This is a genomic window from Flavobacterium defluvii (genome assembly GCF_900129555.1).
GTDB classification, from domain to species: Bacteria; Bacteroidota; Bacteroidia; order Flavobacteriales; family Flavobacteriaceae; genus Flavobacterium; species Flavobacterium defluvii.
On sequence record NZ_FQWC01000003.1, the window covers coordinates 1 to 115343 of the forward strand.

The 115343-nt window shown below is 32.2% G+C and carries 113 protein-coding genes and 1 tRNA gene (1 of these 114 running past the window's edge); 64 read left to right on the forward strand and 50 right to left on the reverse strand.

Features of this window, described 5'->3' with window-relative positions; translation table 11 throughout:
- The 3 genes from BUC29_RS21115 to BUC29_RS07615 all read left to right on the forward strand — a co-directional run.
- The coding region (locus tag BUC29_RS21115) for an RHS repeat-associated core domain-containing protein (protein WP_317043478.1) at nucleotides 1-984 on the forward strand (984 nt) is incomplete at its 5' end.
- 29 nt (nucleotides 985-1013) lie between these two features.
- Complete coding sequence (locus BUC29_RS07610; protein ID WP_073414967.1) at nucleotides 1014-1880, forward strand: ankyrin repeat domain-containing protein; 867 nt, start codon at nucleotides 1014-1016, stop codon at nucleotides 1878-1880.
- Between the two features lie 462 nt (nucleotides 1881-2342).
- The gene (locus BUC29_RS07615) at nucleotides 2343-2945 is read left to right on the forward strand and encodes a hypothetical protein (protein ID WP_073414969.1); all 603 of its coding nucleotides are present in this window, start codon (nucleotides 2343-2345) and stop codon (nucleotides 2943-2945) included.
- Nucleotides 2946-2983: 38 nt separating this feature from the next.
- On the opposite strand, the gene BUC29_RS07620 is transcribed toward BUC29_RS07615, so the two are convergent.
- Nucleotides 2984-4234: an NAD(P)/FAD-dependent oxidoreductase gene (locus BUC29_RS07620; protein ID WP_073414971.1), complete on the reverse strand. Its 1251-nt coding sequence runs from the start codon at nucleotides 4232-4234 to the stop codon at nucleotides 2984-2986.
- 101 nt (nucleotides 4235-4335) lie between these two features.
- Here BUC29_RS07620 and BUC29_RS07625 point away from each other — a divergent pair, with 101 nt between their 5' ends.
- The 36 genes from BUC29_RS07625 (at nucleotide 4336) to dusB (ending at nucleotide 38930) form a co-directional block, all read left to right on the forward strand.
- Complete coding sequence (locus tag BUC29_RS07625) at nucleotides 4336-5856, forward strand: flexirubin biosynthesis tyrosine ammonia-lyase FlxA (RefSeq protein WP_073414973.1); 1521 nt, start codon at nucleotides 4336-4338, stop codon at nucleotides 5854-5856.
- 29 nt (nucleotides 5857-5885) lie between these two features.
- Entirely contained in the window at nucleotides 5886-6995 is a 1110-nt protein-coding gene (locus tag BUC29_RS07630; RefSeq protein WP_073414975.1) for a WG repeat-containing protein, read from the forward strand.
- A 39-nt stretch (nucleotides 6996-7034) separates the two neighbouring features.
- Nucleotides 7035-8255 (forward strand): WG repeat-containing protein, encoded by a 1221-nt coding sequence (locus tag BUC29_RS07635; RefSeq protein ID WP_073414977.1) that lies wholly within the window; start codon nucleotides 7035-7037, stop codon nucleotides 8253-8255.
- Nucleotides 8256-8264: 9 nt separating this feature from the next.
- Nucleotides 8265-8996: a flexirubin biosynthesis SDR family reductase FlxB gene (gene fabG / locus BUC29_RS07640; RefSeq protein ID WP_073414980.1), complete on the forward strand. Its 732-nt coding sequence runs from the start codon at nucleotides 8265-8267 to the stop codon at nucleotides 8994-8996.
- A 90-nt stretch (nucleotides 8997-9086) separates the two neighbouring features.
- Nucleotides 9087-10322, forward strand: coding sequence for a beta-ketoacyl-[acyl-carrier-protein] synthase family protein (locus BUC29_RS07645; protein WP_073414982.1), 1236 nt, complete (start codon nucleotides 9087-9089; stop codon nucleotides 10320-10322).
- Nucleotides 10315-10569, forward strand: coding sequence for an acyl carrier protein (locus BUC29_RS07650; protein WP_073414984.1), 255 nt, complete (start codon nucleotides 10315-10317; stop codon nucleotides 10567-10569). The genes BUC29_RS07645 and BUC29_RS07650 overlap by 8 nt, the downstream gene beginning before the upstream one ends.
- Nucleotides 10569-11450: an LpxL/LpxP family acyltransferase gene (locus tag BUC29_RS07655; protein ID WP_073414985.1), complete on the forward strand. Its 882-nt coding sequence runs from the start codon at nucleotides 10569-10571 to the stop codon at nucleotides 11448-11450. The genes BUC29_RS07650 and BUC29_RS07655 overlap by 1 nt, the downstream gene beginning before the upstream one ends.
- Nucleotides 11451-11635: 185 nt before the next feature.
- Nucleotides 11636-12538: an NADPH-dependent FMN reductase family protein gene (locus tag BUC29_RS07660; RefSeq protein ID WP_073414987.1), complete on the forward strand. Its 903-nt coding sequence runs from the start codon at nucleotides 11636-11638 to the stop codon at nucleotides 12536-12538.
- Nucleotides 12539-12553: 15 nt separating this feature from the next.
- The gene (locus BUC29_RS07665; RefSeq protein ID WP_073414989.1) at nucleotides 12554-13687 is read left to right on the forward strand and encodes a dialkylresorcinol biosynthesis protein DarB; all 1134 of its coding nucleotides are present in this window, start codon (nucleotides 12554-12556) and stop codon (nucleotides 13685-13687) included.
- Nucleotides 13687-14115 (forward strand): hotdog family protein, encoded by a 429-nt coding sequence (locus tag BUC29_RS07670; RefSeq protein ID WP_073414991.1) that lies wholly within the window; start codon nucleotides 13687-13689, stop codon nucleotides 14113-14115. The genes BUC29_RS07665 and BUC29_RS07670 overlap by 1 nt, the downstream gene beginning before the upstream one ends.
- Before the next feature lie 3 nt (nucleotides 14116-14118).
- Entirely contained in the window at nucleotides 14119-14586 is a 468-nt protein-coding gene (locus tag BUC29_RS07675; RefSeq protein WP_073414993.1) for a hotdog family protein, read from the forward strand.
- Between the two features lie 28 nt (nucleotides 14587-14614).
- Nucleotides 14615-15019, forward strand: coding sequence for a flexirubin biosynthesis protein DarG (locus tag BUC29_RS07680; protein WP_073414995.1), 405 nt, complete (start codon nucleotides 14615-14617; stop codon nucleotides 15017-15019).
- Entirely contained in the window at nucleotides 15019-16017 is a 999-nt protein-coding gene (locus tag BUC29_RS07685) for a BtrH-related acyltransferase DarH (RefSeq protein WP_073414997.1), read from the forward strand. The genes BUC29_RS07680 and BUC29_RS07685 overlap by 1 nt, the downstream gene beginning before the upstream one ends.
- A 7-nt stretch (nucleotides 16018-16024) precedes the next feature.
- Complete coding sequence (locus BUC29_RS07690) at nucleotides 16025-16777, forward strand: ABC transporter ATP-binding protein (RefSeq protein ID WP_073414999.1); 753 nt, start codon at nucleotides 16025-16027, stop codon at nucleotides 16775-16777.
- Nucleotides 16767-18050 carry an ABC transporter permease gene (locus BUC29_RS07695; RefSeq protein WP_073415001.1) on the forward strand — a complete coding sequence of 428 codons (1284 nt, stop codon included), beginning with the start codon at nucleotides 16767-16769 and terminating at the stop codon, nucleotides 18048-18050. The genes BUC29_RS07690 and BUC29_RS07695 overlap by 11 nt, the downstream gene beginning before the upstream one ends.
- Nucleotides 18025-18474: an acyl-CoA thioesterase gene (locus BUC29_RS07700; RefSeq protein ID WP_073415003.1), complete on the forward strand. Its 450-nt coding sequence runs from the start codon at nucleotides 18025-18027 to the stop codon at nucleotides 18472-18474. The genes BUC29_RS07695 and BUC29_RS07700 overlap by 26 nt, the downstream gene beginning before the upstream one ends.
- Nucleotides 18475-18585: 111 nt before the next feature.
- Nucleotides 18586-19725 (forward strand): beta-ketoacyl-[acyl-carrier-protein] synthase family protein, encoded by a 1140-nt coding sequence (locus tag BUC29_RS07705; RefSeq protein WP_073415005.1) that lies wholly within the window; start codon nucleotides 18586-18588, stop codon nucleotides 19723-19725.
- The gene (locus BUC29_RS07710; RefSeq protein ID WP_073415007.1) at nucleotides 19722-20258 is read left to right on the forward strand and encodes a hypothetical protein; all 537 of its coding nucleotides are present in this window, start codon (nucleotides 19722-19724) and stop codon (nucleotides 20256-20258) included. Before BUC29_RS07705 ends, BUC29_RS07710 begins: the two co-directional genes overlap by 4 nt.
- Nucleotides 20259-20265: 7 nt before the next feature.
- Complete coding sequence (locus tag BUC29_RS07715; RefSeq protein WP_139260443.1) at nucleotides 20266-20877, forward strand: hypothetical protein; 612 nt, start codon at nucleotides 20266-20268, stop codon at nucleotides 20875-20877.
- Between the two features lie 9 nt (nucleotides 20878-20886).
- The gene (locus BUC29_RS07720) at nucleotides 20887-21504 is read left to right on the forward strand and encodes a 3-oxoacyl-ACP synthase (RefSeq protein ID WP_073415011.1); all 618 of its coding nucleotides are present in this window, start codon (nucleotides 20887-20889) and stop codon (nucleotides 21502-21504) included.
- 2 nt (nucleotides 21505-21506) lie between these two features.
- Complete coding sequence (locus tag BUC29_RS07725) at nucleotides 21507-21764, forward strand: phosphopantetheine-binding protein (RefSeq protein WP_017496902.1); 258 nt, start codon at nucleotides 21507-21509, stop codon at nucleotides 21762-21764.
- Between the two features lie 122 nt (nucleotides 21765-21886).
- On the forward strand, nucleotides 21887-23086 hold the full coding sequence (locus tag BUC29_RS07730; RefSeq protein WP_073415013.1) for a beta-ketoacyl-[acyl-carrier-protein] synthase family protein: 1200 nt from the start codon (nucleotides 21887-21889) through the stop codon (nucleotides 23084-23086).
- Nucleotides 23086-24147: a beta-ketoacyl synthase N-terminal-like domain-containing protein gene (locus tag BUC29_RS07735; RefSeq protein WP_073415015.1), complete on the forward strand. Its 1062-nt coding sequence runs from the start codon at nucleotides 23086-23088 to the stop codon at nucleotides 24145-24147. Before BUC29_RS07730 ends, BUC29_RS07735 begins: the two co-directional genes overlap by 1 nt.
- A 68-nt stretch (nucleotides 24148-24215) precedes the next feature.
- Complete coding sequence (locus BUC29_RS07740) at nucleotides 24216-24920, forward strand: polysaccharide deacetylase family protein (protein WP_244160794.1); 705 nt, start codon at nucleotides 24216-24218, stop codon at nucleotides 24918-24920.
- On the forward strand, nucleotides 24910-25542 hold the full coding sequence (locus BUC29_RS07745; protein ID WP_073415020.1) for a flexirubin biosynthesis/transport protein LolA2: 633 nt from the start codon (nucleotides 24910-24912) through the stop codon (nucleotides 25540-25542). The genes BUC29_RS07740 and BUC29_RS07745 overlap by 11 nt, the downstream gene beginning before the upstream one ends.
- Nucleotides 25508-26143, forward strand: coding sequence for a flexirubin biosynthesis protein LolB2 (locus tag BUC29_RS07750; RefSeq protein WP_073415023.1), 636 nt, complete (start codon nucleotides 25508-25510; stop codon nucleotides 26141-26143). The genes BUC29_RS07745 and BUC29_RS07750 overlap by 35 nt, the downstream gene beginning before the upstream one ends.
- Nucleotides 26144-26181: 38 nt before the next feature.
- Complete coding sequence (locus tag BUC29_RS07755) at nucleotides 26182-26778, forward strand: porin family protein (RefSeq protein WP_073415025.1); 597 nt, start codon at nucleotides 26182-26184, stop codon at nucleotides 26776-26778.
- Complete coding sequence (locus BUC29_RS07760) at nucleotides 26778-27392, forward strand: outer membrane beta-barrel protein (RefSeq protein ID WP_073415028.1); 615 nt, start codon at nucleotides 26778-26780, stop codon at nucleotides 27390-27392. Before BUC29_RS07755 ends, BUC29_RS07760 begins: the two co-directional genes overlap by 1 nt.
- A 7-nt stretch (nucleotides 27393-27399) precedes the next feature.
- Nucleotides 27400-27771, forward strand: a complete 372-nt coding sequence (locus BUC29_RS07765) for an ApeI family dehydratase (protein ID WP_073415031.1) — start codon at nucleotides 27400-27402, stop codon at nucleotides 27769-27771.
- A gap of 2 nt (nucleotides 27772-27773) precedes the next feature.
- On the forward strand, nucleotides 27774-28259 hold the full coding sequence (locus BUC29_RS07770) for a hypothetical protein (RefSeq protein ID WP_073415034.1): 486 nt from the start codon (nucleotides 27774-27776) through the stop codon (nucleotides 28257-28259).
- A gap of 18 nt (nucleotides 28260-28277) precedes the next feature.
- A complete protein-coding gene (locus BUC29_RS07775) occupies nucleotides 28278-29465 on the forward strand; it encodes a DUF2062 domain-containing protein (RefSeq protein WP_073415036.1) in 1188 nt (395 codons plus the stop codon).
- 162 nt (nucleotides 29466-29627) lie between these two features.
- Nucleotides 29628-33308: a 1-acyl-sn-glycerol-3-phosphate acyltransferase gene (locus tag BUC29_RS07780; protein ID WP_073415038.1), complete on the forward strand. Its 3681-nt coding sequence runs from the start codon at nucleotides 29628-29630 to the stop codon at nucleotides 33306-33308.
- Between the two features lies 1 nt (nucleotide 33309).
- The gene (locus BUC29_RS07785) at nucleotides 33310-34827 is read left to right on the forward strand and encodes a phytoene desaturase family protein (RefSeq protein ID WP_073415040.1); all 1518 of its coding nucleotides are present in this window, start codon (nucleotides 33310-33312) and stop codon (nucleotides 34825-34827) included.
- 6 nt (nucleotides 34828-34833) lie between these two features.
- Entirely contained in the window at nucleotides 34834-36501 is a 1668-nt protein-coding gene (locus BUC29_RS07790; RefSeq protein ID WP_073415042.1) for a C45 family autoproteolytic acyltransferase/hydrolase, read from the forward strand.
- Nucleotides 36498-37787 carry a flexirubin biosynthesis putative acyl-CoA ligase FlxY gene (locus tag BUC29_RS07795; protein ID WP_073415044.1) on the forward strand — a complete coding sequence of 430 codons (1290 nt, stop codon included), beginning with the start codon at nucleotides 36498-36500 and terminating at the stop codon, nucleotides 37785-37787. Before BUC29_RS07790 ends, BUC29_RS07795 begins: the two co-directional genes overlap by 4 nt.
- 150 nt (nucleotides 37788-37937) lie before the next feature.
- Nucleotides 37938-38930: a tRNA dihydrouridine synthase DusB gene (gene dusB / locus BUC29_RS07800; RefSeq protein ID WP_073415046.1), complete on the forward strand. Its 993-nt coding sequence runs from the start codon at nucleotides 37938-37940 to the stop codon at nucleotides 38928-38930.
- A 40-nt stretch (nucleotides 38931-38970) separates the two neighbouring features.
- Here the strand turns inward: dusB and BUC29_RS07805 are convergent, their stop codons facing one another.
- The 5 genes from BUC29_RS07805 to rbfA all read right to left on the reverse strand — a co-directional run bounded on the left by BUC29_RS07805 (nucleotide 38971) and on the right by rbfA (nucleotide 42821).
- Nucleotides 38971-39246, reverse strand: coding sequence for a Txe/YoeB family addiction module toxin (locus BUC29_RS07805; protein ID WP_073415048.1), 276 nt, complete (start codon nucleotides 39244-39246; stop codon nucleotides 38971-38973).
- Nucleotides 39247-39256: 10 nt separating this feature from the next.
- A complete protein-coding gene (locus BUC29_RS07810; protein WP_073415050.1) occupies nucleotides 39257-39514 on the reverse strand; it encodes a type II toxin-antitoxin system Phd/YefM family antitoxin in 258 nt (85 codons plus the stop codon).
- A 115-nt stretch (nucleotides 39515-39629) separates the two neighbouring features.
- The gene (locus BUC29_RS07815; RefSeq protein WP_073415052.1) at nucleotides 39630-41057 is read right to left on the reverse strand and encodes an MATE family efflux transporter; all 1428 of its coding nucleotides are present in this window, start codon (nucleotides 41055-41057) and stop codon (nucleotides 39630-39632) included.
- A gap of 170 nt (nucleotides 41058-41227) precedes the next feature.
- Nucleotides 41228-42427: an ABC transporter permease gene (locus tag BUC29_RS07820; RefSeq protein WP_073415054.1), complete on the reverse strand. Its 1200-nt coding sequence runs from the start codon at nucleotides 42425-42427 to the stop codon at nucleotides 41228-41230.
- Between the two features lies 1 nt (nucleotide 42428).
- Complete coding sequence (gene rbfA, locus BUC29_RS07825) at nucleotides 42429-42821, reverse strand: 30S ribosome-binding factor RbfA (RefSeq protein WP_057121824.1); 393 nt, start codon at nucleotides 42819-42821, stop codon at nucleotides 42429-42431.
- A 193-nt stretch (nucleotides 42822-43014) separates the two neighbouring features.
- Between rbfA and BUC29_RS07830 the strand changes: the two genes are divergently transcribed.
- The gene (locus BUC29_RS07830; RefSeq protein WP_073415056.1) at nucleotides 43015-43434 is read left to right on the forward strand and encodes a CBS domain-containing protein; all 420 of its coding nucleotides are present in this window, start codon (nucleotides 43015-43017) and stop codon (nucleotides 43432-43434) included.
- A 99-nt stretch (nucleotides 43435-43533) separates the two neighbouring features.
- On the opposite strand, the gene BUC29_RS07835 is transcribed toward BUC29_RS07830, so the two are convergent.
- The 18 genes from BUC29_RS07835 to BUC29_RS07930 all read right to left on the reverse strand — a co-directional run bounded on the left by BUC29_RS07835 (nucleotide 43534) and on the right by BUC29_RS07930 (nucleotide 62417).
- Nucleotides 43534-44787, reverse strand: a complete 1254-nt coding sequence (locus tag BUC29_RS07835; RefSeq protein ID WP_073415059.1) for a murein hydrolase activator EnvC family protein — start codon at nucleotides 44785-44787, stop codon at nucleotides 43534-43536.
- A 24-nt stretch (nucleotides 44788-44811) separates the two neighbouring features.
- A complete protein-coding gene (locus BUC29_RS07840) occupies nucleotides 44812-45591 on the reverse strand; it encodes a lipoprotein insertase outer membrane protein LolB1 (RefSeq protein ID WP_073415061.1) in 780 nt (259 codons plus the stop codon).
- Between the two features lie 12 nt (nucleotides 45592-45603).
- A complete protein-coding gene (locus BUC29_RS07845) occupies nucleotides 45604-46953 on the reverse strand; it encodes a tetratricopeptide repeat protein (protein WP_073415063.1) in 1350 nt (449 codons plus the stop codon).
- A 37-nt stretch (nucleotides 46954-46990) separates the two neighbouring features.
- The gene (locus tag BUC29_RS07850; RefSeq protein ID WP_073415065.1) at nucleotides 46991-48007 is read right to left on the reverse strand and encodes a sugar phosphate nucleotidyltransferase; all 1017 of its coding nucleotides are present in this window, start codon (nucleotides 48005-48007) and stop codon (nucleotides 46991-46993) included.
- 92 nt (nucleotides 48008-48099) lie between these two features.
- Entirely contained in the window at nucleotides 48100-48534 is a 435-nt protein-coding gene (dut, locus tag BUC29_RS07855; RefSeq protein ID WP_073415067.1) for a dUTP diphosphatase, read from the reverse strand.
- Nucleotides 48535-48565: 31 nt separating this feature from the next.
- A complete protein-coding gene (locus BUC29_RS07860) occupies nucleotides 48566-50026 on the reverse strand; it encodes a lipopolysaccharide biosynthesis protein (RefSeq protein WP_073415967.1) in 1461 nt (486 codons plus the stop codon).
- Nucleotides 50027-50119: 93 nt separating this feature from the next.
- Nucleotides 50120-50566, reverse strand: coding sequence for a GNAT family N-acetyltransferase (locus BUC29_RS07865; protein ID WP_073415069.1), 447 nt, complete (start codon nucleotides 50564-50566; stop codon nucleotides 50120-50122).
- A gap of 591 nt (nucleotides 50567-51157) precedes the next feature.
- The gene (gene atpG, locus BUC29_RS07875; RefSeq protein ID WP_073415073.1) at nucleotides 51158-52018 is read right to left on the reverse strand and encodes an ATP synthase F1 subunit gamma; all 861 of its coding nucleotides are present in this window, start codon (nucleotides 52016-52018) and stop codon (nucleotides 51158-51160) included.
- Between the two features lie 90 nt (nucleotides 52019-52108).
- Nucleotides 52109-53686, reverse strand: a complete 1578-nt coding sequence (atpA, locus tag BUC29_RS07880) for a F0F1 ATP synthase subunit alpha (RefSeq protein ID WP_073415075.1) — start codon at nucleotides 53684-53686, stop codon at nucleotides 52109-52111.
- Nucleotides 53687-53726: 40 nt separating this feature from the next.
- Entirely contained in the window at nucleotides 53727-54260 is a 534-nt protein-coding gene (gene atpH / locus BUC29_RS07885; RefSeq protein ID WP_073415077.1) for an ATP synthase F1 subunit delta, read from the reverse strand.
- Between the two features lie 4 nt (nucleotides 54261-54264).
- Nucleotides 54265-54765: a F0F1 ATP synthase subunit B gene (locus BUC29_RS07890; protein ID WP_073415080.1), complete on the reverse strand. Its 501-nt coding sequence runs from the start codon at nucleotides 54763-54765 to the stop codon at nucleotides 54265-54267.
- 117 nt (nucleotides 54766-54882) lie between these two features.
- Nucleotides 54883-55074 (reverse strand): ATP synthase F0 subunit C, encoded by a 192-nt coding sequence (gene atpE / locus BUC29_RS07895; RefSeq protein WP_053472986.1) that lies wholly within the window; start codon nucleotides 55072-55074, stop codon nucleotides 54883-54885.
- A 102-nt stretch (nucleotides 55075-55176) separates the two neighbouring features.
- On the reverse strand, nucleotides 55177-56325 hold the full coding sequence (gene atpB / locus BUC29_RS07900; protein ID WP_073415082.1) for a F0F1 ATP synthase subunit A: 1149 nt from the start codon (nucleotides 56323-56325) through the stop codon (nucleotides 55177-55179).
- A gap of 569 nt (nucleotides 56326-56894) precedes the next feature.
- Nucleotides 56895-57122 carry an AtpZ/AtpI family protein gene (locus BUC29_RS07910; protein ID WP_073415086.1) on the reverse strand — a complete coding sequence of 76 codons (228 nt, stop codon included), beginning with the start codon at nucleotides 57120-57122 and terminating at the stop codon, nucleotides 56895-56897.
- Nucleotides 57103-57498, reverse strand: a complete 396-nt coding sequence (locus BUC29_RS07915) for a bactofilin family protein (protein WP_073415088.1) — start codon at nucleotides 57496-57498, stop codon at nucleotides 57103-57105. Before BUC29_RS07915 ends, BUC29_RS07910 begins: the two co-directional genes overlap by 20 nt.
- 4 nt (nucleotides 57499-57502) lie before the next feature.
- On the reverse strand, nucleotides 57503-60115 hold the full coding sequence (gene porW, locus BUC29_RS07920; protein WP_073415090.1) for a type IX secretion system periplasmic lipoprotein PorW/SprE: 2613 nt from the start codon (nucleotides 60113-60115) through the stop codon (nucleotides 57503-57505).
- An 89-nt stretch (nucleotides 60116-60204) separates the two neighbouring features.
- On the reverse strand, nucleotides 60205-60900 hold the full coding sequence (locus BUC29_RS07925; protein WP_073415092.1) for an ABC transporter ATP-binding protein: 696 nt from the start codon (nucleotides 60898-60900) through the stop codon (nucleotides 60205-60207).
- 56 nt (nucleotides 60901-60956) lie between these two features.
- Nucleotides 60957-62417, reverse strand: coding sequence for a DUF5687 family protein (locus BUC29_RS07930; RefSeq protein WP_073415094.1), 1461 nt, complete (start codon nucleotides 62415-62417; stop codon nucleotides 60957-60959).
- 127 nt (nucleotides 62418-62544) lie between these two features.
- On the opposite strand from BUC29_RS07930, the gene BUC29_RS07935 reads away from it, so the two are divergent.
- Together BUC29_RS07935 and BUC29_RS07940 are read left to right on the forward strand one after the other, a co-directional pair.
- Nucleotides 62545-63597: a ferredoxin--NADP reductase gene (locus BUC29_RS07935; protein ID WP_073415096.1), complete on the forward strand. Its 1053-nt coding sequence runs from the start codon at nucleotides 62545-62547 to the stop codon at nucleotides 63595-63597.
- Nucleotides 63598-63941: 344 nt separating this feature from the next.
- Nucleotides 63942-64286 (forward strand): hypothetical protein, encoded by a 345-nt coding sequence (locus tag BUC29_RS07940; RefSeq protein WP_244160795.1) that lies wholly within the window; start codon nucleotides 63942-63944, stop codon nucleotides 64284-64286.
- Between the two features lie 41 nt (nucleotides 64287-64327).
- On the opposite strand, the gene BUC29_RS07945 is transcribed toward BUC29_RS07940, so the two are convergent.
- Both BUC29_RS07945 and BUC29_RS07950 read right to left on the reverse strand, forming a co-directional pair.
- Complete coding sequence (locus BUC29_RS07945) at nucleotides 64328-65338, reverse strand: glycosyltransferase family 9 protein (protein WP_073415100.1); 1011 nt, start codon at nucleotides 65336-65338, stop codon at nucleotides 64328-64330.
- Between the two features lie 43 nt (nucleotides 65339-65381).
- Nucleotides 65382-65987: a DUF4254 domain-containing protein gene (locus tag BUC29_RS07950; protein WP_073415102.1), complete on the reverse strand. Its 606-nt coding sequence runs from the start codon at nucleotides 65985-65987 to the stop codon at nucleotides 65382-65384.
- A gap of 111 nt (nucleotides 65988-66098) precedes the next feature.
- Here BUC29_RS07950 and upp point away from each other — a divergent pair, with 111 nt between their 5' ends.
- Nucleotides 66099-66752: a uracil phosphoribosyltransferase gene (gene upp, locus BUC29_RS07955; protein ID WP_073415104.1), complete on the forward strand. Its 654-nt coding sequence runs from the start codon at nucleotides 66099-66101 to the stop codon at nucleotides 66750-66752.
- Here upp and BUC29_RS07960 read toward each other — a convergent pair.
- Entirely contained in the window at nucleotides 66747-67676 is a 930-nt protein-coding gene (locus BUC29_RS07960; RefSeq protein ID WP_073415106.1) for a DUF6427 family protein, read from the reverse strand. The two genes, upp and BUC29_RS07960, sit on opposite strands and share 6 nt — an antisense overlap.
- A 137-nt stretch (nucleotides 67677-67813) precedes the next feature.
- On the opposite strand from BUC29_RS07960, the gene BUC29_RS07965 reads away from it, so the two are divergent.
- Nucleotides 67814-68044, forward strand: a complete 231-nt coding sequence (locus tag BUC29_RS07965) for a DUF6341 family protein (protein WP_073415108.1) — start codon at nucleotides 67814-67816, stop codon at nucleotides 68042-68044.
- Between the two features lie 40 nt (nucleotides 68045-68084).
- Here the strand turns inward: BUC29_RS07965 and purD are convergent, their stop codons facing one another.
- Nucleotides 68085-69359 carry a phosphoribosylamine--glycine ligase gene (purD, locus tag BUC29_RS07970; protein WP_073415110.1) on the reverse strand — a complete coding sequence of 425 codons (1275 nt, stop codon included), beginning with the start codon at nucleotides 69357-69359 and terminating at the stop codon, nucleotides 68085-68087.
- A gap of 135 nt (nucleotides 69360-69494) precedes the next feature.
- Between purD and BUC29_RS07975 the strand changes: the two genes are divergently transcribed.
- The gene (locus BUC29_RS07975) at nucleotides 69495-70805 is read left to right on the forward strand and encodes a phenylacetate--CoA ligase family protein (RefSeq protein ID WP_073415112.1); all 1311 of its coding nucleotides are present in this window, start codon (nucleotides 69495-69497) and stop codon (nucleotides 70803-70805) included.
- A 42-nt stretch (nucleotides 70806-70847) separates the two neighbouring features.
- Nucleotides 70848-71378, forward strand: coding sequence for an ORF6N domain-containing protein (locus BUC29_RS07980; RefSeq protein ID WP_073415114.1), 531 nt, complete (start codon nucleotides 70848-70850; stop codon nucleotides 71376-71378).
- A gap of 30 nt (nucleotides 71379-71408) precedes the next feature.
- Here BUC29_RS07980 and BUC29_RS07985 read toward each other — a convergent pair whose 3' ends face one another.
- The 3 genes from BUC29_RS07985 to BUC29_RS07995 all read right to left on the reverse strand — a co-directional run bounded on the left by BUC29_RS07985 (nucleotide 71409) and on the right by BUC29_RS07995 (nucleotide 74590).
- Nucleotides 71409-72176: a glycosyltransferase family 2 protein gene (locus tag BUC29_RS07985; protein ID WP_073415116.1), complete on the reverse strand. Its 768-nt coding sequence runs from the start codon at nucleotides 72174-72176 to the stop codon at nucleotides 71409-71411.
- A complete protein-coding gene (locus BUC29_RS07990) occupies nucleotides 72176-73543 on the reverse strand; it encodes an undecaprenyl-phosphate glucose phosphotransferase (RefSeq protein ID WP_073415118.1) in 1368 nt (455 codons plus the stop codon). The genes BUC29_RS07985 and BUC29_RS07990 overlap by 1 nt, the downstream gene beginning before the upstream one ends.
- Before the next feature lie 63 nt (nucleotides 73544-73606).
- Nucleotides 73607-74590 carry a UDP-glucuronic acid decarboxylase family protein gene (locus tag BUC29_RS07995; RefSeq protein ID WP_073415969.1) on the reverse strand — a complete coding sequence of 328 codons (984 nt, stop codon included), beginning with the start codon at nucleotides 74588-74590 and terminating at the stop codon, nucleotides 73607-73609.
- 171 nt (nucleotides 74591-74761) lie between these two features.
- Between BUC29_RS07995 and BUC29_RS08000 the strand changes: the two genes are divergently transcribed.
- Nucleotides 74762-75871, forward strand: coding sequence for a glycosyltransferase (locus BUC29_RS08000; RefSeq protein WP_073415971.1), 1110 nt, complete (start codon nucleotides 74762-74764; stop codon nucleotides 75869-75871).
- On the opposite strand, the gene BUC29_RS08005 is transcribed toward BUC29_RS08000, so the two are convergent.
- The 8 genes from BUC29_RS08005 to BUC29_RS08040 form a co-directional block, all read right to left on the reverse strand.
- Nucleotides 75807-77045, reverse strand: coding sequence for an O-antigen ligase family protein (locus BUC29_RS08005; protein WP_244160796.1), 1239 nt, complete (start codon nucleotides 77043-77045; stop codon nucleotides 75807-75809). The two genes, BUC29_RS08000 and BUC29_RS08005, sit on opposite strands and share 65 nt — an antisense overlap.
- A 37-nt stretch (nucleotides 77046-77082) precedes the next feature.
- Nucleotides 77083-78147 carry a hypothetical protein gene (locus BUC29_RS08010; protein WP_073415122.1) on the reverse strand — a complete coding sequence of 355 codons (1065 nt, stop codon included), beginning with the start codon at nucleotides 78145-78147 and terminating at the stop codon, nucleotides 77083-77085.
- A 12-nt stretch (nucleotides 78148-78159) separates the two neighbouring features.
- Nucleotides 78160-79464, reverse strand: coding sequence for an MATE family efflux transporter (locus BUC29_RS08015; protein ID WP_073415124.1), 1305 nt, complete (start codon nucleotides 79462-79464; stop codon nucleotides 78160-78162).
- Between the two features lie 7 nt (nucleotides 79465-79471).
- The gene (locus BUC29_RS08020) at nucleotides 79472-80458 is read right to left on the reverse strand and encodes a hypothetical protein (protein WP_073415127.1); all 987 of its coding nucleotides are present in this window, start codon (nucleotides 80456-80458) and stop codon (nucleotides 79472-79474) included.
- A gap of 8 nt (nucleotides 80459-80466) precedes the next feature.
- Nucleotides 80467-82146, reverse strand: coding sequence for a DUF6909 family protein (locus tag BUC29_RS08025; RefSeq protein ID WP_073415129.1), 1680 nt, complete (start codon nucleotides 82144-82146; stop codon nucleotides 80467-80469).
- A 76-nt stretch (nucleotides 82147-82222) separates the two neighbouring features.
- Nucleotides 82223-82822: a transposase gene (locus BUC29_RS08030; RefSeq protein WP_073415132.1), complete on the reverse strand. Its 600-nt coding sequence runs from the start codon at nucleotides 82820-82822 to the stop codon at nucleotides 82223-82225.
- A gap of 68 nt (nucleotides 82823-82890) precedes the next feature.
- Nucleotides 82891-84375 (reverse strand): GH3 auxin-responsive promoter family protein, encoded by a 1485-nt coding sequence (locus BUC29_RS08035; protein WP_073415135.1) that lies wholly within the window; start codon nucleotides 84373-84375, stop codon nucleotides 82891-82893.
- An 11-nt stretch (nucleotides 84376-84386) separates the two neighbouring features.
- Nucleotides 84387-84887 (reverse strand): peptidase, encoded by a 501-nt coding sequence (locus BUC29_RS08040; RefSeq protein ID WP_073415138.1) that lies wholly within the window; start codon nucleotides 84885-84887, stop codon nucleotides 84387-84389.
- Between the two features lie 214 nt (nucleotides 84888-85101).
- On the opposite strand from BUC29_RS08040, the gene BUC29_RS08045 reads away from it, so the two are divergent.
- Nucleotides 85102-85281, forward strand: coding sequence for a Sec-independent protein translocase subunit TatA/TatB (locus BUC29_RS08045; protein ID WP_042564899.1), 180 nt, complete (start codon nucleotides 85102-85104; stop codon nucleotides 85279-85281).
- A gap of 82 nt (nucleotides 85282-85363) precedes the next feature.
- Here BUC29_RS08045 and BUC29_RS08050 read toward each other — a convergent pair whose 3' ends face one another.
- The gene (locus tag BUC29_RS08050) at nucleotides 85364-87487 is read right to left on the reverse strand and encodes a Tex family protein (protein WP_073415140.1); all 2124 of its coding nucleotides are present in this window, start codon (nucleotides 87485-87487) and stop codon (nucleotides 85364-85366) included.
- 116 nt (nucleotides 87488-87603) lie between these two features.
- Here BUC29_RS08050 and BUC29_RS08055 point away from each other — a divergent pair, with 116 nt between their 5' ends.
- Nucleotides 87604-87873: a DUF1294 domain-containing protein gene (locus tag BUC29_RS08055; RefSeq protein ID WP_073415142.1), complete on the forward strand. Its 270-nt coding sequence runs from the start codon at nucleotides 87604-87606 to the stop codon at nucleotides 87871-87873.
- A 154-nt stretch (nucleotides 87874-88027) separates the two neighbouring features.
- Here the strand turns inward: BUC29_RS08055 and rpiB are convergent, their stop codons facing one another.
- Nucleotides 88028-88459, reverse strand: coding sequence for a ribose 5-phosphate isomerase B (gene rpiB / locus BUC29_RS08060; protein WP_073415144.1), 432 nt, complete (start codon nucleotides 88457-88459; stop codon nucleotides 88028-88030).
- Between the two features lie 829 nt (nucleotides 88460-89288).
- Nucleotides 89289-89522, reverse strand: a complete 234-nt coding sequence (locus BUC29_RS08065) for a putative signal transducing protein (RefSeq protein WP_073415146.1) — start codon at nucleotides 89520-89522, stop codon at nucleotides 89289-89291.
- Between the two features lie 110 nt (nucleotides 89523-89632).
- Between BUC29_RS08065 and rnr the strand changes: the two genes are divergently transcribed.
- The 3 genes from rnr to BUC29_RS08080 are packed head-to-tail and all read left to right on the forward strand — an operon-like array spanning nucleotide 89633 to nucleotide 93200.
- Complete coding sequence (gene rnr / locus BUC29_RS08070; RefSeq protein ID WP_073415148.1) at nucleotides 89633-91813, forward strand: ribonuclease R; 2181 nt, start codon at nucleotides 89633-89635, stop codon at nucleotides 91811-91813.
- Nucleotides 91814-91836: 23 nt separating this feature from the next.
- Nucleotides 91837-92505 carry a head GIN domain-containing protein gene (locus BUC29_RS08075; RefSeq protein ID WP_073415150.1) on the forward strand — a complete coding sequence of 223 codons (669 nt, stop codon included), beginning with the start codon at nucleotides 91837-91839 and terminating at the stop codon, nucleotides 92503-92505.
- A gap of 14 nt (nucleotides 92506-92519) precedes the next feature.
- Nucleotides 92520-93200 (forward strand): LysE family translocator, encoded by a 681-nt coding sequence (locus BUC29_RS08080; RefSeq protein ID WP_073415152.1) that lies wholly within the window; start codon nucleotides 92520-92522, stop codon nucleotides 93198-93200.
- Nucleotides 93201-93354: 154 nt separating this feature from the next.
- Here the strand turns inward: BUC29_RS08080 and BUC29_RS21505 are convergent.
- From BUC29_RS21505 to BUC29_RS08095, 4 genes are all read right to left on the reverse strand, one after another.
- Nucleotides 93355-93425 (reverse strand) — tRNA-Cys (locus BUC29_RS21505).
- A gap of 94 nt (nucleotides 93426-93519) precedes the next feature.
- Nucleotides 93520-93879, reverse strand: coding sequence for a dihydroneopterin aldolase (folB, locus tag BUC29_RS08085; protein WP_057115457.1), 360 nt, complete (start codon nucleotides 93877-93879; stop codon nucleotides 93520-93522).
- A 2-nt stretch (nucleotides 93880-93881) separates the two neighbouring features.
- The gene (locus BUC29_RS08090) at nucleotides 93882-94178 is read right to left on the reverse strand and encodes a hypothetical protein (RefSeq protein ID WP_073415154.1); all 297 of its coding nucleotides are present in this window, start codon (nucleotides 94176-94178) and stop codon (nucleotides 93882-93884) included.
- Nucleotides 94178-94399 carry a hypothetical protein gene (locus BUC29_RS08095; RefSeq protein ID WP_073415155.1) on the reverse strand — a complete coding sequence of 74 codons (222 nt, stop codon included), beginning with the start codon at nucleotides 94397-94399 and terminating at the stop codon, nucleotides 94178-94180. The genes BUC29_RS08090 and BUC29_RS08095 overlap by 1 nt, the downstream gene beginning before the upstream one ends.
- Nucleotides 94400-94540: 141 nt before the next feature.
- Here BUC29_RS08095 and BUC29_RS08100 point away from each other — a divergent pair, with 141 nt between their 5' ends.
- From BUC29_RS08100 to BUC29_RS08120, 5 genes are all read left to right on the forward strand, one after another.
- Complete coding sequence (locus BUC29_RS08100; protein ID WP_073415157.1) at nucleotides 94541-96658, forward strand: glutamine--tRNA ligase/YqeY domain fusion protein; 2118 nt, start codon at nucleotides 94541-94543, stop codon at nucleotides 96656-96658.
- 826 nt (nucleotides 96659-97484) lie between these two features.
- Complete coding sequence (locus tag BUC29_RS08105) at nucleotides 97485-97964, forward strand: hypothetical protein (protein ID WP_073415159.1); 480 nt, start codon at nucleotides 97485-97487, stop codon at nucleotides 97962-97964.
- Nucleotides 97965-98045: 81 nt separating this feature from the next.
- Nucleotides 98046-98372 carry a YtxH domain-containing protein gene (locus tag BUC29_RS08110; protein WP_073415161.1) on the forward strand — a complete coding sequence of 109 codons (327 nt, stop codon included), beginning with the start codon at nucleotides 98046-98048 and terminating at the stop codon, nucleotides 98370-98372.
- A 75-nt stretch (nucleotides 98373-98447) separates the two neighbouring features.
- Entirely contained in the window at nucleotides 98448-98798 is a 351-nt protein-coding gene (locus BUC29_RS08115; RefSeq protein ID WP_073415163.1) for a competence protein, read from the forward strand.
- A gap of 5 nt (nucleotides 98799-98803) precedes the next feature.
- Nucleotides 98804-99058, forward strand: coding sequence for a DUF6327 family protein (locus BUC29_RS08120; protein WP_073415165.1), 255 nt, complete (start codon nucleotides 98804-98806; stop codon nucleotides 99056-99058).
- 29 nt (nucleotides 99059-99087) lie between these two features.
- Here BUC29_RS08120 and BUC29_RS08125 read toward each other — a convergent pair whose 3' ends face one another.
- The gene (locus BUC29_RS08125) at nucleotides 99088-100071 is read right to left on the reverse strand and encodes an SPFH domain-containing protein (RefSeq protein ID WP_073415167.1); all 984 of its coding nucleotides are present in this window, start codon (nucleotides 100069-100071) and stop codon (nucleotides 99088-99090) included.
- Nucleotides 100072-100327: 256 nt separating this feature from the next.
- Complete coding sequence (gene gltX / locus BUC29_RS08130; RefSeq protein ID WP_073415169.1) at nucleotides 100328-101821, reverse strand: glutamate--tRNA ligase; 1494 nt, start codon at nucleotides 101819-101821, stop codon at nucleotides 100328-100330.
- Nucleotides 101822-101986: 165 nt separating this feature from the next.
- On the opposite strand from gltX, the gene BUC29_RS08135 reads away from it, so the two are divergent.
- From BUC29_RS08135 to BUC29_RS08165, 7 genes are all read left to right on the forward strand, one after another.
- A complete protein-coding gene (locus BUC29_RS08135; RefSeq protein WP_073415171.1) occupies nucleotides 101987-105379 on the forward strand; it encodes a coiled-coil domain-containing protein in 3393 nt (1130 codons plus the stop codon).
- Entirely contained in the window at nucleotides 105376-105795 is a 420-nt protein-coding gene (gene ybeY, locus BUC29_RS08140; RefSeq protein ID WP_073415174.1) for an rRNA maturation RNase YbeY, read from the forward strand. The genes BUC29_RS08135 and ybeY overlap by 4 nt, the downstream gene beginning before the upstream one ends.
- Nucleotides 105796-106405: 610 nt before the next feature.
- A complete protein-coding gene (gene mnmG / locus BUC29_RS08145; protein WP_073415176.1) occupies nucleotides 106406-108277 on the forward strand; it encodes a tRNA uridine-5-carboxymethylaminomethyl(34) synthesis enzyme MnmG in 1872 nt (623 codons plus the stop codon).
- A gap of 340 nt (nucleotides 108278-108617) precedes the next feature.
- Nucleotides 108618-109466: a class I SAM-dependent methyltransferase gene (locus BUC29_RS08150; RefSeq protein ID WP_073415178.1), complete on the forward strand. Its 849-nt coding sequence runs from the start codon at nucleotides 108618-108620 to the stop codon at nucleotides 109464-109466.
- A gap of 684 nt (nucleotides 109467-110150) precedes the next feature.
- Complete coding sequence (locus BUC29_RS08155) at nucleotides 110151-110723, forward strand: OmpH/Skp family outer membrane protein (RefSeq protein ID WP_073415180.1); 573 nt, start codon at nucleotides 110151-110153, stop codon at nucleotides 110721-110723.
- 108 nt (nucleotides 110724-110831) lie between these two features.
- Nucleotides 110832-113111: a helix-turn-helix domain-containing protein gene (locus tag BUC29_RS08160; protein WP_073415182.1), complete on the forward strand. Its 2280-nt coding sequence runs from the start codon at nucleotides 110832-110834 to the stop codon at nucleotides 113109-113111.
- A 107-nt stretch (nucleotides 113112-113218) separates the two neighbouring features.
- A complete protein-coding gene (locus BUC29_RS08165; RefSeq protein WP_073415184.1) occupies nucleotides 113219-113977 on the forward strand; it encodes a hypothetical protein in 759 nt (252 codons plus the stop codon).
- 33 nt (nucleotides 113978-114010) lie between these two features.
- Here the strand turns inward: BUC29_RS08165 and BUC29_RS08170 are convergent, their stop codons facing one another.
- Complete coding sequence (locus tag BUC29_RS08170; RefSeq protein WP_073415186.1) at nucleotides 114011-114478, reverse strand: hypothetical protein; 468 nt, start codon at nucleotides 114476-114478, stop codon at nucleotides 114011-114013.
- A gap of 124 nt (nucleotides 114479-114602) precedes the next feature.
- Nucleotides 114603-115343, reverse strand: the 3' portion of a protein-coding gene (locus tag BUC29_RS08175) for an HU domain-containing protein (protein WP_073415188.1). The gene runs 222 nt beyond the window's last position; the window shows 741 of its 963 coding nt (coding positions 223-963); the start codon falls outside the window, past its right edge; it ends in the stop codon at nucleotides 114603-114605.

Below are 115343 nucleotides of genomic sequence, written 5' to 3' on the forward strand. Positions count from 1 at the left end.
GCCATACAGGATGAAAACAGCTATTATCCTTTTGGGTTAAAACACATTGGATACGGGGCTCCCGTTATTAACTCCAATTACAAGTATAAGTACAACGGAAAGGAGTTGCAGGATGACAACATTGGCGGGAATCAGCTGAGTTTGTATGATTATGGCGCACGTAATTATGACCCTGCAATTGGAAGATGGATGAACATTGACCCATTAGCTGAGAAAATGAGAAGACACAGCCCTTATAATTATGCTTTTGATAATCCAGTCTATTTTATTGACCCAGATGGAATGCTAGCTAAACCTACTCCCTTGGAAGCGGCTTTAATGGCTAAGCATGTATATGCTGACCCAAAGGGTAAAGTAGAATTACAAGGAGGATGGAAACCATCTAATGCAATGTCGAATCTAAATTACAATAATGAAAAAACTGGATTCAAATCTGCATTGTATGAACGAACTGTTGATGGAAAAACAGAATATACGTATGCGACAGCTGGAACAGAAGACGGAAAAGACTGGAAAAATAATGGCACTCAATTGGCTGGAGCATCTGAACAATATAATCAATCAGTAGGAAATGCAAAAGCTCTCGAAAAGGGTTTGGATGGAGAAATTACTTTTACAGGACATTCACTAGGAGGAGGGCTTGCAGAAGCAAATGCGATTGCAACCGGAGATAGTGCAATAACTTTTAACGCGGCTGGAGTGAGTTATTTTACAGGTGGTCTTTCAAAGAAATCTGATACTGATGCTTATATTATGACAACTGATCCCCTAAATGTTATTCAGCAAGGTTCAAAATTTGCTATTTCTCCATTATTAGTTCCGACAGCAGGAGGAGAAAAACATTTTTTAAGCCCTAGAAACGCAAGTGGAATATACAATGGACATAGTATTAATTCTATTATAAATTCATTATCTCAACCAACAGCGATTCAAAGTATGTGGAATACTATTAAACAAGCATTAACTCCTCCAAGCTTTCATTAATTAATATAGTAATAAAATAATAAATTGTAATGAAAAACAAAATCATACTAATAGTTTTATTTGTTGTTGTTAGCTGTAATAAAGAAGAAAAAGTAAATAAGAGAAACCTTTTAGGAAATGATTTCAGGCTATTTCAAGATACGCCAGTTTGGAATTTAGCTAAAGCCGTTGACGATGAAAATCTGTCTTTAATAAAAGAAGAAATAAATTTTAAAAAAGCAAATCCAAATTATAAAGAATCTAAATTTGGAAGTACGTTGCTAATGCTGGCAATAAAAAATAACAAGTATAAAAGTGTAAATCTTTTATTAATTTTAGGTGCAGACCCAAATTTAGAAGATTCTTATACAGGAGAAACCGCAATGATATGTGCTTCAAAAAATAAGGATATAAATTATTTAAAATTACTTTTAAAGTATAAGGGTAATCCTAATTCAAAAGAAAATGTTCAAACTAAAAAAGGTGACCAAGCAAGAAAAACAGCATTGACTTCTGCTATTTCATACTTTGATGATACTAGTCTTGAAAAAGTAAAATTGTTAATTAATGCAGGCGCAGATTTAAATTATTATAATGAAGGTCACACAGATTTGCCTCTTGGATTGTCGCTTACATTAGACAAAATGGATGTTGCTCTTTATTTAATTCAAAAAGGAGCTAATTACAATTTGCCAATGTCAAAAGACACAAAAGGTCAAAATGTTTACATTTTAAAAGCCTTACGGCAATGTGTTTTTGATTTGGAATCAACTGAATTTCAACAAAAGAAGCAAATTATAAGATATTTAAAAAGTAAAGGCCTTGATTATTCTAACGAGCCAATTCCCGAAAAAACATTGAAAAAGATTAAAAAAAAATATCCAGGTAATTGGGTGGAGTATGTAGAAAAATATTAATCTATATTTATTTTTATAAGTTAAAAATAATAGTTGTAATTGATTCACCAAAAAACATTCCTTAATGATATGTCCCAAAAGTTAGAGTCTATTTGGACATATCTGATTTAATATTTTTAAATCCCGCTCTCCGAAGAGTTCAACTGAAAAAGCTGCGCAAATGTCTCTGACTTTGCGCAATTTTTTTGTTCTTAGAAATTGTAACTATTTCAAAAGTCCCTCGCTCTGCGAATAATTCAACTGAAAAGCTGCGTAAATGTCTCTGACTTTGCGCAATTTTTTTGTTCTTAGAAATTGTAACTATTTCAAAAGTCTCAGACTTTTTTTTAGACTTCCCTCGCTGACGCGAGCATCTCGTGAACGAAAAATTTGTATGAACAACATGCCCGCTCAACAAGAAAAAAAATATTTATATAATCATTTTCATTATTTTTAACGCCGTAATTAACCAAAACAGGAAAAATGAAAAAACTAATTTTTGCATTATTTATTATTTCAGGAACAGCGTTTGCTCAGGACATGGAAGTAGTAAAAGGAAACTTTGACTTTTTAAAAGATCAAAAAGAAATTAATACCGTATTTGATTATAGTGACTTTACTATGATGAAAGAAAAAAAGTCGGAAGCGCAATATGTAAAAGAACATAAAGCCGATCTGGATGAAAAAGCAAAAGGAAACGGAAATATCTGGGAGAAAAAATGGGTTGCAGCAAAAGACCAAATCTGGACTCCAAAATTTTTAGAAATTGCAAACATTGTATTAACAAAGGAGAAAAAAGATTTAAACTTTCAGGAAGGATTAAACACTCCTTATACTTTAATAGTAAAAGCAGTATGGATTTATCCAGGCTGGGATGCTGGAATCATGAAACAGCCAGCTAAAGTTACTACAAATCTAAAGTTTGTTGAAACTGCTAATAAATCTAATGTACTATTAGAAATTACCAGCGATGAAGCTCCCGGAGATCAATGGGGAAGCAACTTTAGCAACGAAACCAGAATTGGAGAAGGATTTGCTAAAACGGCAAAATCAATGTCTAAACTTATCGTTAAAAAAACAAAATAAAAGACATTCTTTATATTTTATAATAAAAGAAGCCCTGATTATTCAGGGCTTTGTTCTTTTTGCATATTTAGTAAATACGCCATATTCGCAATTACGTGATCATGTTTTTTGACAAACGAGTTTTCTTCGTTCCAGACATATCCAGCTAAAACAGCACATATTTTTTCTTTTACTTCAGGGTTTTCAGGCTGGTGGAAAAACAATGTCTGGAGATTTCCGGTATACCATTCCTGTACATAAGTCGTAAATACACCAATACCACGTTTCATATATTGCGTAAATTCAACTTCCCAGTCAACAGGAATTCCTTGTGATTCTTTCAAATATAATTTCGCCGCCAGCATTCCAGATTCAGTTGCAAAAGCAACTCCTGATGAAAATACCGGATCAAGAAATTCAGAACTATTTCCTGTCAAGGCAAAACCATCTCCGTACATTCTTTTTACCGCTCTCGAATAATTTTCCAGTTTTACAGGCTCAAATAAAAATTCTGTCCCTTTAAATCTCTTAATATAATAATCTGATAGCTGAATAGCGTTCTTCAAAGCCTCAGCATTGTCTTTATTTTCAGAAAGTGAATTAATAAAATCTGTTGGTCCAACAACTCCTAAACTCGTATTTCCGTTAGAAAACGGAATCACCCAAAGCCAAACTTCAGTTTCTAAAATATCAAACGAAATCTGGGTTCCTTCCTCACCTTCTGGTCTGTTAATATCTTTTACATGCGTAAAAATCGAAGAATGAGGATCTAATTTAGAAGGTGTATCCAAATCTAAAAGTCTTGGCAGAACACGTCCGTATCCGCTGGAATCGACAATAAATTTGGCATGGATTTCTTTTAAGTTTCCGTCTTTATCTTTTACAATTGTTTTTGAATTTTTTCCTTCAAAAGTAACTTCAAGAACTTCCGTTTCAAATTCAAGATCAACACCTTTTCGCACAACTTCCTGCGCCATTGTATTATCAAAATCTGCTCTAGGAATCTGCCAGGTCCAATCCCAGCCTTCGCCAAATTTTTTGCTGAAATCAAAAACACAAATCTCCTCACCTCTAATAAAACGGGCTCCAAGTTTCTTTTCAAAATTCATCGAATTAAGAGCATCAAATAGTTCCGCCTCAGCAAAATGATCCATTACTCTTGGTATTAAGCTTTCGCCAACAACAAGTCTCGGGAACTTTTGTTTTTCTACGACTTTTACCTTAACATTGTTTTTATGAAGATACGATGCCGATACGCACCCGGATGGTCCGGCGCCTATTACTAAAACATCTACAAACTCCTTTGTCATAATAAAAATATTATCAATTATTAACCTACATTTGCCATCATCAAAATAACTACAATTATTTTGATAAATAAAATTAAATTAGCACAATCAAAAACGATTTAATGAGTACAATTAATGAATATTTAAGTTTAGCAGAGTTTGAAGCCATAATATTTGGAAATCAAAAAGTTACAATTAGTGATGTAGTTCTAAACCGAGTTAACGAAAGCTTCAGCTTCTTAAAAGAATTCTCTGGGAATAAAGTAATTTACGGCGTAAACACAGGCTTTGGGCCAATGGCACAATACAGAATTAAAGAGTCTGATCAAATTCAGCTTCAATATAATTTAATACGAAGCCACTCATCAGGCACCGGAAAACCGTTAAACGCAGCTTGTGCAAAAGCAGCTATTTTAGCCCGATTAAATACGCTTTCTTTAGGAAATTCTGGTGTTCATCCATCAGTAATTCATTTAATGTCTGAACTTATCAATAGAGATATTACACCATTAATTTTTGAACACGGCGGTGTTGGTGCCAGCGGAGACTTAGTACAATTATCACATTTAGCATTAGTTTTAATTGGCGAAGGTGAAGTTTTTTATAAAGGTGAAAGAAGACCAACTCCGGAAGTTTTCGAAATCGAAGGTTTAAAACCAATTCAGGTAGAAATCAGAGAAGGTCTGGCATTAATCAACGGAACTTCTGTAATGACAGGAATTGGTGTTGTAAATATTTATCATGCTAAAAAATTATTAAACTGGTCTTTAAAGGCTTCTTGTGCAATTAACGAATTAGTTCAGGCATACGACGACCATTTCTCAGCAGAATTAAACCAAACAAAACGTCATAAAGGTCAGCAGGAAATTGCTGCAAAAATGCGTCAGAATCTTGCGGACAGTACATTAATCCGTAAAAGAGAAGACCATTTATATTCTGGTGAAAATACCGAAGAAATTTTCAAAGAAAAAGTTCAGGAATATTATTCTTTAAGATGTGTACCGCAAATTCTTGGACCGGTTTTAGAAACTATAAATAATGTAGCTTCTATTTTAGAAGACGAGTTTAACTCGGCAAACGACAACCCAATTATCGACGTAAAAAACAAACACGTTTATCACGGAGGAAATTTCCACGGCGATTATATTTCGCTTGAAATGGATAAACTGAAAATTGTTATTACAAAATTAACAATGCTGGCAGAACGTCAATTGAATTATTTATTGAATTCAAAAATCAACGAATTACTGCCTCCTTTTGTAAACTTAGGAACATTAGGATTCAATTTCGGAATGCAGGGCGTTCAGTTTACCGCAACTTCAACAACTGCAGAGAGCCAAATGCTTTCAAACCCAATGTATGTACACAGTATCCCAAACAACAATGACAATCAGGACATTGTAAGTATGGGAACAAATGCTGCGGTTATTACATCTAAAGTAATCGAAAACTCATTTGAAGTATTAGCAATCGAAATGATTACTATTGTTCAGGCAATTGATTATTTAGGTCAAAAAGATAAGATTTCATCAGTAACTAAAAAATGGTATGATGATGTTCGCAATATAATTCCAACATTTAAGGAAGACCAAGTAATGTATCCTTTTGTTCAAAATGTAAAAGATTATTTGATCAACAGTTAATACAAACTGTAATCATACATTAAATAAACATGAAAAAAATATTTTTTTTATTTCTGTTTTCTATACATTTAATTAATGCTCAAGAACTTGCATTAGTTAAAAAAGACGGTAAATTTGGTCTTATTACAAAAGAAGGAACTTTTGCCGTTGAGCCAAAATTTGACAGTGCAAGAGAATTTTCAGATGGATTAGCCGCTGTTAAACAAGATGGAAAATGGGGATATATAGACAATAAAGGAACACTTGTAATTCCTGCCAGTTTTGATAATGCAAGAGATTTTAATAGTGGTATCGCTACGATTGAAAAAGATGCAAAATGGTATTATATCAATAAACAAGGTGAAATATTAAATGGAAATCCGGAATCAGATAAATTATTTGATTTCCATTATGGAGTAGCTTTTTTTAGACAAAACAATAAAGTTGGTCTTATCAATAATAAATTTGAAATTGTTCTGGCTCCCAAATATGATGTTATCAGAGCTCTTTACAAAGGTTATGGAAGAGCTGCAGTAAATGGAAAATGGGGAATTGTTGATACCTCAGGAAAAGAAGTGGTTGAAGCCGTTTATGATGAAGTCGGCGATTATTACAACAACACAACCTGGGCAAAAAAAGGAAAAGAGCACGGACTGGTTCACAACGGGCAGTTTATTCCAATAGAAGGCGTTACCGAATTTGGGCCATTTGGAACTCAAGACTTTATCGCAGCAAAAAAAGGCGGAAAATTTGGTTTTGTAAATTTTGAAGGACAATGGGTTTTAAAACCACTATTTGACAACGCAAAAGGATTTTCTAATAATCTGGCACCGGTTAAAATTCGTGAAAAATGGGGTTATACTAATTTAGAGGGAACCTGTGCTGTACAGCCAATGTATTATGATGCAGAACCTTTCAGCGAAAATGGTCTGGCCGCTGTAAAAAAAGAATACGGCTGGGGATTTATAGACCAGACAGGAAATCTGGTAATTCAGCCTAATTATGAAATTTCTGCAGCATTTGGAAGCTATGTGCGTGAGGAAAAAGGTTTTATCGGCGGATTAGCAAGAGTTAAACGAAACGGTAAATGGGCATTTCTTAAACCAAATGGAGATGTTTTGATCGAATGGTTTCAAAATGCAGAGCTTTTTCAGGAATAAAAAAGCATTTTTACATTATTAATATTGAATCTTAAAATCATGAAAAAAACACTTATTTTTTTGCTGCTAAGTTGCATTCAATTCGTTAATAGTCAAGAACTGGCATTAGTTAAAAAGAATTCAAAAATTGGATATATTTCAAAAGACGGATCTTTTAAAATTGAACCTCAATTTAAATCTGCCAAAAGCTTTTCTGAAGGTTTAGCTGCTGTTGAAAAAGACGGAAAATGGGGTTTTATCGATACAAAAGGAAACTGGGTAATTCCGGCGGATTTTAATAATGCTAAAGATTTTAACAGCGGAATCGCAGTTGTACAAAAAGATAAGGACTGGATTTATATTAATACAAAAGGAGAAATTCTAAAAGCTCCTGCAACCGAAAAAATATTTGATTTTAATGAAGGTGTTGCTTTTATAAGACAAGGAAATAAAGTTGGATTAATCAATTCGAAACTGGCCACTGTATTAGAACCAAAATACGATCAGATCAAACCTTTTGAAAATGGTTATGCAAGAGTCGAACTCAACAAAAACTGGGGAATTATAAATACTGATGGTAAAGAATTAATTGAACCGGCTTATGCAGAAATTGGAAACTATTTTAAAGGTACTGCATGGGCAAGAAAAGATAAAACTTTCGGACTTGTAAGCGGTGGAAAATTTATTCCGGTTGATGGAGCAGAAAAAATCTGGGATTTTGAAACTCAGGATTTGACATATGCTAAAAAGAACGGAAAAATAGGATACATCGATTTAAAAGGAAATTGGGTTATTCTTCCTATTTATGATAAAGGAAAAGCATTTTCAAAAAATTTAGCTCCGGTTTTAGTTGGAAAAAAATGGGGTTACATCAATTTAAAAGGAACATTTGTAATCGAACCAACCTATAGCGATGCCGAAGTTTTCAGCTCAAATGGTCTGGCTCCTGTAAAAGAAAACAACTGGGGATTTATTAATGAAAGTGGAAAACTGGTAATTCCAACTCAATACGGAATCACTTCAAATGGATTCGTAATTGCTCTTTTTGTGCAACAAGACAAAGGTTTTATTGATGGAGTAGCAAGAGTAAAAAACGAAGGAAAATGGGGATTTCTTAAACCAGACGGAACTGTTTTAAGCAATCAATGGTTTGAAAACGCTGAATTATTTTCAAAATCAGCAGAAAAACCACAAACCACATCAGCTCCGGCTGAAGCCGCAAAACAAGAAACAAAAACAACAAAAGCCGCTGCCAAACCAGCAGCTAAGAAAAAGAAATAAATTTCACTTATGAAATGTGTATTAGTAACAGGCGGTTCAAGAGGAATTGGAAGTGCTATTTGTAAAAAATTAGCCGTTGAATCTAATTATCATATTCTGATCAATTATCATTCAAACAAAATCGCTGCCGAAGAAACACTTCAGGAAATACAAAAATTAGGAGCAACAGGAGAAATTTTAGGTTTTGATGTTGCCAATTTTGAACAAGTACAAGACGTTTTAACAAAATGGCAGGAAACAAATCCTGAAGCAATTGTGGAGGCAATTGTAAACAATGCCGGGATTACAAAAGACGGTCTTTTTATGTGGATGACTCCTCAGGACTGGAATAGTGTTGTAAATACAAGTTTAAACGGATTTTTTAATGTGACGCAGTTTTTCATTCAAAAAATGCTTCGCAATAAATATGGACGAATCGTAAATATGGTTTCTGTTTCCGGAGTAAAAGGAACAGCAGGACAAACCAATTATTCGGCAGCAAAAGGAGCAATTGTTGCGGCTACAAAAGCACTGGCACAAGAAGTTGCAAAACGTAATATAACCGTAAACGCTGTTGCGCCTGGTTTTATCAGAACAGATATGACAAGCGAGCTTGACGAAAAAGAATTATTAAAACTAATTCCGGTAAATCGTTTTGGCGAAGCCGAAGAAGTAGCAGATTTGGTAAGCTTTTTGATTTCAAAAAAATCGAGTTATATTACCGGCGAGATTATTAACATTAACGGCGGAATATATTCTTAAAATATTATGTTTGCATAATAAAAAGATTAAAAAAAAATTGCCTTTGTTTAAAAATTACACTTTAAGGATAAAAAATTACTTTGAAAGACGATGAATAAGAGAGTTGTAATTACTGGAATGGGAATTTATTCTTGTATCGGAACTTCTTTAGATGAAGTAAAGGAATCATTGTATAACGGAAAATCGGGTATTCAGTTTGATGCTGAAAGAAAAGAATTTGGTTTTCAGTCAGCCTTAACCGGTATGGTTCCAAAAGCTGATTTAAAAAATCTATTGACCCGAAGACAGCGTATGAGTATTGGTGAAGAAACCGAATATGCTTATATGGCAACTATCGAAGCATTAAAAAATGCGGGCATCGACGATGCTTTTTTTGATACTCGCGAAGTGGGAATTATGTATGGAAATGACAGCGTTTCTAAAGCCATTATTGATGCTACAGATATTGTTCGCGAGAAAAAAGACACTGCTTTAATTGGGTCTGGTGCCATTTTTAAATCGATGAATTCTACAGTAACAATGAATCTTTCAACGATTTTTAAACTTCGTGGAATTAATTTAACCGTAAGTGCAGCCTGCGCCAGCGGATCTCATTCTATAGGACTGGCTTATTTTTTAATAAAAAGCGGCTTTCAGGATATCATTATAACGGGAGGAGCACAGGAAATCAACAAATATGCGATGAGCAGTTTTGACGGTTTAGGTGTTTTTTCAAACAGAGAAAACGATCCGGAAAAAGCATCAAGACCTTTTGATGCCGGACGCGACGGATTAATTCCGAGTGGCGGCGGAGCAACCTTAATTTTGGAAAGTTACGAATCTGCTATTGCTCGTGGAGCCAACATTATTGCAGAAGTTTCAGGTTACGGATTTTCATCAAACGGAGGCCATATTTCAACTCCAAACGTTGAAGGACCTGCAACTGCAATGCAGAGAGCTCTTGAAGATGCCAGACTAAAAGCAACAGATATTGAGTATATAAATGCACACGCAACCTCAACTCCGGTTGGTGATGCAAACGAAGCCAAAGCTATTTTTGAAGTTTTTGGTGAGAAAAATCCTTATGTAAGTTCAACAAAATCAATGACAGGCCACGAATGCTGGATGGCCGGAGCTAGCGAAATTATCTATTCTATCCTAATGATGCAGAACGATTTCATTGCGCCAAACATCAATTTAGAAAACCCGGATGAAGATGCTTCAAAATTAAATTTAGTTAAAACTACGTTAAACAAAAAATTTGACATATTTTTGTCCAATTCTTTCGGTTTCGGAGGAACCAACTCTGCGTTGGTGGTTAAAAAGTTTAAATTGAACGATGAATAAAGAAGATATTATAGCAAAAATTAATGGTTTTTTAGTTGATGAATTTGAAGTAGACAATGACGACATTGAACCAAATGCTAATTTGAAAGATACACTTGGGTTAGACAGTCTGGATTATGTTGATTTAGTTGTTTCAATAGAATCTAACTTTGGGGTAAAACTAGTTGAAGCAGATTTTGTTGGAATTTCTGATTTCCAAAGTTTCTATGACCTTATCGAAAATAAATTAAAAGCCAAAACAGCTTAATGAGTGAATGGGATGGCAAATCAAAAGGAACAGTTTTAGGTTATAAAATATTCGTTTTTTTGATTCAAAAAGCGGGTGTTAAATCTGCTTATGTTTTACTTTATTTTGTTGCTTCTTATTACTTTTTATTTTTAAAAAAAAGCAATCGCGCTATTTTTTATTATTTTAAAGAAAGGCTTCAATATTCCTATTTTAAATCTAAAAAAATGGTTTTCAAAAGTTATTATACTTTTGGCCAGACCATTATTGATAAAGTTTCCATTTCTGCCGGAATGCGAAACAAATTTACCTATGAGTTTGACGGAATCGAGACTTTAAAAAATCTTTTAACAGAAAAAAAAGGCGGTGTTTTAATCAGTGCACATGTCGGGAATTTTGAAATCGCCGAACATTTTTTTGGCGAAATTGATATCGATTTTCAAATTAATCTGGTTACGACAGATTTAGAGCATTCGGCTATAAAAAATTATCTCGAAAGCATTACCCAAAAACCAACCGTAAAATTCATTATTATCAAAGAAGATTTATCTCATATTTTTGAGATCAATGCCGCTTTGGCTAATAACGAATTGGTTTGCTTTACAGGCGACCGCTATTTTGAAGGCACAAAATCACTTTCTGAAAACATCCTTGGAAAGGAAGCTAATTTTCCGGCAGGACCATTTTTAATTGCATCAAGATTAAAAGTTCCCGTTGTATTTGTATATGTAATGAAAGAACCTAACCTGCATTATCATTTATATGCAAGAGAAGCCACAGTAAAACACCGAGACGAAAAAGCCCTTTTAAAAGAATACGTTACCAGTGTAGAAAGCATTGTAAAAAAATATCCTTTGCAATGGTTTAATTATTTCGATTTCTGGAACGATCTAAAAAAATAGACCACTGATTTTACGGATGAAACGGGTTTATACAGGTTTTCTTTATAAATAACTAAACAAAAATAATCCGTGTAAACCCGTTTCATTCGTTAAACCCGCGGGCCAGAAAACCTCCCAATAACCAAGAAAAATCCGTTTAAATAAATTTACTTATTTTTGTTCGCAACCAAAGCAACAAAACCTCAATGAAAAATGTTCTCGTAATTTATTATACCCAATCTGGACAATTGGAATCTATTGCAAAAAACATTGCAAAACCATTTCTAAATTCAGATCAGGTGAATCTCACTTTTCATGAAATAAAATTAGAAAAACCGTTTCCATTTCCATGGAATAAAGAATCGTTTTTTGATGCTTTCCCAGAATCTTTTTTACAGATTCCGACTGCATTAAAACCAGTTCCAGAAGAGATTTTAAATACAAAATTTGATTTGGTTTTATTTCATTACCAAGTTTGGTATTTATCGCCATCCATTCCGATAAATTCATTTTTGAAAAGTGAAGATGCTAAGAAAATTTTGAACAATACGCCAGTTATTACCATCAGCGGTTCGAGAAATATGTGGATTATGGCGCAGGAAAAAATCAAAGTTTTGTTGAAAGAAGCAAATGCACAATTAGTAGGAAATGTAGCTTTGGTAGATCGAGTTGGAAATTTAATAAGTGTTATTACAATTGTAGAATGGATGTTTTCTGGTGTTAAGAAAAAATATTTAGGTATTTTTCCATTGCCCGGAGTTTCAGAAAAAGATATAAACGAATCTCCAAAGTTCGGAGAAGTTATGCTTTCTGCCTTAAACGAGAATAATTTTGGTGATTTACAGCCTAAATTGGTTGAAATTGATGCCGTAAAGATTAGCCCGTATTTAGTAACTGTAGACAAAACAGCCAATAAAATTTTCAATAAATGGTCAAACCTCATTTATAAAAATCAAAAAAACCGAAAAACACTTCTAAAAGTATTTAATGTTTATTTATTCTTGGCAATTTGGTTAATCTCACCAATAGTGTATATATTGCACTTTATTTCCTACCCTTTTAAGTTAAAAACCATAAAAAGACAAACTCAATATTATCAAGGAGTTTAGAAGCGAATTTAGATTATGTTTGAAGTATATATCACAAAAGCTGCAAAATATTTGCCCAACGAAGCTGTTTCGAATGATGAAATGGAAGCCTATTTAGGCCTAATCAACGATACTGCCTCAAAAGCAAGACGTATTATTTTGCGCAACAACAAAATTACAAGCCGTTATTATGCTGTTGACAAAACAGGAAAAAGCACACACAGCAACGCCGAATTAACACGAAATGCTATTTTACCGTTATTCGACGAAAATTTTACGCCTCAGGATTTAGAAGTACTTTCATGCGGAACCTCAACGCCGGACATTTTTCTTCCTTCGCATGCTGCGATGGTTCATGGTTTGCTAAAAAATAAATCGGTAGAATTAAACTCTTCAACAGGAGTTTGCTGCGCCGGAATGAACTCTCTTAAATTTGGTTTTCTTTCGGTACGTTCTGGAAATTCAAATAACGCAATCTGCACAGGATCTGAAAAAGTTTCGACCTGGCTAAATGCTCAAAAATACAATCACGAAGCCGAGAATTTAAAAAATCTTGAAGAACAGCCAATTATTGCTTTCAAAAAGGATTTCTTAAGATGGATGCTTTCTGATGGTGCGGGAGCTTTCTTATTAGAAAATAAACCACGCGGACCAATCTCCCTTAAAATCGAATGGATGGAAGCTTTTTCGTATGCTTACGAATTAGAAACCTGCATGTATGCCGGTGGAGATAAACTTGAAAACGGAGAAATCAAAGGATGGAGCGATTATGCACCGGAACAATGGTTAAACGAATCTGTTTTCTCAATTAAACAAGATGTTAAACTTTTAGACGAATTTATTCTTTCTAAAGGTGCCGAAAGCATGAAAGACGCGATGGATAAAAACAACATCAAATCTGAAGATATTACTTATTTTATTCCTCACGTTTCTTCTAACTTTTTTGTCGAAGGATTAAAGAAAGGGCTAACCGAAAAAGGAATCGGAATGAGCGATGAAAAATGGTTCATGAATCTTTCCAGAGTTGGTAACGTAGGTTCTGCCTCAATTTATTTAGCACTTGAAGAATTAATGAATTCAGGAAATTTGAAAAAAGGCGATCATATTCTTTTATCAGTTCCGGAAAGCGGAAGATTCTCTTTTGCGTATGCGTATTTAACTGTTTGCTAATGGAAGTTTTACCTTTAGAAAAAGAAGCTGTCGAAAATTTACTGCCTCAAAAGTTTCCTTTTGTAATGGTAGACAGCATGCTTTCTTATAGTGAGACATCATTAGTTTCTGCTTTCAATATTAAAAGTGACAATATATTTTTTGAGAATAATACTTTTTTAGAAGCCGGTTTAATCGAACACATGGCGCAGTCTGTAGCACTGCATACCGGATATCAGTTTTTTTTAAGAAACGAAACTGCACCAACGGGTTACATTGGTTCTATTAAAGAAATTGAAATTAAAAAATTACCAAAACTAAACGACACAATACAATCTGAAGTAACGATTCTGCAGGAATTTGCCGGAATAACTTTGGTGAATATTGTAACAAAATTAAATAATGAAGAAATTGCAAACGGACAAATGAAAACCGTTTTAGCCAAATAATATATGATTTTGAATACCGGAGTTGACATACAAAATTATTTACCGCACCGAGCACCAATGCTTATGGTAGATTTGATTTTGGATATAGATGCCAGCTTCGTAGAAACCACTTTTTTGATAAAAGAAGACAATATTTTTGTTCAGAATACTATTTTTATCGAAGCTGGTTTAATTGAAAATACGGCGCAGACTTGTTCGTCGATTGTTGGAAAAAAATATTTTTTTGACGAAGACGGAACAGAAAATGAGAACGTAAATGTAATTGGATTTATTAGTGCCTTAAAAAATGTAAAAATTCATTCGCTGCCAAAAGTTGGCGATACCATAATTACCAGAGCAAATTTAGTTTCAAAATTTGCCGGCAACGATTACACTTTATGCACGATGAGCTGTCAAAGTTTTGTCGAAAATCAGATTCTTTTAGAATGCGAAATTAATTTGTTCATTCAAAAAACAGTTTCGGTTTCATAACAATTCCACTTGAAAATATAACTAGGTAATGGAAAAAGACAAAGTACCTCAGGATCAAAGCAACTTAACAAAAAACAATGTAAAAGAGCTTTTGTATGCAACTGATGAAAATGGTAATTATACCACAACATTAAGCACTGGCTGGGAACCTAAAACAATAGCACTTTCAAATTCTATTGATGAAATAAACGAGCGAATTGCCGATGCAAAACAACAGGTTTTAAATGGCGAAGCAAGTCCGATTGTATATTTTATGGAAGTCAACAAAATGGATCTTACTATTTTATCCAGTTATGTAGGATTTTGGAAATGGCGCGTAAAAAGACATTTTAAGCCAAGTGTTTTTGCAGCATTAAGCGATAAAATTCTGCAGAAATATGCCGATACATTTGAAATTTCAATCGAAGAATTAAAAAACAGCATCACCAAATAATGGAATTAACTTTCACACATCATCAGTCTGCTCATTGCGAGAATGGAGTAGCGTCGAATCTGCTAAAAAACAGCGGACTAAACATCAGCGAACCGATGGTTTTTGGTATTGGCTCTGGGTTATTTTTTGTATATCTGCCTTTTATAAAAGTCAATTATGCTCCGGCAATTAGTTACAGAACTTTGCCTGGACAGATTTTTAATAAAGTTGCCACTCGTTTAAATTTAAAAATAAAAAGACAAAAATTTTCTTCTGTTTCAAATGCTAATAAAGCTTTAGACGAAAATTTAAAAAATAATATTCCAACCGGATTACAAGTTGGCGTTTACAATTTAAGTTATTTCCCAGACGAATATCGTTTTCATTTTAACGCACATAATTTAGTTGTTTACGGAAAAACCGATAAAGATTATTTGGTAAGTGATCCTGTAATGGAAACTGTTACGACTTTAACACACGAAGAAATGGATAAAGTGCGTTTTGCCAAAGGAGCTTTTGCGCCGCGCGGACAAATGTATTATCCAATTCAGATTCCAAAAGATGTCGATTTAAAAAGCGCCATCATTAAAGGAATAAAAAATACGTGCAGAGATATGTTAGCGCCAATGCCAATTGTTGGTGTTCGCGGCATCAAATTTGTATCAAAGCAAATTAGAAAATGGCCTATAAAACACGGAACCAAAAAAGCAAATCATTACCTGGCGCAAATGGTTCGTATGCAGGAAGAAATTGGAACCGGCGGCGGTGGTTTCCGTTTTATTTATGCAGCATTTTTACAGGAGGCTTCGGTTATTTTAGGCAATGAAGAACTAAAAGAACTTTCAAAAGAAATGACAAAAATTGGCGATTCTTGGCGAGATTTTGCTGTTGAAGCTTCGCGAATTTATAAAAACAGAAGTGCCAAAGAAGATGCATACAACACGATTGCCGATGAACTTTTGGACATTGCCAACAGAGAAGAAATCTTTTTCAAAAAACTAAAAAAAGCTATCAGCTAAATATATTTTGCAGTCTATAATTAAAATAGAATCCCTTTCGAAAAAGTACAAAGAAGCAGATCAATATTCTTTGAACAATGTTTCGCTGGATATCAATGAAGGAGAAATTTTTGGTTTATTAGGACCAAATGGTGCCGGAAAAACAACTTTAATTTCAATGCTCTGCGGATTGGTAAAACCAACTTCGGGACATTTTACAATTGATGGCTTAGACTATCAGCATCATTCTTCAAAAATTAAAAAAATTATAGGCGTAGTTCCTCAGGAATATGCCTTATATCCTACTCTTACGGCAAGAGAAAACCTGCATTATTTTGGAAGTATGTACGGTTTAAAAGGTTCTGATTTAAAAGATAAAGTAATTGAAACTCTGGATCTTTTAGGACTTTTAAAATTTGCCGATAAAGCTGTTGGAACTTTTTCCGGCGGTATGAAACGTCGTGTGAATTTAATTGCCGGAATTTTGCATAACCCAAAAGTTTTATTCTTAGATGAACCAACTGTTGGTGTCGATGTACAATCTAAAAATGCTATTATAGATTATCTAAAAGTGTTGAACCAAAACGGAACCTCTATTATTTACACTTCGCATCATTTGGCCGAAGCCGAGGATTTTTGCAGCACAATTGCGATCATTGACAGAGGTCAGATTTATACGAAAGGAACACCTTCAACCTTAATTAATTCTGTTGAAGATGCCCGCAATCTCGAAGACGTTTTTATTTCATTAACCGGAAAAGATCTTAGAGATGCTATATAAAATTTGGATGTCGATCGTAAAAGAATTTTTACTGCTTAAACGCGATTTAGGCGGATTGATCATTCTTTTTATAATGCCTTTGGTTTTGGTTATTACCGTTACGTTAATTCAGGACAGCACTTTTAAAACTGTCAGCGATTCTAAAATTCCGATTTTATTGGTAGATTACGACAAAGGTTCTGTTTCGAAAACCGTTTTTGAGAATTTAGAAAAAAGTAATTTGTTCAGCGTGGTAACGCAAATCGACAATAAAACAATTACCGAAGATGTTGCCAGAGAAAATGTTTACAAAGGAAAATTTCAATTGGCCATTATAATTCCGAAAAATTTAAGTTCTGATTTGCAGGCGAAAGTAGATCAAAATGTCGAAAAAATTGTCAGCAGTTTAGGCATGACTGATAGTACGGCAGCAAGTGAACCGAAACGAATAATTAAAGAAAAAGAAGTAAAACTGTATTTTGATCCGGCGGTTCAGATGAGTTTCAAAAATGCGGTCATGAGTTCAATCGACAAAATGATTTCGCAGATCGAAACCAAATCGATTTACACTACTTTCGAAAAACAATTAGGAGAAGGAAGTACCGATTTTGAACAGAAAAGCTTTATTTCTTTTAAAGAAATAATTCCGAAAATTAACAATAAAGAAGTTCGTCCAAATTCGGTACAACATAACGTTCCTGCGTGGACACTTTTTGCGATATTTTTTATAGTAATTCCGTTGTCTATCAATATTGTAAAAGAAAAATCACAGGGAACTTTTGTTAGATTAAGAACCAATCCTGTTTCTAATCTTATTGTGATTATAGGCAAAACAATCACTTACTCGATTATTTGCATGATTCAGTTTTATATGATGGTCGCTGTTGCCGTTTTCCTATTTCCATCGATCGGATTACCGTCTTTAAATATCGAAGGACATTTAGCCTTAATGAGTGTCGTTGCCTTATTTTCAGGTTTCGCAGCCATTGGATTCGGAATTTTATTAGGAACCATTGCAAGTACTCAGGAACAATCGGCTCCGTTTGGCGCAACGAGTGTGATTATTTTAGCAGCAATTGGCGGAATCTGGGTTCCCGTTTTTGCTATGCCGAAAATCATGCAGATTATTGCCAAATCGTCTCCAATGAACTGGGGATTAGATGCTTTCTACGACGTTCTTTTAAGAAACGTTTCTTTCCTGGAAATCATCCCAAAAATAAGTTTATTATTTTTGTTTTTTATTCTTACCACAGCCATCGCATTATTTTATGATAAAAAGAAAAGAGCAGTTTAACGAAGCTACAAACCTGACCGTTACCCACGAAATCAGAATTCGTTTTAACGAAACTGATCCGCTTGGAATCGTTTGGCACGGAAACTATATTACTTATTTTGAAGATGGACGCGAAGCGTTTGGCCGTCAGCACGGACTTACGTATTTAGATATTGCCAAAACCGGCTATACAACGCCAATAGTAAAATCAACCTGCGAACATAAATTATCGTTGCGTTACGGCGATGTCGTAACAATTGAAACAACGGTCGTTGATACGCCCGCTGCCAAAATGATTTATCGTTTTAAAATTATCGATGATAAAGGCGAAATTGCGTGCACAGGCGAAACCGTTCAGGTTTTTTTAGATAAAGAAGGAAATTTAATGCTGACGAATCCTCCTTTTTATGAAGAATGGAAAAAGAAAGTTGGATTACTATTATAAAACACAAATTGCACTAATTTTCACGAATAAAGAAATAAAATACTCTGTGTAAATCCGCTTAATCTGTAAAATCTGCGGGCCATAAAAAACACACAGAAATAAAATCATAAAATGTTAAAAGAAATATACATTACAGAAACAAATTGCATTACTCCTTTAGGTTTTGATGTCGAATCAAACGTTGAAGCGATTCTTCGCGGAGATTCCGGCATTCAGCTTCATAATGACATTTCTTTAATGCCAAATTCATTTTATGCTTCGATTATTCAAGAGGAAAAAATAAATAGTGCTTTTGCAAAAATCAGCACTGAAACCAAATATTCTCGTTTAGAGAAAATGATGATTTTGGCTTTAGAGCCGATTATCAAAAATTCTGGAGTTGAATTAAATGCAAAAACAGCTTTTATACTTTCTACCACAAAAGGAAATGTAACTGCTTTAGCAAATGATTCTGACGAAAGTTTCAACAACGCACATTTAGATGTTTTAGCTAAAAACGTTGCTGATTTCTTCGGATTCCAAACACAGCCAATCGTAGTTTCAAATGCCTGTGTTTCCGGAATTTTAGCCGTTTCAATTGCTAAAAGAATGATTCAGTCCGAACTTTACGACAACATTTTTGTAGTCGCTGGCGATGAAATTTCAGAATTTGTTTTGTCTGGTTTTAATGCATTTCAGGCGATGAGTGAACTGCCTTGTAAACCGTATTCTAAAAACAGAACCGGAGTAAGTTTAGGCGAAGCTACGGCAGCAGTTTTAGTTTCGGCGGAAGCCAAAAACGCCAAAATAAAAGTGATCGGCGACAGTTCGATAAACGATGCGAATCATATTTCTGGACCGTCAAGAACGGGTGAAGGTTTGTTTAGAAGTATTCAGAATGCTTTAAAAGAAGCTCAAATCGAAGCCAACAAATTAGATTATATTTCAGCACACGGAACCGCAACTCCTTATAATGACGAAATGGAAGCCATTGCTTTAAATCGTTTAGGGCTGCAAAATGTTCCTGTAAATAGTTTAAAAGGATTTTACGGTCATACTTTAGGCGCTTCGGGATTATTGGAAACCGTAATTGCGATTGAATCTGCGAATCAAAATATGCTTTTTGAATCAAAGGGTTTTGATGAAATTGGTGTTAGTGAAACCGTAAATGTTATTGAAAAAAATCAACAAAAGAACATTGAATATTTTTTGAAAACGGCTTCTGGATTTGGAGGTTGTAATACGGCAGTGGTTTTTGAAAAGATAAAATGAGAAGTTTAAAAAACTTAAATATTAAAAAAAGTATAGAACAAAATAAATTGGTTTATTCTGAAGGTTGGTTTGATAAGTTTGACAGAATAGCTATATATATGTTTTTTAGTTGGGGATTTCTAACACCTTTTTTAGTTTATTTTAACCATCATAGGGATTATTCAAAAACTGGAATTGAATTTTATCTGCTTTTTATTTTTAGTTTCTTTTGTGCATTTACAATTTATAGGAAAGCAACTGAAAAAAAACTAACTAAAATTATCAGCAAATACAATGCAGAAGAGAATAAATTACTTATTAATGAATATTGCGAAAAAAAAGGTTTTGAAAAATATAGAAATTCTGGAAATGTGATAATTTATAATCGTCATAATTATCAAAGCATTAATCCAAGAGATCAAACAAGTAGAATATTTATTTTAAATAAAAACAATATTTATTTAACAATGATAAAAGAAAGCCATAAGTTTAATCTTCCCGTTCTTTTTTCACAAATTAGTTTAAAAAAAGATATTAAAAATTTATGCCAATAAGGTTTTTATGAAATTATCAAAATTCATATTTATAACTCTAGTTCTTCTCTCATCTTTTGCATGTAAAAAGAAAGAAGTACCTGAATCTAATTTTGAAAAAGATGTCTTGAATAGTGTCTTTGTCGAAATTGTAGATTCAATTTATATGGATAGGAGAATTGTACTTCCTCCTCCAATGCCTAAGAGAGATTTTAAAACTAATAAAGAAGACACCATTGGATATCACGCTGAACTAAAAAAATACGAGCATTTTGAAGATAGTATTAAAAAAGATACAACCAGAATTTTAATTGGTGTTTATGATTACGTTGTAAATAACAAAATTAGAAATGAGAAATTCGATTTAACGCCTTTTAAAAACAATAAAAAATTTGATTTTCAATATACCTCAAAATTTCCTGACGAATTACATTGGGAGGTACATGATTATAAAAGCGGAATGCCGGTCGGTACAATCGAAATCTCTAATATTAAATTTAATAAAAACAAAACTTTAGGCATTATTGAAGCAACTGCTTCATGTGGTGGCGGAAAATGTGGAAGAGGATTTGAAATTACAATTGAAAATAAATCCGGTAAATGGCATATTGCAAAAATTGTTCAAACCTGGGTTTCTTAAATTAATAAAATGACTCAAAACAAAACCAACATACAATCTTACATCACAATACAAAACAACGAAATTGTTTTGAACGGAACTTCTGTTTTCAAAATTGAACCGACAGATTTTGCTGATTTCTCCAAACAAGCCTATCGTAATTTTGAAATGCAGTATCCAAAGTTTTTTAAAATGGATGCTTTGAGTAAACTGGCTTTTTTAGGATCAGAATTGCTTTTGAGTCCGATAACTTCAGAAGAAAAAGAACATAATATCGCTTTGGTTTTGGCGAATAAATCGTCAAGTTTAGATACCGATGTGAAATATCAGGAATCTATTTCAGACAAAGAAAACTATTTTCCGAGTCCGGCGGTTTTCGTTTATACGCTGCCAAATATTTGTCTGGGCGAAATAAGTATCCGTCATCAGCTGAAAAGTGAAAATTCTTTCTTTATATTTGACACCTTTAACACGGAATTTATGTCGAATTATTCTAATATTCTGTTGAATACGAATAAAGCAGATATGGTTTTGTGCGGCTGGGTAGAATATTTTAACGACAATTATAAAGCTTTTCTGTGCACAATAAGCAAAGAAGAAAACACAAAATATACAAACGAAACTATCAATACATTATACAATAAATAATCATGGAAGCATTAAAAGAAGAATTGAAAAACAAAATTATCACGACTCTAAACCTTGAAGATATCGCAATCGAAGACATTGCTGATAACGATCCTTTGTTTGGAGATGGTTTAGGTTTAGACTCGATTGATGCACTTGAATTGATCGTGATTTTAGATAAAGATTATGGAATTAAATTAGTAGATCCGAAAGAAGGAAAAACAATTTTCCAATCTATCGAGACTATGGCAGCTTATATTAGCGCTAACAGAACGAAATAGATTGTAGATTTTAGACTTTAGATTTTAGATTTCCTATTGGAATCTAAAATCTGCAATGTTTTAAAAAATCTGTCAACTTTGACAAAGTTCTAGAATCTAAAATCAAAACTCTAAAATCTAAAATGGCAAAAGGTGTTGCAATAACGGGAATGGGAATTATCTCCGCGATCGGGAATTCGGTTGAGGAAAATTTTTATTCGTTAATCGAAAATAAAATCGGGATTTCCCGTATCTCCAATATTTCTACGGTTCATGCAGATGTTATCAAAGTGGGTGAAATCAAAAAGACCAACGATGAGCTTATCAGCGAACTGAAATTAAACGATGATAATAATTTTTCGAGAACCGCTATGATTGGTACTTTGGCAGCAAAACAAGCTGTTGAAAATGCAGGCATTACCAATATAAATGAATTTAGAACCGGACTTATTTCGGCTACAAGTGTGGGCGGAATGGACATGACAGAGAAACATTATTACGATTATTTCGAAAAACCGGAATTGGTAAAATATATCACTTGTCACGACGGCGGCGATGTTGCCGATAAAATTGCCGAAGAATTAGGTTTAAAAGGAATGGTTTCTACTATTAGTACGGCTTGTTCCTCTGCAGCAAATTCGATTATGCTGGGTGCAAGATTAATCAAAACCGGAAAATTGGATCGCGTAATTGTGGGCGGAGCCGATGCTTTGTCAAAATTCACCATCAACGGATTTAAGACTTTAATGATTTTATCTGATGATTATAACAAACCTTTTGATAATAATAGAAAAGGATTAAATCTTGGAGAAGCTGCTGCTTTTTTGGTTTTAGAATCGGATGAAATTGTGACCAAACAAAACAAAAAAGTCTTGGCAAGAGTTTCAGGTTACGGAAATGCAAATGATGCTTATCACCAAACGGCTTCTTCAGAAAACGGAGACGGCGCTTATCTGGCGATGAAAAAAGCTTTTCAAGTTTCTGGTCTAAAACCTTCTGAAATTGATTACATCAACGTTCACGGAACTGCAACTCCAAACAACGATTTGTCTGAAGGAAGAGCTTTGCGAAGAATTTACGAAGACGAAAAAGTTCCGGATTTTAGTTCTACAAAACCATTTACAGGACATACTTTAGCGGCAGCTGCGGCAATTGAAGCGGTTTACAGTGTTTTGGCAATTCAGAATAATATGGTTTATCCGAATTTGAATTTTGAAACACAGATGGAAGAATTCGATTTGACTCCGCAGACTACTTTAAAAAATAAAAACATCGAACATGTTTTATCTAATTCTTTTGGTTTTGGAGGAAATTGTTCAACCCTTATATTTTCAAAAAGCTAATGAAAAAAACATATATAAATGGAGTAGGCTGTATTTCGACTCAAAAAACATTTGATACTGTTTTTTTAGAAGAAGCTGTTGTCAATCATAACGAAAATGTACTGGCAATTGTTTCGCCGGCATACAAAGATTATATTTCACCGGCTGCAAGCCGCAGAATGGCAAAAGGCGTAAAAAACGGAATTGTAGCTTCGGCTTTAGCCATGAAAGATGCTAATGTTGAAAGTGTCGATGCCATTATTACCGGAACTGGTTTAGGCTGTATTGAAGATTCTGAAAAATTCCTAAAAAGCATTTTAGATAATAAAGAAGAGTTTTTAACGCCAACTTCTTTTATTCAGTCAACTCATAATACCGTTGGCGCACAAATTGCTCTTTTACAGCAATGTAAAGGTTATAATTTTACGTATGTAAATGGTGCGGTTTCTTTTGAATCGGCACTTTTAGATGCTAAAATGCAGATTGAAGAAGACGAAGCCAATTCAATATTAGTTGGTGGTGTTGACGAAAATGGCGATTACACTACTGCACTTTTCAAATTAAACGGACGTATTAAAAAAGACAATTCTGCTCCTTACGATGTTTTAACTTCTACAACAAGCGGCGCAGTTTATGGAGAAGGTGCTAGTTTTTTTGTTTTAGAAAATGAAAGAAAAGAAAATACATACGCCGAACTTCTGGATATTGCAATCGTAAACACACTGGAAGTAAACGAAGTAGAAACTGAAATAAAATCTTTTTTAAAATCAAATAATTTAGAAATTTTAGACGTTGATGCGCTTATTTTAGGTTTTGACGGAAATGCTTCTTTCGAAAATTATTATAAAAATCTTGCTGAAAATTCGTTTTCAAAAACTCCTGTTTTGTATTACAAACATTTGAGCGGCGAATATGACACGGCTTCGGCTTTTGCTTTTTGGATGGCTTCGAAGATTTTAAAAACACAGGAAATCCCAGAAATTATAAAAGTAAATTCGGTTACAAAACCAGTTTACAAAACCATTTTATTGTACAATCAATTAAACGGAAAAAATCATAGTTTTACGTTACTTTCAAAATGATAACGCATAAAAACATCTCGATATTTTTTATCTTTTTATTGCTTTTAGTCTTTCTTCTGAATCTTTATATGGCAATAAATCTGTGGTATTTTTTTGCTATAATTTTTATCTGGATCGGGATAAATGCTGTTGGTTCTTCGAGAATTTCTTCTAATTATCATGTAAAAGCTTATTGTAATAATCCACTCGAAACAGAGAAAAAAATTGCTTTAACTTTTGATGATGGTCCAAGTGAATTTACTTTGGAAGTTTTAGCACTTTTGAAAAAATATAATGCCAAAGCCACATTTTTCTGCATTGGGAAAAATATCGAAAATCATCCTGAAATCGTAAAACAAATTATTGTCGAAGGTCATTTGGTTGGAAATCATTCTTATTCTCATTCCAAATTTTTCGATTTTTATAATGAAGATAAAATAACGGATGAACTTCGTAAAACAGATAGGCTGCTAGAAAAATTCACTTCCAAAAAAATAAACTTCTTTCGTCCGCCTTACGGAGTTACGACGCCATCGATTGGAAGAGCTTTAAAAATTACCGGACACAAAACAATTGGCTGGAATATTCGTTCTCTAGACGGAGGAACAACAAATGTAGAATTGATTTTGAATCGAATTAAAAAACGAGTTTCTCCGGGCGGAATTGTACTTTTGCACGATACCGGCGAACACTCTGTTTTGGTATTGGAACAGTTTTTGCAATTTTTACAGCAAAACAATTATGAAGTGATTTCGATTGAGGAACTTTTGAATCTTAAAGCTTATGCAGACTAAAATATATCTATTCTTATTTTTAATTATCGGCGGTTTCAATTTATCGGCACAGGAACAAAAAATGACCGATGCTGAAATTGCATCTTTTAAACAAGATGTAAATGTCGTGGCAAAAAAAATCAAAACTTTAAGTACTGATTTTGTTCAGTATAAACATTTAGATTTTCTTTCTAAAGACATTGAAACTTCGGGAAAAATGGTTTTTAAAGAACCTGCTTTACTTCAATGGCAATATAAAAAACCGTACAATTACAGCATTACTTTCAAAAACGGAAAAATCCTGATTAACGATGAAGGAAAGAAAAGTGCGGTTGATATTGGCAACAGTAAAATTTTTGCACGAATTAATAAATTGATTGTTGGAAGCGTAAGCGGAAACATGTTTGACGATAAAGAATTTACGATTTCGTATTTTAAATTAAAAGGTCAAAACCTGGCGAAATTTATTCCGAAAGATGCGACGCTGAAAAAATATATCAAACAGATTGAACTGACTTTTGACAAAGAAGAAGCAACTGTGGTTCAGGTAAAATTATTAGAATCATCTGAGGATTATACCCGAATCGTACTTAAAAATAAAGTAATCAATGCAAAAATCGACGATTCAGTTTTTACTAATTAATTGCTTTCTGGCAATTGTATTGGTTTCTTGCGGCTCGGTCACAAAAAACTATACGCCGAAAAAATTAGACAAAACGTCTTATACAGTTCCTTATTTTTCTGATTCAAAAACCGATTATGTTTATAAAACTAATATATCTGTTTACGGAAACGAATTGTCGGGAATTTTTATTGCCAAAAAAATAAATGACACGACGCATAGAATTGTTTTTACAACGGAATTCGGAAATAAATTAATGGATTTTGAAATCTCTGAAAATGATTTTAAAGTTAATTCGATTGTTTCAGAATTAGATCGAAAAATTTTAATTAATACTTTAAAAGAAGATTTCCGATTACTTCTAAAAAAGGAATATTTGATTCAGAAACAATTTGAAAACGAATCAAGTGACATTTATAAATCGGCAGATGGCAAACGTGACAATTATATTTTTACATCTAAAAAAGATCAAAAATTAGAGAAGATTATTCACGCTTCTAAAACAAAAGAAAAATTTACACTGTTTTTCAATTCAGAAAACAATATTTTTGCCGAGAAGATTCAGATTATTCATCAAAATATTAAGCTTAAAATTGAGCTAAATTATTTTAAATCAGAATAAAAAATTTAAACTAACCATAAAATTAAACTAATCAAAAGATGAAAAAAATAACCTTAATTGCATTCGTTTTATGTATCGGTCTTGTAAAATCACAAGCACAGGTAAAAGTAAGTCCCGGACTAAGAGGCGGTTTAAATATCTCAACTTTAACCAATATTGATGATAATAGCTCTAAAACTGATTTTTATGTTGGAGGATTGGTAGATATTAAATTTAACCGATATTTTTCGCTTCAGCCTGAAATTACCTATTCAAGACAAGGTGATGAAGGAAGATATTTTGAAAACGGCCGCTATTATTCTGAAAAGTATGAATTAAATTACCTGACACTTGGCGCAGTTGCAAAATATCACTTTGGAGGAAAAGGTTTTCATGTTTTGGCAGGACCTTCTTTAGATATTAAAGTGGGTGATAACTATATAAACACAAATCCTGAAGGTTTTGACCTTGCCATTGTGGGAGGTGTAGGTTATACATTGCCAAATGGATTAACTTTTGAAGCCAGAATCAAACAAGGATTGATAGATATTTATGGTTATGACGGAATTGATAATAATAACGATTACTATTATGACGATGTTATCCTGAATCAGGTTTTTCAAATCGGAATCAGCTATACTTTTAAAGTAAAATAATGAAGCAAATAATTGTATTAACTTTTGTTTTATTTCTCGGAATCTTCATATCAAAAGCTCAGGCAACTTTTAACCCTGGTTTAAGAGGCGGTTTGAGCTTGTCGACTATTTCAGAAACTCATGCCAATTACAGACCGGATTTTTACATTGGTGGTTTTGGAGAAATAAACATATCGAAACGTTATTCGCTTCAGCCGGAAATAAATTATATCAGACAAGGTTCTAATAATGTTGCCCGAAACTTTATCGACCCAAATACGCAAACAGAAAGAGTTGTTTATCAGGATTTACAAATAAGTTATTTATCGATTGATTTAATTAACAAATTAAAATTTGGGCAAGGTTTAGAAGTACAGTTTGGACCGGCTCTGGATGTTCTTTTAAACGATAATTTAGCTTTTAGAAAAACTAATAATGATCTTTCGTTTATTACAGGTCTTGCTTATAAAATGCCTTCCGGACTTGGCTTTGAAATTCGATTTAAAAAAGGTCTTTTTGATGTTTTAGACAGCGATTATTATCATAATAATTCTAACGACTATTATTTTTTTGGAGACTATAATACTAATGTCAATTTTCAAATAGGAGTTACCTATTGCTTTGATGTGAAATAAATAAATTATGATTTTAAAAGACTTTTACAAAGTACTTTCGGAGGAGAAAACAGGCGATGCTAAATATAATTTTCGTATATTAGTTAATGCCAATCATGAGGTTTTTAAAGGTCATTTTCCTGGAAACCCGATAATGCCGGGCGTTTGCATGATTCAGATTATTAAGGAACTTTCTGAGTCAATCACAAAAAGTTCGTTGATTATACAAACACTTTCGAATGTAAAATTCATGGCATTAATTAATCCGGAGACAAATCCGGAACTTCGTTTAGAACTTGACATTACAACCACAGAAGATGATTTGGTAAAGGTGAAAAACACCACATATTTTAACGATATCACAGCTCTTAAATTGAGTAATGTGTATAAAAAATTATAATTATGAAATTACTATTGTCATTACTTTTATGGATAAATTTTGCCGGAATTCCAGATTTGGCTTCCATTCGCAAAATGTATACGGATGTTACAAAATCAGAAAACAATTCTAAAGAATTTATCGAAAAACTTTCCGGAGTTTCAAATAACGATGATAAAATTTTAGTGGCTTACAAAGCAGCTTCGATTTTATTAGATTCTAAATTTGAAAGTGTATTAGGAAACAAAATTTCGCGTTTTAAAGAAGGTGCAAAACTTTTGGAATCGACTATAAAAAGTGAACCTAATAATATCGAGATCCGAATGATTCGATTGAGTATTCAGGAAAATGTTCCCGGAATTACAGGTTATAGAAAAAATATTAAAGAAGATAAAAAATTCATCACAGCACATTATGCAGAGCAAAATGGCGCTTTGAAAGATTATCTAAAAGACTTTGTTTTGCAATCTAAAAGTTTCTCTGAAAAAGAGAAGCAGTTTGTAAAGTAAGCTCATGAAAAATTCTCAATGAAACCTATTTTATCAAGGCAGGAATTGCTCGATTCAACTTCTTTTTGTGTTATTGTGCCTACTTACAATAACCAGAAAACATTGAAAAAAGTGTTGGATTCTATTTTAGATTTCACTCAAAATATTATTATCGTCAACGATGGTTCGACAGACGAAACCAATGAGATTTTAAAACAATATTCGCAGCTTACTCAAATTCATCATCCTAAAAATTTAGGAAAAGGAAGAGCGCTGCGAAATGGTTTTAGAAAAGCTATCGAACTCCATTTTGAATACGCAATCACGATAGATTCTGACGGACAGCATTTTGCTTCTGATATTCCAAGTTTCATTTCAGCAATTCAGGAAGAACCCAATTCGCTTTTAATAGGAAGCCGAAACATGACGCAGGAAAATGTTCCGAAGAAAAGCAGTTTCGGAAACAAATTCTCGAATTTTTGGTTCAAATTTGAAACCGGAATTGAACTTCAGGATACACAATCTGGTTTTAGATTATATCCGCTTAAATTAATTCCGAAACGATTTTATACCAATAAATTTGAGTTTGAAATTGAAGTAATTGTTCGTTCGGCCTGGAAAGGAATTACAGTAAAAAATATTCCAATTCAGGTTTTGTATGATCCTGCAGAAAGAGTTTCACATTTTCGACCGTTCAGAGATTTTACCAGAATTAGTATTTTAAATACAGTTTTGGTAACCAATGCTTTATTGTATATTAAACCTCGCGATTTCTTTCGGCGAGCAAAAAAAAAAGGTTTTAAAAAGTTTTTTCTAGAAGATATTTTAGAAAGCAACGATTCTAATTTCACCAAATCTGCTTCGATTGCACTAGGCATTTTTATCGGAATTTCGCCTTTTTGGGGATTTCAAACCGTACTTCTTTTTACTTTTGCAGCTTTGTTCAGGCTCAATAAAGTAATCGCTTTTTTATCGTCAAATGTGAGTTTTCCGCCATTTATTCCGCTTGTAATCTACGGTTCTTTAAAAACAGGAAGCTTATTTATTTCGAGCGATGCCCCATTAATTTTAGATAGTTCGGCAACACTCGACGATATTCAAAAAAACGCTGCACAATATATCGTCGGAAGTCTTATTTTAGCAACCGTTTTAGCACTATCAGCTGGACTAATAAGTTATTTGCTTTTAAGCGCTTTTAGTTCTAAAAATAAATCGAATATTAAATAAGGTTTTGCCACAGATTATACGGATTAAAATGATTTTTACATCCAGTTGTCAGGCTGAGCGAAGTCGAAGCCCACGTCCAATTGGAACGCCCTTCGACTTCGCTCAGGGTGACAAACTAAAGCTAATTTTTTAATCTGTGACAAAAAAACAATATAAATAACCATGCATCAATACTTTTACGCCATTCATTTATTTGTAAACCGAAGAAAATCTCTGTCGGTTCTACTGGCTGTTTTGATGCTTTTAGTATTTGGATTTTTCGCTTCCCGAATCAAATTTGAGGAAGATATTACCAAACTTATTCCCACAAACGACAAAGCCGATGCCACGGCAAAAGTTTTAAAACAATTAAATTTTGCCGATAAAACAACTGTTATTTTCAAACTCGAAAAAAACGGTTCTGCCGAAGATTTAAAAGAAATGGCACAAGTCTTTTCTGACAGTGTTTCGAAATCCTGCAAACCTTATATAAGCGGAATTCAGGGCAAAATCGACGAAGAAAATATTCAGGAAACTATCGACTTTGTGTACAACAATCTGCCGCTTTTTCTGGAAAATAAAGATTATGCTTCAATTCAGGAAAAACTTCAGAAAGACAGTATTACTGCAACGGTTCAGGGAAATTATAAGTCGATTATTTCGCCTTCTGGATTTATTACCAAAGATTTTATTCTGCAGGATCCGCTTGGAATTTCTTTTATTGCTTTAAAAAAATTACAGCAATTGAATATTGGCGACGATTTTACGCTCGACAATGGATTTGTCATGACAAAGGACAAAAAGAAATTACTGCTTTTTATAACATCTGATATTGCATCGAGCGAAACCGAAAAAAACAGCATTTTTGCCGAAAAGCTAAAATCAATTCAGGAAAATTTAAATACGCGGTTTAAAGGAAAAACTTCTGTAAGTTATTTTGGTTCTGCTTTGATTGCTGCAGCGAATGCCAAACAAATCAAAAGCGACATTGTTTTGACAACGACAATTGCGATGTTTACTTTAATGCTGATTTTGATTTTGTTTTACAGAAAAATATTTATTCCGTTAATTATTTTTCTGCCAACCGTTTTCGGGGCTTTATTTGCCGTGGCATTTTTATATTTTGTAAAAGAACAAATTTCGGCTATTTCACTCGGAATTGGTTCTATTTTATTAGGAATCACGATCGATTATTCGCTTCACATTCTTACGCATTACAAACATAACAGCGACATCAAAACTTTGTACAAAGACATTACGATGCCGGTAATTATGAGCAGCTCTACAACTGCTGTTGCGTTTTTATGTCTGCTTTTTGTAAAATCTGATGCATTGAATGATCTCGGAATTTTTGCTGCTGTAATTGTTATGGCTTCGGCGATTTTCTCTCTTTTAATTGTACCGCATTTGTACAAACCAAAAGAAGACAATTTTGAACATAAGAAAAATGTAATCGACAAACTGGCTCATTTTTCATTTCATAACAATAAATTCTTAATTGGTTTTTGCGTTATCGTTACAGTAATCTGTTGTTTTACATACAACGATGTTGGTTTCAACAACGATTTGTCGCAGTTAAATTTTGTTCCAAAAGATATTAAAGCGGCCGAGAAACAACTGGAAGAAAGTACCAGCTTAACTTCAAAAACCATTTATGTTGCTTCTTACGGAAACAGCATGGAAGAAGTTTTGCAAAATAACAGCAGACTTTTTGACGATTTATCCAAAGAGAAAGAACAAAACAAAATATTGAATTTTAGTTCCGTTGGCGGAATTGTTCTTTCTGCGAAAGCGCAAAAAGAGAAAATTGCAAAATGGAAATCATTCTGGACTTCTGATAAAAAACAATTATTAAAGTCTCAATTAATTTCCGAAGGTTCAAAATTCGGCTTTAAGCCCAATACTTATTCTTTGTTTTTTGATCATTTAGATTTTGATTTCAAACCTATTTCTACAGAAGATTATTTAAAAGTTCAGGCTTTACAGCTGAAAGAATTTGTTACCGAAAAAAATGGTTTTTATACCATTTCGACTTTAGTTAAAGTTACGCCCCAGCAGCGCGATAAGTTTGTAAAATCAACTTCGGCAAAAGATAATCTGATTGCGATCGACCGCCAGCAGATGAACGAAACATTTTTCAGCACTTTAAAAACCGATTTTAATTCGCTTGTAAATTATTCTTTTATTGCCGTAATCCTGATTTTGTTTTTCTTTTTCAGAAGAATCGAATTGGTAATTATCAGCTGTATACCAATTGCTTTAACCGGAATTGTAACAGCAGGAATTATGGGTGTTTTTGGCATTCAAATGAACATTTTCAGTATGATTGTCTGCACTTTGATTTTTGGTCATGGTGTCGATTTTAGTATTTTCATGACAAGTGCTTTACAAAAAGAATATACCAACGGAAAGAACGAAATTGCAATTTACAGAACGTCGATTATTCTGGCTGTAATTACAACTATTTTAGGAATTGGCGCTATGATTTTTGCCAAACATCCGGCATTGCGTTCTATTTCTTCGGTTTCCTTAATCGGGGTTTTTGCGGCATTAATTATAACGTTCATTTTTTATCCTATTCTGTTTAAATTATTTTTATCAAACAGACCCAAAAAAGGAAATCCGCCATTTCAGTTACGCACTTTTTTATACGGTGTTATGTCATTTTTCTATTATGGTTTGGGCGGCATTTTAATGTCGATTTACAGTTTTACCATAATGCCGATTCTGCCGCTGAGTAAAAAAACAAAAATGAATGGTTTTAGATATGTGGTTTCAAAATACATGAAATCGGTTTTATATTCAAATCCTTTCATACACAAAAAAGTTGTTAATAATTTTAATGAAACGTTTGAAAAACCAGCCGTTATTATTGCCAATCATTCTTCATTTTTAGATATTTTATCGATCGGAATGCTGAGCCCGAAAATTATTTTTCTGGTAAGCGACTGGGTTTATAATTCTCCTATTTTTGGCGGTGTTGTTAGAAAAGCAGGTTTTTATCCCGTTTCTGAAGGTCTTGAAGGCGGCGTTGAACATTTGCGGAAAAAAGTAAACCAGGGTTATTCGTTAATGGTTTTTCCGGAAGGAACACGTTCTGAAAATAATGTTATTAAACGATTTCATAAAGGGGCTTTTTTCCTGGCCGAAGAATTTAAATTAGATATCGTTCCGGTTGTGATTCATGGCGCTTCGGAGTTAATTCCGAAAGGCGATTTTGTAATTCACGACGGAAATTTAACGGTTACCATTTTAGAAAGAATTACTCCGGAAAATACCTCTTTTGGAAATAATTATGCCGAGAGAACCAAGCAGATAAGTTTATTTTTTAAAAATGAATACCGCAAAATCCGTCAGAAGTTAGAAGGTCCGGATTATTTCAAAAAAATGCTTATAAACAGTTACGATTATAAAGAAATTGAAATTGGAAATTCTGTAAAAAAAGATCTAAAACAAAATTTAGAAACATATTTCAATCTGAATAAATACATTCATCCAAAATCTAAAATTTTACATCTTGGAAATGATTATGGTCAATTAGATGTTCTACTGGCTTTGCAGGAGCCTCAGCGAAAAATATTTTCATTTATAAATGATGAAGAAAATTTATTGGTTGCCAAAACAAATTATTTTCTAAAAAAGAGAAAAATATATTATCTCGATCAATTAGAATTGGCATTTGAAAATCATTACGAGGTTCTTTTAATTTCAGACGAAATTTATAAGAGTGAAATTGAGAAAATGATTTCAAATGTTTCTTCTGTGATTTTAATTAATTGTTCTTCATTAAAAAATCAAATCGTTAGTTTCGGTTTTGAAATTGTTTCAGAAGAAAATTCGATTGTCATATTAAATAAATTGTAAAATGAAAGCGCAGTACGATGTAGTTATTGCTGGCAGCGGTTTAGGCGGATTGGTTTCGTCTATAATTTTAGCTAAAGAAGGCTACAGCGTTTGTGTGCTCGAAAAGAACAATCAATACGGAGGAAATCTTCAGACTTTTGTGCGCGATAAAACCATTTTTGATACCGGAATTCACTATATCGGCGGACTGGATAAAGGTCAAAATCTGTATAAATATTTTAAATATATTGGCATTATCGATCAGCTGAATCTAAAAAAATTAGATGAAAACTGTTACGATATGATTTCTTTTGAAGACGATCAAAACGAATATCCGCATGCGCAGGGTTACGAAAATTTTGTTAGGCAATTATCTGCTTTTTTCCCTGAAGAAAAAGAAAATATCAAAAAATACTGTGCAGAACTGCAGACAACCTGCGATGCTTTTCCGCTTTATAATTTAAACTGGGAAGGAAAGTACGACAGCGAAATTCTGGCGTTAAATGCAAAAGAAAAAATTGATACGTTTACCAAAAATGAAAAACTAAAAGCCGTTTTGGCCGGGTCAAATTTCTTATATGCCGGAGTTCCGGATAAATCGCCTTTTTACGTTCATGCCCTTTCGGTAAACTCATATATGCAAAGTTCATGGCGATGTATAAATGGCGGAAGCCAGATTACCAAACAGCTTTTAAAACAGCTCAAAAAATACGGCGGCGAATTTTATAAATATAAAGAAGTCATTCGTTTTAATGTTGAAGAAAACAAAGTGATTTCAGTAGATTTAAAAGACAGAACACAAGTTTCGGGTTCTATTTTTATTTCGAATATCGAACCAAAAACTACTTTAAAATTAGCCGGAGAAGAAAATTTTAGAAAAGCATTTGTAAATAGAATTCAGGGTCTAGAAGATGTCATTTCGGCTTTTAGTTTGTATATCGTTTTTAAACCCAAAACCTTTAAATATATCAATCACAATTTTTATCATTTTAAAAAAAGTGATACTGTTTGGAACGCTCAGGAATACGATGAAAATTCCTGGCCAAAAAGTTATATGGCTTCTATGAACGCTTCTAAAAAAGAAGAAATCTGGGCCGAAGGCATGACTTTTCTAACGTATATGAAATATGAAGATGTTTTGCCCTGGGCAAATACTTTTAATACAACTGTCGAAGAAAATGACCGCGGTGAAAGTTATGAAGAATTCAAATCCAGAAAAGCGGCCAAATTTTTAGATGAAATCGAAATTAAATTTCCCGGAATCAGGGATTGTATAAAATCAATACACACTTCTACGCCGCTTTCGTATCGTGATTATATTGGTGGACATAATGGAAATATGTACGGTTATGTTAAGGATTCTAATAATCCGATGAAAACCATGATTCCCACAAAAACAAAATTGGATAATTTGTATCTTACGGGTCAAAGTATAAATATGCATGGCGTTTTGGGCGTAACAATTGGCGCCGTTTCAACTTGCTCAGAAATCGTCGGCAAAGAATATTTGATTAACAAAATCAACTCAGAATCTGAATAAAAAATCATGAAAAACCGAATTTTATTTTTTCTTTTTATCGGTTTCATAATATTGTTCGTTTCATGCGGAACATCAAAATCCATGCATCATAAGCCGAAACTTTCTGGCTATAATTCAGAGAAACCAATCGTTGTAAAAAAATCTGACTCGATTTTTGTCTCAGGAAAAAATTCTCTTTTAAAAAATAAACAAGGTCTTTGGGAATTGTATGCCGAAGGCGATCCGCTGGAAATTGGTTTAAATACAGGAGCGTTGACAGATTCGCTGCTAAAAAAACAGCAGCAGATTTTCTTCTCAAAAATAAAAGATTTTATTCCGTCTGGTTTTCAGCAGAGAATACTTCGTCAATTTTTAAAATGGTACAACCGAAAATTATATTTGAATGTACCGGAAGAATATCAAACGGAAATTTACGGCGTTTCTGAATATAGTTCTGATGAATTTAATTATATCGCACCAAAATACCAGCGTGGTTTATATCTTCATGGCGCACACGATATTGGGCACGCTTTGCAGGATTTGGCTTTGGTGGGCTGTTCGTCTTTTGCTGTTTGGAATGAAAAAACCGAAGACGGAAATTTAATTCTTGGTCGTAATTTTGATTTTTATGTAAATGACGCTTTCGCGGAAAATAAAATCATAGCGTTTATAAATCCGAAAGAAGGTTACAAATTTATGATGGTTACCTGGCCCGGAATGATTGGTGCGGTTTCCGGAATGAATCAGCAAGGATTAACGGTTACAATTAATGCATCAAAATCTAAAATTCCACTGATTGCAAAAACACCAATTTCTATTTTGACGCGTGAAATTTTACAGCACGCCAAAAATATAGACGAAGCAACTGCAATTGCAAAAAAAAGAAAAGTATTTGTTTCTGAATCTATTATGGTTGGAAGCGCCAATGATAATAAAGCTATTTTGATTGAAGTTTCGCCAAAAAAAATGGATGTTTACGATGTTTCAAATAACGATCAGTTAATTTGCTCGAATCATTTTCAGGGCGATGCTTTTAAAAATGATAAACGAAATCAGGAGCAGATTCTCAACAGTCATTCTGAATATCGTTTTGAAAGAATGGCAGAACTTTTAGCCGAAAACTCAAAAGTAAATCCAAAAATTGCTTCGCAAATTCTTCGAAATAAAAACGGGTTAAAAGATATTCCGCTTGGTTATGGTTCCGAAAAAGCCTTGAATCAGTTAATGGCACATCACGGGATTATTTTTGAGCCTAAAGAAAAATTGGTTTGGGTTTCGGCAAATCCGTATCAACTGGGCGAATTTGTCTGTTATGATTTGAATTGGATTTTTAATGAAAGAAAAAATGATTCGCTAATTTCTTTTCAAAAAGAAAATTTGAATATTGCCCAAGATCCGTTTTTAGAAACAATGGCTTTTTTAAATTATAAAAAGTTTAAAATTGAAGATCGCAAAATAGATTCATTTCTTGAAAATAAAGAAAAAATTTCTACAGAATTCATTCAAAATTATCAATCATTAAACCCTGATTATTGGGTTGTATATTATAAGGCAGGATTGTACTTTTACCAAATAAAAGATTTTCAGCAGGCAAAACTTAATTTTGAGAAAGCGTTGACGAAAGAAATTACAACATTGCCTGAAAAAGAAAAAATTGAAAAATATTTAAAAAAAATCAAAAGAAAGTTACAATGATTCCAGCAATAGAAAAAGATTCTTTAGAAGAAATTAAAATTTTTCAAGAAAAAAAACTTACTGAACTTTTAGAATATATAAGTAAAAATTCTCCTTTTTATAAAAGACTTTTTGCCGGACAAAATATTGACATTTCAAAAATTAAAACGCTTGAAGATTTACAATTTTTGCCTGTTACTACCAAAGAAGATTTACAACAATATAACGATGATTTTGTATGCGTTGCGCAAAATAAAATTATCGACTATGCCTCTACTTCCGGGACTTTAGGCGATCCGGTAACCTTTGGTTTAACTGATTCTGATCTTGACAGACTGGCTTATAACGAAGCCATTTCATTTGCCTGCGCCGGAATTGCCGACGGTGATGTTGTGCAGTTGATGACAACAATTGACAGAAAATTTATGGCTGGTCTGGCTTATTTTTTAGGTCTGAGAAAATTGAAAGTGGGGGTTATTCGTGTAGGTGCAGGAATTCCGGAAATGCAATGGGATTCGATTTTAAAATACAATCCGACTTATTTAATTACGGTTCCGTCATTCTTATTGAAGTTAATTGAATATGCTGAAATTCACGGAATCGATTATAATAATTCGAGTGTAAAAGGTGCAGTTTGCATTGGAGAATCTTTGCGCGATCAGGATTTTTCGATGAATACTTTATCTAAAAAAATTACTGATAAATGGAATATTAAGTTATTCTCGACTTATGCTTCTACTGAAATGAGTACTGCTTTTACCGAATGTGAACACGGCAACGGCGGTCATCATCATCCGGAATTAATTATAGTCGAAGTTTTGGATGAAAATAATATTCCTGTAAAAAATGGTGAATCGGGAGAACTTACTTTTACCACTTTAGGAATTGAAGCGATGCCTTTGCTTCGTTTTAAAACCGGCGATATTGTACAGCTGCATAATGAACCATGCGCGTGCGGAAGAAATACATTACGTGTCGGCCCGGTTATTGGCCGTAAAAAACAAATGATAAAATACAAAGGAACAACGCTTTATCCTCCAGCGATGAACGATGTTTTAAGCGGATTTGACAATATCGAAAACCATATTATCGAAATTTCTACAAACGAGTTGGGTACTGATGAAATCGTAATTAAAATTGCCGTTAAAAATCAAACACCAGAATTTTTACAGGAAATAAAAGACCACTTCAGAGCAAAATTACGAGTAACACCAAAAATAGAATTTGCTTCAAAAGAAGTTTTAAATCCCTTGGTTTTTAATCCAATGAGCCGAAAACCAATTCGGTTTTTTGATTATAGATCTTAGTATTAGGTACAAAGAGGCAAAGGTTCAGAGGGACAAAGGCTATGTAATTGCTTGATAAAAAAACCTTTGAACCTTTGTTGCTATGAACCTTTGAACCTCAATTTGGTACAAATTGAACTAAAAGTTGTAATTTTGCAAAAAATTACGAAGATGGTCAAGATTGGCAACATAGAATTACCAGAATTTCCTTTACTACTCGCACCGATGGAAGATGTTAGTGATCCGCCGTTTCGCAGATTATGCAAAACGCATGGTGCTGACATGATGTATTCTGAATTTATTTCTTCGGAAGGATTGATTCGTGACGCTATTAAAAGCCGCATGAAACTGGATATTTTTGATTACGAACGTCCTGTTGGAATTCAGATTTTTGGTGGTGATGAGGAAGCAATGGAAATGTCGTCTAAAATTGTTTCTACCGTAAAACCGGATTTAGTGGATATCAATTTCGGATGTCCGGTAAAAAAAGTCGTTTGCCGCGGAGCTGGAGCTGGAGTATTAAAAGATGTTGATTTGATGGTTCGCCTAACAAAAGCGGTTATCAAAGGAACTGATTTGCCTGTTACGGTAAAAACCCGTTTAGGCTGGGATGAAAATTCAATTAATATTGATGAAGTTGCTGAAAGGCTTCAAGATATTGGTGTTCAGGCTTTAACAATTCACGCTAGAACTCGTGCTCAAATGTACAAAGGCCATTCTGACTGGTCGCATATTGCACGTGTAAAAAACAACCCAAGAATTACAATGCCTATTTTCGGAAACGGCGATATCGACAGTCCGGAAAAAGCATTACATTATAAAAACGAATATGGAATTGACGGTATCATGATTGGTCGTGCTGCGATTGGGTATCCGTGGATTTTTAATGAAATCAAACACTATTTTAAAACTGGTGAGCACTTACCCGCTCCAACGGTTATTGATCGTGTTGAAGCTGCCAGAAACCACCTAAAATGGTCTATGGAATGGAAAGGCGAACGTTTAGGAATAGTAGAAATGCGTCGTCATTATACGAACTATTTCAAAGGAATTCATTCGTTTAAAGAATTCAAACAAAAACTGGTTACAACTGATGCCCCTGAAGATTTATTCGCAATTATGAAAGAGATTGAGCAGGTTTATGCAGGATATGAGTTTGTGTGATATAAAAAAACCTTCAATACTGAAGGTTTTTTTATATCCATTAATCATCATAATGAAATCGACATTGTATAATTATACATTTTTGATCGATTCCTTTTGTTCCTAATACTTTATAAACTAATCGATGTTCTCCATTAATTCTTCGAGACCAAAAACTTTTTAAATCATGTTTCAAAGGTTCTGGTTTTCCAATTCCTTTAAATGGGTTTTCTCTAATCGATTTAATTAATTCTTTTATTTTTAGTGCAGTATCTGTATCGTTTTCAATCCAATATTCAAACTCTTCCCATCCATTTTTTGTAAAACAAATATCCATATTGATTCTGTTATAATTCCTCTAAATTATAAGATGTCAATTTTCCACTTTCCATTTGTTCAATAGATTCTGAAAGTCTTTTTCTATTTGCCTTAGTGGATAATAAATGTTGCGTTTCCAATATAGAATTGTACTCTTTCATTGAAATTATTACAACAGCATCTTCTTCAGTATTTCTTGGAACAACAATTATTTCTGAGGATTCTGATACTTCATCAAAATAGTTTTTAATGTTTTTTCTTAATGTAGAGATTGTAATGGCTTTCATAATATAGTACTTTTAATTGTACATCCAAATGTACAACATTTTATTGGTTAAAAATTGTTTTGTAATTATTTAACTTTTTTATGCAAAAAAAGCCTTCGAAGGCCTTTTTGAAATATCATACTTGAACTCTTTTCCATTTTCCTCTTTTATAAAAAACAATCCCAGCGAGAGTAATTGCAGTTTCGGCAACGGGAATAGCAATAAAAACTCCTGTTGGTCCCATATTAAAATGCTTCGCTAAAACAAAAGCTAATGGAATTTGGAACAGCCAAAATCCAAAGAAATTAATTCCGGTTGGTGTCCAGGTATCTCCTGCTCCGTTGAAAGTATTGATCAAAACCATTCCGATTCCGTAGAAAATAAATCCAATACTCATGATCTGCAAAGCTTCTACTGCAATGGTTTTTACCATTTCATCGTTCGTAAAAAAGGAAATTATATATTGACCAAAACTTAATGTTATAATCATAATCGAAGCCATGAAAATTACATTGTACTTTGCTGTGGTATAAACTGATTTCTCGGCACGTTCAATTTGTTTAGCACCCAGATTTTGTCCCACTAGAGTTGCCGCAGCATTACTTAATCCCCAAGCCGGAAGTATGAAAAACATCATGATTCTCAATGCTGTCTGATAACCCGCAGAACCGTGATCACCTCCGGTTGTAGCTACTAATTGTGCTAAAAAAATCCAGCTGCAAGATGCAATTACGAATTGTAAAATTCCCGGTGCGGCAATTTTTACCAAAGCTTTTATCTGTTTAAAATCTGGAGCAAAATAGGCGATTTTGATTTTTAAAATTCCATTTCCGAAAAACAAATGATAAACCTGATATAAAAGTCCTATACTTCTTCCAAGAGTCGTTGCCAAAGCAGCACCAACTAATCCAAAAGCCGGAATTGGTCCTAGGCCATTAATTAAAATCGGACATAAAATAATATTACAAATATTGGCGATCCAAAGGCTTTTCATTGCAATTGCAGCATTTCCTGCTCCGCGGAAAATTCCGTTTATCAAAAACAAAAGCATAATGCATAAGCTGGAACCAATCATAATCTGTGTAAATCTGAAACCGTGCTCGGCAGCATTTACAGAAGCGCCCATTAAAAGCAGAATATCTTTTGCATAAATAATTCCGAAAATGCTCAATACACTATTAACTGCAAATGCTATAATGATAGCCTGCATTCCGGCTTTTGCGGCAGCGACTGGATCTTTTTCTCCAATACGTCTGGCTACGACAGCTGTTGCCGCCATGCTCATTCCTATCGCGAGAGAATATATAATGGTTAAAACTGATTCTGTTAAACCAACTGTCTGAATGGCAAAACTGCTGTGTTCTAAATGCCCAACGAAATATAAATCGACCAAAGCAAAAACTGATTCCATCATCATTTCTAAAACCATCGGAATGGCTAATAGAATTACAGCTTTTTTTATACTTCCGGCAGTATAATCAAATGATTCGTCGCCTTTTAAGGCTTGTTTTAAAGTGGTAAAAAATTTAGAAAAAAAACTTTTTTGTATAGTTGTTTCTGTCATGATATGTTAGGATAAATGATAAAATTGTCCAGTTGGAGAATCTGAACTGAAAAAATAAAAACGTAAGTATCCTAATTATTCTAAAAAATAAAATTAGGATTAGGCAGAAACAATCATATGCTGTAGATTTTCAAGGCGGTAAATATAAGTAATATTTTGAAAGAAAATATTTAATCTAACAATTTTTTACTTACACGACTGCTTGCAATTAAGGAAGCTATAAATCCAAGCGAAACAATTGTTGCCATTACAATTAAAACATTTTCGAGTGTAAAAACAACCGGATAAGCCAGGGTTGGCGTGATCATAATTAATTCGAATTGCTGCTGCAGAATTACCAGAATAATTCCTAAAGTCAAACCAATTAGACCTCCAAAAATACTTAGCAGAGTTCCCTGCAGCAAAAAGATTCTTCTAAGACTATTAATTTCTGTTCCAAGATTAAAAAGAGTTTTAAGATTTCCTTTTTTATCCAAAATCATCATAATCAAAGCACCGATTAAATTAAAAAGTGCTACAATAATCACAAGTGTAAAAATGAGATACACCGCAATATTTTCGGTATTGAGCATTTTGTATAAAGACTCGTTTAATTGTGCTCTATTCTTTAAAGTAATTTTGTTATTGAAAATTTTTTGAAGCTTTGCTTTTACTGCATTTTCATCTGTGTTGTCTTTAAGATGAAATTCAATTCCAGAAATCTGATTCGGTTTATACATCAATAATTCCTGAGTTAAACCTAAATCTGCAAATACATATTTTGAATCTAAATCTTCACTGATAGAGTAAATTCCAACTGGGAGAACATCCGTTTTATTAAATGCTTCTTCCGGATTTTCGATTGCTCCTTTTCCTGGTTTGGGAGCATATATTTGCAAAGGATTTTCAAAATCCAGAATTCCAAGAGAGAAATCCTGTGCAATCCCGTAACCAATGACAACCTGATAAGAATCTGGTCGCAGCCATTGTCCGTTGAAAAGCTTTTTTTTAATATCATTTACAACAGGATATACACTATCAACTCCTTTTAAGTACGTTACGTGCTGTTTATCTTTGAACATAAATAAAACACGTTCTTCGATAATTTTGGTGTAAGATGCAACACCTGTTATTTTTTTTATTTCCTGTTCTTGTGGCGGAGTAATAAAAAATGATTTTCCTAATGTACTGGTCATTTTTAAGTCGGGATCGATCTCGTTTGTGAACGAGAGGCTAAAAACTTTTAATCCGCTAAAAACAGATAAAACCACAAACAAAGCCATTGTTCCAACAATGATTCCCATGCTGGCAATGTAATTAATAATATTAATAGCGTTGTTTTTACTTCGGCTAAAAATATAACGTTTGGCTATGTAAAATGGGAAATTCAAATTATGATTTTCTTCTTTTTTCTAAAAGATCACGGTTTTCTATTGGGTTTTCTTTTCCTGCTAATGCATTGTCAATTTTCTCAATATAATCTAAAGAGTCATCGATAAAGAAAACTAAATTTGGCACACGGCGCAATTGCAAACGAACGCGCTGTGATAAATCATGTTTAATTAAAGTGGTATTTGATTTTATTCCTTCTAAAGTTTCTTTTGCTTTTTCTTGTGGAAAAATGCTTAAATATACTGTTGCCACAGATAAATCTGAGGTTACACTAACTTTGGATACTGAAATTACCAAATTGCTAACTCCGTTTTTTCTCACTTCACCTTGCAGAATATCAACCAGATCTTTCTGAATTACACTGCCTATTTTTTTCTGTCTATTTGTTTCCATAGTGCAAAAATACTATTTTAAATTCAATCGATGCAATTTCAAATTAAGTAACCAATTATTATTGAAACTTAACTTTTCTTTTTCAAAAAATTTATATAGCTTAAACTTTTTAATTCCTTTGAAAGCTGATAAAGATCATATTAATCATCAGAATATTTTTACACATTTGATGTAAATATAAAACTGATCTATTATGAAAAAAAGAGAACCAATTAGTCATATTATGACTAAAACTGTAGTAACTGTAAATCAAAATGATGATTTAAGAAAAGTAGTAGAAAAACTAAAATCGAATTCGATTCGACATCTTCCTGTTGTAAACGGAAAAGAGGTTGTGGGAATTATAAGCCGTACCGATATTAATCGTCTTACTTTTGGTGCTTTATTTGACGGGCAGGACGGTATGGATGAAGCAATACTGGACATGCTGACAATTCCTCAGGTTATGACATCAAAACCTAAAACCCTGCCTTCTGATACAATTATTAAAGACTTGGCATCGATATTTGTAAAAGAAGAATTCCATGCATTGCCCGTTGTGGATAATGGAGAATTGAAAGGAATTGTAACAACAACGGATGTTATTAAATATTTTTTAGAACAATATGATTAGTCCCAATCCAATATTAAAATAGTGTATCGAGACTATCCCTGTTTTTAATTATGAATACATTTGATTCATAAAAAAGGGAGCTTTTAAGCTCCCTTTTCTTTATCTATTTTGTAACCAATTTTCCGGATCGGTATTGGTTGTGTTTTGAAGAATCAAAAATTTAATAACCGTTTTTCCGGTATCACCGCTGGTTCTTACTTTTCCAATGTTTTGTTTTATCGAAACTTTTTCTCCTTTGCTTACAAATACTTTACTCAGGTTTTGATAAACACTAAAGTAGTCTCCATGTTGAATCATTACTACCGTATTCACCGGAGATAAAACCATAACACTAAAAACTTCGCCCGCAAAAACAGCTCTTGCATTTGCACCATCTTCAGTCGTAATCTCAACTCCAGAATTGTGTACCGAAATTGAAGGATATAATGGGTGAGGCTGATCTCCGTATCCTAATGAAATAAATCCTTTTTCTACAGGCCAAGGCAGTCTTCCTTTGTTTGCTTTAAAATCAGCAGCCAAAACTTTATCTTCTGGAGTCAGAACAATTTTAGAAGATGAAACCGGAGCTTTTGGAGCTGTTGATCCTGGATTTTCTTTTGCTTTTTCGGCCGCTGCTTTTCTGTTTGCTTCGGCAATTGCTTCACGAATCAAACGATCAATTTGTCTATCGATTCTTTTTGATTCGCTTTGTTTTGCTTTAATATCAGCAGCAATTCTGTTTTTATCTTTTTTAATAGAGTTAACCAGTTTTTGCTGTTCTTTTTTCTCTACTTCTAAACTTTGTTTTTCTTTTTGATTTTCGGCAATGATTTTTTTCTTAACCTGTCTTTGTCCGTCAAGTTTTGCATTAAAATCAACCAATTGTGCACTTTTTTCCTGAATTTCTAAACCTTGGTTTTTTCTAAAAGCTGTATATTGTTTTAAATATTGTGCTCTTTTATAGGCTTGTAAAAAACTTTCTGAAGACAAAATAAACATTGCCCTGCTTTGTTCTGAACGGCTTTTATATGATTTTAAGATCATTTTGGCATAATCTTCCTTTAATACGGCCAGTTCTTTTTTTAGTTTATTAACCTTCACTTGATTAATATACATATCATTGCTAAGGATTCTTTCCTGTTTTGCCGTAGTATTAATTAGTTTCTCTTTTAGCTTGATTTTATTTGCCTGAATCAAATATTCGTTTACAGCTGATTTTTCTTTTTTTCTTACAGACTGCAGCATTTTTTCATTGTCTTTAATTTCCTGAAGAATCTGCGCTTTGCGCTGTTCAAGTTTTTCTTGCTGCGAATCTTGTGCCCAGACAAAAGTCGTGGCGCAAACAAAAATTAGGCTTAGGAGAAATTTTGGCATCTTTCTATTTTTCTTTTTGCAAATTTACTTAATTAAAACTTTTTTATAACCGCTTGGCACGCTATACGGAAAAGAAAGTTCTTCGTTAAATGAGATATTGTTATAATTCAAATTAATATTGGTTTTTCCTTTTGGCTGAACGGCATTAATTATCAGCGTTGTTGGAATTGTTCCCTGATTGAACGTTTTTATATCAGAATAATTGATTTCTAAATTTATGTTTTCAGCCGGCTGAGAAATTTCTTCTTTTTGTACTAAATATTTTTCAGGATCTAAATAAAATACTTTTTGAATCTTTTGACTTTTTTGATCCTCTAAACGGAAAAGATTTTCTACAATTGTCTGCGTATATTCTCCTTTTCTTAAATCATCAAAAGCTTCTCCAATTAATAAATTCTGAACTTTATTATAATCCAATTCAGTTCCTAACCATTCGCTTAAACTGGTAAAATCTCCTTCGTAATAAGTACCTTTTATTTTCTCATAATAACTTACCGTTGTAGGAGTTATCAAAGCTTTTGCCATTGTTATTCCAAGAAATCTAACGCTTATTAAAATTTGTTTGTCTTTCTCGATTTTTATATCGGCGGTAACATTTTGACTTTGTTTTTCGTCTTCATATTTTGCGCTCGCTTTTATATTTAAGGTCGAAAAATCTAATTTATTTTCGTAATGCTTTTCAATTGCTTTGTTATCTTTTTTAGCAATAACTTCGGTAGTAGTATTGTTCTGAACTGCGACGGCTTTTGATTTACACGAAACAACAAAGGCTGATAGTAATACTATTATTATATATTTTTTCATCTTAATTTCTCCTTATTTCTTTTGTTTTAATAATTCATTTGCCTTCAAAAAGTATTCCTCTTTTTTCTTGGCGTCTCCTAACCCATTGTATGCCTCACCTAATTGAATATTAAAATTTGCTTCCAGTTTCTTATCATCAACAACATAATCAAGTCCCATTTCTAAAACGGTTTTTGCATTTTTAAATTGCTGTAACTGGTTGCTTCCTAATCCTGCATAATAATAAAACTGCGGCTGACTTGGATAAATTTCTATCATCGTCATCGCTCTTTTTGTCATTGGCGTAAATTGTTTTGCCTGAGTATAAGCTTCAAGCAAAAGCAGATTTGTTTCAAGATCAGTATCTGAATTGGTCATTAAATCTTTTTCATAATATTTAATAGCGTTTTCAAACTGATTTTTACTGTGATAAAATTTTCCTATTTCTTTTGCAACATCAACTTCTTTATCATTATCAAAATACGAAATGGCTTTTTCTAAATCCGGAGCATACTGTGGATTTTTATTTACATAAATCAGAAACTCATTTAGCGTTCTGTGCTTAATTTTCGAATCAATTTTTGAACTTGACAAAATTACATTCATCGCTTTAATTGCTTTGTCTACCTGATTTGCATCTAAATATCCTTTGAACAAACTTACCTGCGCCCATTCAGAATTTGGAATTTCTTTTGCCAGTTGTTTTGCAATATCCAGAACCTTATCTGTTTCTTCAGATTTTGAATATAAAAAAATCAGATTTACATAATTTGATTCTTCTTTTGGATTCTTTTTAATCTGATCAATCAAGTTCAAAATTTCAGCATTTTGATATTTACCCTGAGATAAAATCTGCAGTTTATATCTGTCCCGATCTTCAGATTTTCCGAATTTATCGTTCATTTCATTAATCGCAACCAATGCTTTATCGTATTGGTTTGTAAGCATGTATAAAGAAATCAAATCGTCTTTGTATTCTTCGTCAAAAACAATAATTTTCTGAATTGTTTCTATCGCCAAAGGATAATTTTTGGTTTCGTAACTTACATCATAAATGCCTAACCAATACCATTTATTTTTTGGATTTAACTCTGTGGCTTTTTCAAATGCATTTTGAGCATTTTGATATTCTTTAAGAGAAAGATAATTTTTTCCCAATTCAAAATAAGCGACTGCATCAGAAGGTTTTATCTTAATACATTTTTCTAAAGATGCTATGGCTTTATCGTAATTTTCGATTCCTTTTTGTTTTAAAGATTCATAAAAAGCATCTTGATAATCATCAGGTGCCAAAGCAATATCTTCAGGTTCTGTCTGTGCAAAAACCGAAGCTGAATTGCTAAAAAAAGCAAAAAATAAAATTATCAAAATACCTTTTTTCATCTTTTGTAGTTTCATTTATTTTAAAAATGAATCTTTTTTATTCTAAAACTGAATAATCGCCAATGCTGATACTTGTGAATTTTCCATCATAAACAACATGATTTCCAATCATAGCATTATCTAAGTTAGCGTTTTTTATTTGAGAATTTGTTTGTATTAAGCTATTTTTAATAAAACTATCCGTTACGTGACAACCTTTTCCTATCGAAACATTTGGCCCAACGGTTGTGTTTTTTAAGACTACATTTTCTCCAATATAACATGGCGGAATAATTGTTGAATTTTCCAACGTTACATTATAATCAACTAAATGTTCTCCGTCGTTATGCAAAAATCCTAACATTCTGCTGTTGGTTTCTACCGTAACATCTTTGTTTCCGCAATCCATCCATTCGTCAACACTTCCGGTTTTGAAAACTTTTCCGTTTGCCATCATAGCTTTGATTCCGTCATTGATTTGGTATTCGCCACCGTTTTGAATGTTATTATCTAAAACTCCCTGTAGCTCTTTTTTAAGATCTCTAACTTCTTTGAAATAATAAATTCCGATAACGGCTAAATCACTTACGAATTCTTTTGGTTTTTCAACCAATTCTATAATTTCATTATTCTGATTTAATTTTACAACACCAAATGCTTCTGGCTGATTTACTTGTTTTACCCAGATCACAGCATCGGCAGATGGATCAAGTTCAAAATCGGCTCTGATTAAAGTATCCGCATAAGCGATAACTGCTGGTCCAGACAAAGATTCTTTTGCACACATAATAGCATGACCAGTTCCTAATGGCTGATCTTGACGATATATTGAAGCTTTTGCTCCCAAACCTTTTGCTAAGTCCTGAAGACTTTCGACAACATCATCTCCAAAAAATGCTTCATCACCAAGAACAAAAGCAACTTCTTCAATTGGTTGTTTTAATATTTTTGCGATATCTTCTACTAAACGGTGTACAATTGATTTTCCCGCAACCGGAATTAATGGTTTTGGAACTGTTAATGTATGTGGACGAAGTCTTGATCCGCGACCCGCCATTGGAACGATTATTTTCATGTAATTCTATTTTATGTGTGAAGATTAAAAAAATCTCCTGTTTGGTTAGTTCAAGTTTTTAAATATAAAAGTAATGTAACTCTGACTGACAACTATTTTACTCCTGTACTACCAAATCCGCCGGCTCCTCTTGAAGTTTCTGTAAGTTCTTCAACCTCAATCCATTCTGCTCTTTCGTGTTTGGCAATAATCAACTGTGCAATTCTTTCTCCGTTTTCAATTATAAAATCCTCATTTGATAAATTTACCAAAATCACACCTATTTCACCTCTATAATCAGCATCGACTGTTCCAGGAGAATTTAAAACGGTAACTCCTTTTTTTGCAGCCAGTCCGCTTCTTGGTCTTACTTGTGCTTCGTAACCAATTGGCAATTCAATAAAAAGTCCCGTTTTTACAATTGTTCTTTCTAATGGTTTTAACGTAATTGGTTCAGAAATATTGGCACGCAAATCCATTCCTGCTGATGCAATAGTTTCGTAATTTGGTAAATCGTGTTGTGATTTATTAATAATTTGAATTTTCATTTTTTATTTAAAAGATTTAAAAAAAGCACATTTACTTTCTATTCATAATTCCTTTGATAGTGTCTTTTTCGTTGTAGTAAACAAAATACATAAAAGCTAATAATAATGGGATTCCAACAAAGTAATTTTCTCTAAATCCATAAAATGAAATAGCCGAAAATAAAATCGAAATTCCTAGATATGCACCAATTTTGTTCATATCATAAGGTATAGGATAAAATCTGTTTCCCATAACATATGAAATTAACATCATACTTCCGTAAGCAGAAATTGTGGCAATGGCAGACCCATAGTAACTATATTTTGGGATTAAAAAGTAATTTAAAATTAATGTTACAATTGCTCCAACTATTGAAATATAGGCTCCAATTTTTGTTTTGTCTGTTAGTTTATACCAAACCGATAAGTTATTGTAAATTCCTAAAAAGAAATTGGCCAAAATAATTAATGGTACAACTTTCATTGCTTCCCAGTAGGATTTATTATCCAGTAAGAGATATTTAAGTACATCTGCAAAAACGATTACTCCTAATAAAATCAATGAGCCAAAAATCACAAAGTATTTTGTAATTACAGCATAGGTTTGTGGTGCTTTTTCATTTTTGGCATGACTGAAAAAGAAAGGTTCAATTCCTAATCTAAAAGCAGTGGCAAACAGAACCATAAATAATCCAAGCTTGTAACACGCTGAATATGCTCCAACTTCTGACTTTGCCATATTTTCGGGCAATAAATATCCTAATAAGATTTTATCAAAATGTTCATTAACCGCAAATGCAAGTCCGGCAACTAAAATTGGCAGACCGTATTTCATCATTTTTTTCCAAAGTACAGGATCGAATTTTCTTCCCAGCGAAAGATAATTTGGAGACAATACAATAAATGTTGCTAAGCTAGCCAGTAAATTGGCAATGAAAATATAAGCAATCTGGAAGTTTTCTACGTATAAATTATCCCAAACTGAATTAGGATTTGATGCGGCCAGTTTTGGCAGATACATTAAAAAGAAGATGTTCAGTAATAAATTGATTACTACATTTCCTATTTTAATAGCTGCATAAACCATTGGTCTTTGGTTGGCTCTTAATTTAGAAAACGGAACTAAAACCAATGCATCTAAAACTAAAATCCAAACAGAATACGTAATATATTGTGCATCGACTTCGGCCCAGTTTGCAAGAGTATTTCTGAATATTAATGCCGCAAATAAAAATCCTATAGACGACCAGAATATCGATATTGTAGATGTTGCGATAACATTTTTTTTGTCTTCTTCGGCGCTGTAAAATCTAAAAAATGCAGTTTCCATTCCGTAAGAAAGTACTACGTTGAAGAAAACCATCCAAGACAAAACAATTGAAACTTCGCCATATTCGGCCGTAGGCAAAATACCCGTATATAATCTGACCAATAAAAAACTGAGCATTCGTGGTAAAACGGTTGCCAGTCCATAAATTGCAGTCTGCTTGAATAGATTTTTATATAATCCCAAAATAATTAATAATAAAGTTCGTGAAACAAAAATAACCAATTCTTTGGTTTATTAGTGAATTTGGAGGTTCAATAAAGAAACTTAGTGAGAATTTTAACGCGTAAATTTGTTTTCATCTAAAACTTTTACAAAATGAAAACCTTTTGGATTGTATCCCTGATTATAATAAAATCGATGTGCTCCAAAATTTCCTGTAAAAGCATCCAAAACAATACTGCTGCATCCTAGATCGAGAGCTTTTTGTTCTACATAATCGGTTAACATTTTTCCAATTCCCTTAGAACGATATTCTGGATTTACTACAAAATTGTCGATTTCAAGATATTTACCTGTCCATAACTTAGTTGCAGACCAACAGCCTGTTATTCCTAAACAAGTATTGCTTTCAAAAACAGCAATTTGCGTATAGTTGTGTGGCAGCATTTCAGAAAGAAATGATTTATATTTTTCTAAAGATATATTTGGATAAAGAAATCTGATGGTCTCAATTTGTGCCAGCATTTCTTCAAGTGTAGTAAGTTCTAGTGTTTTTAAAGTCATTGTAATCAAAATAGAATTCAAAAATAAGCAAACTTTTTATAGCTTATTGCATAATTTTTAAAGAGGCACATGTGAAATATATAAATTAAAGCTAAAAATTATGTAACTTTTTTTAGAACGTATTTTCTTAAATTTGTTTCACAGGGATTGAGAAAGCTAGATACAACCCTTATAAAAAAGGAAGCACTGGGACTAATAAAGCTTGTTTGTTCCCATAAAAGACAAAGCACAAGGGATTGATTCTGCTGTATTGTAACCCTAAAAAAAAACAGAGCATTGGGACTGATAAAGCTAGTTTGTTCCCATAAAAGACAAAGCACAGGGATTGATTCTGCTGAAATGTAACCCTTAAAAAAACAGAGCATTGGGATTGATAAAGCTAGTTTGTTCCCATGAAAGACAAAGCAACAGAGTGATAAAATCTGTGTCAATAATTTTATAAAATGGTATGGATTCTCAATTTTGGGTAAGTTGAGAATCACCATTTTATAAATTTTCTTGTTTATAGACATTCTTAAAAAAGAAAAACTTCCAAAAAAAAATAGCCAGCAAAATATTTGCTGGCTATTTTTTTGTATATCAATGAATTAATTATCCATTTAAAGCTTCTGCACCACCAACAATCTCTAAAATTTCGTTTGTAATAGCAGCCTGACGAGCTTTATTATAAGTTAATTTCAATTGGTTTCTTAATTCAGTAGCGTTGTCAGTTGCTTTGTGCATTGCTGTCATACGCGCTCCATGCTCTGAAGCAAATGAATCTCTAATACCTTTGTATAATTGTGTTTTTAAAGACTTTGGAATTAAAGTCAAAACAATTTCTTCTTTTGAAGGCTCGAAAATATAATCTCCAGCAGAAACTGATACATCAGATTTAATTGGTGCCAAAGGTAAAAACTGCTCAGTTTGAACAATTTGAGTTGCAGCATTTTTAAACTGATTGTAGATCAATTCAATTCTGTCATATTCTCCAGATAAAAATCTTTCTGTCAAATTATCTGCAATTCCAGCAACATTTTCAAAAGTTAAATGATCAAAAATTGCATTATGATGACCGTGTACTTTATGCGTTTTTGTTAAAGCATCATTTCCTTTTTTACCAATAGCAAAAACATCAACTTGCTTTCCTGCATAAAAATCTGTACGATTCTTAACTTCTTTAATAATATTTGAATTGAATGCTCCACATAAACCTCTGTTTGAAGTTATAGCAACAAGCAATACTTTTTTTACTTCACGTTGTGTAGTGTAATCTCCTCCCACTTCACCTTCAAGCGTAGCAGAAAGATTTTGCAATAACTCCGTCAATTTTTCGGCATAAGGGCGCATCGCAGTGATTGCATCTTGTGCTTTCTTAAGCTTTGCTGCAGAAACCATTTTCATAGCCGATGTAATCTGCATCGTCGATGAAACGGAAGTAATTCTATTACGGATTTCCTTTAAATTTGCCATCTATTAATTAGAAAATGTGACAATTTGAAAATTAGATAATTAGATTAATGTGAAAACATTCTCTAATTATCTAATTTACCAATTATCTAATTAGTTATATTTTGCTGAGATTTCTTTTGCTGCTTTTTCGATAACATCTGTAATGTTGTCATCTAACTTACCAGCTTTCAACGCGTTAAGCGTATCTTTATGTTTGCTGTTTAAGTAAGCTAAGAAATCAGCTTCAAATTCTTTTACTTTTTCTACAGGAACGTTTCTTAATAAGTTTTTAGAACCAGCGTAGATAATTGCCACTTGGTTTTCAACTGTATAAGGATCATTTAAACCTTGTTTTAAGATCTCAACGTTTCTTTTTCCTTTTTCAATTACGTTTAAAGTAACTGAATCCAGATCAGAACCAAATTTAGCGAAAGCTTCTAATTCACGGAATTGAGCCTGGTCTAATTTTAACGTTCCAGAAACTTTTTTCATTGATTTAATTTGTGCATTACCTCCAACACGAGATACAGAGATACCTACGTTAATTGCAGGACGAACCCCTGAGTTGAACAAATCTCCATCAAGGAAAATCTGACCATCTGTAATAGAAATTACGTTTGTTGGGATATATGCAGAAACGTCTCCAGCCTGAGTTTCGATAATTGGTAAAGCAGTTAAAGAACCACCACCTTTTACGATTGGCTTGATAGACTCTGGTAAATCGTTCATGTTTTTAGCAATTCCGTCATCAGCAATTACTTTACAAGCACGCTCTAATAAACGAGAGTGTAAGTAGAAAACGTCTCCAGGGTAAGCCTCACGTCCCGGTGGTCTTCTTAATAAAAGAGAAACCTCACGGTAAGCAACAGCTTGTTTAGACAAGTCATCATAAACGATAAGTGCCGGACGACCAGAATCTCTGAAATACTCTCCAATTGCAGCACCAGCGAATGGAGCGTAAACTTGCATCGGAGCTGGGTCAGAAGCATTAGCAGCAACGATAACTGTATAAGCCATTGCTCCTTTTTCTTCTAACATTTTTGCGATTCCTGCTACAGTTGAAGCTTTTTGTCCAATTGCAACATATATACAGAATACAGGTTTTCCTGCATCATAAAATTCTTTTTGATTTAAGATTGTATCGATACAAACAGTTGATTTACCTGTTTGACGGTCACCAATTACAAGCTCACGCTGTCCACGACCTACCGGGATCATAGCATCAACTGCTTTTACTCCAGTTTGTAATGGTTCAGTTACTGGCTGACGGAATACAACTCCAGGCGCTTTTCTTTCTAAAGGCATTTCATATAATTCTCCACCGATTGGGCCTTTTCCATCAATTGGAAAACCAAGAGTGTTAACTACACGTCCTACCATTTGCTCACCTACTTTAAGAGAAGCAATACGCTGAGTTCTTTTTGCAGTAGATCCTTCTTTAATTCCTGTTGATGGTCCTAAAAGTACAACCCCAACATTATCCTCTTCAAGATTCAATACGATACCTTCCATACCGTTATCAAATTCTACTAACTCACCATATTGAACATTAGACAGCCCGTAAACACGAGCAATACCATCTCCAACTTGAAGTACTGTTCCTACTTCCTCTAGCGTAGCACCAGATTCAAAACCTTCTACTTGCTTTCTTAATATTGCTGAAATTTCAGCAGGTTTGATTTCCGCCATCTTAATTTATAATTTAGACACTTTTTTATGTGTAATAAAACTAATTACTTAACTCTCTTTTTAATACTTGTAATCTGTTTGCAACAGATGCATTGTATTGATTATCACCTATTCTTAAAATAAATCCACCAATGATTGAAGGATCTACGATATTTTCAATTGTAATTTTTTTATCTGACAAAGTTGCAATTTTTGCTAAAACTTTAGCTTCTAATGCTGCATCCATTGGAATCGCTGTAGTAACTTTTGCCACTTCAATTCCGTTACTTTGATCAAATACTTTGCTGTATTCTACTGCAATAGCATCTAGAATTTCAAATCTTTTGTTTTCAAATAATAAATTAAATAACCCTTTGGTCACATTATTTACATTTGCAAAAACTTCTAAAAGAGCACTTAGTTTAACTTCAACTTTTGTTGTTGGGTTTTGAATAAAAGTACTCAATTCTGTATTTGTTTCAATTGCTGAAGCAATTGATTTCATATCGTTATTGACAGCTTCGGCAACACCTTTAGAGTTTGCTAAGTCCAGAATTGCTTTTGCATAACGAATTGCTGCTCTTGTACTTGCCATAATCTTAGTTTAACTTTACGTCACCTAACATTTTCTCAACTAATTTAGTTTGAGATTCTTTGTTAGATAATTCCTCTTTCAATAATTTTTCAGCAATACTTAATGATAAAGTTGAAACTTGTGATTTCAATTCTGCCATTGCAGCATTTTTTTCACTTTCGATAGCAGCTTTAGCCTGCTCGATCATTTTTTGACCTTGTGCCTGTGCTTCGTTTTTAGAATCAGCAATCATTTTCTCTTTCATTTCTCGAGCTTCTTTTAACATAGCATCACGCTCTGCACGGGCTTCGTTCAAAATTCTTTGATTGTCAGCTTGTAAATTTTCCATTTCTTGTCTAGCATTTTCAGCAGAAAGTAATGCATCTTTAATACCTTGCTCTCTAGTGTTTACTGCATCAAGAATTGGTTTCCAAGCAAATTTTTTCAATAAAAATATTAATCCAACAAATATTAGAACTTGCCAAAAGAACAAACCGAACTCAAACTGATTTATTAACTTTTCCATTATATATGATTATAAATTTTTTAATTATGTCTTTTTAATTGCTAAAGCAATTTTAATGTTTATTTTTAAAACAATAGTTACAACCAACCGTTGCAACTATTGTTCTTTGTGTTTTAATTAAGCAGCGAATAACGCAGCGAAACCAATACCTTCAATAAGTGCAGCAGCGATAAGCATAGCTGTTTGGATTTTTCCTGAAGCTTCTGGCTGACGAGCAATTGCGTCCATTGCTGAACCACCAATTCTACCAATACCTAATGCAGCTCCGATTACGATTAATCCAGCTCCAATGAAATTTAAACCGTTCATATTTGTATATATTAAAAATTAAACATTCAATTTTGATTTTAGATTTTTAAATATAGATTTAGGTTGATATAACTCTGAAATCTAAATTCTGAAATCTAAATTTTAATGGTGCCCCTCCTCGTGGTGGTGCTCTTCTACTGCTGAACCAAAATAAAGTGCAGACAGCATTGTGAAAATATAAGCTTGTAAAAATGCTACTAAAATTTCTAGTATAGAAAGTACAAATGATAATCCGAAAGATAATGTACTTCCAATCCAGCTTTTAAAGATAAACATTAAACCTATGATACTCATTAATACGATGTGACCTGCAAAGATATTTGCATACAAACGGATCATTAATGAAAATGGTTTGATAAAAACTCCTAACAATTCAATTGGTGCCAAAATAATTCTCATTGGTTTTGGTACACCTGGCATCCAGAAAATGTGACCCCAGTAATTTTTATTTGCAGAAAGATTTGTTATTAAGAAAGTAAGGATCGCTAAAGAGAATGTTACTGTAAAGTTTCCTGTAGCATTAATTCCTAGTGGAGTTAATCCAAAAATATTTAAAAACAATACAAAGAAAAATATTGTCAATAAATAACTCATATATCTTTTATAGTGTTTTTCTCCAATGTTAGGAATAGCAACTTCGTCACGGATAAAAATAACAAGCGGTTCAAAGAATCGACCAACTCCTGAAGCAATTCCTCCATTTTTAGCATACGATTTTGCTAAACTTGTAAACAACAAGAACATTAATAAAGCTGCAACTATTATAGAAAGTACAGTTTTTGTAATTGAAAAGTCTATTGGACGAACATTTGTTGGGTGACCTGTTTTTTCATCCTCAGTAATTGTTCCTGCTGCATCTGTTTTGTAGATCTTACCATCATGATGATTAATCACATAGTAATTTCCGTTTGATTCTGCTACTGCATGACCATGATTAAATTTTGAAGAAGAAAAAATCTGAAGACCATTATCCCAAAGAATTACTGGCAATGGAAAACCATAATATTTACCTGTCTCATCATCTTGTGTTAAAGTGAAATCATGAGAGTCCAGAACGTGATGACCAATGAAAGCCTTAATTTTAGATTTTACATCTGTTGGCTCCGCGTGATGCCCTTCAGAAGCTGCTTCATGAGCTGTTTCAGTTTGAACATGCGCCGAGTCTTTTTCTGAATTAGAAAAACTCATTAGTGGAAGACAAGCTACTAAAGCTGCAAGAATAAATCTGAGTGGTTTGTTTGAAATCACCATATCTGTGGAAATTCTTATTTTTTATGTTTCTAAAATTTGGTGCAAAGGTACATTTTTTATTAATATTCAAAAGGATATGAAAAATTATTTTTGAACCTTGTTTTAAAGAATCCTCATTTTAACGCTTTTCATTTAATAATCGGACAGTTAAAAGCGTCTGAAATAACAAAAACAGAATAAATGTTATAAAAAAACTGAATTTTTCAACACGGATGTTATGAATCTTGTCCGACAAAATCGGCCGCAAAACAAAATAGTAAACAAACATTTGAATAAAAGTACCAAGCATAAAAAACATTCCGATGCTGTCAAACTTATCTTTTTTGAATCTCACTGTGAGTACTAATAATAAGGTAGAAAAAAATAAAAAGATCAAATATAATATCTCTAAACTGTAGTAGAAATTTTGATCGTTGATTTTAAAAATAAGGAAAACTCCCTTATGTATTATATAGGAAGCAAAAGCAAGAATAAATAAATGAAGAATTAATTTGTAGTTTTTTAAAAACATCCTGAGCATTTTTTTTGCAAAGATGCAATATTTATTCAAGCTGTTTTAAAAACTTAATTTACTTTGTTTTGTTGATTTCGTTTACCTGACGAATTACATTATATAATGCAAGTGCAACACCTACCATAACTAATACCTTATTATAGTATATTTTTTCACTTGGATGGTTTTCGTCTAACCAGGTTCCTAAATAGGAAAACAAAAATATAATAACCCCCATTTGAATAGGAATGTTTATGAGGGCTATCCATTTATTATTTTGTTTTTTATTCGGGTCTTTCTCCATCTCTCAAAGTTACTTCTTTATTATGAGTAAGCATTGTACAGGTTGCTGTAAATTCTGCTCCGGGCTCTATAGATAGTTTTCCAACGGCAACTTCTCCGTGAATTTTTGCTGCCGCTTTAATATTAAGGATTTCGAGTACTTTAATTTTTCCATGAAATTCTCCTTCAATATCGGCATTGTTACAAATGATTTCGCCTTTTATAACGCCTGTTGCGCCAATGACTAATTTTCCCTGGGATGTAAAATTTCCAATCAATTCTCCATCTAATCTAAAATCAGCTTTTGAGACAATGTCTCCTACAATAGAAGTTCCTTCAACAATTCGGTTTGTTTTTCCTAAAAGTTCTGTTCCGTTTTTCTTTACTTTGTCAAACATTATATTATGGGGTTTTTGGGGCAAGGTAGGCTTCGAGGTTCTTTTTTATTTGAACCACTTTATAGTTATCTGTTGATATAATAACTGCAGGAAGTGCAATTTTATATTTGGCATCGTCTCTCAAAACTCCTGCCACGTCTCTGGCATAAGCTTCAGATTTTAAACCATGAATAGCTACAAAACTTTCTGTTCTATTGTATTTGTCAAAAGAGGTTGTCAGTCTTTCAAAATTTTCAACTAATAGAAATACTCTAATCGCTTCTTCAATTTTCTTAACTGTTTTGGTATCGGTATTAGAAACAGGATATATAATTTTCCAGTTGTTATTATCTGTTGTTGTAAAATTTAATCTTTCTAAAGCCGGAACTTGTTTTTCAAGAATTTCTCTTGCATTTTTTCCTTCTTCACTATTCGGATAATTATCTGCTACGTTTTCTAAACCTTTTTTATAAGCTTCTAGTCCGTTTACTTTTCCTAAAGTATTTGCTTTTAATAATTCAAATTTTGAAACAATATCATCTCCGGAATATTGATTAATTAAATTGTCGATATTATCTAAGACAACATCAAATTTTTCCTCCTGAAAAAGTTTATACCATTTTTGATATTCTTTATCCGGCGATTCTATATCATCTAAATTTGCATTGTTTAAAATTTGAGCATATCGAGAAGTTGGATAATTTAATGTTATGTCTGATTTAATTTTTGCTGCTTTTTCAGGATTTGTAATTTGATAGATTTTATACAAATTATATTTTGCCGGCAGAACCAATTTTTCCTCCGGATTATTTTTCAGCAGCTGCTCCAGCTTGTCGCTTGCCAAGTTATATTCTTTAAACTTCTCCTTATATATAAGACCTAATTGATAATACGCAAAATTACGTTCTATACCAATGCTGTCAATTTCCTTTTGTGTTTTTGGAAGTTGTTTTTCATAAAAAGCTGTTGTATACTTTTCTATTACAACTGTATCTTTTAATTTGTTTGCTTCGGCTTCTCTTATACTGTCATTTAGCATGGCCGCGTCATTTGCCGATTTAATTGCAGATAGTCTCCAGTTGCCGCCAAGAACCCTGTTACCCCACATTTTCTTAAATTGCAATTTTCCGTATGCAACCGTTGTTGGATTATAAAAATAAAATGTACTTGCTGTGGTCTCATTTCCAGACGGTGGCCGGATTCCGCCATCAAGATCAGCAGGTTTTCCTAATGAATTTGGGTTTACAGCTGTTGGTGCATTCGAAGCATTTGTATTTCTGTCAATATTGGCCAGTTTCTCTTTTTCTTTTTCTTCCTGAATTCGTTTTGCTTCATCTTTCTTTTTAAGTTCTGCGATATAACTTTCAAAGTAGATTTTTCTTTCAGTATCTGGCAGTCCGTAAACTTTAATAATACTGTCATTACGTTTTGCAATTGCTTCGTATTTAATTACGTTGTCCAGATTTTTTCTGTTTTTTTCGATAAAAGCAAATTCTCTTGTTTTCGGATCCAGCTTTGTCAATGTACTGTCATAATATTTGGCAGCCATTGTATAATCTGTATTTTTAAAATACATGTTACCAATGTTTCGATAAGCCGAAGCCATTAAATAGGGATCTTTAGATTTTCTTGCTAAAGATTTATTGTAGAACTTTAATGCATTTTGTTTATCTTTTCTCTTATCATAAAAAACTCCCATTTCATAAAAAAGCACATCATAATAAGGGCGGTTTTCACGATCTGCAACTAGCTTATTGTAAGTCTTTAAAAAAATAGTATCGTTGCCGTTTTCGTAATCATACATTTGTGCTTTTTTTGCATAAGCGTGCATCATGTATTTTCGGTCGGCTTTGCGGTTCATATCGATTACGCCATCATAATAATATGTAGCGCTGTCCTTGTTTCCGGCTTCCTGATACATTTGTCCCAAAATAAATTTATATCGTGCGCGGTCTTCGTTTATTCTTGAAAATTCTTCAGCAATTCTAAGTTTAGCAACTGCGCTGTCTCTTTCTTCTAAATTTAGGAAAGCCTCTGCCAATAAAGCATTTGCATCAGAAAATGTTTGTTTATTTAAGTCGGTCTTTTTTAATAACTGATTAATATTTTTAACCACAATAGCATCATTTCCTAAACGCATATTGGTTTTTTCGCGCCAGATTTTTGCTGTGTAAATATTACTGCTGTTGGGGTATTTGTAAAGAATATAATTGAATGCGTCTAATGCGGGAATAAACCTCTGATCGTAATATCTGGCTTTTCCGAGCATTAAATAAGCTTCGTCGATTTGGTAGTTTCTTTCTCTTCCTCCAATATTCATGGAGTGTTTTTGAATTGCCTTTGTAGCCTTTGTTTCGGCTTTTTCAAAATCAGGATTTTTAGCTTTTTCTCCTTCCGAAAAATTTTCATCAAACTGCATTTTTTCAATCGGAAGCAGTTTCCAGAAATTATCCTGATTGTTGGCCTGGATAGATAGTAATCCTTTTTCAAGGCCAATTCCGCCATTATACAAAATGTTATATTTTGTACTTAAGGCATGCGAATTTCTGTTCACAAAAGTATTATTCTTGGTAGAACACGCTATCAAAAAGAAAAAAAATGTGAGAAAAAAACTATATTTAAGAGTATTCTTTTTCAATAGAACTGATTTTAAAGCATTAACTTCTAAAAAGCACTTTTAGTATAATGCCTTGTAAAAATACACTTCTTTTTTGAAATTTTGGAGACTTAAACAGCAAAAAAAGATTCCAGTTCTTGTAAGGTTTCTTCTGAGGTTTGAATATCTTTTACAATTTCGCCTTTATTAAGAGCTACAATTCGATCGCAAACCTCAACAGTATGCTGTAAATCGTGGCTTGAAACCAAAACAGTTACATTTGGATTTTCGGCCAATTCCTTGATAATTTTCTTTAAACGGCTAACTGTTGTTGGGTCTAAATTTGCAAAAGGTTCATCTAAAATCACAACCTCAGGATTTCCAATAAGTGTTGCAATAATTCCAACTTTCTTTTGATTTCCTTTTGATAAATCTCTAAGATATTTTTTATTGTTTAAAATTTCTCCGTTAAAAAATTCTTCATGTTTGGCTAATAACGCATCAATATCAGCTTTATTTTGATGGCGCAGATCTCCAATAAAATAAAAATATTCTTCGGGGGTCAAATATCCAATAAGGAAACTTTCATCTAAAAAAGATCCTGTAAAAGATTTCCATTTTTCACTCGTATTTACTTGAATATCATTGCTTTTTACATATCCAGTCGAAGGCTGAATCAAATCTAAAAGCAAACTAAAAAAAGTTGTTTTTCCTGCTCCATTGTTTCCAACTAATCCAAAACTCTGTCCTTTTGGAATTTCAAGATTATTAATGTTTAAAACTATTGTATTATTGTATTTTTTCGAAAGTTGATTTACTTGTATCATGGTAATTTTAGATTTTGGATTAATTATCAAATTGTTTCATTTTCTAATTAACTTAATTAACTCTTTTGTTTATAAGCATTTATTGTGCTGTATTTTTCTATTTTATATCTTTTTTCAATTAAAGAAAAAACCTTGTCTTTAAAAACAAAACCTAAAACTCCGGCTCCGGCAACTAATGCTAAGCCAAGGTTTTTGTTGTTTAAATAAAGTCCAATTGCATAAAGCCCTAAGGGCAGTAAAATCTTTGGAAGCGTTAATAACATTGCGCTTACATTAAAAGCTTTTTTATCTCCAAATGCGCCGGCAGCGTTACTCAAATCAATTGGCGTTTTGGTAAAAGCACCGCCTAAAAGAACCAAATGTGAGTTTACTCCAATATTGTAAATCGCCCCAACAACGATTGTTAAATAAATTTCCCATCCAAAAAATAAATAAAAAGATGCCAAAATTGTCGACAAAAAAGTGGCAATAACGATCAGCCACCATTTTGAAGTTATATATCCGCGATACGGAATATTCTGTGTCATCATTAATTGATAATATGAGCTGTCCCAGCTTGGCACAAATTGTCCAAAGACAAACAGAAATCCGCCCGAAACAAATATTCCGGCAAAAATGTGCATTACGGCCGGCTGATGCGAATTTCCAAAAAACAAAAAGCCATAGAATAAAAAGAGAACGCTCATAAAAATTGTGGTCTTCGATCTTTTATTTCTTTTAATAAGCTTAATGTCATTTTTTAGAAAAGTACCTAAAGTTCCAAATTGATTGAGCCATGCAAGATTTTGTGTTTCTGCAATATCTTCTTTTACAGAAAGTCCAGCATCAAGATATAGATTGTTTTTCAAATATTTAAAAGTATAAACATACAAACCAATTAATATCAAAATCGGAATTATAAATAATCCATTTATATTATAAAGACCTTGAAAAAAGGGAGTTGTAAAAACTGTAACATCAAATAATTTATAATATTGCGCTCCTCCCAAAACAAGAATTAATACAACAAAAGCAATAAATAATTTATCGATATTACTCAAGATAATATTTAAAAAATTATTGATATAAATTAATGAAAGCATCGCCAGATTCCAGAAAATAATTCCTGAAATATTGTATCCTTCTATCGCTAAAACAACAGAAAACGGTACAAAAAATAATGCATGAACCCAATTAAAAAATGACAAAACAGTTTTGCCCAGCGAAAAATGAACTATAACTGGTTTTTTAAAAGGTAAAATTAGTAACGGCTTGATATTCAAAACCGGGATAGATTGTAGTAATAATCGAATTACTAAATCAAAAAGAAAATAATAAATTAGAAATCTATTGATGGTAGAAAACGGTTCAAGATGCATGTCTTTTAAAACATAAAATGCGCCAACACCCATTGCAATAAAAATTAATGAAAAATAGATCATTAAAAAACCTATTATAATTTTCATTGTCAGATTCTTACCAAATGATGCCGATCTGATGAAAGCTTTCCATTCGAGATAAATAAACTTTTTAATCATGGTTTATTAGTTTTGATTTTGGTAGTAAGAGATCAAATGTAGGAAAACGTTACAAAAAAAGTTAAAAAAAATATTTTAGTAAGCGTCAATTACTTATGGTTTGCTACTTTTGCAAAAAAATTAAATCATGCCTTCATTCTTAAAACTTATAATTAAAGAGGTAAAACGCGAGACTGCCGATGCTGTTTCTGTACTTTTTAATGTTCCTGAAGAACTTAAACAAGACTATAAATTTATAGCCGGACAATACATAAATTTAAAATTAACTCTTGATAATCAAGAAATTCGTCGTGCTTATTCTATTTGCTCGGCACCAGACAGCGGCGAATTACGAATTGCTGTTAAAGCTGTAAAAAATGGTTTGTTTTCGCAATTTGCCAATACAAAACTCAAAGCTGGTGATGTTCTGGAAGTGGGTCAGCCGGAAGGAAAATTTACTTTTGAACCAGATGCTGAAAGACAAAAAAACTATGTCGCTTTTGCTGCCGGAAGTGGTATTACACCTGTACTTTCTATCATAAAATCGGTTTTAAAAAATGAGCCTAAAAGTTCATTTGTTTTGGTTTACGGAAACAGAACTCCGGAACAAACTATTTTTCATCAGGAATTACACGATTTGCAATTGCAATATGTAGGTCGTTTTTTTGTACATAATATTTACAGTCAGGCAAAAGTTGAAAATGCCTTGTTCGGAAGAATAGAGAAGTCGACAGTAAATTTTGTATTAAATAACAAACACAAAGAACTTGAATTTGATAAGTTCTATTTGTGCGGACCAGAAGAAATGATCAATACGGTTTCTAACGTTTTGAAAGAGAAAAACGTAAAAGAATCTGCTATAAAATTTGAGCTTTTTACATCTTCTACAGAAGAACACGCCATTCAGGGTTCTCAGGAAGGACATACTAAAATTACCATTTTAGTTGATGATGAAGAAGCTACTTTTGAAATGTCTAAAAAACAAACCATTCTTGATGCTGCTTTAAAACATGGCGTTGACGCTCCATATTCTTGTCAGGGCGGAATTTGCAGCAGCTGTTTAGGCCGCGTTACCGCTGGTTCTGCTGAAATGACAAAAAATTCTATTTTAACAGATAGCGAAATTGCCGAAGGTTTAATTTTAACTTGTCAGGCACACCCAACATCAGATACTATTTATGTAGATTACGACGACGTATAATATTTTTGAAAATTCTAATCCCGAAACTTCGGGATAAAAATCCAAATCCTAAACTTTAATCGGGATTTGGATTTTTTTTATGACTATTCTTTTTTTCATTTTAATAAATACTTAAAAACAGATATAAAAATTTAGGTATTTTTTAAAAAATGTGCCGAAAATTTATTAAATTAGTACGGGTTGTTTTAGTCTTAAATGAAACGACTTTTGTAAGCCAATAACTAATTGTCAAAACATTTAAAAAATTAAATATCATGACAGCTCACGTACATCACTTTCATCTGTCTCTATTTGTTATGTTGGTTATAACTGCTTCTCTATGTGTTCTGGCAGTTATCATAAAAATGAAAAACAAAAAGGGTCCTAAATTACTCGAAAGAGAAAAATACAATTCGACTATAACTGAAAAAATGGTAGAAGTAAAAAAGACAGATTCGAATATTTTTAATATTTGGCCTTATGTAAGTAGACTAAAATCGGCTAAAGTTTTATCTAAAAAAATTAAAGATCACGACTTAATTTATAAAATTTACCGAGATTCGTCTGAAAAATTCGAGCATATCCTTTTGTCAACTGAAGATAAAAATAACTTTGTTACCATTATAGTAAACAAAAAAAGAAAAAAAACGATAGGATATTCTTTCCTTGATTCTAATGAAAAGTACGTTTTGAACAAAAATATTGCTTAAAATAATAAAAAAAACTTCTCTTTATCGAGAAGTTTTTTTTATTATGAAAGCTGATCTATAACTTTATCAATAACCTGCTGCGGTAAAATTGTTCTCATGGCATCCTCATATCCTTCTACAACTTTATTTCCGTAAACAGAAGTTGGCAGTTTTGGATATTGATTTCTGTCTGAAGTTAACGCATTTTCTAAACTTTGGTTAAAAGGTAAAAATCCGGCATACGGATGCGTCGCGCCCCAAAGTGTAACCACTCTTACTCCCAGCATTGCTGCGATATGTGCATTTCCAGAATCCATAGAAAGCATTACATCGAGGTTGCTTATTAATTTTAATTCCTGCTGAAACTTAATCTTTCCGGCAACATTGATTACATTTTTAAAAGGCTCTGAAAATGAATCCAAAATTTCAATTTCTTTTTTTCCGCCGCCAAAAAGTAAAATTTTATTTGCTGAATTCTCAGCCAGTTTGGTTATTACTTGTTTCATTAAGTCTAAAGGGTAAACTTTAGAATCGTATTGTGCAAAAGGAGCAATTCCTATTAGTTTTTCATAATTTTCGCCAACCAAATCTGTAATTTCTGCCCCAAAAACAGCTTTTTTAGGAAATTCAGGATTTGATAAATCTACAGGAAAACCAAGTTCTTCAAACACTTTTGCATGTCTTTCGAACATCGTTGGCAGCTGTTTAAAAATCTTGTTTTCTGCTCTTGTCAATTCTTTTTTTCCTTCTCTGCCTTTATCGACAGTAGCTCTTTTTTTTCCGCTTAAAGCGAAAAGCAAACTCACAACTTTAGATCGTAAAACATTATGAAGATCTGCAAAAGCATTTATTTTAAGTTTTTTTACGTCTGCAAATAATCGCAAAAGCCCTGGAAATCCTTTGTGTCTTTCTTTTTCATCAAAAGCAAAAAAATCAAGATTGGGAATTCCGTCAAAAAAAGGTTTAAAAAACGGACGCGAAATAACGGTTAATTTTACCGTTGGGTATTGTTTTACAAAAGCGCGTAAAACAGGAACCGTCATGGCGACATCTCCCATTGCGGATAGTCTCATGACGGCTATATGTTTAATTTTACTGGTAGACAACTCTGCCAAATTATTTTTTGTTTTGATATAAAACCGGATTTAATTCATCATCGTTGTACATTTTCATTTGTTTGTACACTTTCATGAATTTATCTCCGTTTTCGATATCTGTCAATAATTCTTCGATTGCTGTAGATAAATCTGTTCTTTGCTCTAAAAGTACGTTTAATTTTTCCTGGCATTTATCTCTGTGCTCTTGCGAAGCTTCTGCACGAGTTGCTTCTTCGTGCATGTGATAAATTTTAAGAGCCAAAATAGATAATCTGTCAAATGCCCAGGCCGGACTTTCTGAATTAATTTTTGCTCCGTCTTTTGCTTTTACATGACTGTATTTTTGCAAAAAGTAACTGTCAATGTATTCAACCATATCAGTACGCTCCTGATTTGAAGCATCGATTCTTCTTTTTAAAGTTAAAGCCGCTACAGGATCAATCTGCGGATCACGAATAATATCTTCAAAATGCCATTGAACAGTATCAATCCAGTTTTTTAGATATAGTAAATGTTCGAATTTATCTTTTGGATATGGATTGTTTATTGGCTGGTCAACATTATCAAATTGATGATAATCTTTAATGCTTTGTTCGAAAACCGAATATGCTAATTTTGAAAACATGTCTTTATTTTTTTAGAGATACAAAGATACTTTTTATACTTTTATGCTGCGAAAAAAAGAAATTATTTTTTGTTTTTAAATAATACTTCGTTAATAAATTAAAAAAACATCATGAAAATTCATTATATATCTGAAAATAACAGCGTTCTGAATCATTTCTTAGGGCAAATCAGAAATGTAAATGTGCAAAACGACAGCATGCGTTTTAGAAGAAATATTGAACGCATTGGAGAAATTATGGCGTATGAGCTAAGTAAAGTTCTTCCTTATAAAAATGTTGAAATTCAAACGCCGCTTGGCATAAAAAAAACAACTGAAATTGAAACCGATTTGGTTTTGTGTCCCATTTTAAGAGCCGGACTGCCTCTTCATAATGGTTTTTTAAATTATTTTGACCATGCCGAAAACAGCTTCGTTTCGGCTTGCAGGTTTCATCCTAATGGTGGTGATGATTTTGAGATTTTAGTTGAATATCAGGCTATTTCAAACCTAAATAACAAAACTGTTTTACTTCTCGATCCAATGCTTGCAACTGGGCAGTCTATTGTTGCCGTACATAAAAAACTGATTGAAAATGCCGCTCCAACAGAATTTCATATTGTTGTTGTTATCGCTGCTCCGGAAGGAATTGCGCATCTTGAAAAAAACCTTCCCGAAAATTGCCATTTATGGGTGGCATCTTTAGACGAAAAACTTAATGAGAAAAACTACATTGTTCCTGGTCTTGGCGATGCCGGCGATCTTGCTTATGGCAGTAAATTATAACTGAGAGAAAAAAGTAAATAAACTGCACAAAATGAGTGCATAAAATACAATTTCGTTATTCAGTTTTTGCTGCATATATTCCACATGACTTGCCGCCATAATGGCCAAAGGGGCGATGCTAAACAATAATAAATCGTTGCTTTTGTCTGGCGAAATAAGGTATACAAAAACTGCAATAAAGAAACATGCTACTACTTTTTTATACGAAGTATGCACAATCTGCGGTCTGTTTGACAATGTCGTTAACATTGAGAAAACAAAGAATACAACAACGGCCGCATATATCGAAAGTGCTCCGTTTTCATAATTGTTTTTAAAATAGTCTATTCTAAAATCAATTACCGCTCGTTGCTGAAAAAATGTAACAACATCGATATGGAACATTAAAGAGATCATATAAAAAATTATGGCTACTGCTAAAAATGCTATAAATGGCAAAACCCAGTTTCTATAATCTCTTGAAACGTGAAAAATTATCGATATAAAAACTAAAATCACAAAGAGTATACTCCAAAATTGAAATAAAGAAGCTACAAAAATCCAGAATGAAGCATCGAATATTTTTTCTTTTGAAGATTTTAAGGATTGCAGCGAAATCAATCTTCGAAGTGCTAACAAGATAAAAAAGTTAGCATAAACAACATTCGAATTGTTTAATATCGTTGGAAAAAATAAAAGGAAAAGTAAATAGAAAAATATCGCGTATCCATTGTCTTTACTAAGCCCGTTTTTCTTGACAATAAAATTGACCATGAAAAATGAAGCACAAATGAAGCACAGTAAACTTACTTTTTGAAATATTGTAAAATAAGAATTTATCCAAGACGTTTCTCGAATTTGAAACATAAAGAAGAAAACCAGTATCAAAATTACAACCAAGGAATAATTTAATGGCGTAGATTTTTTAAAAACACTTGTTATCATAAGGATATTTTATACTTTTGTGACTGTAAATATAATACTTGTTTAAAAAGGAAAACCAACAAGTTGAAAAAAGATTCCTCATTTGAATTTTACTTCAGCTCGTTAAAAAAATAAATAACATATAATTTTATAAAATTATGAAAGCTTTTTTTGAAGGAATACAATACTTATTCGTTAACATTTTGTTTGCTCCGCTTGATTTTTTACGTCATTTAGAATTAAAAACATGGTTTGGTGCAAATACAATTAACTGGATTTTCATGATCATCTGTGCTGCTGCAATCGTATATTGGATTAAACAATTACGTATTTTTGATGATGCAGGAACAGAAAACCAAGATACAACAGCTCATTCGTTTTTAAAATAAAACCAAACCCTTAATTAAAAGGGTTGGTTTTCCAATTATTTTAAATTAAATCGAAACCGATATCTTTTCTAAAATACATCTTATCAAAGCTTAGTTTATCTATGTTTTGGTAAGATTTTTTTATGGCCTCTTGGAAATTATCTCCATATGATGTTATTGCAATTACACGTCCTCCATTAGTAACGACATTTTCGCCATCTAATTTTGTTCCCGCATGAAAAACTATCGAATCATTTATATTTTCTAAACCTGTAATTACTTTTCCTTTTTCGAAATCTTCAGGATATCCACCAGAAACCACCATTACGGTTGTAGCACTTCTTGGATCGAGTTCTAAATTGAAATCTCCTAATTTTTGATCTGCAACAGACAAAAACAATTCTACTAAATCTGATTTCAATCTCGGAACTACAACTTCTGTTTCAGGATCACCCATTCTTACGTTATATTCAATAACAATTGGTTCTCCTTTTACATTGATCAGACCTATAAATACAAAACCTTTGTATTCGATTCCGTCTTTTTGAAAACCTTCGATTGTTGGTTTTACGATACGAGTTTCAATTTTTTCCATCAAAACAGCATCTACATAAGGAACTGGAGAAACTGCTCCCATTCCGCCTGTATTTAATCCTGTATCTCCTTCTCCAATTCGTTTGTAATCTTTTGCTGTTGGAAGGATTTTATAGCTTTTTCCGTCAGTTAAAACGAAACAGCTCAATTCGATCCCGTCCAAGAATTCTTCAATAACAACTTTTGAACTTGCTGTTCCAAATTTTGCGTGAACCAACATGTTGCGTAATTCTGTTTTTGCTTCTTCAAGATCCTGAATAATTAAAACACCTTTTCCAGCTGCTAATCCGTCTGCTTTTAAAACATAAGGAGGTTGTAATGTTTCAAGAAATTTGCATCCTTCTTCAACCGTTTCGGCAGTAAAACTATCATAAGCTGCAGTTGGAATGTTATGTTTCATCAGGAATTCTTTTGCAAATTCTTTACTTCCTTCTAATTGCGCTCCTAATTTTGATGGCCCAATTACCGGAATATGTTTTAAACTTTCGTCGTTTTTAAAATAATCATAAATTCCTTTAACCAATGGATCTTCTGGTCCTACGACTACTAAACTTATATTTTCTTTAAGCACTAATGCTTTTACTGCTTCAAAATCAGTAGCAGAAATTGCAACGTTCTCTGCAATTGCTGCAGTTCCTGCATTTCCTGGTACTACAAAAAGTTTATCGCAAAGCGGACTCTGAGTCATTTTCCATGCAAAAGCATGCTCTCTTCCGCCTGATCCCAATAGTAAAATTGTCATGTGTTGTTGAATTTTAGTTGTGGTGCAAAAATACTTGCTTTTGTACGTAAAAAATAATTAAATCTCTAAAAAGTTGTTGGTTCTATACGGTTAGTAATTCCTAAACGTTATTTTTGACGAAAATTATCCTGAAAAATGATTCGCCTTTTTGATCTTTCTCTCCAATTAAATGGTTTTCCGATAAAGGAAGCAAAAACTGAATTGGATAAAATTGTTCATTTTTCTGAAGAAGAATATGTTTCATTTCTTGAAAACAAAAAAAAACAAATAGTTGATTTTCATTTAAATAATAATTCTTTTTACAGTGATTTGATTGGAAATAAAAAGATTGAAAACTGGAATGATCTTCCTATTCTCAACAAACAAAATCTGCAAAAACCTCTTGAAGAAAGACTTTCAAAAGGTTATTCTAAAAAGAATATTTACCTCAACAAAACTTCCGGATCGAGCGGAACGCCTTTTGTTTTTGCAAAAGATAAGTATTCGCATGCTTTAACCTGGGCATCTAATATTATGCGTTTTGGATGGTTTGGAATTGATTTTAATCATTCTTATCAAGCACGTTTTTACGGAATTCCGATGGATTTTCTTGGCTATCAAAAAGAACGTTTCAAAGATTTCCTTACGCACCGTTTTCGTTTTCCGGTTTTTGATTTATCTGATGAAGTTTTAGAAAAATTTCTGCAGAAATTCAAATCGAAAAAATTCGATTATATCAACGGTTATACGAGTTCGATTGTTCTTTTTGCTAAATTTTTAGAACAAAAAAATATCATTTTAAAAGAAATCTGTCCAACTTTAAAAGCTTGTTTTGTTACTTCGGAAATGCTTTTTGAAATGGATAAAATACTATTGGAAAAACAATTTGGAATTCCGATTATCAGCGAATATGGCGCTTCTGAATTGGATTTAATTGCGTTTGAAAATCTCGAAGGGGAATGGCAAGTAAACTCAGAAACACTTTTTGTCGAGATTTTAGATGAAAACAATAATCCTGTTCCACATGGAACGAAAGGAAAAATTGTGATTACCTCTTTATTCAATAAAGCAAATCCATTTATAAGATACGAAATTGGCGACATTGGAATTTTAGACGAAAAAAGCACTCCTCAGAAACCAATTCTAAAAAAACTGATTGGAAGGACTAATGATATTGCGATTCTTCCAAGCGGGAAAAAATCGCCAGGTTTGACATTTTATTATGTAACCAAAAGCATCATTGAAGACGATGGAAACGTAAAAGAATTTATCATCAAACAAACCAAATTAGATACTTTTGAAATTGAATATGTAGCTGATGCAGCATTAGTTTCAGAACAAATTCAAAAAATAAAAGAAGCAATAGATTTATATTTAGAGCCTAATTTAAATTTCACTTTTACAAAAAAAACTATTTTAGAAAGAACCAATCGCGGGAAATTAAAACAATTTAAATCTTATTTATAAATATAAATAAAATCTTACATTTGTTTTTCTAATTAAAAACCTATGGAAGATCACTCTTTGCTTTCTGAAGAAACAATTTCTAACAAAATATATTTTATCCGTGGTCAAAAAGTGATGATGGATAGTGATTTAGCTTCTCTTTATGATGTTGAAACTAAGAGACTAAATGAACAAGTAAAAAGAAATTTATCAAGATTTCCGGAAGATTTTATGTTTCAACTAACTGAAAATGAATATAATTCTTTAAGGTCGCAAATTGCGACCTTAAAGAAAGGAAGAGGAGAACATCAAAAATATCTTCCATCCGTTTTCACCGAACATGGAATTTTAATGCTATCTAGTGTACTAAAAAGTGACAAAGCCATTCAGACCAATATTCAAATTATGAGAATTTTCACGAAAGTGAGACAAATGCTTTTCGATACAACTGAAATTAAAGTTGATATTTTGCAGATTCAAAAGAAGTTAGAAAATCATGACAAAAACATTGAATTGGTATTTTCTTATTTAGATGAATTGACCGAGAAAAAAGAAAATGAGTCAGAAAGAGTAAAAATTGGATATAAAAAATAACTTGAGGTCGCAATTTGTAACCTCAAAAAACTAAACTTTCTTTATATATTTCTGTTTTATAACCAACTGCGTAAACAAAAACCGTATCATCAACAATACAGAAAACACAAAATTAAAACCATGAAAATCTCTATAAACACCAAAGTTGTGTTTAATCAGGTTGAATTTCGATGATGAAATAGAATTTTTTCTAATTCTGTAAAATGCTAAAGACTCAGGAACAGCTTCTGCACTTTTTATTTGTTTTAAAATCGTAAGCCATATTCTCCAATCCTGCCTTTTTTCAGAAGATTCTAATTTGATTTTTCCAAAATATTCAGCATCGTAAATAGCTGTTAGATTGCCTACATAATTACAAAAGAACAACTGTTTATAAGTCAATGGCTGTGGTGCTTCTACTCTTCTGTTTAAATTATTTCCTTCTTCATCAATAGAATCATAATAACTAAAAGTAAAAGTCAGATTATTTGTTTTTAAAAACTGAAGCTGTTTTTCTAATTTAGTCGAAGACCACAAATCATCGGCATCGAGATAGGCAATATATTTTCCTGAAGCTTTTTCTAAAGCTTCGTTTCTTGCAACACCATTACCTGAATTTTTGGATAATTTGAATAATTTAATTCTGGTATCATTTTGAACAAATTCTTCAATAATAGAAACCGTTTTATCTGTAGATGCATCATCAACTAAAATCATTTCCCAATTTTGATACGTCTGATTTTGAACTGATTCTATAGTGGCTCTAATGAACTTTTCAGTATTATAAGTTGGAGTTAAAATAGAGACTAAATCGTTCATTAATATGCTTTTTTATCGCCTTTAACGATATTTATTATCGTTTGCGAAATTATTTTTAAATCAAGAATTAAAGACCAGTTTTCGATATAAAAAACATCAAATTTTATTCTGTTAATCATATCTCTGTCTACTGTTATTTCTCCTCTAAAACCGCTTACTTGTGCCAATCCTGTTATACCGGGTTTCACACAATGTCTTATCATATATTTTTTTACCCGATTGCCATATTCTTTATTTTGAGACCATAAATGAGGTCTTGGACCTACGACCGACATATCTCCCAACAAAACATTTATAAATTGGGGAAGCTCATCTATACTTGTTTTTCTCATAAATTTTCCCACTTTTGTAACACGCGGGTCGTCTTTTGAGGCTTCTTTTTCTGTTGTTTTGTTAATGTACATCGAACGAAATTTATAACAGACAAATTCATTTTCTTCCATTCCAGGTCTTCCCTGCTTAAAGAATACCGGTCCTTTTGATTCTAATTTTATTAAAATCGCCAGTAATGGAATTAGCCATGACAAAAAGAAAACAATTACTAGTATGGAGAATGTAATATCAAAAAGTCTTTTTATAAATTTTATCGTCGGCTCATTAAGCATCGTTTGTTTTAACGAAAGTACCGGAAAAAAATCATAATAATCGATCTTTAAATTTTTTGAAAAAATTTCTTTTGTATCCGGAATAAATTTTATGGTTTTGTTGTTTTCGTCTGCAAAATCAATAAGATCTTTTAAGATATTATTCGAAACTTCGTTTAAGGAACAATAAATCTCATCAACTTCATTTTCAATCACAAATGGTTTTAAATCGGCTAATCTGCCTGTAATTTGCTGATTGTTTTTTTTATCTGAAAAATATCCCAGAAATCGGTATCCGTAATCTTTTCTTGTTTCAAAAAGATGTTTTAACCCGATAGCTTCTGGTGTAAAGCCAATGATAACAGCATTTCTGTAATTACTGCCTGTTATAATTCTATATTCTTTTAGATAAAAAAACAAAGCAAATTTAAAAACTGTAACCAGAACTAAAATCAAGGATATAAATATTAAAATCTTTGATTCGCTAAAAATGGCTTGTTTTGAAAATGGAAAAAAAGCAATAATTGTTAACAAAAACAACGTTGCTTGTTTTACTATTTTTGATGCAATTACTATTGGAAGCGTAAAACGATAAACATCATAAAATTTAATTGAAAACGCAACTATTCCCCACGATACAATCTGGTATAAAATTAATATCCAAATATTTGCAACCAGATTATTAAAAACAAAAAAACTCACTATCGAGATCACAAACAGGTCGATTAAAATACTTATAGGCCGAATATATTTTGAATATCTTCCTGTGTGAAATGCGCTCATATAGCTTCTGTACAATTTTCGATTGTATACAAATTATTGTTCGAAAACTAATTCCGGTTAATGTTATTTAATATAACTAGAAAAATCTTTGTGTTCCTCTTTAGAAAGTTCTTCCTTAGAAAGCGATCTAAAATAATCATATGTAATTTTCATTCCTTCTGCACGGCTTACTTTTGCTTCCCAGCCTAATAATTCTTTTGCTTTTGTAGTGTCAGGCTGACGCTGCAATGGATCATTTACAGGCAATGGATGGTATACTACTTTTTGATTTGTTCCGGTAAGTTTTATGATTTCTTCTGCAAAATCTTTTATGGTAATTTCATCTGGATTTCCAATGTTTACGGGATAGACATAATCAGAATGCAATAATCTGAAAATACCTTCGACCTGATCGTCTACATAACAAAAAGAGCGAGTTTGCATTCCATCTCCAAAAATAGTTAAATCCTCTCCGCGAAGTGCCTGCCCAATAAATGCCGGAATTACGCGTCCGTCGTTTAATCGCATTCTTGGCCCGTAAGTATTAAAAATACGCACGATTCTGGTTTCTACACCGTGAAAAGTATGATACGCCATTGTTATGGATTCCTGAAAACGTTTTGCTTCGTCATAAACACCTCTTGGTCCAATTGTATTTACGTTTCCGTAATATTCTTCTGTTTGTGGATGTACTAAAGGATCTCCATAAACTTCAGAAGTTGAAGCGATTAGAATTCTTGCCTTTTTAACTCTTGCCAAACCAAGTAAATTGTGCGTTCCTAAAGATCCTACTTTTAAAGTCTGAATTGGAATTTTTAAGTAATCTATAGGGCTTGCCGGCGAAGCAAAATGTAAAATATAATCTAAATCGCCCGGTATGTGGACAAATTTTGTAATGTCGTGATGGTAAAATTCAAAATGTTCTAACTTGAATAAATGCTCAATGTTTTTAAGATCTCCAGTAATCAAATTATCCATTCCAATAACGAAATAACCTTCCTTGATAAATCGATCGCACAAATGTGATCCTAAAAAACCCGCAGCTCCGGTAATAAGTATTCTTTTCATAATGATTTTGTTGAACCTTTTGTTTTTGGTAATCTCTGTAAATTTGCACAAATGTAATAAAATATCTTGCCTTTTAAATTGACTAGAATCTTAATCAATAGGAGAATTCTATTTTTTAATTCATTATTAAATTGGTTTATTCTATTTTTACGAATCTAAATCTTGAATGTTTTGAAAGTTGTACACATTGTGGAAGCACTAGAAGGTGGTGTTTATACTTATTTTAAGGATTTGTCTGCTTTCTTTGGTGATGAAAAAAACAGCAAATCCATTGAAACTACCATTATTTACAGCAGTAATAGAAATGGTGTTAGTGTACAAAAAGTGAACGCCGAGTTTTCAAATGGTGTTAAACTAATTAATCTCAACATGTTGAGAGAGATTTCATTATTTCAGGATTATAAAGCTGTTCTTGAACTTCGTCTTGAACTCAAAAAAATAAATCCGGACATCATTCATCTTCATTCCTCAAAGGCCGGTGTTTTAGGCAGAATCGCTGCTTTTTTATTATTCAAAAAAGTAAAGATTTTTTATACTCCGCATGGTTATGCTTTTCTTAGGACAGATATTTCAAAAACTACAAAAAAATTATATTATGCGATAGAAAAAAGTTTTCAATGGTTTTTTGGAGGAACAATTATTGCCTGTGGCGATACAGAATTTGAAATCGCAAAAAAAATTGGTCCTGCAAAACTAATTCGTAATGGTGTTAACATTTCTGATATTTATCAGCATTTTATACCTCAGCATAATACGAAACTAACAATTGGAATTTTAGGCAGAATAACCGCTGCCAGAAATCCTCAATTGTTTAATGAAATTGCTTTACGTTTTCCTCAATTTAATTTTATCTGGATTGGCGATGGCGAATTAAATCATTTAATTACAGCACCAAACGTTACCATTACTGGCTGGATTTTAGACAAAAGAGTCGTTTTTGAAAAATTAAATTCAATAGATATTTACCTTCAAACTTCTTTGTGGGAAGGTCTTCCAATCGCTGTTTTAGAAGCTATGGTTTTGGAAAAACCTGTAATTGCTACCAATATTATTGGTAATAAAGATATAGTTGTTCCAAATAAAACCGGTTTTCTTTTTAATAAAATTGATGAATTAGAAAACTATTTTGAGGTTCTAAATACCTTTGAAACACGAGTTAAATTTGGTAAAAGTGCATTAAAAAGATGCTATGATTTTTTTGACGAAAACGAAAATTTTAAAAAGCTTGCGGCTCTTTATCAAGAACAATTTTTTGCTGAAGCCAATAGCTTGAAAAAATAGAAAACCAAAATCCGCTGAAAGCAATACCATCAAATCGAAGCAGGAAATCATCAATTAAATTTGATGTAAAAAAGATAATAAAAAACGAAATTATGACGGCGTTTTTTAAATCATAACCTAAATATCCAATCGTAAAAATATAAAGAATTACTACTAGAGGTCCCAAGATTCCAAACTTCAGTAAAAAATCTAAAAACTGATTATGTGTTGGAAATTCAAACTTTGCTAAAAACTTTTGGTTTGTTTCTTTATAATATTTATTTAACTCTGGTTTTCCATCTGAAGCACCTACTCCAAAAGGAAGGTTTTTAATCGATAATTCCCATGCTGATTTCCAGATTGAAAGTCTCGTTGCCAGAGTATTAAACGCATAAATTTCAGGATGATCAATTTCATCTAATTTTCCTACTTTATCCATATAAGCAAAAGTTACAGTCGAGTATTTTTGTTTCATATAAGGATTCTTCTCAATGAAAAAGAATAAAATACTTCCTAATACAAATACAAGTCCAGCGAATGTTAATGCAATTTTCTTTAAACTAAATTTTGATTTTATTTCTATAATAAAAACAATAACAAAACCAATAAGAACATTAACTAATGCCATTCTTGTATTGACCAAAAGCACAAAGAAAAATGATAATAAAAAAGTTATAAACCGAAGGATTTTTAATCCTTTTTTTTCGTTATTCTGAAAACTGTAAAAAACAAAATAAAATGCACAAACCGAAACAAATGCTAAATGCATATTGAGAGCCGGGGCGTGAATACCAATACTGGCTGCAAATTTATAACCCATTTCAAAAAGGTCAATTCTGCTTAAATATTTGGTCAATAGATCCGGATAAATAATATAAAATCTTATGGCAAACAATACCATTAAAGTTGTTGTTATTACACAATAAGTCTGTAATACTTTAAGAAATTTTATTCGCTGATAATTCCCAATAATAAAGATTGGAAATAATATTAAAGAAGTACTCTTTTCAATTGCTTTTAATCCTTTTGAGAAAGAATCATTGTTCCAAAAAAGCAATAATTCTAATAAAACTGGTGAGGCGATACAAAGTATTAAAACCCATGATTTTTTGGTAAATTTTAATTTTCGAACAAAAATCAAATTAAAAACAGCAAACAAAATGATAAGGAATGAACATGGCTTTCTGAAAATCATTGCAATAGCAATTAAACACAAAAAAACATGAAAGATTTTATTGAAGTTTTTTTCTGAAAGATTCATAGTATAATGCAAAATAAATTAATGGAAAAACACCCATCTTATGACGTACTGCGGTGCCTAAATCGGGTTCGAAAACGCCTTGTACAATAAAAAAAGCAAAAATAATAAGCAGTACTAAAAGTTCTTTTGAATATCTTTTTCTATCTACAAGACATTTAGCAAAGCGTACTAATAAAATATAAAATAGCAGCAGCTGCCAGATTATAAAAATAATAATTTGAGGAGATAGTATATGTTTTAAACCGTTTACAGGAATATTTACAGTAAAAAATCCATAAAATATACCAATAGTTTCTCCATACCATGTATCTGTCTCTACGGGTGAAATTATTATGGAATTGGCATCTGCAGAACCAACCCTGTCGCTATTTACTACTTCGCGGCTAATTTCAGAAAGGTATTTTCCTTTTATAATTCCATGACTAAATGATAGAAAAACAGCAATCAATAAGCCGTAAAATATCGTTGTTATGGTTTTATTTTTAAAAGTTACTAAACTTATCAAATACATTCCACCGCCTATAACGGGAATCAAAAGATAATAAGGACGAAAAAACACTCCAAAAATTAATAATAAAAGTACAGAGTAAAGAATTGTTTTTTTTAAAGAAACCTCTGGATTTAAGCACATAAAAACAATTGGAGAAATATATAGAAAGGTTATAAACTCTTTTGATGGCATTGACATAAAAATGGCAATCATTAATATTCCCATATAAACCAATACATTTTTAACGTTTATCTTTTCAAATCGTTCCGGAATTCCAATTTTATATAAAATATACATTAATACAGGAAACTGAATTAAAGCAATCACTGGGAATGGTAGATAACGAAGTCCTGAAATTTTGTATAATAAAATTGAAAGAGGATAACTGCCAAAATAGCCAATTTCATTTCCTTTATCGTAAGCAATAATAGCAGCATCATAAAAAAACTTAGGTGGCAAAACAAAAAAAGCCAGCACAGCAACAATAAGATTTACCGCCGCAATAAGCAAAAATGCTGCTTTGCTTTTTTCGATTTTAGTTTTCATATTAAAGCGCTTTTAATGTAAAAAAATCAATATTTTGTCCTTTTTATAAATAACAACTGCCGAAATAAAATTCCAAAAAAAAGAACTCGAAACATATGCAATTGCAGCTCCCGTCATACCATATTGCGGAATTAGAAATCGGTTTAAAAGGAAATTAATCATAACCGCAGCAATTAATATATTCTGAAAAATATGCTGTCTTCCAGTCATATTTAAGTATACCGGAGCCGAACCAAATAAAGAACAAATTCCCTGACCAATAATTAAAATTAAGAAAGCCTGTTGAGCCGCAATATACTGATGTCCAAAAAAAGACAAAACATATTCTGAAAATACGCTGATTAAGAAAATCACTGGAAAAGTAATAAAGAAAATCAACCGGGCGCTGTTTCTCAATACCTTTTTTAATTCTGCCAGATTGCGTCCTGAAAATAATTCTGCAATTTTTGCCGATACGGTAATATTTACAGTCAAAACTATAACCGAAACTATTGTCATTACTTTTACACCAACCGAATAAAAGGCAACCGCTTCGTCGTTTCGATATTTTTTTAAAAACATAATATCAAAACACATTAATAAAAACATAGCCATTCCGCTTATCGCAATTGGATACGATTTTATAAAAATTTCTTTTTTTGAAAAAATTTCCGGAGTATTAGTTTCCGTTGTTTTATTAAAATAAATGAAAACAAAAATGGAACTCAAAATCGCTAAAACAACAAAACCAAGTAAAAAAACATCAACTAAATACGTTTCTTTATGGTAATAAAATAAGACTATTGAACCCGCAATCAGCGGAATATATTTTAAGATATTTCTAAATAATTCTGCAATGTATAATTTATCTAAAGCTCTAAAAACCTCTGTGTTAAATAGTGATAATCCGTAGAAAAATAAGGTTGCCGCGCCTTTTAAAAGTATCGTATAAACTTCATCATCTACAAAATAATTGTTTATTCTTTTTTCATCGATACATAAAATGATAATTAAAGCTAATAACGAAGCTGTAAAAAGCATTATTACCATTTTTGCATATACCTTTTTAAGCTGTTCAACTGCGTTTTGACTTGCCAAAAATCCTTTGAAATATAAAATAGACTGGTCAAAACCAAGCATACATATGCATCCTGCAGCTAATAAAAAAGATCGTATAAAATCGTATTGTCCAACTAATTTTGGAGTATAATTTTTGGTTAAAAAAACGGTAAAACCAAACAATAAAAGAACTCCAAATATTCTTAGAAACAAAGTACTTAAACTTTGTTTTAGAAATGGATTTTTTGAAATTCTTTCAAAGATTATTTTCGTTTTCAAATGAATGTTATTTAACCTGCGATTTCAAAAGCTGTCTGCGATAGAATTTTTTGAATAAATGAACCAAAACAAAAATTAAAAGAAAGAAAACCGGAAATATAAGTTTAAAGTTTCCGTTTGTAATTTTAGTATTATTGATGTTTAAAGTTGCATTAATTTCCTTTATCGCTTTATCATAATTTACCAGTTTCAATCTATTTTTTCCCTGATCTGTTATTAAATACTGCTTTGTTTTAATAATGTCATTTAACTGCGTGTTTTCATTGTAATAAACCAGCTTGTCATTTTTAGCCCCGTTTTTTACAGTATTCGAAAAACCATTTAAAACCTGATCAATTTGAGATATAATAGTATCATTTTGAACTATTTGCTGTTCCAGGTTTTTATACCCAATTTTTTGTAGTGCATTAAAATATTCTGAACTGTTTAAGTATTTCAGCAACGGTTCAACAATATCTTTTTCATCAGTAATTTTGTTTGATACAAATGTAATGGTGTGAAAAGTATAATTTTTACTCGTTACGTTATCTTCTAAAACTTTATTGACTTCGCCTACCTCAGCCATTAATTTTATAAGTTCAAAATTTTGCTCTTTGTCTTCAATAAATTTATAAACATCGGCAATTGGCTTTATTTCAATTCTTTTGATTGATTTTGGATGCTGAATGCCAACAACATTTTTTAAAAATGCAGTATCTCCGGAAATAATCTTAGCTTCAATTAAATCTATTTTAGAATACAGATAATCGACGCTTCCAAAATTTGGAGTTACAATTACCCTGTTTTGAAATGATTTTTTACTTGAATCCAAATACCATCCTAATCCAAATCCAAGAATTATTAAAATTAAAACGATAATCCAGTTTCTGATAAAAAACTGGATTGATCGAAAAATTCTGGTATTTATTCTGTCAAAAAAATTACCTACACTTTTTGAAAGCTGAAAAATATCAATTTCCTGATCTGTATTGTTTTGTGGTACGTTTGTACTCATTTTTGTTTTTATTTGATGTTGAAAATCTGTTCTAAAATCTTAATGGTAATCAAATAAGTTGGTTTTACACCCGTTGTTCCCAATCCGCCAGAAGCTAACGTACTTCCGGTTTCAAGTGGATTATCTGATGCATAATATGCATAACGAACTTTTATATCGTGCGGTACACTTTTTCTAATTTTTGATGCCGACTGAATTGCTTTTTGATAATAAGATCCTTCCATTTCAAGACCAATAACACCCCAGGTCGATTCGTGGAAAAATTTCAGTAAATCTCTGTTTTGAAGTGAAGTCCCTAAAACGGTAACCATCGCACCTTCATAAATATCGATATCATTTCCTTCAAACATGGCGCCTGTTAATTCATTTTCAAAGAAATAATTATCAGCCGTTCCTTCATTAATATGCGCAGTCGGAATCATGATATCGCCTTTTCCACCTTCCAAAATTCCGGCTTTACCCATAATCGAAACCGATTTTACATTTAGTAAAGTTTCTTTTTTAAATGGTTTTAAAAGTTCATCGATTGTTTCATAAGCCTGTTCTCCAAAAGCATAATCCATTACGATAATTACCGGTTTTTCTTCGCCTACATTCGCATGTGAAAATGCTGTTTTTGACCAGTCGATTTTGGCTGTATCAAAAATCTGAACGTCAATATTCGTTCCCGAGGTGTCAGGCAATGAAATCATTCCGTTTTTTAAAGCTAATTCTTCAACCTGACCTCTGATTTCTTTTGACCCTGAGCCGCTTAATTCTTCATAAATAAAGAAATCATTTTTGCTTTTGTATTTAGATGTTAACAAAGGCGTTGCAAAAATAGAATTCATCACACTGTGCATATTGGCACTTATTACGTGAATTGGTCGTTTTAAAAGATCGTTTGCTTTTAAAACTTCTTTGATGTTTGTTGCCCAGATTTCTCCATGAATGTGATGTCCTAAACGTTCACGCAAAACCGGACTAAAAGTGATAGTACGTTTGTTGTTTTCGACAATTTCTTCGATTGCTAATTTTCCTAACCAATAAATTACGTGCAGAAAACGATCCGGTGCATTTTCTGAACCAAAGGCATCATAAATGTCTAAAACCTCCTCAAAAGTTCTGGCTAAAATATTAGCAACGTGCGAAATTGCTTTTTCTTTTTCTATCTGCGAAAGCTTTTTTGTCTGCGTAATAGCTTGTTCCAGTTTTAACCAATCGCGAGAAACTTCTCCTCCATCGTCGATTAAAACTCTGTTTTTAATTTTATGAGATTCAATAAAAATGAAAGTCAAATGCGTCAAAATATCATAAATGTCTGAACGTCCGCGTGTGATTTCGACATTCATTTGTTCTTCGTCGATTCTATAGCAATTTCTTCTTCTTTTAGGAGGAACAATTGGCTGAAAATGTGATTTAGAATATCCTTCGTCTGAAGTTAAATTGATGAATCGACATTGTTCGATTCCTATAGGCAGACGTTCTATAACGTATAAAAGTCCGTTTAATTCTACTTTTTCCTCGGCAATATTTCCGTAGATTTCCGGGCGTAATGCTAATAATGATTCACGTAAACTGTCGCCAGAAACTCCCATTGGTTTGTAAAAACCACGGTTGAATAAATGGCGCATTGTAATGTACATTTTTTCTATAGCTGCAGATGATTCCTGCGCTCTTGATCTTGATATATGTTTGGTTTCTTTCATGCTGTTTTATTTTGTAAACTCAAATGTATGGAAATACAAGGCATGCCTTGTATCTACAATATGATTTTTTTTTTAATCATTTTGATTTATCTTCTGTTTTAAATTTATCCTTTGCCCAATTTTCCGGATTTGAAACAATGTAATCAGAAATTTTTTGATAGTCATTATTGCTTCTAATGATATTATCATAAAATAATTTTTGCCATTGATGTGGATATCCTAATCTATTTGCATGTTTGGTTACGGCAGATTTATAGGATCCAACAATTGACGAAATGGTGTTTTTTCCAATGTTTTGAAACCGTTGTGAACCCGGTTTTTGAAATGGTGACGTTGTTAGAGACAGGGCATGCCCTGTCTCTACACGCCCTGTCTGTACATTATCAATATTATTCGATTGTTTGTCAATAATCAAAATCCCGTGAATATGATTTGGCATGACCACAAAATCACCCAATTCAACGTTTTTATGGTGTATGGGAATTTGATGCCACAATAGATCTGCAATAATACCAACCTCCGACAAAACCATTTTATTATTTTGAATTTCTCCAAAATAATGTTTTCTGTCTTGTGTACAAATTGTTATAAAATAGGCACCGTTCCAACCATAATCCCACCATTGCGCTCTTATTGAAGAAATTCGATATTTATTTTGAAATTTTCCTTTATTCATAGTAACTTAATACTGCTATCTTTTTTTCACTTAAAAAGAGGCATTAACTTACAAATATAAATATTTTCCTACTTTAAATTATCTGCAATCTTTCTGTCATTCGACAATCTCGGAATTTTATTCTGTCCGCCTAATTTGCCTTGAGATTTCATATATTCCTGAAATCCATTTTTTGAAACTTTACTAATGACAACCTTTCGCAAAACATTTCCGGTGATCAAATCGTCGTAATAAATATTTTGTTTTCGCATCGAATCGTCGATCGCTTCCGCAAAAGTTTCAATGTTTTCCGGTTCTTTTTCAAATTCTATTAACCATTCATGATACGGCAATCCGCTTGACGGTGTAATTTGAGGAGCAACCGTAAATTCGTTTATCACAATATCGGTTCCGGCAGTTGCTTCTTTCATGGCGTTTTCGACTTCATTCGCAATGACGTGTTCTCCAAAAGCCGAAATATAATGTTTGATACGTCCTGAAACTATAACGCGATACGGAGCTAAAGATGTAAACTGAATAGTATCGCCAATGTTATAACCCCAAAGTCCAGCATTTGTAGAAACAATTAAAGCATAATTTACGCCCAATTCTACTTCACCAATTGTATAACGTTTTGGGTTTTCTGTAAAAAATTCATCTGCTTTAATGAATTCGTAGAAAATTCCAGAATTCAACAATAAAAGCATTCCTTTTTCTTTTTGAGAATCCTGATAAGCAAAAAATCCTTCAGAAGCAGGAAACAACTCAATACTGTCGACTTTTTTACCAATCATTTGTTCAAATTTGGCGCGGTAAGGTTCGTAATTTACACCTCCATAAATAAACAAATTGAAGTTTTTGAAAATCTCGCTGATCTTTTTTCCGCCGCTTTTTTCCTGTAAACGCTCAAAATACATTTGTACCCAGGACGGAATTCCGGAAATAACCGACATATTCTCTTTAATTGTTTCGTCTACAATCGTATTAACTTTCGTTTCCCAATCATCAATACAATTGGTTTCCCAGGATGGCATTCTGTTTCTTTGTAAATATTTCGGAACAAAATGCGCTACAATTCCGGAAAGTCTTCCAAACTTAATTCCGTGTTTTTCAGTCAAAATAGGACTTCCCTGCAGGAATATCATTTTTCCATCTACAAAATCAGCATTTCCGGTTTCGTTTATATAATGTAGAATTGCATTGCGAGCGGCATTTACATGCGATGGCATAGATTCTTTTGTAAGCGGAATATATTTCGCGCCGGAAGTTGTTCCTGAGGTTTTAGCAAAATAAATGGGTTTTCCTTTCCACAAAATGTTTTCTTCGCCAATTTTAACCTTTTCGATATATGCTTTTAAATCTTCGTAATCACGAATTGGAACATTCTTCTGAAAATCTTCAAATGTTTTTATTGAAGCAAAATTATGGTCTTTTCCAAACTCAGTTTCTTTGGCACTTTGAATCAGATTTTTAAAAACTTCTAATTGTGTTTCAATCGGTTTTTTTGACCAAGCTTGTGTTTGATTGTATATTTTGCGGGCAAATATTTTTGCTGCTATCGATTTAATTGACATTTTTTGTGGTATTATTTTTTGTCACTTTTCTTTTTCTTCGCATTACTTTCTCCTGACTCTTTTTCAATTTTAGCCACTTCTTCGCGCAGTTTTATTTCTTCTTCAGAGGCTTTCATATTTAAGTCTGAAGGTTCATCGGATTCTGCTATAATAGAATCTTTATTAAATTTTGCGTATTCTAATTGTCCGCTTAAAACTTTCTGAACTCCTTTTATGTAAGCTTCATTTTTCTTTAAGGCAGTTTCTAATGAATCCGATTTTATAGCCAGTTCCGTTGCATTTTTTTTGAGCTGAGAAGAGGAATAACCCGGAATAAATTCGCGTAAAGGAGTAAAAGCGATAATGAATGTTGTAACCAAAATAAGAAATATGCCTCCTAAAGTAAACATTACAAAGACATTCATCAAAGTTAATCTAAATGAAAAAATTTCTTCAAAAGTATCTTCATTCAAAATTACCAGTCGGTTTTTGATAAATAATTTTTTCCTGAAATTCCTTTTTTTCTTAGCCATTTTTATTCATTATACGAGCAAATATAGTAATTAATCGTCTTGATAATAACTGCGAAAAATTCCGAAAATTATTAATTTAATCATTTTATAAAATATTTAACGCAGTAATAAACAAATATTTTGATCTAAAAACTCTTGTTGTTCGTATATTCTATATACCTTTGCGGTGAAAAATAAAAAAATCAATTTGCTTCGGCATTAAATATAATTAGTCATGGGAAGATTAGGTCTTACAGAAATCCTTGTTATCGTAGGTATTGTGATATTACTTTTTGGAGGTAAAAAAATTCCAGAATTAATGAAAGGTTTAGGAAGTGGAATTAAGGAATTTAAAAACGCTGCTAAAGACGATCAACCTGCACCTGCTAAAAAACAAGAAGAAGAAACAAAATAGTAAACTTCAAACTTATTAAAAATCCCAGATTACAAATTGTAAGTCTGGGATTTTTTGTTTTTATAAAATTTATTTCTATATTTTAAAGTATCATCGTCAACTGAATTCTCTTTCTATCTTCATCAACCTCAGTTACTTTCACATCAACATGCTGATGTAATTTTACCACTTCATTTACGTCGCTTACAAAACCGGCTTTCAATTGCGAAATGTGAACCAATCCACTTTCTTTGATTCCGATGTCAACAAAACACCCAAAGTTGGTAATGTTATTAACAATTCCCGGAAGAATCATTCCGGTTTTCAAATCCTTGATCGATTTTACATTGGCATCAAATTCAAAAACCTTAGCTGACTTTCTTGGGTCTAATCCTGGTTTTTCAAGCTCTTTTATGATGTCTTTCAGTGTAAGTAAACCAATTTCTGGTGTAACATACTTTTCAGCTTTAATAAGAGATGTTTTTTCCTTATTAGCAATTAAGTCATTCAAAGAAATATTTAAATCCTTCGCCATCTTCTCCACAACCGGATACGCTTCTGGATGTACTGCCGAATTATCTAACGGATTTTTAGCATTAGTAATTCTAATAAAAGCCGCTCCCTGCTGATATGCTTTGTCTCCTAAACGCGGTACTTTTTTCAGCTCTTTTCTATCTTCAAAAGGCCCGTTTTCAGAACGGTATTGTACAATGTTTTCAGCCAGCTTCTCCCCGATTCCACTCACATAACTTAATAAGTGTTTACTTGCGGTGTTAATGTTAATTCCAACCGAGTTTACGCAGCGAATTACTGTGCTGTCCAGTTCTTCTTTTAATTTAGTTTGGTCAACATCGTGTTGATATTGCCCTACTCCAATCGCTTTTGGATCAATTTTTACCAATTCAGCCAACGGATCTGAAAGTCTTCTTCCAATAGAAACTGAACCTCGAACCGTTACATCATAATCTGGAAATTCTTCTCTCGCCGTTTTTGATGCTGAATAAACCGATGCCCCAGCCTCAGAAACCACAAAAACCTGAACGGGTTTATCGAATGCAATTTTTTTGATAAAAAATTCGGTTTCTCTTGAAGCAGTTCCGTTTCCGATAGAAATCGCATCAATATGATACGCATTTACCATCGAACGCACTTTTTTAATCGCCATTGATTCCTCATTTTGAGGTGCGTGCGGATAAATTGTTTCGTTGTATAATAAATCGCCTTTTTCGTCCAGACAAACTACTTTACAACCGCTTCTAAATCCCGGGTCGATTGCCAAAATACGTTTCTCTCCCAATGGCGGAGCCAAAAGTAACTGACTTAAATTGTTAGCAAAAACCTGAATTGAGTTAGCATCGGCCTTAGCTTTGGCTTCCTGCAAAGTTTCGTTTCCAATCGCCGGATTCAATAAACGTTTATAACTGTCTTCAATCGCAAGTTGTAAATGCGATGTCGAATTGTTTTGTTTTTTAATGATGATTTCGTCAATAACATCGTAAGCATCGTCGATATCAACATCTATTTTCATTTTAATATAACCTTCATTTTCAGCACGAAGCATTGCTAATAAACGGTGCGCCGGTGCTTTTGTCAATGGCTCTTCCCAATCAAAATACTGACTGAATTTTTGTGCACCTTCTTCTTCAGCTTTCTTTTTGACCACTTTTGTGGCAATAGTTGCTTTTCGCTGAAATAATCTTCTAAGTTGTTTACGAACATAAATATTTTCATTAATCCATTCGGCTACAATATCTCTTGCTCCCTGAATTGCCGCTTCTTCATTGATAACATTTTCATTTAGATATTGCGTCGAAATAAAATCAAAATCAACATCACTTTCAGACATCATTAATTTTGCTAAAGGCTCTAAGCCAAATTCGCGGGCAACATCGGCTTTTGTTTTTTTCTTCTTTTTGTATGGAAGGTAAAAATCTTCAATTTCCTGTAAATCAAAACTTTCTTCAATTTTTTTCTTCAATTCAGGCGTTAACGCTTTTTGTTCTTCAATAGATTTTAAAACGGCTTCTTTACGCTTTATAAGTGTATCATAATCTTTTTGAAGTTTTGCAATCTGCTCAATTACAGTTTCATCAAGGTTTCCTGTTGCGTCTTTTCGATATCGCGAAATAAACGGAATTGTACAGTCTTCCTCTAATAGTTTTACTGTGTTTTGAATACTGACAGCTGGCGCCTGAACAGACTTGGCAATGAATTGAATATTAGTCATACTTTTAATGAAATAAATTCTTAATTATAAGTTGATATAATTTACTTGTTAAAATTGTTTTGCAAATTCATCAAACATTTGGCTAAAATAATATCTTTGTTTTTAATTTTAAGCCAATGGAAATTTTTTTACTGTATTTTTTATTTATAAATATCATCGTTTTTATTCTTGCCGGTTATGATAAATACTTGGCTCGAAAAAATAAACGAAGAATACCTGAAAACACTTTATTTTTTATTGAAGCAATCGGAGGGACTCCTGGCTTATTAACAGCAATGTTTTTATTTAGACATAAAACGAGTAAAACTTCATTTATTGTCAAATTCTCGCTGATTTTTTTAATTCAGGCTGTTTTAATTTATCTCTATTTAACTAACAAAAAATAGATATTAACATTGTTGATAACCCAAAAAATCTATTTTAAAAATATATTGATTAACTGATTTTTAATATATTAAATAAAAAACCGGATAGATTTTAAAAATCCGCCCGGTGTGTTTTCTCTATATTTGGTGCGAAGCACCCGATTTTTTTGACGATTTACGAACAAGCAATCTTATTAACTCTGTTTTGGTGTCTTCCGCCTTCAAAAGCTGTATTAAGGAAAGTTTCTACAATTTCAACGGCTTGTGGAATAGAGGTAAAGCGCGCCGGAATACTTACAATATTAGCATCGTTATGTAAACGTGTTAAATAAGCGATTTCTTTTGTCCAGCACAAACCAGCTCTTACTTTCGGGTGTTTATTAACAGTCATCGCAATTCCGTTACCGCTTCCGCAGATTACGATTCCAAAATCAGCTTTTCCTTCAGATACATCATTCGCAACCGGGTGTCCAAAATCAGGATAATCAACAGAAGCATCTGTATCAGTTCCGTAATTCGTTACTTCATAGCCTTTTGCTTCAAGCATAGCAACAATTGCTTTTTTATATTCTGGGCCTGCGTGGTCGTTTCCTATCGAAATTTTCATTTTCTATACTATTTAGTTGTGTTATGCAAATTTAATTAAAGAATACGGAAGTAAATCTTTTTTAGAAAGGAAAATACAGATTTCAGCCACGAATTCACGAATAATCAATAATCTTAAAATTCTATAACTTTAACTTCGACAAATCTTTCAAAAAATTCGTGATCCCGATAGCTATCGGGATAGCTAATTGCAACTATCTTACTGTCAAAATCTTATCAGTTATTAACAATTTTAATAAGTATATAACTATCTCAAAATCAATAAAGAATAAATATAAAATTTGTTAAAATTTTGAGGTGTTAATAGCAATTCGTAATTCGTTGATATTCAATTAACTTTAAGTTAACATTATTTGTTAATAAGTTCGAAAAGAAAATTAGAAGTTTTTTTTGGTTGTTTGAAAAAAATACTTAATCCAAAACCGGAATGAAATATGCAAGAAAAGTTTCGTGAATTTTTAGAAAAGTTATCAATATCAAAAATACCATTTTCAACAACTATTAACATATCAACTTATCTACAAAATGAATCCATTTTTGGTTGTCAACCGTTGTTAATTAAAATACAAAAAGTCTTATAAATTAATCATTTAACTAAAAATAACTATGTTGATAACTCAGAATAAATAAGTAAAACGAGATTTCAATGGCTTCAGAAAAAAATTTATTCGACATATTAACACACTATAATAACCATCAAATTTTTTAAATTTTTAAAAATTCTTTTTTGTTGTATTTAATATATGTTGAAAACTAAAAAAGTTGAAAATGAAAAAATTTTTTTGAGTTTGAATTTTAGTTTGTTTTGTTTTTGTTTTTGAAGTTTTGTTTCAGACGATTTTGAGAGGATTGTTGAGATTATCGAGAATTTCCTGAACTTGTTCGAAATCGTCCGGATGAACTTTGAGTTTGATTCCGCCCAGCGCATTTGAATAAAGCGGCATTACCGAAAGCGTTATTTCGTTTTCAAAAAAATATGGAATTTCTTCCTGTTCTAGTAAGTGTTTGAGAACCACTGTTTCGTGCAGATAATTGAAGACTGCAATGGTTTGAAAGCTATCCATAAAAGGTGTTTTTGTAAATGTACGAAAAGTTATATTTTTAATAATTCTATTTGTTAAAAAGTATTATCTGATTTCTTATTTGTAATTTTAAACCTTATAAGAAAAGATATATGAGTAAGAAAATTAGAAAGCCGATAAAAAAAGAGAAAGATTTCTCTGGGAAAATCCTGAAAATTTTATCGCAAAACGCTAATAAGCCATTCAATTACAAACAAATAGGAGCAAAGTTAGAATTAGACGATACAAAAAGCAGAAATCAGATTATAAAAGATTTAAAAATTCTGGCTGCTCAAAAGAAAATTATAGAAACAGAACCTGGAAAATATTTAATTAAAGCCGTTAGCCAGGATTATTATGAAGGAACGATAGATATGACGAGCAGAAAAACGGCATATTTTATTTGTGATGAATTTGAAGAAGATGTTTTTATTCCAACCAATAATTTGAATCGTGCTTTAGACAAAGATAAAGTAAAGGTTTACGTTTATAACAGAAGAAAAGGAAAAAGACCTGAAGGTGAAGTAATTGAAGTTCTTGAAAGAGATAAAACAGAGTTTGTTGGTGTAATAGATTTACAGCCAAATTTTGCTTTTGTTTCAACCGCAAATCCTAAAATGTATACCGATATTTTTATTCCAAAAGATAAAATTGGTGAAGCAGAAAATGGAGATGTAGTTTTAGTTAAAATTGAAGATTGGCCCAAAAGAGCTGATAGTCCGTTTGGATCTGTAATTAGAGTTCTCGGAAAACCTGGAGAACACAACACAGAGATTCACGCTATTTTAGCAGAATATGGATTGCCATCGGAATTTCCGATAGAAGTAGAAGTTTTTGCACAAAAACTCGATACCTCGATTCAGGAATCTGAAATTGCAAAACGTCGTGATATGCGTGATACACTTACGTTTACGATAGATCCAAAAGATGCAAAAGATTTTGATGATGCCTTGTCTTTCAAAAAGTTAGAAAACGGAAACTTTGAAATTGGCGTTCATATTGCCGATGTTTCGTATTATTTGGAAGAAGGAACAATTCTGGATGACGAAGCATATCAAAGAGCAACTTCGGTTTATTTGGTCGATAGAGTAGTGCCAATGCTTCCTGAAGTTTTATCAAATTTTGCGTGTTCACTTCGTCCGAATGAAGAGAAATATACTTTCTCTGCGATATTTGAAGTTTCGCCAACAGCTCAGGTTATTAATCAATGGTTTGGAAGAACGGTGATTTATTCAGATCAGCGTTTTGCTTACGAAGAAGCACAATATATCATTGAAACAAAAGACAATACAATTCCGGTTGATGTTTCTATTACCGGAGAATCCTATGTTGTTTCTGATGAAATTAAAGAAGCGACTTTAAAACTAGATGAATTAGCCAAGATTTTAAGAAAGAAAAGAATGCAGCAAGGCGCTATTTCTTTTGATAAAGTAGAGGTAAAATTCAATCTTGATGAAGCGGGAGAACCAGAAGGCGTATATTTTAAAATATCAAAAGATGCTAATCATTTGATTGAAGAATTTATGCTTTTGGCCAACAGAAAAGTAGCAGAATATATTGGTAAACAAAAGAAAACCTTTGTGTACCGTATTCATGACGAACCAAATGAAGATAAACTTATTGCAATGCAAACCGTAATTGCTAAATTTGGTTATAAGATTGATTTTAGAACAAAAGGCGATATAGCCAAATCAATTAACACTTTGATGGAAGAAGTAAGTGGTAAGAAAGAACAAAATCTTATTGATACTCTTGCGATTAGAAGTATGAGTAAAGCTAAATATTCGACAGATAATATTGGTCATTATGGTTTAGCTTTTGATTATTACAGCCATTTTACATCGCCAATTCGTCGTTATCCTGACGTCATGGTACATCGTTTGTTACAATATTATCTCGATGGAGGAGCATCTGTAGACGAAGAAACCTATGAAACAAAATGTCTGCATTGTTCTAATATGGAAAGTTTAGCAACAAATGCCGAACGTGACAGTATCAAATACATGCAGGTTAAATACATGCAGGATCATCAGGATGAAGAATTCCTTGGTGTTATTTCTGGTGTTACCGAATGGGGAATTTATGTTGAAATCGTTTCTAATAAATGCGAAGGAATGGTAAGAATCAGAGAAATAAAAGATGATTATTATACTTTCGACGAAAGACAATATGCTTTGGTTGGAGCTACTTCAAACCGTTTATTGCAATTGGGAGACGAAATTTATGTGAAAGTTAAAAATGCCGATTTAGTTAAAAAACAACTTGATTTTCATTTTTTAAGAAGAGCAGAATAAGTATTAATTAAAAAAATAAAAGTATGAAAAAGCTAATTATTGGAGCAGCAATTTTATTTGTACAAATGTCTTTTGGTCAGGTTACCAAAGAATTAGGAGATTTTGATACCGTAAAAGTTTACGACAAATTAAGTGTAAAATTAATTCAGTCGTCTGAAAATAAAGTTGTTGTAAAAGGAGCGCGAGAAGCAGAACTGGAAGCTGTAAATAAAAATGGCGTTTTAAAATTAAGAATGCCTTTTCCTAAACTTCTTTCAGGAAATGATCTTGAAGTAACTTTGTATTATAAACATATTGAATTGATTGATGTTAATGAAGGAGCAGAAGTTACAAGTAAAGAAACTTTAAAAGCGACTTCATTTAAAGTTAGTGCGCAGGAAGGAGGAAAAATTAACGTAGATTTGGATGTTGATAAACTAAAAGTAAGTTCAGTTTCGGGAGGAGAAATCACTGTAACTGGTAAAGCAGATAACCTTGATGCAGGATTAGGAGCAGGCGGTTATTTCCTTGGAAGTAAATTAACCACTTCTCAGACCAAAGTAAGCGTTTCTGCGGGCGGAAAAGCTGATGTTAATGCTTCGACCCTTGTCGATGCAAAAGTTAGCGCAGGAGGCTCTATTTACATTTATGGAAAACCAAAACAAATTAATCAGAAAACAGTCTTTGGAGGTAAAATCGAAGAAGTAAAATAACAAGTCGTATTTTGATGATAAATGATATTCTGGCTGGACTGCCATGGGGACTTTTTCTAAGCTTTATGGTAGGTCCGGTATTTTTTATACTATTAGAAACCAGTATTACAAAAGGATTTAGAGCTGCTATAGTTTTTGATTTCGGAGTAGTATTAGGCGATATATTTTTTATTGCAATTGCTTATTTAGGAAGTTACAGACTGATTTCCAGTTTAAAAGATAAACCTGCACTTTTTATTTTTGGTGGAATTATAATGCTGGCTTATGGCATAATTTCTTTTGTGAGATTACGAAAAGAAGAAAAAATAAACGATGAAGAGATTGATCGCGATATTATAAAAAGAAACTATGGAAGTTTATTTGTAAAGGGCTTTTTACTTAACGTTATTAACATAGGTGTTTTAGGTTTTTGGCTTGCAGTAATTATTTCTGTTGGTCCAAAATTAGAAATGCAAAACTCCAGAATGATTACTTTTTTTACTTCAGTAATTATAACTTATTTGTTAGTTGATTGTCTTAAAATATTATTAGCCAAACAATTAAAATCCAAAATGACTCCAAACAATATCTTAAAAATAAAAAAAGGAATTAGTATTGTTTTAATGGTTTTTGGAGTTGCATTAATAACACAAGGCTGGTTTCCAAAAGAAAAAGAAATGGTTAAAAACGCTTTTGAAAAGATTGAAAATAAGTAGTTGTTAATAACTCAAAAATATAAAATTAAGCCTCTGAATTTCAGAGGTTTTTTTGTGTTTATAATCTTAGTTTAGAACTTTGTCAAAGTTTCAAACTTTGACAAAGTTGACAACAAGACATAAAAAAACCTCTAAATTACTTTAGAGGTTTTTGAGGCATCGTCCGGATTCGAACCGGAGTAGGAGCTTTTGCAGAGCCCAGCCTAGCCGCTCGGCCACGACGCCATTACTTGAATGGACGGCAAAAGTAACTAAAATCTTTAAAATTCAAAAGTTTCAAAGTAACTATTTTAAAAAATTACTCTTTTAATTACAAAAATTACTTTCTTATTTCTGTCATTTTTATAGTAACTGACTCAACATCACCACCAATAGGAGGATTTATTTTAGAAACCCAAACTGTTGTTTTTTCTACCGTTTCTATCTCTGCAAGCACTCGAATATTGATTCTTTTAGCAACATGTTCCAATAAATGCGACCGAATTGCCATTTCTTCTGTCACAATTTTGTTCAAATGAACATAGTCAACAGTATCTAAAAGATGATCTGTTTCTGCAGATTTCTGTAAATTGGTTTTTATTTTTAGATCAACAGTATAATCAGATCCAATTTTTCCTTCTTCAATTAAACATCCGTGGTAAGAAAATGTACGAATGTTTTTTAGTTTTATAACTCCCATTTTTATAGTTTTATTCTTGTAGTGTTTGGATCTTGGTAATTAGAAGTTACAGCATGAACAGCAACTATTTTGTTAATTTCATCAACTGTAAAGTGAATGGTGTAAGGGAATTTCTTTAAAGGTAAAGTTCTAATGATATTATATTTTTCCTCAAAAAATGGAAATGTATTTAAAGTATCTACATACTTTTGATACTCATTAAAGAATTTTGTTCCCAAACCATTAGAAAGTGATTCATAATATTCTGCAATTTCATCTACTTCTAATTCAGCTCGTAAGAGAATAATTATTTCAAACATTATTTTTTATTCCATTTAGCGTTGAGTCTTTTTTTAGATTCTTCCCAACTTACATAATCCTCTGGTTTAGCATTTTTTATCCTTTCTAAAACCATTTCTTGTTGCCATAACGGAATTTCATTCTCAACATTTTCATCTATAGAAACATCTGGAACATGTTTAAAAAAACTAATAAAAGTTTCGTAAAAATCGTCTGGAATTGTAACGGTTAATTGTCTCATAATTCTCAATATTTATACAAAAATAATAAATAAATAAATTGCAGCTTTTGAGTTTAACGTTTCATGTTTTGCGCGACTTAGATAACTTTAAACCTGAAACCTGAAACCTTTTTTTTATCTTTGCTAAAATTACTATAAATAATGGCATCAGAAGAGAAATCACTCAATTTTATTGAACAAATCATAGAGGAAGACGTAAAATCAGGTCTTTCAAATACTAAACTTCGCTTTCGTTTTCCACCAGAACCTAATGGGTATTTACACATTGGGCACGCGAGTTCTATTGCATTAAATTTTGGTTTAGGAATTGATTATCAATCTCCTGTGAATTTACGTTTTGATGATACAAACCCTGAAAAAGAAGAACAGGAATTTGTTGATGCTATTAAAAAAGATGTAGAATGGCTGGGTTACAAATGGGCAGAAGAACGTTATGCATCTGATTATTTTCAACAATTATACGACTGGGCAGTTTTATTAATTAAAAAAGATAAAGCTTATGTAGATAGTCAGACTTCTGAAGAAATGGCGATCCAGAAAGGAACTCCAACAACTCCAGGAACTGACAGTCCGTACAGAAATCGTTCAGTTGAAGAAAATTTAGATTTATTTGAAAGAATGAAAAACGGTGAATTTGAGGCTGGTACACATATTCTTCGTGCAAAAATTGACATGAAATCAACAAACATGTTAATGCGTGATCCTATCATGTACAGAATTTTACACAAACATCACCACAGAACTGGAGATATTTGGAAGATCTATCCAATGTACGATTGGGCACACGGACAAAGTGATTATTTAGAGCAAATTTCGCACTCATTTTGTACACTGGAATTCTTGCCTCACCGTGAATTATACGATTGGTTTTTAGATCAGATTTTTGATGACAATAAGCTTCGTCCAAAGCAAAGAGAATTTGCAAGACGTAATTTATCACACACTGTTGTTAGTAAAAGAAAATTACAGCAACTAGTTAAAGAAAAGCATGTTAACGGTTGGGATGATCCAAGAATGTCAACAATTTCCGGATTAAGAAGACGTGGTTACACAGCTGCATCTTTACGTAATTTTGCGAATACAATTGGTATTGCAAAACGTGATAATTTAATCAATGTATCGGTTTTAGAATTCTGTATTCGTGAAGATTTGAACAAAATTGCACCTCGTGTAATGGCTGTTTTAGATCCTGTAAAATTGGTAATTACAAATTATCCGGAAGGAAAAGAAGAGTGGTTGGAAGCTGAAAATAATCAGGAAGATGAAAGTGCAGGTTTCAGAAAAGTACCTTTTTCTCGTGAATTATACATTGAAAGAGAAGACTTTTTAGAAGATGCTCCGGCTAAATATTTCCGTTTGACTTTAGGAAAGGAAGTTCGCCTTAAAAATGCTTATATTATTAAAGGTGAGTCAGTTATAAAAGATTCAGAAGGGAATATTACAGAAATTCATGTAACATATGACACTGATTCTTTAAGCGGAAGCGGAACTGAAGCGAGTCAAAGAAAAGTATCGGGAACCTTACATTGGGTTTCTATCAAACATGCTTTGGAAGCTGAAGTTCGTTTGTACGATCGTTTGTTTACAGATGAAGCTCCGGACAGTTATAAAGACAAAAATTTCTTAGATTTTGTGAACCCAAATTCATTAGAAATTGTAACTGGATTTGTTGAACCAAGTTTATCAACAGCTCAAAATGAAGATAAATTTCAGTTTCAACGTTTAGGTTATTTTACTGTTGATAAAGATTCAACTCCTTCAAAATTAGTGTTTAACAAAACTGTTGGACTAAAAGATGCCTGGGAAGAAAAGGGTAAAAAAGAAGAAAACAGCATCAATAATTCTTTGAAAGATATCAACAAATATTTTAAAGTTGAATCAAAACCTGAGAGAATTGCTATTGAAAGTGCAATAGGAGAAAACATCAAAAACATCTCTAGTTTTTCACTTTTACAAAATTCTTTAAAGAAAAATATCAACAATAATAAGGCTTCGCTGTTGTTTTCTCAGTTTATTTTGAAATATTCAAATTGGAAATCTACAGATTTTGAAGAAGAAGATATTAAGAAATTATATTCAATGTCCTTAAAAAGTGAATCAACTTATGTGAGATCAAAAGCACTTTTAAATTTAAGAGATATTGAAAGTGAAAGTTTCAAAAATCAATTTGATGATGAAATTTTAAAATTATATTCAAATCCACCAAAAAATGCTTCTGAAAGAGAAAAAGAAATTCTCTCTGAAATGGTGAAGAAATAAAAATAATTAGAATCTATTAAAAGCGCTTTTTATAAGCGCTTTTTTTATTATTTGTATTTTCTATTGAGATTAAAAATTTTATAAATATTTTAAATTAAAAGTGACTTTCATAGATTAATTTTAAGACATTTTTTAATTTTATTGATCTCTTGAATTCTTTTTTAGAAATAGTTTTTTAAAACTCTTTATTTTAAGTTTTGCCTTTTTTATGCATTTTTTTAATTTTCAATCTCAAAAATAGAAATTAGCTTACTTTCAAAATATTAGATAAATTTATTTATTTTAATATTTTATTAATTTTATTTATTATTTATAAAATCTATTTAAAATAAAATATTTATAGATAATATAAATTAATTTTAGCTTTCATAAATCTATTTTAAGCTAATATTTTAATTAGGTCGATATATAACTCATTTTTTGAATTATTGTTGATTTAAACCTTTTATTTAACTTTTAGCTGTTATTTTTGTCAGTTTAACTGGTTATTAACATACAATTGTTTATAAAGTTGCTATTTTTAACTCAATACCAAAAGTCAGAGATGATTTTATAAAAATTAATATTTCCGTGTAGATTTCTAATTTGATTTTCTTTAAAATAAAAAATGACATTTTCATTTTAAGATTATTTCTAAGCTGATTTCTCGAAACAACAAATTTTATGTTCAAATTTTATTGTGATTTGATTTTGATAATATTTCGCGTAAAAGGTATTTTTCAAATTAATTCATAATCATGAAATTTCCATAGCATTAGTTTTAGGCAAAATTGTTTTTATAATTCTGTTTGACATTTTTTAATTATAAAACTTAAATCTAATTATCATGAAAATTTTATATTTTACGCTAGCAATGTTATTTGCAAATATTGCAATTTCTCAAACACATCAAATTACAAAACACAACGGAGAACAACTTGATGTTAATTTCATTAAAAATGAAAACGGTTTAATTTATTATTCGTTGAACGGAAGTTCTGAAGAAATTAAAATTAGTAAATATGCCGTTTCATCAATTACCAATAAGCAGACAAAACAAACTCAAAAAATCTCTGATAAAATAATAGTAGATTCAAAAGACGATTACAAAATGGTAACTGTTCTGCCTCAGGAAAAGACAATAGGACTGAAGCAGGCTGCAAGTTTTACCGGAGTTTCGACGAGGACAAAAGGTGAACCGCCAATTGCAAATCAAAAACAAACTGCAATGAGAATCAAAACTAAATCAGCATCAAATGGTTATCCTTTTGTAAGCATTATTGAAAAAGCTGATGGAAAATATGAAGCTGTTGCTTATGTGTATTAATTATATTGTTAAATTTTAAATTTAGCAGTTTAGCCTTTTAAAAAAGAAGTATCTTTATTAATCACTTAAAACTGTAATATCATGTCAAATAATTCAAATACAATCGCAGCAATTTTAGCCGGTGCTGCAGTAGGAGCAGCTCTTGGAATCTTGTTTGCTCCCGATAAAGGATCAAAAACCAGAGCTAAAATTAAAGAAGGAATTGATGATGCAAAACATAATTTGCAGGATTCTTTTGAAGCTAGTTCTGAAGTTCTTAAAGAAAAATTTACTAGTGCAACACAAAATCTTGACGGAACTTTAACTGATATGCTTTCAAATGTAAGTCATAAAACAGAAGAAGTAATCACTTTTTTAGAATCTAAACTGGCTGATTTAAAAGCACAAAACGCTAAACTTCAAAAATAATAATTGTTTAAGAAGCACATAATTGTCTTATTTTTATAAGATGATTTTGTGCTTTTTCATTTTAAAAATATAATTATGGCTTTTGAAGAGTTAAAAGAAAATACCGAAAAAATCCAGGAACAAACTAAAGTTTACATTGACAGTCATTTAGCTTATTATAAACTCTGGGGTTTTAAAGTAGCAATGAAATCAACGACTTTGATTTTTAAGTTTACGTTGATATTATTATGTTTTAGTATGGTTTTACTTTTCGGATCTTTTGCTGCAGCGTATGCTTTTGGAGATTTATTTGGAAGTAATGCTTTGGGATTTTTGGCAGTAGGAGGGATCTATCTTTTGTTTACAATTTTACTTTTCTTTATAAAAGATAAGATTGTTGAAGGCCCAATTTTGGAGAAATTTTCAGAAATATTTTTTAATGATTGAGATTTATGGAAAAGAAAAAATACTCATCTTATGCTGAAATTGACAGAGATTTAGAAATTCTGAAACTAGAAAAAGATATTAATTATCAAAAATTAGTGCTGAGTTTTCAGAAAACCAAAGAAAGCATTACACCGCAAAATATCGTAAACGGATTTGTTTCATCTTATACAGGATATGTTAAGAATTCATTTCCAGAAATTTTACAATCTATTATACCATTTGTAATCAACTGGTTTATAAATAAAAAAAGAGGCAGTTAAGCCTCTTTTTTATTTATGTGTTAGTTTTTTTAAGCCATTTCTGTTGGCTCAGATGTATCTGATGGATTGTAGTTTATATCCGAATTGTTTGTTTTTTTAACTTTTTTAGGTTGTCTTTTCATTTCTTCTCCGATAATATTTGAAGCTGAAAAACTAGTTACCATACTGTTTAACATATCACTTGCAGCTTGTGGAGAATTTGGTAATAATATTAAATTAGAGTTAGTATCAGCTCCAATAGCTTGTAGCGTATCATAATGTTGCGTAATTACGATTAATGCAGATGCTTCCTGTGAATTGATTCCAACCTGGTTTAAAACTTCAACACTTTCTACTAATCCGCGTGCAATTTCTCTACGTTGATCTGCAATACCCTGACCTTGAAGTTTTTTACTTTCAGCTTCGGCTTTTGCTTTAGCTACAATTCTAATACGTTGTGCTTCAGATTCAAACATCGCTGCTGTTTTTTCTCTTTCGGCTGCATTGATTCTGTTCATTGCATTTTTTACCTGAATATCCGGATCAATATCTGTTACTAATGTGTTGATAATGTCATAACCATAAGTTGTCATCGCTTCGTTCAACTCTCGTTTTACAGCAATTGCAATATCATCTTTACGAACAAAAACATCATCCAAAATTAATTTAGGAACTTCTGCACGAACAACGTCAAATACATAAGCCGTAATTTGATCATGCGGATATTCTAATTTATAAAAAGCTTCGTATACATGTTCCTGTATTACTTTAAACTGAACAGAAACTTTCATTTTGATAAACACATTGTCTTTAGTTTGTGTTTCAATAAGAACATCTAATTGTTGAATTTTTAGATTTACACGACCTGCGATTCTATCAATTATTGGAAGTTTTAATTGTAAACCAGAATTTCTAACGCTTGTAAATTTTCCGAAGCGCTCTACGATAACACTTGTTTGTTGTTTTACAGTAAAGAAAGACGACATGAAAATGAAGAATGCTAATACTAATAAGATAATAAATGCTGTACTCATGGTTATATAGTTTATATTTTTGATTTTGGTAAATTACGAAAATTCTTCTAAAAGAAAATTTTAAAACATTAAAAAAACGCTAAGAACATTTATTAGATGTTTCTTAGCGTTTCTACTTTTTAACCATTAAGACATTTAGAAAATTAAGAACAAAGCTTTGTCAAGAGAATTAAGCTGAGCCTTATGAACTTTTTAAGCTTTCTTTTTTATCATTTAGTAAAGCTTAATTATCTTAATATCGTAATGGTAAATTTTTTTATAATGTTGCTATCGCTTTCTGAATTCTAGAAATAGTTTCCTCTTTTCCAATGATTTCAACAATGTCAAATAGGTGAGGACCTTTCAGAGCTCCAACTAAACTTAAACGGAAAGGCTGCATCACTTTACCCATTCCGATTTCGTTTTTTGTTAACCAATCTTTTACAATTGCTTCAATATTTGCTGAATCAAAACCATCTATATATTCAAGAGTTGAAATCAATTCCTGCATTAAAGCCGGAGTTTCCTCTTTCCAATTTTTGCTTGCTTTTTCATCATATGATGTTGGCGCCTGGAAAAAGAAATCTGTTAAATCCCAGAAATCTGAAACGAAATTTGCTCTTTCTTTAATCAATGAAACGATTCTTGTAACATCATATTTAGAAACATCAATACCTTTTTCAATCAAAATAGGAGAGAAGCTCTTCGCTAAATCGGCATCATTTTGTTTAATTAAATATTGGTGATTGAACCATTTTGCTTTTTCAATGTCAAATCTAGCCCCTGCTTTATGTACTCTATTCAAGTCAAAAGCTTCAACTAATTCCTTTAAAGAAAATAATTCTTTTTCTGTTCCATCATTCCAACCTAACAAAGCAAGGAAGTTTATTAATGCATCTGGTAAATACCCGTCACCTTTAAATCCTTTTAGCTCTTTCCAATCTAAAGGAAATACTGGAAATCCACCGATTTCACCATCACGTTTTGATAATTTTCCTTTTCCATCAGGTTTTAGAATCAAAGGTAAGTGAGCAAATTCCGGAGCATCCCAACCAAAAGCTCTGTATAATAAAACGTGAAGTGGCATAGATGGAAGCCATTCTTCACCACGAATAACATGAGAAGTTTCCATCAAATGATCATCCACAATATTTGCTAAATGGTAGGTTGGCATTCCGTCACTTTTGAAAAGAACTTTATCATCAAGTAAACTTGTTTCAAACTTAACATCTCCACGAATGATATCTGTTAAGTGTAAAGTTTCATCAACCGGAGTTTTAAAACGAATCACATAATGTTCTCCATTTTCAATTCTTTTAGAAACTTCTTCAGCAGAAATTACTAATGAGGTATCTAATTTTTCACGATTTGTATGATTGTAAATAAATGTTTTTCGTTGTGTTTCGTGCTCTTTTCTTAATGCAGTTAAAGATTCTGGAGTATCAAAAGCATAATATGCCCATCCTGAATTGATCAATTTGTCAGCATAATTTTTATATAATTCTTTGCGTTCACTTTGTCTATAAGGACCAAATTTTTCATTTTTTCCAACGGTTTCATCAGGAGAAATTCCTAACCATTCTAGTGCTTCCATAATATAAGCTTCAGCACCTGGAACAAAACGTGTCTGATCTGTATCTTCGATTCTCAGATAAAAAACACCGTTATGTTTTTTTGCAAATAAATAATTAAATAGGGCAGTACGAACTCCGCCAATATGTAATGCTCCTGTTGGACTTGGTGCAAAACGCACACGAACTTGCTTTGACATTTGTTTAAAATTTTGTTGCAAAGATACGATATTAGTCAAAAGCCAAAAGTCGAAAGTCTGAAAGGTTTTTAGTTGTGTGCTAAACTTTTGACTTTCGACTTTTGACTTTCAGACTTATCGTTATAATTACTACTTTTATAGGTTATAATTAAAAGAGATTTTATTTTGAAAACATCATCTGCAATATATCAGAAGTTAGAAGGATTTATAAAGAAATATTACATGAACGAATTGATAAAAGGAGGACTTCTTTTTATTGGTTTCGGACTTTTGTATTTTTTATTTACACTTTTTATAGAGTATTTTCTTTGGCTGAAACCATTAGGAAGAACACTTTTATTCTGGATATTTATTGCCGTAGAAGTTTTTCTGCTGTTTCGTTTCATCTTATTTCCAATTTTTAAGCTGTTCAAACTTCAAAAAGGAATCGATTATAATCAGGCTTCGGCAATTATTGGAAATCATTTTACGGAAGTAAGTGATAAGCTAACGAATTTTTTACAGCTTTCTTCTAATGAAAATTCAGCTGAAAGTTCAGAATTAATGTTGGCTTCTATCGAACAAAAAGCAAATTCATTGCAGCCAATTCCATTTGGAAATGCCATTAATTATAAATCAAATAAAAAGTATTTGCCATTGGCTTTGATTCCGGTTTTGCTTTTTGCGGTGTTTTTTATCTCTGGAAACAGCAATATAATTTCGCAGAGTTTTAATAGAGTAGTGCATTTCAATTCTGCATTTTTGCCACCGGCTCCTTTCAAATTTGTTGTTTTGAATGACAAACTTCAAACAGAACAAAACAAAGACTTTATTGTAAAAGTAGAAACTGAAGGAAACGTTGTTCCCGAAAATGTGATGATTCATATTGGCAACGAAAGCTATTTTATGGAATCTTCTCAAACAGGAAAATTCGAATTCAAGATTGAAAAGCCAACGTCGGATATAGCATTTTCTTTTGAAGGAAATTCAGTTTCATCAAATGAATATGAATTAAAAGTTATCACTGTTCCGTCGATTGCCAACTTCGAAATGGTTCTAAATTTTCCATCATATTTGAAAAAGAAATCAGAAACTATTCAGGGAACCGGCAATGCAATTGTACCAGAAGGAACAACTGTAACCTGGAAAATGTCTACAAAGTCAACTCAGGAAATTGTTTGGAAAGACGAGAATTCTGTATTAAAATTTAATAAAGTAGATGACAATTTTAAGTTAGTAAAAAGCATTAATCAGAATACGGAATACCAAATTCTGACTTCAAACAACAAAGTTAAGAACTACGAAAAATTAGATTATCAATTGTCGGTTATTAAAGATCAGCATCCAACAATCACGGTTTCTCCAGCTCCTGATAGTTTAAAATTAGATAAGAATTATGTTTTAGGAAGACTTGGTGACGACTACGGTTTATCGAAATTGCAGATTGTTTATTACGAACATGGCAAACCACAAACGGCAAAACGCGGAACAATTCCTGTAAAGCAAACTGTATTTGATCAGTTTGTTTTTAACTTTCCGAGTAATCTTCCTGTAGAGGAAGGAGTATCTTATGAATACTATTTTGAGGTTTTTGATAACGATGCATTGCACGGATTTAAGAGTACAAAATCTTCTACATTTTCTGATAGAGTTGCTACAACAGATGAAATTCAGGATGCGGAATTACAACAGCAAAATGCCAATATTAATAGTTTATCTAAATCATTAAAGAACCAGGAAAAGCAATTTTCTGAAATGGATAAACTAAAAAATACGGGAAAAGAAAAAGATAATTTAGAGTTTAAAGATCAGCAAAAAGTAAATGATTTTATCAAACGTCAGAAGCAACAAGACGAAATGATGAAGCAGTTTGCTGAAAAAATGAATAAGAATTTAGATAAATACAATACCGATAAGAAAGATAAAACTGCCGAAGATTTACAAAAGCGTCTGGATAATGCCGAGAAAGATTTAGAGAAAAATCAGAAATTGATGGATGAGTTGAAGAACTTAAATGATAAATTAAACAGCGAAGAGTTGTTTGATAAGATGGAAAAGTTCAAACAAATCAGTAAAAACCAATCTCGTAATTTAGAACAATTAGTTGAGTTAACCAAGCGTTTCTATGTAGAAAAAAAAGCTAATCAGGTTGCCGAAAAATTAAATAAGCTTGCAGAAAAACAAGAACAGCTTTCTAATAAAGACAGTGAAAATACCAAAGAGAAGCAGGACGAAATCAATAAATCATTTGATAAAATACAGGAAGACCTTAAAGATTTGAAAGATGAAAATAATTCTTTGAAGTCACCAATGGATATTCCAAAAGATGCTTCAAAAGAAAAAGATGTCGAAAACGATTTGAATAAAGCTTCTGAAGAATTGAATAAAAAGAATACTTCATCTGCAAAGACAAAACAAAAAAGTGCTTCAAAGAAAATGAAGTCAATGGCTGAACAAATGCAGTCGAGTATGGAAGGTGGAGAGCAGGAACAATTAGAAGAAGATGTTGCAATGCTTCGTCAAATTCTGGATAATCTTTTAGCATTTTCATTATCTCAGGAAGACGTAATGAAACAATTTAAATCGATGAAATTAGGTTCTTCTGCTTATACGAAGAACATCAAAATTCAGCAAAATTTAAAACAACAATTCCGTCATGTCGATGATAGCTTGTTTGCAATGTCACTTAGAAATCCAAAAATTGCAGAAGATGTTACTAAGGAAATAGGAAATGTACAATATAATATGGATAAAGCAATTGAAGTTTTAACCGATGTTCAAATCCCAAAGGGAGTTTCGCATCAGCAATATGCTGTTTCATCTGCAAACAAATTAGCCGATTTTTTAAGTGACCTTTTAAATAATATGCAGATGCAAATGTCTAAACCGGGAGCAGGAAAACCAAAACCCGGAGACGGACAAGGAATGCAATTACCGGATATCATTCAAAAACAAAAAGGTCTTGCTGATAAAATGAAAGAAGGAATGAAGCCGGGAGATAAACCCGGAAGTGGTCAGCAAGGAAAAAGCGGTGATGGTAAACAAGGTCAGAATAGCGGACAAGGTAAAGATGGAAATGGAAAAGACGGAAAGAATGGTCAGGGCAAAAACGGACAAGGAAGCAATGGAGAAGAAAAAGGTAAAGATGGAAAAGAGGGTGATGATGGCGAAGGAGATGCTGAAAAGATAATGGAGATTTATAAAGAGCAGGTTAAACTTCGTGAAGCTTTACAAAAAGAGTTAGCCAAAAAAGGATTAGATGCACAAGGCAGACCTGTAATCGAACAGATGAAAGCTTCCGAAAAACAAATATTAAATAAAGGATTTAAAAATGAAAACCTGCAGAGAATTTTAAATATTCAGCAAGAATTACTAAAATTAAATAATGCAGTTCAGGAACAAGGTCAAGATACGAAGCGTCAATCTGAAACAAATAAAGTTGAATTTTCTAATCGATCAAATGCGTTACCAAGTTCATTAACTGAATATTTAAATAGTGTGGAAATTTTAAATAGACAATCGCTACCTTTGCGCTCGAATTTTAATCAAAAGGTTCAAGAATATTTTAATACAAAATGATAAACTTTAATTACGAAACAGAATTTTCTTTAGATAACGAACAAGTTTTTGCTGATTGGCTGAGTGCTGTTATTGTTTCTGAAAAGAAGAATGAAGGAGAAATAAATTATATTTTTTGTGATGATGAATATCTACATAAGATAAATGTAGAATATCTAGATCATGATACGCTAACAGATATTATCAGTTTTGATTACACAGTTGGTAACGAAATCAGCGGTGATATTTTTGTTTCTGTAGAAAGAGTAGAAGATAACGCAAAAGATTTTAATGTATCTTTTGAAGAAGAATTGAAACGTGTACTTGCTCATGGTATATTGCATTACTGCGGATACAAAGATAAAAGTGATGCAGATGCAGAATTGATGCGTTCAAAAGAAGATGAAAAGATCGCGATGTTTCACGTGGAACAGTAATTAAACATCTAAAAAAAAGAAAACATGTTTCACGTGGAACACGTTTTATAAAGTTTGAAATTTGTGTTTCACGTGAAACGTTTTTGAATTTTAAACTTAAATGTTTTCGTTCCACGTGGAACAGTTGAATATTATTTTGAAATATTTTTTTTAGGAATTTTGATTTGAAATTTTAAAATTATAAAGTGTAATAATTGTGTTCCACGTGAAACAGTTAGTGAATTTTTTTAGTTTGTAAATTGATTATTTGTTCCACGTGAAACATAATTTAAAACTTTTTAGGATTGATTTTTGAAATTTTAAAATTTGAGTTTTCTGGAAAGCGTATATAGATTTTTTGAAAATGTCTGTATTTAAAATTTGGTTCCACGTGGAACCAAATAGATTAAGAATTTTGGTTTGAATTTAATTCGAATTAAAAAGTAAAGGATATAAGATTAGAGAAGTAAAGTTTGTTCGAAAGAATGGTGAACTTGAAACTTGAAACTCCAAACCTGAAAACTTCAAAACCTGAAACAAAAAAAATAAAACCGTTCCACGTGGAACAAAGAGAAAATAAAGTTAATTCTGAGAACTGCCTTAAACGGTTTCCAGAGAATAATAAAACAAAATGTTTTTAGAAGAATACGATGTTATTGTAGTTGGTGCAGGTCATGCAGGATCTGAAGCCGCGGCAGCGGCCGCAAATTTAGGATCCAAAACTTTGTTGGTTACAATGAGTTTGCAAAACATTGCCCAGATGTCTTGCAACCCTGCAATGGGAGGAATTGCAAAAGGACAAATTGTTCGCGAAATCGACGCGCTTGGAGGTTACTCCGGAATCGTTTCAGATCGAACTGCAATTCAGTTCAAGATGCTGAACAAATCAAAAGGACCAGCAATGTGGTCGCCAAGAGTTCAAAGTGACAGAATGCGTTTTGCAGAAGAATGGAGAATGATGCTGGAGGGAACTCCAAATTTAGATTTTTACCAGGAGATGGTAAAAGGTCTGATTATCGAAGACGGAAAAATAAAAGGAATAAGAACTTCGCTCGGAGTTGAAATTCGATCCAAATCGGTTGTGTTGACAAACGGAACTTTTTTGAACGGATTAATTCATATTGGAGAAAAACAATTCGGCGGAGGTAGAGCAGGTGAAAGTGCCGCAACCGGAATTACCGAAGATTTGATTAAAGCCGGCTTCGAAGCTGGAAGAATGAAAACAGGAACGCCGCCACGAGTTGATGGTCGTTCTTTGGATTATTCGAAAATGAATGAAGAAAAAGGAGATGAGAAACCAGATAAGTTTTCATATTCTGATTTGACAAAACCTTTAACGCAACAACGTTCTTGTTACATGACATACACTTCGCTGGATGTTCATGATATTTTGAGAGAAGGTTTTGATCGTTCGCCAATGTTCAACGGAAGAATAAAAAGTTTGGGCCCGAGATATTGTCCTTCGATCGAAGATAAAATTAATCGTTTTGCAGATAAAGAACGTCACCAGCTTTTTGTTGAACCGGAAGGATGGAATACTTGTGAAGTTTATGTAAATGGGTTTTCAACTTCGCTTCCGGAAGATATTCAGTTTAAAGCATTGCGTTCTGTTGCCGGTTTTGAAAACGTGAAATTCTTCCGTCCGGGTTACGCAATTGAATATGATTATTTTCCGCCGACACAATTAAAACATACTTTGGAAACAAAGTTAGTTGAAGGATTATATTTTGCCGGACAAATTAATGGAACGACAGGATATGAAGAAGCTGCTTCGCAAGGTTTGATGGCCGGAATAAATGCGCATTTAAAAGTGCATGAAAAAGCGCCGTTAATTTTAAAACGTGATGAAGCGTATATTGGAGTTTTGATCGACGACTTAATTACGAAAGGAACAGAAGAACCTTATCGTATGTTTACGTCAAGAGCAGAATATAGAACTTTACTGCGACAAGATAATGCCGATTTCAGATTGACGCCAATGTCATACGAAATTGGTTTAGCTTCTGAAGATCGATTAAGAAGAATGGAATACAAATTGAACGAGTCTGAAAAGATGGTTTCATTCTTTAGAGAAACGAGTGTAACGGTTGCAGAAACAAATCCAATTTTGGAAGCGAAAGAATCGGCACCAATTTCTCAAGGCGATAAAATGTTTAAAGTTTTTTCACGTCCGCAGATTGATTTAGAAGATATGCTGAAATTTGAAAAAGTAGCAGCTTATGTGGAAGAAAATAAATTAGACAAAGAAGTTTTAGAGCAAGCCGAAATTCAGGTTAAATATTCTGGCTATATCGAAAAGGAAAGAAACAATGCTGATAAACTTACTCGTTTAGAAGAAGTGAAAATTCCGGACAATTTCGATTACCATAAAATCAAATCTATGTCAATTGAGGCAAAACAAAAATTAAGTAAAATTCGTCCCGTTACAATTTCGCAGGCATCAAGAATCAGCGGAGTTTCACCAAGTGATATTTCTGTGCTTTTGATTTATATGGGAAGATAATAATTTTAGATTTCTGATTTTAGATTTTAGATTGTTTTAATCTGTTTTACGTGAAACTTAAAATGTTTTATGTTAGTCCAGTTTTTTAGATTCCATCAAATAATCTAAAATCTAAAATCAGAAATCTAAAATATAAATTGTTCCACGTGAAACTATTTTTTGAAAAAATCATTTTTAGTTTCCTGTAGAATAAAAATATTCAAAATTTGTAAAGATGAACTTTGTTCATCTTTTTACGATTTGGAGAAAATAGAAAAAATAAAAATTGTTTAGATGAATGAAATTTCCATCTTTGCAAAATTCAATGCCGAAATTATATTTAAAAACTATTAATTAAAAAATGGACGTTTTAAACAAAAAACATTTTCTTACTGTAAAAGACCATTCTGTTTCGCAAGAAATTTTCGATTTGTATTATGATGAAGATCTCGATATGCTGATCACATCTCCGCAGCCGGATTTAGAAAATTTAGGAAGATATTACGAAAGCGAAGATTATATTTCGCACACAGATAATAAACGTTCGATTTTTGAAAAAGCATATCATTTTGTAAAAAGTATCGCTTTAAAAAATAAACTGAATTTAATTAATTCAGAACAATCGCAAAAAGGAAAAATTTTAGACATTGGAGCAGGAACCGGAGATTTTTTATTAACTGCAAAAAATGACGGCTGGAATGTAATTGGTATTGAACCGAGCGACCGGGCAAAAAATATTGCAAAGCAAAAAGGAATTTCATTTGTGGAAGAAACAGCTTCTTTAGAAAATAATTCTTTTGACGTAATTACAATGTGGCACGTTTTGGAACACGTTCCAAATTTAGAAAATCAAATTAACGAATTGAAGCGTTTATTAAAACCAACTGGAACATTAATTGTTGCGGTTCCAAATTTCAAATCATTCGATGCAAAACATTACGGAGAATTTTGGGCAGCATTTGATGTGCCAATTCATTTTTGGCATTTTTCGAAAAAAGCGATAAAATCACTTTTTGAAAAAGTCGACATGAAATTAGAAAAAGTACTTCCAATGAAATTTGATTCATTTTATGTGAGTCTTCTTTCTGAAAAATACAAAACCGGAAAAATGAATTTTATCAAAGCATTTTTCATCGGTTTAAAATCAAATTTAAAAGCGTCTGGTACAAAAGAGTATTCATCGCACATTTATGTGCTAAAAAACAACTAAAACGTAAAATAAGCGTATTTAAGGCGTTTTCTCAGGTAAACTGAGGGTTTGTGTTGTATTTTTTGATAAAACAGCTCTAATAAAAGCTATGAAAGTCACTTTTAATAGTGATATTTTATAGCTTTTTTTGCTTTCATAAAGAAAACTAATGACTCAAAAATTGACTTATTTTTGAATTTTTGTCTTGAATTTTTGTCTTTCAAATTCTAAATTTTAACGAACAAAAAATTTTGGTTTTTTGTTTTGTGATTTTTTTGAAAAATGAAAAATTTAGTAAAACGTCTCAAAAGAAATTTTTCACCTTAAAATTTCGAAAAAGACGAAATTTTAAATTTGAATTTTTTTTGCTTGTTCACTTTTGAAGAATTTTTGATCAAATTTTGAAATAGAAGTTTAAAAAAGTTTTCGTGAGAGATTTATCAGCTTAAAAACAGCTAAAACTCAAAATAAGCAGATTTAAGGCGTTTTCTAAGACAAAATGAGGGTTTATGTTGTGTTTTTAAAGAAGTCTTCACTAATGTAAAGTATGAAAGCCGATTTTAATAGTGATACTTTATAGGATAATTTTTAGTTATAAATAAAACCAATATCATAAATTTATAGCATTTTTTAAACTTTATGTTGATGCTATTTATTTTTTTATATTTTTGTCTTCAATACAATAAAAAATTAGAAATTTAAAAAATGAAAAAAGCATTAGTAATTACCGCACTTTCAATTTTGGTTGTTTCGTGTAATAAAGCGACAGAAGCTAAAGAAGTAAAAACAGCTTATGTAGATACTTCAGTTTTGATGAAAGAGTACACTGAAGCAAAAGATCTTGAGGCTAAATACAAAGCTCAGGCAGAAGAAAAAGGAAGACAACTACAAGCTGAAATTACTCGTTTTAAACAAGACGCTGCTAATTTTCAAAGCCAGGCACAAGCAAATGGTCAAGCTTGGGCACAACAAAGAGGAGCAGAATTGCAAAAAAGAGAGCAGCAATTAGGATATGCTCAACAAGCTTTATCACAGCAATTACAACAAGAAAGTGGTGTAGAGATGGATTCTCTTATTAGTGGAGTTAAAAAATTCATCAAAGATTACGGTAAGAAAAATGGCTATTCTTATATCTATGGAACAGGTGATGCAGCAACAGTATTATATGCTGAAGACAAGTATGACATCACAAAGGAAATAGTTAAAGCTTTGAATGATAAATACAAAGCTGGAAAAACAGAAGAAAAACCAGCTGTTAAAGAAGAAGCTAAAAAATAAAAACTACCAAACTAACTAAAACTAAAATTGAGAAACCTAAATCCACAACGGATTTAGGTTTTTTTCTTTTATAAAAATGAGATATTTTTGACATTTAATACCTGCCGAATGCAAAACGTTTCTGAAGCTGCAGCTTACACTTTACAATTCATAAATCAAACCCAAAAATCAATCTTCCTTACTGGTAAAGCCGGTACTGGAAAAACTACCTTATTGCGGGAAATTATTGCAACAACACATAAAAACACAGTAGTTGTGGCACCAACAGGAATTGCAGCTTTAAATGCAGGCGGCGTAACGATTCACTCTATGTTTCAGCTGCCGTTTTCGGCTTTTATTCCTTCATATCAGGAAAGTTCTCAGTTTACAGAAACCGTAAAGTTTGAAAACAAAGAATCGCTTCGCAGACATTTCAAAATGAATAACGTAAAGCGAAATGTAATTCGCAATATGGAACTGCTGATTATCGATGAAGTGAGTATGCTTCGCGCTGATTTACTGGATGCTATCGATTTTATGATGCAGACAGTTCGCAGAAATACCAGAGCTTTTGGCGGCGTTCAGGTGCTTTTTATTGGAGATTTATTGCAGCTTCCGCCTGTAATACGGGATGAAGAATGGCGGACTTTACGTAATTATTACAAAGGAAAATTCTTTTTTCATTCCCATGTCATCCAACAGAATCCGCCGTTATATATTGAATTATCAAAGATTTACCGTCAGAGCGATGATGTTTTCATTTCGGTTTTAAATAATCTTCGAAACAATCAGATTACAAAAGAAGATATCGAGGTTTTAAACCAATACGTAAAACCAGATTTTGATTTAAAAATGAATCCGGGATATATAACTCTTACTACTCATAATGCAAAAGCGGATGCCATTAACGAACAGGCAATTAATGATTTAGCAGGAAATGAATTTGTTTATCAGCCTTTTGTAGTAGGAGATTTTCCAGAGAAAATTTTTCCGGTAGAAGAAAATTTAAAGCTGAAAGTGGGTGCTCAGATTATGTTTGTAAAGAATGATTTATCATTTGAAAAAAGGTATTTTAACGGAAAAATGGGCATAATAAAATCACTTTCTGATCAGGAAATTTTTGTTCATTTTCCTGAAGAAAATAAAACCATTGAAGTAGAAAAATACGAATGGAAAAACATTCGATACAAAGTAAACGAACTCACCAAAGAGATCGAAGAAGAGGTTTTGGGTACCTTTGCCCATTATCCGATAAAATTAGCCTGGGCAATTACAGTTCACAAAAGCCAGGGATTAACCTTTGAAAAAGCTGCGCTCGACGTATCGCAGGTTTTTTTGCCCGGACAGGCCTATGTAGCACTTTCGCGTTTAACGTCCTTAAACGGGCTAATTTTGCTGTCTTCGATACAAATGAACGGACTTTCGAACGATCAGGATGTTATGGATTATGCTTTAAACAAAGCAACAGAAGACGATCTGAAAAATTCACTGCATTTTGAAACCAAAAATTTTATTCATAACTATTTGATAAACAGTTTCAATTGGACAGATTTAGCACAAGAATGGAGAAATCACCGTTTTAGTTATAATGAAAATGCCGTTGCCTCAGAAAAATCAAAACATTCGGTATGGGCGCATAAACGCATGGATACAATTGAAGCACTGATAGATCCATCGCAAAAATTCATTCAGCAGCTTAATAAAATCTTTAGCAAAGAAACAGTCGATTTATTGTTTGTAAAGGAAAGAGTAGAGGCCGCTTACGACTACTTTTTTAAGCCAATGGATAAATTAGTTTTAGATCTTTTAAGCAAAATGGCTGAAATACAGAAATTTAAAAAAGTAAAAGAATTTTATGAAGAATTATCTCTGCTGGACGATCTGCAGACAAAAGCGGTTTTACGTTTGATGAAAGCCAAACTGCTGGTTGAAATTGTCGTTTCTCGTGAAACAATCAGTAAAGACAGTCTTACCTCTCCGGCAATTAAAAATTATAAAATTGAAAGAATTTCTAAAATCAAAGAAGAGTTTAAAATTGCAAATACAGACATGTTTCAGGTTGATGAACCTGTAATACGTTATTCTGCAAAAAAAGTAGATAAAACTGCCGAAAATGGCCCAAAAAAGACCACAGTAGAAGAAACGTACGAACTCTGGCTTGCGAAAAACTCAATTGAAGATATAGCACGCATTAGAAAACTTACTATACAAACGGTCGAATCCCATTTAATAAAACTTATCCAGGCTAAAAAAGTTGATATTTCTGATGTGCTTCCGTATGATAAAATCCTTGCTTTACGTGATGCATTCGAATTCTATGCCGAAGAATCACTAAGTCCGTTAAAAGAAAAATACGGGGATGAATTTACATGGGATGAACTTAAGATGTTTAAAGCAAGCATAAACTGATTATAGATTTTCCACGAAGCTTCAATTTAAAATTGATTTTGTAACTTAGAGTTTAATAGTCATAAATTTTAAGTAATTTCCATAAAAACATTATGTAAAATAGAAACATGAAAAAGCTTATATACATCACATTAGTTATTTTTTCTGTCACGAATGTCACGGGTCAGGAATTGAAAAAAGAATACCAAAAGTTTATTCAAACTTTTATTGAGAACGTAAAAGGAGATAAGAAAGAAGCAATTGCTAATATGATATCTTATCCGTTAAAAAGAGAAAATCCAATTCCTTCAATTAAAAATAAAGCGGAATTTATTAAACGATATTCTGAAATTTTTGATGCCAGTTTGAAGAAAGAAATAACATCGTCAAAAACCAATAAAGACTGGTCTGAAGTAGGCTGGAGAGGAATTATGCTGAATGATGGAACACTTTGGTTTGATACTGATGGAAAATTGAAAACAATCAATTATCAGTCAAAATTTGAGAAAGATTTAAAGGCAAAGCTAATTTCTTCACAAAAGGATAAACTACATCCAAGCATAGCTAAGTTTAAAAACCCGGAATATGTTTTAGAAACATCAAAATTTAGAATTAGAATTGATGATATGGGAAATGAAAATTACAGATATGCTTCCTGGTCTGTAAAGCAAAAAATGAGTGATAAACCGGATTTAATTGTCAACAACGGAAAATGGTTTGCTGATGGCAGCGGCGGAAATCATAATTTTGAGTTTAAAAAAGGAAATTATATATACACCTGCTATATTATCGTATTAGGTGAAAAAGGTTCGCCACCGGCGCAGTTAGTCATCACACAAAACGGAAAAGAAATCCTTTCTCAGAATGCCAAAATTGTTTCACGATAAACAAAAACCCGATTCAAACGAATCGGGTTTTTATTAAAGTGTTGACATAACCTTTTCAAGCTCTTTTTGCTGCGTTATTTGCACTAATTTGAGTTTTTGAATGTTCACCTCGTTTTCTTTAGTTTTGATTCTCTGTTTTTGAATTTCTTCACCAGTAACAGAAGTTGTATTTATCTTGTTTTCTATTTTTTGATTGGCTATCTCAAGTTTGCTGATTTTCTCTTTTGTAGATTTTAAGTTATTTTCAGATTTAACGAGTGATTTCTTCTTGTTTTCAACTTCTTTCTTTTGTTTTTCAATTTCCTTTAGTTGTTTTTGCAAATCAGAAATTTTCTCGTCAAGCTTTCTGTGATTTTCTATCGAAATTTTTTTGGCTTCATTTTCTGCCTTTTGTAATTCGATTTCCTGTGTTCTTTGATCTTTTACAACTTGTTGTGCAATAAAGTATTGTGAGTTCATAAAAACTAATACTATAGCAAATGTTTTAAATATTTTATTCATCATTTTAAATTTATTTGGAACGAAATTAAATGATGAACTACTCTAAAACTGCCGTTTAAATTTTTAAAAGCAACAGAATAAGACAAAAAAAATCCTATTCGATAAGAATAGGATTTTCAAGGATTTATAAGTTTTCGACCAGAATCCAGGCATCTGGATTTTCGCCTTTTTGAATTTCTTTTTGCGCTTGTTCGGCCTCTTTCATGGTAGCGTAACTTCCATATAAAACAGGGAATAAACCGTGTTTGTTTTCGCCAAGCATTCTCGCTTTGTATCCATCTTTAATCAGCTGGTTATAAGCTTTTCTTGCATTTGCTTCACTTCTAAAAGCTCCGGCCATAATGTGATAAGGCATAACTTTTTCTTCGGCAGTTTCTACTTTTGAAGAGTCAACTAAAGTAACAGCAGGAAGCGGATTTTGAATCACGAATGTAGCTTCCTGAATTTTGTTTTGCACTTTTTTTTGTACATTACCTTCTACAACAAGAGTTTGCGCTGCAATTTGATTTTGATATAACGGATATCCGATGCTTCCGGTAACGCCAAGACCAAGAACAAAAATGGCGGCATATCTCAAATAAAATCTTGATGATCTTGGTTCCTCATCTTCATATAAAGCAACCGTTTCTCTTTCAGAAATCTGCTCGATTTTCTTTTCAAACATTTCTCTTTTTACCAATGGCGAAACAAACGGACTTAAACCAAATGAAGTCGATAAATAGTTTATTTGATCATTTGGAGTAAAAATGATATTATTTTCGGCATTTAGTCGAAGGTCGCCAATATTTTTTAGACTAATAACACCGTTTTCTTCCAGTGTTTGTTTCCATTTTTGCACCTCAAAAGCAATTGCATTTACAGCAAA

What these genes read in the sequence shown, in the direction of transcription:
- gltX (WP_073415169.1), bottom strand. Translation starts at nt 101,821, where the DNA reads ATGTCAAAGCAAGTTCGTGTGCGTTTTGCACCAAGTCCAACAGGAGCA.
- BUC29_RS07785 (WP_073415040.1), top strand. Translation starts at nt 33,310, where the DNA reads ATGAAAGCGCAGTACGATGTAGTTATTGCTGGCAGCGGTTTAGGCGGA.
- BUC29_RS07995 (WP_073415969.1), bottom strand. Translation starts at nt 74,590, where the DNA reads ATGAAAAGAATACTTATTACCGGAGCTGCGGGTTTTTTAGGATCACAT.
- rnr (WP_073415148.1), top strand. Translation starts at nt 89,633, where the DNA reads ATGAGTAAGAAAATTAGAAAGCCGATAAAAAAAGAGAAAGATTTCTCT.
- BUC29_RS07730 (WP_073415013.1), top strand. Translation starts at nt 21,887, where the DNA reads ATGGCAAAAGGTGTTGCAATAACGGGAATGGGAATTATCTCCGCGATC.
- atpB (WP_073415082.1), bottom strand. Translation starts at nt 56,325, where the DNA reads ATGGTGATTTCAAACAAACCACTCAGATTTATTCTTGCAGCTTTAGTA.
- BUC29_RS07810 (WP_073415050.1), bottom strand. Translation starts at nt 39,514, where the DNA reads ATGAAAGCCATTACAATCTCTACATTAAGAAAAAACATTAAAAACTAT.
- folB (WP_057115457.1), bottom strand. Translation starts at nt 93,879, where the DNA reads ATGGGAGTTATAAAACTAAAAAACATTCGTACATTTTCTTACCACGGA.
- BUC29_RS08010 (WP_073415122.1), bottom strand. Translation starts at nt 78,147, where the DNA reads ATGAAAACTAAAATCGAAAAAAGCAAAGCAGCATTTTTGCTTATTGCG.
- BUC29_RS07675 (WP_073414993.1), top strand. Translation starts at nt 14,119, where the DNA reads ATGATTTTGAATACCGGAGTTGACATACAAAATTATTTACCGCACCGA.
- BUC29_RS08030 (WP_073415132.1), bottom strand. Translation starts at nt 82,822, where the DNA reads ATGAATAAAGGAAAATTTCAAAATAAATATCGAATTTCTTCAATAAGA.
- BUC29_RS07685 (WP_073414997.1), top strand. Translation starts at nt 15,019, where the DNA reads ATGGAATTAACTTTCACACATCATCAGTCTGCTCATTGCGAGAATGGA.
- fabG (WP_073414980.1), top strand. Translation starts at nt 8,265, where the DNA reads ATGAAATGTGTATTAGTAACAGGCGGTTCAAGAGGAATTGGAAGTGCT.
- purD (WP_073415110.1), bottom strand. Translation starts at nt 69,359, where the DNA reads ATGACAATTTTACTATTGGGATCAGGCGGAAGAGAGCATGCTTTTGCA.
- BUC29_RS07925 (WP_073415092.1), bottom strand. Translation starts at nt 60,900, where the DNA reads ATGATACAAGTAAATCAACTTTCGAAAAAATACAATAATACAATAGTT.
- BUC29_RS07660 (WP_073414987.1), top strand. Translation starts at nt 11,636, where the DNA reads ATGAAAAATGTTCTCGTAATTTATTATACCCAATCTGGACAATTGGAA.
- BUC29_RS07850 (WP_073415065.1), bottom strand. Translation starts at nt 48,007, where the DNA reads ATGAAAATAATCGTTCCAATGGCGGGTCGCGGATCAAGACTTCGTCCA.
- BUC29_RS08125 (WP_073415167.1), bottom strand. Translation starts at nt 100,071, where the DNA reads ATGAGTACAGCATTTATTATCTTATTAGTATTAGCATTCTTCATTTTC.
- BUC29_RS08120 (WP_073415165.1), top strand. Translation starts at nt 98,804, where the DNA reads ATGGAAAAGAAAAAATACTCATCTTATGCTGAAATTGACAGAGATTTA.
- BUC29_RS07965 (WP_073415108.1), top strand. Translation starts at nt 67,814, where the DNA reads ATGAAAGCTTTTTTTGAAGGAATACAATACTTATTCGTTAACATTTTG.
- BUC29_RS08005 (WP_244160796.1), bottom strand. Translation starts at nt 77,045, where the DNA reads ATGATTTTCAGAAAGCCATGTTCATTCCTTATCATTTTGTTTGCTGTT.
- BUC29_RS07645 (WP_073414982.1), top strand. Translation starts at nt 9,087, where the DNA reads ATGAATAAGAGAGTTGTAATTACTGGAATGGGAATTTATTCTTGTATC.
- BUC29_RS07630 (WP_073414975.1), top strand. Translation starts at nt 5,886, where the DNA reads ATGAAAAAAATATTTTTTTTATTTCTGTTTTCTATACATTTAATTAAT.
- atpE (WP_053472986.1), bottom strand. Translation starts at nt 55,074, where the DNA reads ATGAACGGTTTAAATTTCATTGGAGCTGGATTAATCGTAATCGGAGCT.
- BUC29_RS07790 (WP_073415042.1), top strand. Translation starts at nt 34,834, where the DNA reads ATGAAAAACCGAATTTTATTTTTTCTTTTTATCGGTTTCATAATATTG.
- BUC29_RS07865 (WP_073415069.1), bottom strand. Translation starts at nt 50,566, where the DNA reads ATGACTTTAAAAACACTAGAACTTACTACACTTGAAGAAATGCTGGCA.
- BUC29_RS07960 (WP_073415106.1), bottom strand. Translation starts at nt 67,676, where the DNA reads ATGATAACAAGTGTTTTTAAAAAATCTACGCCATTAAATTATTCCTTG.
- BUC29_RS08075 (WP_073415150.1), top strand. Translation starts at nt 91,837, where the DNA reads ATGAAAAAGCTAATTATTGGAGCAGCAATTTTATTTGTACAAATGTCT.
- ybeY (WP_073415174.1), top strand. Translation starts at nt 105,376, where the DNA reads ATGATAAACTTTAATTACGAAACAGAATTTTCTTTAGATAACGAACAA.
- BUC29_RS07760 (WP_073415028.1), top strand. Translation starts at nt 26,778, where the DNA reads ATGAAGCAAATAATTGTATTAACTTTTGTTTTATTTCTCGGAATCTTC.
- BUC29_RS07695 (WP_073415001.1), top strand. Translation starts at nt 16,767, where the DNA reads ATGCTATATAAAATTTGGATGTCGATCGTAAAAGAATTTTTACTGCTT.
- BUC29_RS08045 (WP_042564899.1), top strand. Translation starts at nt 85,102, where the DNA reads ATGGGAAGATTAGGTCTTACAGAAATCCTTGTTATCGTAGGTATTGTG.
- BUC29_RS07755 (WP_073415025.1), top strand. Translation starts at nt 26,182, where the DNA reads ATGAAAAAAATAACCTTAATTGCATTCGTTTTATGTATCGGTCTTGTA.
- BUC29_RS07950 (WP_073415102.1), bottom strand. Translation starts at nt 65,987, where the DNA reads ATGTTTTCAAAATTAGCATATTCGGTTTTCGAACAAAGCATTAAAGAT.
- BUC29_RS07985 (WP_073415116.1), bottom strand. Translation starts at nt 72,176, where the DNA reads ATGAACGATTTAGTCTCTATTTTAACTCCAACTTATAATACTGAAAAG.
- BUC29_RS07975 (WP_073415112.1), top strand. Translation starts at nt 69,495, where the DNA reads ATGATTCGCCTTTTTGATCTTTCTCTCCAATTAAATGGTTTTCCGATA.
- rbfA (WP_057121824.1), bottom strand. Translation starts at nt 42,821, where the DNA reads ATGGAAACAAATAGACAGAAAAAAATAGGCAGTGTAATTCAGAAAGAT.
- BUC29_RS08150 (WP_073415178.1), top strand. Translation starts at nt 108,618, where the DNA reads ATGGACGTTTTAAACAAAAAACATTTTCTTACTGTAAAAGACCATTCT.
- BUC29_RS07750 (WP_073415023.1), top strand. Translation starts at nt 25,508, where the DNA reads ATGCAAAAATCGACGATTCAGTTTTTACTAATTAATTGCTTTCTGGCA.
- BUC29_RS08025 (WP_073415129.1), bottom strand. Translation starts at nt 82,146, where the DNA reads ATGAAAGAAACCAAACATATATCAAGATCAAGAGCGCAGGAATCATCT.
- BUC29_RS08080 (WP_073415152.1), top strand. Translation starts at nt 92,520, where the DNA reads ATGATAAATGATATTCTGGCTGGACTGCCATGGGGACTTTTTCTAAGC.
- BUC29_RS08040 (WP_073415138.1), bottom strand. Translation starts at nt 84,887, where the DNA reads ATGGCTAAGAAAAAAAGGAATTTCAGGAAAAAATTATTTATCAAAAAC.
- BUC29_RS07915 (WP_073415088.1), bottom strand. Translation starts at nt 57,498, where the DNA reads ATGTTTGACAAAGTAAAGAAAAACGGAACAGAACTTTTAGGAAAAACA.
- BUC29_RS08065 (WP_073415146.1), bottom strand. Translation starts at nt 89,522, where the DNA reads ATGGATAGCTTTCAAACCATTGCAGTCTTCAATTATCTGCACGAAACA.
- BUC29_RS07700 (WP_073415003.1), top strand. Translation starts at nt 18,025, where the DNA reads ATGATAAAAAGAAAAGAGCAGTTTAACGAAGCTACAAACCTGACCGTT.
- BUC29_RS07765 (WP_073415031.1), top strand. Translation starts at nt 27,400, where the DNA reads ATGATTTTAAAAGACTTTTACAAAGTACTTTCGGAGGAGAAAACAGGC.
- BUC29_RS07930 (WP_073415094.1), bottom strand. Translation starts at nt 62,417, where the DNA reads ATGATTAAAAAGTTTATTTATCTCGAATGGAAAGCTTTCATCAGATCG.
- BUC29_RS07980 (WP_073415114.1), top strand. Translation starts at nt 70,848, where the DNA reads ATGGAAGATCACTCTTTGCTTTCTGAAGAAACAATTTCTAACAAAATA.
- BUC29_RS07840 (WP_073415061.1), bottom strand. Translation starts at nt 45,591, where the DNA reads ATGAAAAAATATATAATAATAGTATTACTATCAGCCTTTGTTGTTTCG.
- BUC29_RS07990 (WP_073415118.1), bottom strand. Translation starts at nt 73,543, where the DNA reads ATGAGCGCATTTCACACAGGAAGATATTCAAAATATATTCGGCCTATA.
- BUC29_RS07710 (WP_073415007.1), top strand. Translation starts at nt 19,722, where the DNA reads ATGAGAAGTTTAAAAAACTTAAATATTAAAAAAAGTATAGAACAAAAT.
- BUC29_RS08115 (WP_073415163.1), top strand. Translation starts at nt 98,448, where the DNA reads ATGGCTTTTGAAGAGTTAAAAGAAAATACCGAAAAAATCCAGGAACAA.
- BUC29_RS07795 (WP_073415044.1), top strand. Translation starts at nt 36,498, where the DNA reads ATGATTCCAGCAATAGAAAAAGATTCTTTAGAAGAAATTAAAATTTTT.
- BUC29_RS08095 (WP_073415155.1), bottom strand. Translation starts at nt 94,399, where the DNA reads ATGAGACAATTAACCGTTACAATTCCAGACGATTTTTACGAAACTTTT.
- BUC29_RS08165 (WP_073415184.1), top strand. Translation starts at nt 113,219, where the DNA reads ATGAAAAAGCTTATATACATCACATTAGTTATTTTTTCTGTCACGAAT.
- BUC29_RS07835 (WP_073415059.1), bottom strand. Translation starts at nt 44,787, where the DNA reads ATGCCAAAATTTCTCCTAAGCCTAATTTTTGTTTGCGCCACGACTTTT.
- BUC29_RS08050 (WP_073415140.1), bottom strand. Translation starts at nt 87,487, where the DNA reads ATGACTAATATTCAATTCATTGCCAAGTCTGTTCAGGCGCCAGCTGTC.
- BUC29_RS07665 (WP_073414989.1), top strand. Translation starts at nt 12,554, where the DNA reads ATGTTTGAAGTATATATCACAAAAGCTGCAAAATATTTGCCCAACGAA.
- BUC29_RS07910 (WP_073415086.1), bottom strand. Translation starts at nt 57,122, where the DNA reads ATGGAGAAAGACCCGAATAAAAAACAAAATAATAAATGGATAGCCCTC.
- BUC29_RS07635 (WP_073414977.1), top strand. Translation starts at nt 7,035, where the DNA reads ATGAAAAAAACACTTATTTTTTTGCTGCTAAGTTGCATTCAATTCGTT.
- BUC29_RS07935 (WP_073415096.1), top strand. Translation starts at nt 62,545, where the DNA reads ATGCCTTCATTCTTAAAACTTATAATTAAAGAGGTAAAACGCGAGACT.
- BUC29_RS07680 (WP_073414995.1), top strand. Translation starts at nt 14,615, where the DNA reads ATGGAAAAAGACAAAGTACCTCAGGATCAAAGCAACTTAACAAAAAAC.
- BUC29_RS07735 (WP_073415015.1), top strand. Translation starts at nt 23,086, where the DNA reads ATGAAAAAAACATATATAAATGGAGTAGGCTGTATTTCGACTCAAAAA.
- BUC29_RS08160 (WP_073415182.1), top strand. Translation starts at nt 110,832, where the DNA reads ATGCAAAACGTTTCTGAAGCTGCAGCTTACACTTTACAATTCATAAAT.
- mnmG (WP_073415176.1), top strand. Translation starts at nt 106,406, where the DNA reads ATGTTTTTAGAAGAATACGATGTTATTGTAGTTGGTGCAGGTCATGCA.
- BUC29_RS07745 (WP_073415020.1), top strand. Translation starts at nt 24,910, where the DNA reads ATGCAGACTAAAATATATCTATTCTTATTTTTAATTATCGGCGGTTTC.
- rpiB (WP_073415144.1), bottom strand. Translation starts at nt 88,459, where the DNA reads ATGAAAATTTCGATAGGAAACGACCACGCAGGCCCAGAATATAAAAAA.
- BUC29_RS08090 (WP_073415154.1), bottom strand. Translation starts at nt 94,178, where the DNA reads ATGTTTGAAATAATTATTCTCTTACGAGCTGAATTAGAAGTAGATGAA.
- BUC29_RS07775 (WP_073415036.1), top strand. Translation starts at nt 28,278, where the DNA reads ATGAAACCTATTTTATCAAGGCAGGAATTGCTCGATTCAACTTCTTTT.
- BUC29_RS07610 (WP_073414967.1), top strand. Translation starts at nt 1,014, where the DNA reads ATGAAAAACAAAATCATACTAATAGTTTTATTTGTTGTTGTTAGCTGT.
- dusB (WP_073415046.1), top strand. Translation starts at nt 37,938, where the DNA reads ATGGTCAAGATTGGCAACATAGAATTACCAGAATTTCCTTTACTACTC.
- BUC29_RS07655 (WP_073414985.1), top strand. Translation starts at nt 10,569, where the DNA reads ATGAGTGAATGGGATGGCAAATCAAAAGGAACAGTTTTAGGTTATAAA.
- BUC29_RS07715 (WP_139260443.1), top strand. Translation starts at nt 20,266, where the DNA reads ATGAAATTATCAAAATTCATATTTATAACTCTAGTTCTTCTCTCATCT.
- BUC29_RS08170 (WP_073415186.1), bottom strand. Translation starts at nt 114,478, where the DNA reads ATGAATAAAATATTTAAAACATTTGCTATAGTATTAGTTTTTATGAAC.
- BUC29_RS07815 (WP_073415052.1), bottom strand. Translation starts at nt 41,057, where the DNA reads ATGACAGAAACAACTATACAAAAAAGTTTTTTTTCTAAATTTTTTACC.
- BUC29_RS07650 (WP_073414984.1), top strand. Translation starts at nt 10,315, where the DNA reads ATGAATAAAGAAGATATTATAGCAAAAATTAATGGTTTTTTAGTTGAT.
- BUC29_RS07830 (WP_073415056.1), top strand. Translation starts at nt 43,015, where the DNA reads ATGAAAAAAAGAGAACCAATTAGTCATATTATGACTAAAACTGTAGTA.
- BUC29_RS07670 (WP_073414991.1), top strand. Translation starts at nt 13,687, where the DNA reads ATGGAAGTTTTACCTTTAGAAAAAGAAGCTGTCGAAAATTTACTGCCT.
- BUC29_RS08020 (WP_073415127.1), bottom strand. Translation starts at nt 80,458, where the DNA reads ATGAGTACAAACGTACCACAAAACAATACAGATCAGGAAATTGATATT.
- BUC29_RS07770 (WP_073415034.1), top strand. Translation starts at nt 27,774, where the DNA reads ATGAAATTACTATTGTCATTACTTTTATGGATAAATTTTGCCGGAATT.
- dut (WP_073415067.1), bottom strand. Translation starts at nt 48,534, where the DNA reads ATGAAAATTCAAATTATTAATAAATCACAACACGATTTACCAAATTAC.
- BUC29_RS07890 (WP_073415080.1), bottom strand. Translation starts at nt 54,765, where the DNA reads ATGGAAAAGTTAATAAATCAGTTTGAGTTCGGTTTGTTCTTTTGGCAA.
- upp (WP_073415104.1), top strand. Translation starts at nt 66,099, where the DNA reads ATGAAAATTCATTATATATCTGAAAATAACAGCGTTCTGAATCATTTC.
- BUC29_RS07780 (WP_073415038.1), top strand. Translation starts at nt 29,628, where the DNA reads ATGCATCAATACTTTTACGCCATTCATTTATTTGTAAACCGAAGAAAA.
- BUC29_RS08100 (WP_073415157.1), top strand. Translation starts at nt 94,541, where the DNA reads ATGGCATCAGAAGAGAAATCACTCAATTTTATTGAACAAATCATAGAG.
- BUC29_RS07845 (WP_073415063.1), bottom strand. Translation starts at nt 46,953, where the DNA reads ATGAAAAAAGGTATTTTGATAATTTTATTTTTTGCTTTTTTTAGCAAT.
- BUC29_RS07945 (WP_073415100.1), bottom strand. Translation starts at nt 65,338, where the DNA reads ATGAGACTATCCGCAATGGGAGATGTCGCCATGACGGTTCCTGTTTTA.
- atpG (WP_073415073.1), bottom strand. Translation starts at nt 52,018, where the DNA reads ATGGCAAATTTAAAGGAAATCCGTAATAGAATTACTTCCGTTTCATCG.
- BUC29_RS08105 (WP_073415159.1), top strand. Translation starts at nt 97,485, where the DNA reads ATGAAAATTTTATATTTTACGCTAGCAATGTTATTTGCAAATATTGCA.
- BUC29_RS07705 (WP_073415005.1), top strand. Translation starts at nt 18,586, where the DNA reads ATGTTAAAAGAAATATACATTACAGAAACAAATTGCATTACTCCTTTA.
- BUC29_RS07625 (WP_073414973.1), top strand. Translation starts at nt 4,336, where the DNA reads ATGAGTACAATTAATGAATATTTAAGTTTAGCAGAGTTTGAAGCCATA.
- BUC29_RS07615 (WP_073414969.1), top strand. Translation starts at nt 2,343, where the DNA reads ATGAAAAAACTAATTTTTGCATTATTTATTATTTCAGGAACAGCGTTT.
- BUC29_RS07805 (WP_073415048.1), bottom strand. Translation starts at nt 39,246, where the DNA reads ATGGATATTTGTTTTACAAAAAATGGATGGGAAGAGTTTGAATATTGG.
- BUC29_RS08155 (WP_073415180.1), top strand. Translation starts at nt 110,151, where the DNA reads ATGAAAAAAGCATTAGTAATTACCGCACTTTCAATTTTGGTTGTTTCG.
- atpA (WP_073415075.1), bottom strand. Translation starts at nt 53,686, where the DNA reads ATGGCGGAAATCAAACCTGCTGAAATTTCAGCAATATTAAGAAAGCAA.
- BUC29_RS07620 (WP_073414971.1), bottom strand. Translation starts at nt 4,234, where the DNA reads ATGACAAAGGAGTTTGTAGATGTTTTAGTAATAGGCGCCGGACCATCC.
- BUC29_RS07940 (WP_244160795.1), top strand. Translation starts at nt 63,942, where the DNA reads ATGAAAAACAAAAAGGGTCCTAAATTACTCGAAAGAGAAAAATACAAT.
- BUC29_RS08055 (WP_073415142.1), top strand. Translation starts at nt 87,604, where the DNA reads ATGGAAATTTTTTTACTGTATTTTTTATTTATAAATATCATCGTTTTT.
- BUC29_RS07740 (WP_244160794.1), top strand. Translation starts at nt 24,216, where the DNA reads ATGGCAATAAATCTGTGGTATTTTTTTGCTATAATTTTTATCTGGATC.
- BUC29_RS07720 (WP_073415011.1), top strand. Translation starts at nt 20,887, where the DNA reads ATGACTCAAAACAAAACCAACATACAATCTTACATCACAATACAAAAC.
- atpH (WP_073415077.1), bottom strand. Translation starts at nt 54,260, where the DNA reads ATGGCAAGTACAAGAGCAGCAATTCGTTATGCAAAAGCAATTCTGGAC.
- BUC29_RS08110 (WP_073415161.1), top strand. Translation starts at nt 98,046, where the DNA reads ATGTCAAATAATTCAAATACAATCGCAGCAATTTTAGCCGGTGCTGCA.
- BUC29_RS07725 (WP_017496902.1), top strand. Translation starts at nt 21,507, where the DNA reads ATGGAAGCATTAAAAGAAGAATTGAAAAACAAAATTATCACGACTCTA.
- BUC29_RS08035 (WP_073415135.1), bottom strand. Translation starts at nt 84,375, where the DNA reads ATGTCAATTAAATCGATAGCAGCAAAAATATTTGCCCGCAAAATATAC.